We start from the raw sequence: 114,364 nt of genomic DNA on the forward strand, positions 1-114,364 counted from the left end.
GCGACGGCCATCATCGGGCCGTCCGGGTCCGGCAAGACGACGCTGCTGCGCACCCTCAACGCCCTCGACCGGGCCGACGCGGGTGTTATCCGGGTGGACGACATCGAAATCGATTTCTCCACGCCCACACCGAAACCCGAGGTGCGCCGGTTCCAGTCGCGCAGCGGGTTCGTGTTCCAGGGCCACAATCTGTTCCCGCACAAGACGGTCCTGCAGAACGTGACCGAGGGGCCGGTCATCGTGCAGAAGCGGCCGAAGGACGAGGCCGAGGCCGAAGCCCTCGCGCTGCTGGACCAGGTCGGGCTCGCCGCCAAGAAAGACCAGTACCCGTATCAACTGTCCGGTGGGCAACAGCAGCGCGTCGGCATCGCCCGCGCGCTGGCATTGAAGCCGAAACTGGTGCTGTTCGACGAGCCGACGTCAGCGCTCGATCCCGAACTCGTCGGCGAGGTGCTGTCTGTCATCAAGGATCTCGCGGTCGAGGGATGGACCATGGTGATCGTCACACACGAAATCCAGTTCGCCAGGCAGGTTTCCAATCAGGTGCTCTTCACCGATCAGGGCATCATCCTGGAGCGGGGGACACCCGACGAGGTGATCGGCAACCCGAAGGAAGAGCGCACGCGACAGTTCCTGGACCGCATCCTCAATCCGCTCTAGCGCGGCTCAGCTCGCGATCACGCGCCGTCCCGCCAGGCTACGACCTCTTTGAGAGAGGCGAGGTCGTAGCCGTTGTCGGATGTGAGCTCGGTCTGGAAGAGCGTGACGCCGGCCTCTCGGAAACCGTCGGCGGCTTCGGCATTGGTCCAGAGCGTGGAGCGTTCGATGTCAGCACCGTTGCGGCCGTACGTCGCTGCCAGCTCGTCCACGCGTTCGCTGGACCTGCGGAACGCCTCGAGATCCTGGAACGCGTGCCAGATGTCGGCGTGCCTGGCGACGGCGGGCAACGAGCGCTTTGGCCCGGTGCCGCCGATGAGGATCGGAATCTTGCGGACCGGCGGCGGGATCAGGGCGGCCAGCCGGTTCTCGATGCGGATGAGGCTCTCGTCGAACAGGTCGAAACGCGAGCCGAAGGTGCCGAAGTCGTAACCGTAAGTGGTGTAGTCCTTTTCGTACCACCCGGCGCCCAGGCCGAGGATGAGCCGGCCACCGCTGATGTGGTCGACGGTACGCGCCATGTCGGCCAGCAGATCCGCGTTGCGGTAGCCGACGCCGGTGACGAGGAGCCCGATCTCGGCATGTGAGGTGATCTCGCCCCACGATGCGAGCGCGGTCCAGCCCTCGAAGTTGGCGACGTCGGGCTGCTCGTCGAACAGGACGGGCTTGCCGTCGACGATGGCCTTCATCGCCGGGCGGTGGAAGTGGTCGTAGCCGAAGATCACGTCGACACCGAGGTCGTCGGCTGCCACGACGGCATCGCGCCACGTGGCGTAGTCAGGCGCTCCACCGGGCTGGATTTGTACGGCGACGCGGACGGGACGAGTCATTGATGCTCCATGGGTCGGGAAAAGTGCGACTCTTGAGAGCAAGGTCATCGATTACCGGTTTATTCCGGATCGGGTGGGTCACTTGATCTCGTCGCCTGTGAAGATGCCCTGAAGTGCTTGAGAGACCGCGTGTTTCAGGACAACTCGGCAGGTCGAGACGACGAGTACGGCAGGCGGTTTCGGCCCGGCCGCACCCGGGTACCCAGCCGAGCGGCGCCGTCAGACGCGGCGGCGCAGGCAAGGAGTTCACGATGCGTGCTGAGGAAGGCGACGAATCGATCGCCGAACTGGCCGACTATGCCGGGCAAGCCGAACAGAATCTGGACGAGAGCATTGCCCCGCTCGAGGGCAAGAAGGTGGCGATTCTCGCCACCGACGGCGTCGAACGCCGGGAACTGCAGGAGCCCCGAGACGCCGTACAAGCAGCGGGTGCCAGCACCGAAGTGGTATCGATGCAAGAAGGCTCCATCGACATGCGCGACAACGACCTGAGCCCTGGCGGCACGGAGCCTGTGGAACGTCTGGTCGCTGACATAACACCTGCCGACTTTGACGCACTGCTGATTCCTGGCGGCACAGTCAATGCCGACAAGCTGCGCACCGACGACAGGGCCGTGAAGTTCGTCCGCGACTTCGTCGAATCCGGCAAGCCCGTCGGCGTCATCTGTCACGGCCCGTGGACGCTGATCGACGCCGGCGTCGCCAAAGGCCGAACGCTCACGTCGTATCCGAGCCTTCGAATCGATTTGCAGAACGCGGGAGCGACCGTGGTCGATCGCGAGGTCGTCATCGATGGGAACCTGATCACCAGTCGCGGCCCGGAGGACCTGCCGGCGTTCTCGTCGGCTGTTGTGGAGGCCCTCGCCGGCGGCGCTTAGCCGCTATTTGCGCCGATTCAGGGTGTTGCGCAGTTGTTTGGCCAAATCCCGGTTCTCGATCGGCTTGCCGAGGTAGGGCGCGATAGCTCGCGCGATCCGCACCACCGCCAGGGGACGTGGCGGGATCTTGTAGAAGTGGTTGCCGATGATCAGCCACCCGCCACCGTCGCCGGCGACGCCGCCGAGAAGATCGCCGACAAGGTCGGGCACGTCGGGGAAGTGCCCGACGTGGTCGCTGATCACCGAGACCGAGTCATCGCCGAGATTCACGACATAGATGCGCTTTTCGTCGGAACTGACCGCCAGAGCCCACGCGTCTTCGCCGACGTCGAGAGTTTCGGTGACATCGTTGGTGGCGGCGTTGATCACCTGCAATGAGCCTGGTCCGGGATAACCACGGTTGGTGATGTAGACGCGCGCACCGTTGGAGCTGACCGCCACGCCGATCGGTGAGTTGCCGACAGGGATCGTCTCGGTGACGGTGTTGGTCGCAGCGTTGATCACCGAGACCGTTCCGATGGGCGCCGCGTTCGTGACGTAGACGCGGGAACTGTTGGGGCTCACCGTAACTCCGCTGGGCAAGTCACCGACTTCAACGGTCTTGATCACGGTATTCGTCGCGGTGTTGATCACCCACACCGAACCGTCCAGGTCCCAGTTCGTGACGTAGGCGCGTGTGCCGTTCGGGCTGACCGCGACGCTGTGGGGATGCCCGTCGACGGGGATGGTCGCGGTGACTGTGTTGGTGGTCGTGTCGATCACCACGACGTCTCCGGACGTGGCCGGACTATGGGCCGCAGCGACATACGCCCGCGTGCCGTTGGGGGTGAGCGCGATTCCGCCCGCGAAGTCGCCGACCGGAATATCCGCCGTGACGGTGTTGGTGGCGGTGCTGATCACCGTGACCGTGCCGGCGTTTTCGATCGTGACGTAGGCACGCGTGCCATCGGGAGAGATCGCCACCGAGTCCGGGAAGTCGCCGACGGGGATGGTGGTGGTGACCGTATTGGTCCAGGTGCTGATGACCGAGACGGAGTGACCGCCGCCGTTGAGCACGTAAGCGCGGCCACCATCGGGAGTGAGTGCCACTCGGCTCGGGGTCTCGCCGACAGGGATGGTCTTGATGACTTCGAGCGCCATGGTTTGCCTTCCGGTCGCATCAAATTGACCTGACCCAGCGCCAGCCAAGCTACAACACGCAGATGCGCCCGACACCCGAATCGCAATACTGCCGCCGCCGATGAGTTTTCGGCGGCACCGCAGTCTTATTGGGCAGAGGCAGCTCAAAACCGACGGAATGGAACTTGACGTGGCGCGAACCAACCTATCGATGTCCATCGCAGCCGACGGCTACATCGCCGGGCCAGATCAGTCCGAAGAGAATCCGCTAGGAGTGGGTGGGCTCGCCCTCCACGAGTGGCATATCGGGCCCAGCCGAGATCACCCAGTCAACCGACGGGTGATGTCCGAGATGCTGGACGGAATGGGGGCAACCATCATGGGGCGCAACATGTTCGGACCGGGTCGCGGCGAATGGGACGGGTCGGACTGGCGAGGGTGGTGGGGCGACACCCCGCCGTATCACTGCCCGGTTTTCGTCCTCACCCACTACGCCCACGAGCCAATCGAGATGCAGGGCGGTACGACATTCCATTTCGTCACCGACGGCATCGAATCGGCATACGCCCAGGCGCAAGCGGCAGCGGGCGGGAAGGACATCTCGATTGCCGGTGGCGCATCCTGCGCACGTCAGGCGGTCAAGGCCGGCGTGGTCGACGAGATCGACCTGCAAGTGTCGGCCGTGATCCTGGGTTCGGGCGAGCGCTTGTTCGACGGATTCCAGCCCGGACTACCGAATTTGGAACTCGTGCGCGTGCTGCACGCTCCCGGCGTCGCGCACCTGCGCTATCACGTCACGCGGGAAGTCGGGGGTAACTGAGATGTCGACATCAGAGTGGAAAGGCACCGTCGTCGAGAAACGTCGGGCGCTTCTCGACGGAGCAAATCTCTACCGGCGCATGCGCATTCGTCTCGACGACGGGCGAGTGATCACGGTACGCGTCGACCGCGCGACGTGGAAAGCGCTGGAAGTCGGGGACGCGGTGAGCAACACCGCAGAGGGTGGACTGCAAAAGGCTTAGGTTCCGAAGAGTGCTGCCATCCCTCGCCTCCACGCGCAGGTCGGTGTTTAGGCCGGCCAGACACGGGTAGCCGGTCGGTGTCGACTCGGGTCCCACGAGTTGCCACGCGCGCACGCGTGAAACCCCGCCATGGCCGGTTGTCCGCGCCGGACGCAACCAAAGGAGGAGCAGTGATACGAGTTGGTCTGTTGGTTCGGGTACACGCAAAGCCCGGCAAAGAGGCAGAAGTTGCACAATTCCTGGCAGACGCCCAGGCAATCGTGGAGCAGGAGCCCGATACCCGGGCCTGGTTCGCCGTCCAATTCGACGCCTCGACGTTCGGCATCTTCGACGTCTTTGACGACGACGCCGGCCGACAGACACACCTGGCAGGCGGCGTGGGCACCGAACTCGCGCAGCGCGCTGACGAACTGTTCACTGCGTCACCGGCAATCGAGAACGTCGACGTGCTGGCATCCAAAATTCCGTCATAGCGCCCGGACGCGCAGTCCCGACCCGAGAAGCTTTGCAACGCAGCACCTATGAGGCCTCCGCGCTTGGCCGGGTTGCGAAAGCCGCTGCGTCACTGTGATGTCGGATACCCGCCAGACATCGGCCGCCTGTCATCGAGACGATGGTCGTCATGGGCTCATGGAGGTCACTGGCAGTGGGTGCCCAATTCGCCGCTTTGGCTGCGGCATGGGGATCGAGCTTCCTGTTCATCAAAGTGGGCTTGCAGGGCTTGTCACCGGCACAGGTTGTCGTGGGGCGCCTGGGCATTGGTGCGTTGACGTTGTCGTGCGTCCTCGTGTTCGGCGGTCGTCGGACGGTGCCGCCCATGCGCGTGTGGGGACACATGACGGTGGTTGCCCTGATGTTGTGTGTAGCGCCGTTCCTGTTGTTCGGGTACGCCGAACAACACGTGTCCTCGGGGTTGGCGAGCATCTACAACGCCACGACCCCGTTGATGACGATGGCCGTCGCGATGCTGGCGCTGACCGATGAGCGCCCCAACGCGCGCCGCATCGCCGGTATGGCGATCGGGCTTTTGGGGGTTCTTGTGGTGCTCGGGCCGTGGCGCGGCCTCGGCGGGGGCAATGCGCTGGCGCAGCTGGCGTGTCTAGCCGCGACGGCTTGCTATGGCATCGGTTTCGTATGGCTGCGGCGGTTCATCAGCCCGTACGGCCTCCCGGCGCTCACCATCGCCGCGATGCAAGTCGGCATCGGGGCGGTGATCGCGCTGATACTCACTGCGCTATTGCCGGCCCACCCGATCGAAGCGACCCCGGCAACGGTGGGCAGCATTGCAGCCCTGGGTGCACTGGGGACCGGATTGGCCTACGTGTGGAACACCAACGTCATCAATGCCTGGGGAGCCACCACCGCGTCTACCGTCACGTATCTGACCCCGGTCGTCGGCGTGACGCTCGGCGTGGTGATCCTCTCGGAGCGGTTGACGTGGAACCAGCCGATCGGCGCCATCCTGGTGGTCGTCGGAATCATCGCCACCCGCACGGCCGCCGCGCCCAGGAAGATCGACGCGATCGTCCTCAAACCCCGGCGGCCGTCAAAGCCGGTGCAGTGACGAATAATTCAGCGGTGGCGATCCGCCGGGCAGCCCGATGCAGCGTCGCGGATTCGAGCCGGCCACCGGCCGCGCGGCTCAGGTCCATGTGCAGGACGCCGGCCGGTGTCCCCAGCCGCAGCCTCGCCGGCGTCGGTCCGTGCAGCGCCTGGGCGACAACTCCGTCCGCGATCGTCGATGCTGCAGCTACGGCGACAGCTGAGGTCAGCCCGATGGCGGGATGCGGTGCGAGCATGGACAGCATCCGCACGGAGACGTCGTATTCGTCGGCACAGACGGTGTTCCCGGTGGTCGTGACATAGTCGCGTGGCGCGCCGACAATCCCCACCTTGGGAATGGCGTGGCTGACGGGGTCACCTGGTTTCGACAAGCCCATTCGCAGTGAGGCCTGTTGTCGCAATTCCACGAGGAGCGGAAGGTGCTCGGCGATGACGGAATTGTCTTCGGCGCCGGTGAGGCCGAGGTCGGCGGCGTCGAACAGTGCGGCGGGGGCGCCGGCGATCACCATCGTGGCAGCGTGGGACCGACCGCCAGCGACCACTCGGTCGAGATCGTTTCCCGTCGGCAACAGTGTGCCGGAGGACAGCCCGGTGAAGGTCAGCCCCACCGCCACGCCAAGGGCGCTGGTGCCTGGGACGGCAGCATTGCCTTCGATGGGGATGGCGCCGCCGGGCGTCGCGATCTCGGCGGCGAGGACGGCGCCGGTGTTTTGGTTGCGCATCCGCACCGTGGTGACGGCGTCGTCGACGGCGACGAGACCGGCTTGGAGAGCGTAGAGGCCGATCGCGGTGGCGCAGTTGCCGCAGTTGCTGCCCCACTCCACGCGGCGATCGCCGACCGCAACCTGAGCGAACATGTAGTCGATGTCGACGTCGGATGCGGCGGCGCGCCGAACGATGGCAGCCTTGGAGGTCGTCGAGCTGCCGCCACCGACACCGTCGAGCTGACGGGGATCCTCGGAGCCGAATGCCGAGATGAGGAGCGCGTCGATGCCTCCGGCTTTCGCGACGATTGGGTCGACGTCGACGGCGTTGAACAGCCAGCACTTGCTGGTGCCGCCCCGCATCCAGGTGGCGCGAACTGTGAACATGTCAGGTCAACCTTTCTGTACGGCGCTCGGGGAGTGACTCCACTGTGGCCGCGATACGGGTGAAGGACAATCGCGAATCAGGCGACTGGGGTATAGCTCTGCTTAAGGCTCTGTGATGTCAGAGCAGCCCTGGGACGACCACCAGGATCAACCAGCACAGAGCGGGCGCGACCACGACGACGATGCCGGCGTTGAGCAGGAGTTGCCGGTAGAACCGCGGCCGAGCGATGCCCTGTGCGCTGGCCAGCACCAGCGCGCCGTTGGAGGAGAAGGGCGAGACGTCGACGACGGTGGCCGAGATCGCCAGTGCGGCAACAACTCCGACGACCGGAAGTGCCCCGGTGTGCAGCAGGGGCAGGGCCATGGGGATCACGGCGGTCATCAGTGCGGTTGAGGAGGCGAACGCAGAGGTGACGCCGATGACGTAGCAGAGGACCACGGCGACCAGGAGCGGCGCGCCGATCGTGATGGCCATCCCGGCGAGGTGGTCGATGGTGCCGACTTCCTGGAGGACCGAGATGTAGGTGATCATGCCGGCGACGAGCAGCACCGTCGACCAACTGATACCGGCGATGGCCTCGTTCTGCTTGGACAGGTCGGTGAACGCCAGGACCGCACCGGCCGCGATGGCGATGAAGCTGATCGGCAGGTGGAACACCAGAACCAGGACCAGGACCGTCCCGATGAGGGCCAGGGTGAGTTTCTGCACGCGGGTCACCGGTGTGGGCGAAGCGTCGATCAGGACGTCAGTCTGCACGGGTCGGGTGAGCAGCCCGGTGCCGCCACCAGTGGGCGTGTGAAGACCGGCCGAACTCGGACCGCCGGTCTCGACAGGTTCCTCGACGACGACAGACGCGGTGGCACTGAACTCCAGGTTGCGGGTTCGGGCCAGGGTGCCGTAGCCGACGATGGTGAGCACCGACAGCAGCAGGTTGACGCCGTAGCTGGCGAAGAACAGCGTCCAGGGGCTGATGCTCAGGCCATTGGATTCGACGATGTCGCAGACCAGCACACCGGACACCGAGATGGGGGAGAAGGCGCCGGCATGCGCGCCGTTGATCGTCAGGATGCCCATGACCAGCGGACTCATCTTGGTCCGCGCGGCGAAGGACATGGCCGCCGGAGAGATGAGAGCCACCGCGGCGGGGCTGAACGTCCCCAGCGCGGTCAGCGCCGAGGCGCAGAAGAAGAACACCCACGGCACCACGGTGACGCGACCGCGGACCGCCCGGATGCAGGCGTTGACCAGCAGGTCGATCGTGCCGTTCTTCTTGGCCATGCCGAAGAAGTACGTGACGCCGATGATCGTCAGGACGATCGAGCTGGGGAACGCGGCAAGGATCTTCTTGTCGTCGTATCCGAGCATGAAGACACCGACGCCAAACGCGCCGATGAAGCCGAGGATCCCCACGTTGATCGGGCAGAAGGTGGCGATGACGAACATCGCCACCAGCGCGATCAGGGGTAGTACTTCCACAGAGGTCATGACGTGCTCTCAGTTCCGGAGAATGTGGCGCATCCAGCGAGCTGCCGTGCCACGAAGGCAAAAACGGTGTTGTGCTCGGTGTCACACGCTGCATTGATGATTTCCCAGATCACGTTAAGAACGCCAGGAGTTAACGACAATGTCGAATCGATATAGTGTCCTTTAATTCTGCTTAACCCACCGAGATTGGCAGCCATGGACACCAACCGCATGTTCACCCTCCGGGAGGTGGCCGCCCACGGTTCCATCACCGCCGCCGCCGATGCCCTCGGCTACACCACGTCCGCGGTATCGCAGCAGATCGCGAAGCTGGAGAAGGAAGCCGCGCAACCGCTACTCGAGCGACATGCCCGGGGTGTGGTGCTGACCGAGGCGGGTCAGGCGGTGGTGCGCCACGCCGAACGGATCCTGGTCGAATTGCAGGCCGCCGACGCCGAGCTCGCTGAGATACGAGGGTTGCGCGCAGGCGGCCTGGCGATCGGCACTTTCCCGACTGCCGGTTCCTCGCTGTTGCCGTTGGTGGTCAAGGAGTTCAAGACTCGGCATCCGGGCGTGGACCTGACCGTCCTCAGCGGCCGGTTCTCCCGGTTGGTCGACGCGTTGCGCCGACGGGAGACCGAGTTGTCCTTGCTGTGGGACTACGAGTGGAACAGGATCGACGATCCGACCTTGACCTACCACCACCTGATGAACGACCCGACGATGTTGCTGGTGTCTGAGCATCACCGGCTCGCCGACCGGGACTCGATCAGTATCGGTGAACTGCGGGACGAAGCATGGGTGGTGCGCGCCGACGACCATCCGGTTGCTCAGACGCTCGAAAAGCTCTGCGAGAAGGGCGGATTCACACCACGCACCAGTGTTTTCGCCCACGATTACGGTGAAGTGCAGGCGATGGTGGCAGTGGAACTGGGTGTCGCAATCGCACCACGCTTGGCCGTGTTGAACCCACGACCCGACGTGCGCACGATCAAGCTGGCGACGCGGCCACCGCAGCGGCGCATCGTCATCGCCCACCTCGCCGAGCGACGGCTCAGCCCTGCGGCTCACGAGGCGATCGCGGTGAGCGCAGCGGCCGCCCGCAGACTGGAAGATGGCTTCGACCAACGGTGACGGGCGGGCGCTGCGGGCACTCATTGCTGGGACGGGAACGTCTCCGCATTGCGGTGGAGCCAGCCCTCGAATGTCTGCAATCGTGGATACAGCACACGCAGGCTCGCGATGTCAGCACGCCATACAGTATGTGGCTCAAGGAGTTTGGTGCTTCGGCCCTGAGCTGCAAGTTCCCCGCCCAGGGCCGCGGTCAGCGGGTATTGGTGGTACTGCACCGGTCGATGTAGTGCGGCCGAAAGAGCCGCCGCGATTTCCCGGAAGGTGAGCTGATCGCCGGCGAGTTCGATGCGGCGTCCGACGAATGCATCGGGATCTTCCAGTGCCAGTGCGGCGAACGCCCCGATGTCGTCAACCGCGATCAGTTGAACCGGAACGTCGGGTGGCACGAAGTTCCGAAGAGTGCCGTCCGGCTGGATGCCCACCGGACCGGCGCCGCGCACATTCTCCATGAACATCACCGGCAGCAAAACGGTGGTCGGCAGCCCGAGCTCGTGCAGGTACCGCTCGACCTGCCACTTGCTCTCCCAAGAGGGAACGCCGGTGTTCATTTCGGCTCCGGCCACCGACGCGTACACGAAGTGGCCGACGTCGGCGTCCTTGGCGGCATCGGCGATCGCGCGACCCTGTCGAACCTCGTCGTCGGCAGAGAAACCGGGTTGATGACCGCCGGCGGCTTGAACACTGAACACCGCGCGTGCCCCGGCTACCGCGCGGTCCAGGCTCGTTCGATCGTCGAGTTCACCGGCGACAAGCTCCGCGCCTGCGGCAGCCAAGGCCTGTGCCGCGGCGCCGGCAGGATCGCGCGTCAGCGCGCGGACTCGCCACCCATTGGCGAGCAGATGGCGCGCCGCGGCGCCGCCTTGCTGTCCGGTCGCACCCACCACCAACGCAACATCTTTGGCGACCATTCGCTGCCACCTCTCGGTATAGTCGAAGCATCCACGCGGAGCACCGCTCCGAATGAGGTTACGGAGCAGTGCTCCGCAGCGCAACAACAGGAGATGACTTGACGGGCGAACCGCGGCCGAGTCCACGTAGCGACGAGCGTCGCCGCACCCACGAGCGCCTGCTGCAAGCGGCGCGCAGTTCCTTCAAGGAGCAGGGGGTCGAGGTATCTCTACGCGAGGTGGCCCGTTTGGCAGGAGTGGGCATCGGCACGCTCTACCGGCACTTTCCGACTCGCGAGGCTCTGCTTGAAGTGTTGCTGGGCGACCACTTTCGCGAGTTGCGGGAGGAGGCCGCGCGACTGAAGGGCACGCTGCCCGCCGATGAGGCCCTGGGGAAGTGGTTGAGGTCATTCGCGCTCGGTGCCGCTCAAGTCCAGGGTCTGCCGGCGTCGGTGGTGGCGTCGTTGCACGATGAGACATCCCAGCTACACGCGGAGTGTGAAGCGATGCGTGCAGCCGGAGCTGATCTCTTGGCCGCCGCACAACAGGGCGGTGCCGTTCGTCGCGATGTCACGGCCACCGAGCTCTACGTCTTGGCCGCCGGTGTCGCCTGGTCGGCCAGCAATGTTCCAACCGATCCCGACCTAGGGGACCGGCTCATCGACGTCGTGCTGCGCGGCATCGGCGCCAACGCGCCGTGAGTGCCACCGAGCCAACCGACAGCAGAGCGGGGCAACTGGGGCGTGGCTGATTGATCTCCCATCCGCCATCGGTCAAGCTGCTCTATGGCACACATCGTCGAGGGCGTCTCCCGCACATTCAATGAGTTCTTGCTCCTGCCCAACAAAACATCGGCCGAATGCCGGGCTGATGATGTGCAACTCGCGTCACCCCTGGCACGTCACTTGGTCGGGGAGCAGTCACGACTTCAGCTACAGGTGCCGTTCACCTCGGCCATCATGCAGGCCGTCAGCTCACCGGAGTTGGCGATCGCACTGGCCCGTCACGGCGGGTTGAGTTTTCTGCATCACAATCGTCCAATTGCCGAGCAGGTCAAAGACATTCAGGCAGTAAAGGCGTACAACGCCGAGACGCGATTGCGGGTCGGTGCCGGAGTCAACACCCACGACTACCGCGAGCGGATTCCTGCGCTACTGGACGCCGGCGCCGATGCATTGTGCCTCGACTCCTCGGACGGCTATAGCGAGTGGCAGGCCCGCGCGCTGACCTGGGTGAAAACCGAGTATCCCGATGTGGTGATCGGAGCGGGGAATGTCGTTGACGGACAAGCATTTGAGTACCTGGCCGATGCGGGGGCCGACTTCGTCAAGATCGGTGTCGGGGGCGGGTCGATCTGTATCACGCGCGACCAGAAGGGTATTGGCCGCGGCCAAGCCAGTGCAGTACTCGACGTGGCGGCTGCCCGCGATACGTACGCTCGGCGCACCGGCCAGTACGTGCCGGTGTGCTCCGACGGCGGACTGCAGCGGGATTATCACGTGGCGCTCGCCTTGGCCATGGGCGCGGACTTCGTCATGATGGGTCGTTACTTCGCCCGGTTCGATCAGGCGCCCGGGGCGAAGGTGCCCACTGCCGACGGCTACGTCAAAGAATATTGGGGGGAAGGGTCCTACCGCGCCCGCAACTGGCAGCGCTACGAACAGCCCGGCGGCGGCCTCGCTTTCGAGGAAGGCGTCGACGGCTACGTACCCTACGCAGGCGACCTCAACGAGGGACTCGCAGTGACCATCGCCAAGATCAAGGCCACCATGACGTCCTGCGGCGCAGTCACGCTCCCACAATTCCACGACAACGCACGCCTGACCCTGGTCTCGAACCAGAGCTTCCAAGAGGCGCACGCCAGCGTCGACGTACGACCCTCGCTCAACTGACGACGGCATTGGCCCAGTTGTGCACCCAGTAGCCCACTGGCTGAAGTACACGGAATCCGCTGGGGCGCAAAGTAACACCAGCGTTGCATCGATGAGCGGTCGTCGGTCAGATACGAGAGTTGTTCGTAGAGGATTGGAATTCTCGATCTTGGGGAACAGACATACGACAGGTCGACAGGGAGGCGAACTACTCATGACATTGACAGCTGGCAAGACCATTCGCTCGACACCACGAGCACCTAGACGCAGGACTTCGGCGTGGATCGGCCTGGTCGCCGGCATCGTCATGCTTCCTGTCGCCACTGCATGTGGCTCTGACGACGGCGGCAACCCGACAAAGACGGATACGTCGACTACCACGACGACACCCACTACGAGCTTGACACCTGTCACGACGTCCCCGAGTCCTGCTCCGGGCGGGGCTACCGGCGGTGGTGGTCCAGCCGGAGGCGGTGGCTCTGTTCCTGGTGGACCGACCGGCAGCGGAGGTCCCGGTGGCGGCGGGGGGAGCATCCCCGGTGGACCCACCGGCAGCGGAGGCCCCGGAGGCGGCGGCGGGTCGATCCCGGGTGGACCGACCGGCGGCGGTGGGCCCGGAGGCGGCGGGGGCAGCATTCCCGGAGGCCCGTCCGGTGGCGGAGGTCCCGGTGGCGGCGGAGGTTGCGTGCCGGGTGTGGGCTGCGTGTCGGTTCCCTGACCCGAGCTCGGCGACGTCGTCTTTACTCGACGGCCGACCGAACCCCGTCCCCAGTGGATGGGGTTCGATCTCGTCGGGCGATCAACTGGTACAGGGGAGCGGCTGCGGCCTCTGCCCACACTCACCTGAGCCTGAACGTGGACTGCGGTTGATACGACCTAGCCGACTGGCGGTTGGGAGCCAGAGGGGCCATAGGGTCCGTTCTGACCATTTCCTCCACTGGAGGCGCCGCCACCAGGCTGCTCTGGTGGGGTAGCGATGACATTGGCGTTTCCCGGCTTCTCGCAGACGGTGGCATTACCTTCGCCCGCACACGGGGCATCCCCGCCGTCTGCGTACGCGCCCGGCGCCAGTACTACGGCGGCAGCCGCGCCCGCGATGGCGATCATCGACGTGATCGAAATGTTCAACAACATTGGGTCTCCTGTGGTGGCTGTAGATACTGCCGCAGGAGCCAACCCGATTGCCCCCGTGCTCTGGAGCGGTCGTGGCTCCGCGGCTTGCTCTTTGTGTTGGCTACCCGTGCCCAACTGACGACAAACGTTGTGACGACGGCCGTGCGGGGCCGCTCACTCCAATGGCTCGGGCGTGAAGGTGACGTCGACTCCGCCCACGGTCATCGTCACCTGGCCTTCGATCACCATCACCTGTGCGGCAACCCGTCGATCGACAGTCTGGGCCAATTGCTGCACCGGTCCGTGCGGTATCTGCACCACCGACAGGTTCGTCAGCCCCGCCACTTTGGGGCCGACGGAGCGCCACCAGGTGGCCACGCCGGCGGCGAAGGGGAAGAGCAGCACCTGATCCGCCTGGCTGGCCGCCTTGCTCAAGACCCGTTCGTCGGGCTGGCCGACGTTGATCCACTCCAGGATCCGGCCGGTGTAGTCGGCGAGCCGCAAGTCCGGTACGCCAGGCGTGGACAGGCCCGGCCCGAACGCCAACTCACCGTCGACGTCGCTGAGTCGGTGTGCGCGAAGCCCAAAAGCCAACAGCCGCACCACCATCCGCTCATCAGTTTCACTGGGATGACGGGCCACGGTCAGGGCGTGATCGGCGTAGTAACCGTGATCGACATCGGAGACGCCGAGTTCGACTTTGAACACTGTTGCAGAAAGGGCCACGTCATAGTGTCCACCCGGGTGGCGGCTCCCTTGTCGCCGGGCCGCGCTTGACTGGTCGGGAGTGATCTACCGCGGACCATTTAGGGTTGCTGCGATTGCATATTCAGATTCACGGCGCAGCAATCACCGACAACAACTGCAGTTTCTCGTAACTTTCGCTGCCTGGGACCGCGGTGTAGACCAACAGCATGTGCGCTTCCTCGGGGTCCAGCAGGATCTGACAGTTCAATTCGAGGGCGCCGACTTCCGGGTGTTGGTAGCGCTTGACATCTCGCGGTTTTATGCCGATCTCGTGTGCCCGCCACAGCGTGCAGAACTCGGCGCTCTGGGCAGACAGCAGCTCCGCGAGCCGGGCGGCCTTCGAATCCGGGCCGCGGCGACCGAGCACGCCGCGAAGCCCGGAAGCGTACATCCGCGAATAGAACTCGTGATCCTCGGACGGATAGAGGTCTCGGGATGTCGGGTCGGTAAACCACCGATAACCGATGCTTCTGGACGGTCCGCTGAATCGGCATAGATCACCTACGAGCGCGACGCCGAGCGGAGTCTGTCTCAGGGTCTCACCGAGCTCAGTGACAATCTCCGCCGGCGTATCGATGAGCCGGTCAAAGATGCGCAACATCCCGGGACTGATGTGCTCCATGTCCGATCCCCGCGCAGGCGGCTGGTGTCCGGCAAGGCGGAAGATGTGGTCGCGCTCGTCGCGTGAAAGATGGAGCCCCTGCGCGATCGAGGCGATCATCTGCTCCGAGGGATGCGGGCCGCGCTGCTGCTCCAAGCGTGCGTAGTAGTCGGTCGCCATGTGGCACAGCACGGCCACCTCCTCTCGCCGTAGCCCACTTGTCCGACGTCGACGCCCGCGGGGGAGTCCGACGTCCTCTGGTTGCAGTGCTGCGCGCCGTCGCAGGAGGAAGTCAGCCAATCCTGCTCGATCGATCATGTGGGCATCATCTCGTGGATATGGATCGCTATCCACGGATCGTCAGACCGTGGATATGCCCCGCTGGGCCGGGGAGCCTGGTTGATGCGTGCACCGGGGTGGTGGACAACGTTGGAATCAGTGGAGGAGTTCGCACATGCCACGCAGGCAGTACGACATCACGATGCCTGACCTTTCCGGAAAGCGAGCAGTCGTTACCGGCGCGAGCGGCGGCCTCGGGCTCGGCATCGCAACAAGGCTTGCCGGCGCGGGTGCCGAGGTGGTCATGCCAGTACGCAATCCTCGGAAAGGCGAAGCAGCAGTACACAAAATCCGCGAGCAGCACCCGCGAGCGAAGCTGTCGCTGGAAACGCTCGACCTATCCTCGCTGGAGTCGGTGGCCACGCCCAGCGAGAAACTCCGGGCAGACGGCGCACCCATTCACCTCCTCATCAACAACGCGGGCGTCATGACCCCGCCCAACCGGCAAATCACCGTTGACGGGTTCGAGCTGCAATTCGGTACCAACCACCTGGCGCATTTCGCACTTACAGGGCACCTGTTGCCGCTACTCAAGGCTGGCCGGGCCCGGGTGACCTCACAGACGAGCATCGCGGCGCGACGCGGCGCGATCAACTGGGAAGACTTGAACTGGGACGCCGAGTATGACGGCATGTCCGCCTACAGACAGTCGAAGATTGCCGTCGGACTATTCGGGCTCGAGCTCAGCCGGCGTAGCGACGCTGCGAATTGGGGCATTAGCAGCAACATTTCGCATCCTGGGGTCGCGCCGACGAGCCTACTCGCGGCACGGCCAGAGGTCGGACGCGCCGAGGACACCGTGGGCGTTCGAATGATCCGCTGGCTTTCCGCGCGCGGCATCATCGTGGGAACTGTCGCCAGCGCAGAGCTTCCCGCGCTCATGGCCGCGACCTCGGCCGAGGCAAATGACGTCGCGTTCTACGGCCCGCAGTGGCCCGGAAATCTCGGAGGACCTCCGGGTGTGGAGAAACTCTGGGCACCGCTCCGGAGTGCCCCCGACGCGTCACAGATCTGGTCTGTGTCGGAGAAGCTCACCGGCACCATCTTTCAATGAACAGTTCGTATCGCAATTTAGCGAGCCATGCTGGGTCATCAACGCTGCAGAGATTGTTCGAGCTGTTCGCGGAGGATGTCCCCGTGGCCAGCGTGACGCGCGAAGTCCTCGATCGCGAGCAAGTAGATGAATCGCAGATTGACCTCACCGATGTGTGGATGCGTCCTAGTCTCGTCCAGGTCGAATTCAGCGGTGATCGTGCGGGAACGACTGCTGACGGCTTCAAATTCGGTGATTACGTCGGCAAGGGTCTCCCTGTCGGCGACGGTGAAGCTGGCATCGCCTGCGGTGGTGCCACCGCCGCATTCGTCCAGGGATATTCCCCCCAGCAGGTGGTGAAACCAGATCCGTTCGGCGACGGCTGCATGTTTGAGCAATCCGATCGGCGTAGTCACTGACGAAACCAGCCGGGCGCGGGCGGCTTCTTCTGATAGGCCGCGCGCCGTGTTGATTAGCTCGGTGCGGTTGCGGTCGAGCATGCTGTCGAGCAGTCGGCGTTCAGTACCGGTAGTGGTTTGCGGTATCGACCATGTGGTCATTCTTGTCCTCGATTCCCTCATTGGCGTGGTGGAGACGTGGAATATTTTGTCTTGCTGGTGTTTTCGAGTGGTCTGACGTCTCGCAGTGGACGATCTCGCGGGGGAGAGAAGCACCCGCTTGAGCAACGGTGGGCCGTGCTCGGCGCCCAGACGAACTGGAGCGGCACTGGCAGAGCGCGCGTGGTCAGCCTTGCGCGGAGCGGACTTTCGCGGAATTTACCGTGGTTGCCTCACTGCCGTAATACTGCGTTGGCACGGTCGACATTCATGTCACGAGTGCTGTCGAGCCTGGCCATGGTGCGTTTCACTGCGACTTACGCTGTCGTGCTGCTAGTCGTCGCCGCTACTTTGGCGGTGGTGGGGCCGCAGGTACAGGGCCGTGTGATCGACCACTTGAGCACCAACCTACACAACCTGGCGCGTGGTCACCTGGACACCCTGATCGGCAGCGCCTTCGTCACCGCCGACAATGACATCTATGCCTGGCTGCCGGGGCTGGTATGCCTGCTGGCCCTGGGCGAATTGCTCTGGCGCGGAAAGGGCGTGGTCGTCGCGTTCACGCTTGGCCACATCGGGGCAACCTTGATCGTTGCCGCCGTGCTCGCCATCGCGATACTGGCGGGCTGGCTACCGCCCTCGATCGCTGACGCCAGTGACGTCGGCATCAGCTACGGCGCCGCTGCCATACTGGGCGCTCTAACCGCTGCAATGCCCGCCTGGTGGCGTCTACCTTGGGTCAGTTTCTGGCTTACCGACGCAGTCGTAGTCGCGACCGCTCCGGAGAGTTTCGACTTCAGCGCTGCGGGACATGTCATCGCCTTGACGTTGGGCATAGCGCTGTCCACCCGACTACGCGTGCCCACACGATGGACACCGCCGCGGCTGTTGCTACTGGCGGGCGGGGTGGCATTTGGCTACAGCGCCTTGATCGGGTTCGGGGCAAAGTGCACTCCGGCTATCGGATTCGCCGCAGCGCTGTTCGCGCTCGTAGCGCGCAGCGCCACCCGCTCTTCGACGGCGGACAAGCGCCAGCGTCTGTCGGTCTTAGTCAGACCTACACGCCAATCTCGTTGTACCGAGAAACGATTCGTCCTAGCGCGTCACGTTCCATGCCTTATGGACGAACTCCAACCGATTGCCGTCGACATCGGCGACGTTCGCCGCGTAGTAACCGGGTGCAAAGTAGGTGCGGTCGGCCGGCGGTCCCTCGTCGATGCCGCCGGCCCTGATGGCTGCAGCATAGGCGGCGTCAACGGCGTCGGTGCTGTCGCACACGATGCCGAGGTAGAGCCCCGTCTCGCCGCTGTGGCGCTGACGCAGCCAGATACTGGAGCCGACGCCCGTACCGGATACGTACGTGGCGTCGCCGATGCCAAAGAGATCGGGCACATTGACGGGACCTGACGACGCATCGTAATTCCCGAACATTCGCCATCCCAGCGGCTTGAGAGCTTCGGTGTAAAACGCCAATGCCGTGTCTATATCGGTGACCGAGATATAAACGTGGTCAATCATTTAGGACTCCCGACATCTGCTCAGCCAGACAGGTACTGCCGTCTGCGCTCACACACACGTGTCGTATATCGCCGGCATGCCGAACATCCTTGCACCAGCGACCGACAATGTCGGCAAGCCGCGTTCCCGGACGTCGATGGATACAGCGACCCGGTGATCGCCCGTACAGCCGGTTGCGGGTGAGGAGATCAGTTGAAGCGCCGCCGCTTACGCCTGGGGTTTACTGGTAACCCTGCATATTCGACTACTGCATATTCGACGTCGCAAGGAAAGCAAGTGAGGTGAGCCCCCTGTAGTGGTCCAGTTGATCAATACCCGTGTTGTTGGTCCACTGTTATGAGAGTTGGGGGGCAGAGTGATCATCAGGAGGTCACATGCCCCGTCGGTACTCCACATCGGTGCGTCGGCAAATCATTGCGCGGCTGAGGTCGGGTGAGCCGGTGGCGCCGTTTCGGTCGACACCGGGATTTGTCAGGCGACCCTGTTCCGGTGGAAACACCAAGCCCTAGTCGACGCCGGCGTCATCGACGGCATCCCGAGCGTGGAGGCCGACGAGCTCGCCGCGGCGCGTAAACGCATCGCGGCACTGGAGGCCGAGCTGGCCTTGACCAGAGATGCCTGTGAGTTGTTCAACGAGCAGGCGGTGGTGCCCCCAAAACGCCGCCGCGCGATCACTGAACAGTTGATCGCGCGAGGGCATTCAGCTCGATCTGCATGTCGGGTAACTGGATTGACGCGGTCCTTGCTGCAGTATCACCGGCGCCGCCCAGTTCCAGATCGTGAGGTTCGCCGGCTGATTGTTGCCGATACGATCACCTGTGGCTTCTTAAGTTCGATGTCCAGTTCTCAAGTGGAATGTCCACACGATGTCCAATTGGACATCAAAGTGAGACTTGCCGGCTCCTAGGACTAGTAAGGGTGGCGGTGTCCGTCTGACAAGCTTGGGTGGAACCCGCGTCGGATGGCCGAAACGATCCACGACACGGCCCGATCGCTGATTGATTGAGGTCTCGTTTCATCGTTAAGCAGCCGTCCGCCTGCTGAGAACAGATTCTTGTTTTCGCTTTTGGCGTCATGCGCAGTCAGGGAGCTGACTACGGTGCTCGCGATTAAATGCCCGCTGCGACCCGCTTGTCGAGCGGGTCGTCGGTGTCACTTTGCCGTGATTGGTCCGTTCCCGGCATGCTGCAAAGTGAGTGTCGCGGGTCCGGCCCGCGTCGGTTCACTCGACGGTGACGGACTTGGCCAGGTTGCGTGGCTTGTCGACGTCGTAGCCACGGGCTTGGGCCACCCCGGCGGCGAACACCTGAAGCGGAATCGTCGACAGCAGGGGCTGGAAGAGCGTCGACACCGCAGGCATCTCGACGAGGTGATCGGCGTAGGGCCGGACCGTCTCGTCACCTTCCTCGGCGATGACGATCGTGACCGCGCCACGCGCCTGGATCTCGCGAATGTTGCTCAGCAGCTTGCTGTGCAGCATCGCGGCGTTCTTCGGCGACGGCATCACGACGATGACGGGCAGGCCGTCCTCGATGAGCGCGATCGGCCCGTGCTTGAGCTCGCCGGCCGCGAAGCCCTCGGCGTGCATGTACGCCAGCTCCTTGAGCTTCAACGCACCTTCCAACGCGACGGGGTAGCCGACGTGGCGGCCGAGGAACAGCACCGTCTGCGACTGCGCGAACTGATGCGCCAGCGCCGTCACCGGCTCCATGCACGTCAGCACCCGGGCGATCAGATCGGGCATCGCCTCGAGTTCGCCGAATTCGCGCGCCACCTCGTCGGGATACTTGGTGCCGCGGGCCTGGGCCAGCGCCAGCCCGACCAGATAGTTGGCGGCGACCTGCGCCAGGAACGTCTTGGTGGACGCGACCCCGATCTCCGGCCCGGCGCGGGTGTAGAGCACCGCGTCGCATTCGCGGGGAATCTGCGAACCGTTGGTGTTGCAGATGGCCAACACCTTGGCCTTTTGCCCCTTGGCGTGGCGGACCGCCTCCAGCGTGTCGGCCGTCTCGCCGGACTGTGAGATGGCGATCACCAGCGTGCTGCGATCCAGCACCGGGTCGCGGTACCGGAATTCGCTCGCGAGCTCCACCTCGACGGGCAGCCGCGTCCAGTGTTCGATGGCGTACTTGGCCAGCAGCCCCGAGTGGTACGCCGTGCCGCAGGCGACGATGAAGACCTTGTCGATGTCGCGCAGTTCCTGATCGCTGAGGCGCTGCTCGTCGAGCACGATGCGACCGTCGGCGAAGTGTCCGAGCAGGGTGTCGGCGACCGCCGCGGGCTGCTCGGCGATCTCCTTGAGCATGAAGAACTCGTAGCCGCCCTTCTCGGCGGCCGACAGGTCCCAGTCGATGTGAAAACGGCGAGTGGGGACGTCCTCGCTGCCATGGAAGTCGGTCACCCGGTAGCCGTCCGCCGTGATCACCACGGCCTGATCCTGGCCGAGCTCGACCGCCTCGCGGGTGTGCTCGATGAAGGCGGCGACGTCGGACCCGAGAAACATCTCGCCCTCGCCGACACCGATCACCAGCGGCGTCGACCGCCTGGCGGCCACGATGGTGCCGGGGTCGTCGGCGTTGGCGAACACCAGGGTGAAGTGGCCTTCGAGCTGGCGCAGGACCGACAGTACCGAGCCCTCGAAGTCTCCCGCGGTCTCCCCGTCGCGGTAGGCCTGCGCCACCAGGTGGACCGCCACCTCGGTGTCGGTGTCGCTGGTGAGCTCGACGCCGGCGACCTCCAGGTCGGCGCGCAGCGCCGCATAGTTCTCGATGATGCCGTTGTGCACCACGGCGAACTTGCCGCTGCTGTCCCGATGTGGATGGGCGTTGCGGTCGGTGGGACGGCCGTGCGAAGCCCAGCGGGTATGGCCCACGCCGGTGCTGCCGGCGAGAACGTCGCCGTCCGTATCGTCTAGCGCCGCCTCAAGATTGGCCAACCTGCCGGCACGTCTCCGGACGGTCAGCCCGCCGTCTCCACCGAGCAGCGCGACGCCCGCTGAGTCGTAGCCGCGATATTCCATCCGGCGCAGAGCGCCCATCAGAATGTCGCAGGCGGGCCGGCGCCCCACATAGCCGACGATTGCACACATGTCCGCAGATCCTTTCGTGGGTCGTGGCGTCGGGCGGTGGAAGGGGCCGCAGATCAGCGGCGCGCCAGCCAGTCGACCAGCCGCGTGGTGCCCAGTTCGGCCTCGTCGTCGGTGACGAGCGTCGTGTAATCGATGTTCAGCCCGCTGTAGGTCGCCGACGGGTCGTCGAGGACGTTGAGCGTGCGGCTCTGGTGGCGCAGCACGGCGCGGGCCATGTCGGAGAACGACATCTTCTGCGGGCCTCCGACGTTGTGAATGGTGTAGAGCGGCTCGTTGACGGCAACGCGGGCCAGGATCGCGGTGACCTCGGAGGAGTCGATCGGCTGGATCAGTGCGGCCGGGGCGTGCACCTCGTCGCCGGCGATCAGGGATTCGGTGATGGGTTCAGCCAATTCGTGAAACTGTGTGGCCCGCAGGACAGTCCAAGGAACCCCCGAGGTCGCAGCCGCGCCCTCCTGGGCGACCTTGCCGCGGATGTATCCGGCTTTGGGGGCCATCTCGTCTGCGCCGACGATGGACAGCACGACGTAATGTCTGACGCCGGCCTTGGCGGCGGCAGCGGACAGGTTGGCCGCGGTCTTTTGGAAGAAGGCTTCAGCGGAGTCCTCGGGGGTGGCGGAATTGATCACGTCGACGACGACCTCAGCGTCGGCGAGGGCATCGTCAAGGCCCTGTCCGGTGAGCAGGTCGACACCGGAGTCACGGGAGGCTGCGGTGACGTTGTGACCAGCGTCGCGGAGTAGGGGGACGAGTTGACGGCCGATCAGCCCGGTAGCGCCGATGACGGTAATGCTCTTCGTGGGTTCGGCCATTGCCGTGCTGCCTTTCTGTCGAGATGACGCGGTTGAAAAGTGTTCCGCTACATAGTGTTCGGCTTTGGGTTGGTGCGTAGTCTGTCCGGACGGATTCTCCCGGGTTAGGAGTCGCCCGACCGGGCGTCAGTCCATCGTGAGCGATCCATACGCGCGACCCGCTGACGCGTACGCCCGATGGCGGCTCCACCGTCAACGCTCAGGGTGGTGCCGGTGATGCAGGTTGCGCGGGGTGAAGCGAGAAATGCGATGGCTGTGGCGATTTCACTGGGCTCCGCTGTGCGCCCGAGTGCGTTGTCGGTTCCCGGGGGGCCGGGAGCGACGCTGTTGACCCGGATGCCGTGCGGGCCGAATTCGGCCGCCCAGGTGCGGGTTAGAGATCGGAGGGCAGCGCTGAACTCGGGCGCGCTGGGGAGAACGTTGATTATCGCGCCGCCGCCACGGCGGATCATCGGTGGGGCCACCGCGGCCACCAGGAAGTACACCCCTTGGAGAAGGTGTAGGTCGGCGATGACGGCGGCGGCAATCAGGATGTCGATCGGGGTCTGCCGCGCAAGAAAATCGACGTCACCTAGGTCGGCAAGGCTAGCGGGAAGGAACCGCGTGCCGCTGCCGAGCCGAGATGCGGCTAGCTTGCCCCGGTCGGGGTCCTCGTCACTGACGATGACGTGGGCGCCGGCGTGTGTGAGCAGCTGCGCGGTGGCCAGTCCAATGCCCGAAGTCCCGCCTGTTACCAGGGCGGTGCAACCCCTTAGTTCCGCAACGCTCACGTAGCCTCCAATACCGCGTTGCGTCAACACTGTCAGGCGCACCGGCGGTAAGGCCCACGGAAACCTCGTAGTCCGCGAGCAGGCACGCTAGCCGCCGACCTTCGGTTCGCCCGGGGCGCCGTCCCACCGGGTGTCGGCCAATCTAGAAGTCCGTCGGGTGTCCGTCCAGCGCGCTTCTGTCGTCGCCCCGCCAGTGCGATCCACGGGTCAGTGCGTGTTCTTTCCAGCGATGATTTCCCGCACCAAAGCGGCACCGCGTTCCAGGAAGTCGATGCCGTCCGCGACGACCCTGCGCATCTGCGTCTTCGTCGGACGTTCAGGTCCCAACAGCGCGGTGACGGCCTGGGCCAAGACAGTCGCAGGATCCGACGTCGCTGGTTCGGTGTGCTTCTCGTCGCCGAGAAGCAGGAAGCCGCGATAGAGCGCCATGAGTGCATAGGTTTGCGCGTCAAGACTCCAGTCCGTGCGCGCAAGGCCGTTGTCCCGCCAGGTCGGCAGCAGCGTGTTCATCAGCGCGTCGGGCCCCAAGGCGTCCACGAGTGCCGCGGACGTCGGGTCGTCGGCAAGCGACCCCAGCAGTTCGTCGTCGTCGCGCAGCATCGCTTTGACGAACGGTCGATGTGCTGCCCGGTTCATCAGGCTCGGGAACAGCCGAGAGGGCCGGGCCAAATCTGGGTCGGTCCGCAGGTCGCCGATGAACTGTTCGGCAAGGTCGAGGAAGTCGCGACCGATCAGACCGAGAAGGAGTTCGGATTTGCTGGACCAGTAGAGGTATACGGTGCCCGTGCCGACGTGCGCCTTCTGCGCGACGGCGGCGATGGTGACCGCCTTGCTGCCGCGCCGCTGCAACAAGTCCTGAGCAGCGTCGACGATGCGTGCCGCCGTCGGAGAATGGTGCTCCGGGAGTTCGGATGTCACGTCTGTATTCATACCGTCGCCGGCGGCTTGATTCCGAGACGTTGCAGCGCCGTGGCCGTGATGTCGGCGGTCCGCGCCTCCACGGCGCCCTCCAGGATGGCGCTGAGAACCCGACGCCCAATCGAGAAGCGTGTCACCACGGACATCGCCCGCCGCAGCCGGACCTGGCCCGACGTGTCCGGAACGAAGAACGCCCGCTGTTTCAGGCCCACCGCCTGATATTCCTGGACATAGGGGCGCAGCCCCTGCTCCCATTCGCTCAACGCGGTCGCGGTGTCGTGGGGGTGGCGTTCAAGAAGCTCACCCAGCAGGTCGGCGCCGATCAGACCGGCCGAGACGCCCATCCCCGCATAGAGCGTGACGCACCATGCTGAATCGCCGAGCAGCACCACCCGCCCCTCGTGCCAACGGTTCATGTGGACCTGCTCGGCGGAATCGAAGAGCACATCGTCGGCGTGGTCGAGGACGCCGAGCACGTCGGCGAGCGTGGCTCCGAGGGGTTGATCGGAAAAGATTTCACGGATGCGTTCAGGGGCGGGGCGGGTGAACTCGGCGTCTACGTCGTCGGTCCGGTAGGAAATCATGATGGTCGGGTTGTGGTCTTCGAACGCGAACACCCACATCGCCCGGTCGGGCTCGACCAACTGCACGCTGACGCCCGGCTCGAGACCGGCCGGAGTGCCGGGAAATTCGAATGCGGCGACCATGTAGCCCAAGCGATGCAGGTAGTTCTCGTGTGGGCCGAATGCCAGGGACCGTACCGTTGACCTCAGTCCGTCGGCGCCGACCACGAGGTCGAAGCGTTCTGTCACGGTGTCGCCGGACTGCGAGTTCAGCAAGGTGACGTCAACCCCCTGGTCGTCCTGTGTGATGGCCGTCGGCACCGTCGAGTAACGGACCTCCACATCAGCGGGCAGCGTAGCGAAAGCGGCTTGCTCGACGTCACCGCGCAACATCAACCACGGACGCCCCGGCAGATCCTTCATGGAGAAGGTGCGAAGCTGGTGTCCGCTGCGGTCAATGAGGTAGCTGAGGGCGCCGGGATTGCGGTCGTGAAGGTGGCCGAGGATGCCGAGTCGATCCGCGGCGATCATTCCTGCCTCGAAGAGTCCGATGAAGTAGCCGCCCCGTCGGCGTTCTGCGGCGCGCTCGATGATCACGGGCGTCCATCCCGCGGCGCGCAGGCGCGTTGCTGCGGCGATCCCGCTGACACCCATTCCGACCACCAGGGCACGGTTGTTGTCGGGCCTCTGTCGCTTCAATGCTGCTTGTTCGGTAGTCATACTGAATATGATCGTCATTTATTCAGTTTCATTCCCCCGACGTTGGGGTTGCTGAGCGCGGACTATTCCAGCTCCCCGGCCGGTTGCACCGATCGGCCCCGCCGAGGCGCCCAAGAGCGAAAGGACCCCCCACGATGACTCCGATCCGGTGCTGTGGGACCACAGCTGTGACCCAGCGCGAGCTGGAGGTCCTCTACGACAAGCTGGACCCCGTGGGGATGGAGGCGTTGATCGGCACCTGGAAGGTGGACCCCAGTTACGCCGAGACGCCGGGCGGCAAGATGTTCATCGAGAGTGGTTGGTGGGGGGTGCGATTCGTCGACTCCGAGACCGTCGATCCGCTGTTGTACCCGGACACGGACGGCACAGGAGTGTTCGCCGCCGACCTGGTGTCGCTGCTTGCGCTGTTCGACACGGGTTCGCGGGACGTCTCGGCGCGGAGAAGGGACGTCGAGACCATGACGCCGAACGGGCGGGTGCGCTCGATCGAGTACCGCGGCGTGGTCAGCAGCGCACTGATTTATGACCGGGCGCCGGTCATCGACTATTTGCGCGCCGTAGACCGCGACACGATCGTGGCCGCCGTGGAACGGCGTGGCATGGTGGACCGTCCTGCATACGCGCTGCTTCGCCGTTGCGCTGAACCGCGGTGAATGGCATCGCTGCGAATGCGCTGCAACGCCCGCGAGACCAGTCGACACCGGTTCGGAAGAGTTCGCGTCGCCGAATCAACGGGGCGGCTGGCTTACTGCATTTCATTGCGCTGGGCTCGACCCGGCTCCGTGTTTGTCGGCATCCGGGGATCACGCGTAGCTCTGCCGTCCGTGCGCAAGCGTGGCAGAATTTGCCCGTGTTTGGCCCACGGGTCGTGAGTTGACGACAACCTCCTACCAGGTCGTGGCGTTGTCGGGCCGCGATCCCGAGTGGCAAAGGCTGCACCAGCTGCTCACCGCCCTGCGGTCTGGCCGCAGCGAGGTTCTGGTGCTCGTCGGCGAAGCTGGTATCGGCAAAACCGCTCTTGTGCAGAACCTCCGGGACTCGGCGGCTGACTGCACTGTGCTGTCTGTGGCTGGCGTGGAGTCCGACATGGATCTGGCGTTCGCCGGTCTGCAGCAGCTGTGCGCACCAGTGCTCGGCTTCCGCGTGGGACTTCCGCTACCGCAACGCGAGGCTCTAGAGCACGCCTTCGGCATCAGCGATGCCGGCGGTGCGCCCCATCGCTTCTTGGTCGGGCTAGCGGTGCTGGGGCTGCTGGCTGCCGCCGCCGAGGAACGGCCGGTGCTCTGCTTGGTCGACGACGCGCAGTGGCTGGACTCGGTGTCCGCGCAGACGCTGTTCTTCGTCGCGCGTCGCCTGGACGCCGAGGCGGTCGGTCTGGTGTTCGCGCAGCGCAGTGCGATCGACGGCACGGCAGGTCTGCCGACCCTGGAGGTGGGCGGGCTCACCGACGGGGACGCCCGCAAGCTGCTGGAGTCGGCCCTTCCGGGGCGTCTCGACTCCGCCGTCGCGGACCGCATCGTCGCCGAGTCGCGCGGTAACCCCTTGGCACTGCTCGAAAGCTCACGAGCCCTCAGTCTTCTCGATTCCACCGGAGCGCAACACGGGCCGGTGAGCGCTGGCGTCGAAGGGCGATACCTCCAGCTGGTGTCGGAACTACCCGCCGAAACGCAGATGTGTCTGGTGACGGCGGCCGCGGAACCAGTGGGTGATCCGGCGCTGCTGTTCGGCGCCTTGGCGCACCTGGACCTCAAACCCGTCGCGATGCTGCCGGCGCAGGACATTGGACTTCTCAGGATCGACACCCGCGTGCAGTTTCATCACCCGCTGGCGCGTTCGGTTGCCTACCGATCGGCTACCCCGGAACAACGGCGGCGCGCGCATGGAGCGCTGGCCGCAGTGACCGACCCCGCGGTGGATCCGGACCGTCGGGCCTGGCATCGTGCGCTGGCCTGCGAGGCACTTGACGAATCGGTGGCGCTCGACCTGGAGGCCTCGGCGGGCCGAGCGCGGCAACGGGGCGGAACAGCCGCCGCGGCAGCTTTTTTGACGCGGGCAGTCGAGTTGACACCCGACCCGTCCATGCGTAGCACCCGCGCGCTGGCCGCCGCGGAAGCTCACCACGAGATCGCGTCCTTCGACCAGTCACGCCACCTGCTGGCGACGGCCGAACTGGGTCCGCTGACCGATTTGCAGCGGGCACGATTGGCTCAGTTGCGGACGCGATTGGCGTTCACGTCGGCACGGGCCAGCGGGCATGCCGCTGCCTTGTCCGAGGCGGTCACCGAATTCACGGCGGTGGCCGCGCAGCTGAAGGTCCTGGACGCTGCTCTGGCTACCGAGACGTACCTGGAGGCGCTGAGTGCGGCGATGTACGTGGGTCGCAGCGCGCCTGGTCTGACTGTGCAGATCGCCGAGACCGCCCGGGCAGCGCTGGCGAACCTGCCACCGCAGACGCCACTCGACGTGATCACCCACGCGCTGGCCGATCGCCTGGCCCTGGGCGCCGCGGCGGCGATGCCGGCGATGCGCCGCGCACGGGATGCCCTCATGGGGTGCGTCCGCTCGGATACAGGATGGTTCTGGCGAGCCTTTCCGCTGGTGCACGAATGCTTGATCCACGAGACGTGGGAGGACGGCTGGAGCGTGGTGTCGGCGCACGCCGTGCGGTTGGCCTCTGATGCCGGGGCAATGGCACTGCTGCCGTCGGCGCTGCTGTCGCGCGCCGGTGCACACGTAGACAACGGTGAATTGACCACAGCCGCTGGGTTGGTCGCCGAGGCCGGCGATTTGTCGAACGCCATCAACTACGTCCCGTTGCGGTATCACGGCCTCAGCGTGGCGGCATGGAAGGGTGACGATGCCGAGGTTGCCGCGCTCGCAGCCGCCGCAATCGAGTCGAGTCGACTCCGCGGCGAGGGTCGCGCGATTGGGTTGGCGCATTACGCCACGGCGTTGGTGAACAATGGGCGTGGCCGCTACCCCGACGCCCTTGCCGCCGCACGCCGAGGACTCGAGTATGACGACCTCGGCTTCCACGGCTACGTGTTGGTCGAAGCGATCGAAGCGGCTGTGCGCACCGACGACCTGCAGTTCGCCGAGCAAGCACTTGAGCAACTGCGCGAGCGGACACTGGCGGCCGGCACGCCGCGGGCGCTGGGTTCGCTGGCCCGCTCGGAAGCGCTTCTCAGCAGCGGAAAGCGCGCCGAAGCGCTCTATCTGCAGAGCATCGGGTATTTCGAGGCCACCTCCCAGGTGGTGCAACTGGCTCGGGTTCGGCTGTTGTACGGAGAGTGGTTGCGCCGCAACGGTCCTGCGACTGCGGCGCGAGAGCCGCTGCGAGTTGCCCATAGGGATCTAGTCACGATGGGGTCGATGGCGTTCGCTGAGCGGGCCCGCCGCGAGCTGCAAGCTTCGGGGCAGAAGACCAGGAAGTCGCCCACCGCCGTCGGCGATGACCTGAGCCCTCAAGAGCGCCAGATCGCCGAACTGGCAGGCAAGGGTCTGACCAACCAGGAGATCGCCAGCCAGCTGTTTCTCAGTGCGCACACCGTAGATTGGCATCTGCGCAAGGTGTACACCAAGATGGGCGTTCGCACCCGACGTGAGCTCCGGCAGAAGTTCGCTTAACCGGGGGCAGGGGCCGGAGCCTCCAGGGGCAGGCACACGATGAACCGCGTGTCACCCGGTTCGGACTGCACGGTGATGTGGCCATGGTGCCGGTTCACCACGACCCGCCACGCCAAGTCCAGACCCAGGCCGGAGCCGGATCCGACAGGCTTCGTGGTGAAGAACGGATCGAAGATGCGACCGAGAATGTGCTGGGGGATCCCAGGGCCATCGTCGCAGATCTCCACCCGGACCATGGCGTCGCCGTCGCGTAGGGTGCGGACGGTGAGAGTGCCGTGTCCGTCCATTGCGTAGAGCGCGTTGCTTATCAAATTGGTCCACACTTGGTTGAGATCAGCGGGATAGCAGTGTATTTCGGGTAGAGAGAAATCGAGGTCCTTGACCAGGGTGACGGGCTTTCCCTTGTCGGCCATGGCGATCTTGTCGCCGAACATCAGCACGGTGCTGCGTAGCATTTCGTGGATGTCGATGCACTGATATGGGCCGCGGTCCATCTGCGAGTAGGGTTTGACGCCGTTGACCAGGGTTGCGATGCGGGCGCCGGCCTCGGAGATCTCACGGACCCTCATCTCGGTGTCGACGAACTGCTTGATCCAGCTCACGGCGCACTCCAAAGTTGCCGCTGTCACCGCCGTCTCGATGCGCTCAAGCCACTCTTCGTCGACGCCGGCGTCGACGAACGCCGAAGTGTAGCGCCAACTGTCGGCGATACCGCGCCTCGCGAGCCAGTCGTCGAGTGCTTCTTCGCGGTCCGCGGTCTCCAGCGGAGACAACGGTGATGGGGTCGCTACCAAGCTGGTGATGCCGGCACGGATGTCGAGCAGGTCGCCCAGCGCTTCGGGGGCGGTCATGGCGAGCGCCCTGAGATTTCGGTCGGACTCAGCCATACTGTCGCGCAGGTCGGCCACCGCCCGGACGGTGGCTGCAGCCGGGTTGTTCAGCTGGTGGGTGAGGCCGGCGGTCATGGTCGCCAAGGCGTGTTGGCGTTCCTGCAAACCGAGCAGTTGACGCTGACTCAGACTGCGGGCAACACTGGTGTCGAGCAGGTGCATCGCGATCGGCCACCAGCTCTGAGTAAAGCGGGCGAACGACTCGGCCTCAACAACGAATAGCCGCGATTGCAGCGTCATTCGGACAGTGACGTCGTGGACGTGGGTGGAACTGGAGATCGCGCCGAAGTACGTTCCGAGCTCGGAAGTGCGATGCAACTCGACGTCACGGCCGCCGGATCGCTTGGTCGCAACCACTTCACCGCCGTCGAGGAACACGTAGAAGAAACTGGCCGGCTCACCTTCACGAGCTACCGGCCCCGGCCCGACAGTGTGGACGCTTCCATTGCTGCACAACGCATCGAGTTGCTCGTCGGTGAGGAACTGAAAGATGAAGACTGTCCGAAGCTCGTCTCGAAGGTCTGCAGTCACGTTATTCGTCAAGAAGAACGACGTTTTCGGAGACTGGATTTCGCGGAGTGTCGATGCTGTTGGCCACAAAGGCAGGGTCGGCGTAGCCGATGCAGATGCCGCACAGAACGGTCAGGTCGTCGGGAATGTCGAGCTGCTGGCGCACCAGGTCCGGGTAGAGCGCGGTCGAGACCTGCACGCAACTGTCAAGACCGCGTTCGGTCAGGGCGAGCAGCAGGGTCTGCAAGAACATACCCACCCCGACGGCGTCGGGCAGTCCGAGGTCGCGGTGCATGCAGACGATTCCGGCGACCGGGGCGTTGAAGAAGTCCCAGTTGCGCAGCTGGGCGTTCCAGCGTCCCTGGCTGTCGTCGCGTGCTACGCCCATCGCACCGTAGAGCAGGGCGCCGAGCTGGCGGCGCAGGTGGCTGTGGGAGTCGGGCAGACCCAGTGTGGGCGGCGGGTCGGTGCGCACCTTCGCGGCCAACGACGCGGCGAGGCGGTCACGGCGGGCGCCCGATGCCAAAAACAGCCGCCAGGGCTGAACATTCGAATTCGACGGTGCCCGCATGGCCAGCGTCAGAGCTTCGCTCAGCAATTCTCTCGGGACGGGCTTGTCGGACAGGAACATACGCGAGGAGTGGCGGCGAATCACCACATCATCGAAGTCCATCATGATCCTTTCAGACGGCGGTGCCGCCGCCGTCGACGTGCAATGTGGTGCCGGTGATGAAACTGGCGCTCGGTGAGGCCAGGAAGTAGATCGCCTCGGCGATCTCCGCGGGATCTGCGGTGCGCCCCAGGGGGAGGGCGCGGCCGAGTTCGTCGTTGGTTTCGCCCCATTCGGTGACGACGCCGTCGGTGGCGGTCGGGCCCGGGGCGACGTTGTTGACCCGGATGTTGTGGGCGCCGAATTCGACGGCCCAGGTCCGGGTCAACTGCTCGACCGCGGCTTTGGACGCGCTGTACACCGAGGCGCCGGGAACACCTTTGGACGCCACCATGGAGGTGATGTTGACGATGGCCCCGCCACCACGGCGGATCATCGCGGGAACCGTTGCAGCAACCAGGAAGTAGAGACCACGCACGTTGGTGGCGAACGTGTGACCGAAGTCGCTCTCGTCCTGGTCGACGGTCAGGGCGGCGGGAAATCGTGCCGCATTGTTGACCAGGATGTCGAGTTCAAGGTCACGGGAGAGCCGGTCCACGCCGGCCGGATCGGCCATGTCGACGGCAACGAACCGGGCGTGCGGTCCGAGTTCGCCCTGCGCATGTTCGCCGCGTTCCCGGTTACGTCCGGTGACGACGACGAAGGCGCCGGCGTCCACCAGTCGACGAGCGGTGGCAAGCCCGATGCCGGCGGTGCCGCCGGTGACCAGCGCGGTGCGGCCTGCCAGCTCGCCTTCGATCACTGTTGACTCAGCCAATCGACCAGGCGGGTGCTGCCCCGCTCAGCACCGTCGTCGGTGACGAGGCTGTTCTGCTGGACGGGAACGCCGAAATAGGTCGCCTGTGGGTCGACGGTGATGGGCAAATTCTTGCCCTGATGGGTGAAGACGGTGCGGGCCATCTCGGTGAACGGCATCTTCTCCGGCCCGCCGAAATTCAGCACGCCGTGGCGAGGCGCCTCGGCGGCAACCCGGGCGACGAAGCCGGCGACCTCGGCCGCGGCGACGGGCTGGATAAGCGCATCCGGCGCGCGGACTTCACCGTCGACCATCAGTGACCCGGCGATGCCTTCGGTGAATTCGTGGAACTGGGTGGCCCGCACGATGGTGTAGGGCACACCGGAGGTGGCCACTAGCTCCTCCTGCAGGTGTTTGCCGCGTAAGTAGCCGTCGGCCTCGATGCCGTCCACGCCGACAATCGACAGCAGCACGTAGTTCTTCACCTGTGCCGTCTTGGCCTCCGACAGCAGCGTGGTCGCCGAGCCGGTGAAGAATTCCAATGCCGGGCCGGGTTCCAAGCTGGGCGAATTGAGGACGTCGACGATGACGTCGGCGCCGCCGAACGCGGCCGCCACACCATCGCCCGATACGGCATCCACCCCTGACGACCGCGACGCCGCGGCGACCTGATGGCCTGCGTCGGAGAGCAATTTCACAACCTGGGAGCCAATCTGTCCGGTGGCGCCCACAACGGTGATCTTCATCAGTGTCCTTTCGGGATGCGGCGGTCTTTGCGTTGTTCGAGTTCGGCGTCATCGACGAGGACGAACATGTCGACGCCCGGGCGGCACAGCATGGTCACCAGGAACCGCAGCGGGACGTCTTCGCGGTTGTTGCCATCGGAGTAGTGGATGACGTCGCCACCCGGTTCCCAGAAGGCTTCGCCGGCCTTGATGACCCGCGGCGCTTCACCTTCCAGCTCGAAGAGCATCTCGCCTTCCAGGACGTAGCCGAAGCACGGTCCGCCGGGGTGACGGTGCGGCGGCGCGCCCGCGTCGCCGGGGCCCCATTCGATGATCGCGGTCATCGCATCGGCGTCCTGGGGGATGATCGGCGGTGTGACGGACTGGATGACCGTCATGGCCTTCGTGAGCCTTTCCATGACCTCAGACATGTGCCGCACCCTTCTGTAGATTCTGTTGTCTCTTACCGCCTTTGGGCCAGAAGTAGCTACCCGGCTTACGAGCCTCCTTGATCAAGAACGACACAGTGCCCTTGCACACTTGCTCTTTGATGGTGGCCGCGAGGCGCCCGCCGAGATGCATCGGCATGGCAACATCATTGAAATGCGACATTTGAATGGTGCCGGCGTGGCGGCCCAGGCTGATGCACTGACCCACTGAGGCAGGGTTCAGGTTCGTGGGTTTCTTGCCCTCCAGGCGGGCCAGGAGGGTGTCGGCGGCGTGTGAGGCCAGCGGCATGGCGAGCTGGCAGCTCATCCGAAACGGCACACCCGACGGGGAGGCGGCGTCGCCAGCGGCGATGATCGAGGAATCATCGACGCTGGTGAGGGTCTCGTCGGTGAGCAGCCGGCCGAGCCGGTCAGTGGTCAGGCCGCTCGCGGCGGCAAGGTTCGGTACACCGAAACCAGCTGTCCACACCGTCGCTGCACTGGGCAAGTCTGTGCCGTCGCGCAACGTGATTCGATCCGCGTGCACCTGGGTGACGGTGGCGTTCTCTACCACGTTGACGCCCAGCATCTTCAGGCGTTTCGCCACCGAGCGGCGGCCCCCCTTTGCCAGCGACGGGCCCAAGGCACCGGTGACCAATGTGACGCGTCGGCCGGCCTCGGCGAACTCAGACGCCGCTTCAATCCCGGTCAGACCTCCGCCGACGACTACGATGGGCGCCTGCAACGGGACATCGGACAGGCGTTGTGTAAGCCGTTGCGCCGCTTCATATTCACCAAGCGGGACGGCGTGGTCGCGGGCACCGGGCACCGCATCGGGCAGCGGTGCGGTGCTGCCAACGGCATATACCAGGTAGTCGTAGCCCATCGTGGCTCCCGAAGCCAGGTGCAGTTGACGGCTGGCGGCGTCGATGCGCGTGACGGAGTCGACCACCAGCTTGGCGCGGTCGGTCAGCACCGTCGCGTAGTCCTGCACGGCGTCGTCATTGCCGGCCACCAACTGGTGCAGACGAATTCGCTCGACGAAATGCGGCCGAGGGTTGACCATGACGATGTCGGTATCGGAACGCTGGCTTAGCCGGTTGGCGGCCAGGACGCCGGCGTATCCGCCGCCGACGACTACAACGGTGGTGGTCACGAGATCTCCTGTGCATAGGCGCTGTTACTGAAATGGCCGGCCTTCGCGAGCAGCGCGTCAGCCGAGTCGGTGGGTGGGTAGATCCATTGAGTGTTGATAGCGTGCTTGATCGCTTTGGCTTCGGAGCCTTCCTTGTCGACTGTGCGTTCCCAGCCCACCGTCGTCAACGCCCCGGCGGCGCCGAGATCGATGCAGTTGCTGTATGGGTCCGCAGTGAACGGAAGCATCGGCAAACCGAGCAGATCCGCGGCGACGTTGTGGCCCGCGTACTTACCCATCGGCTGCGCGTGTTGACAGCTCTGGATGGTCGGGTGGCCGCCATCGGCAACGGCGGCAGCGGTGTCGCCGGCAGCGTAGACGGTGGGTGTCACGCGCAGGTACTCGTCTACCAGCAGGCGGCCGAACCGGTCACGTTCGGCTGGGATCTGTGCCGTCAGCGGGCTGGCGGACATGCCGACGGTCCAGATCAGCGTCGCGGCTGGGATCACCTCACCATCGTCCAGAGCCACCTGTGTCTCGGTGGCCGAGGCGACGGTGCGGCCCAGGCGTCGCTCGACACCCAGCGTGTCGAGAGCGTCTACGATGACGGGGCGCGGAACATCTCCCAACTCAGGACCCAAAACCTTGGCGCGCTCCACCAAGATCACCCGAACTTCCTGGCCTGCCGCCACATCGCGTAACCGTCCGACGAGTTCCGTGGCGATCTCCAGTCCTGTGAAACCGGCACCGACCACGACCGCCGTATACCGAGCTCGTGGTGGCAGCTGCGACACATGGTGCAAATGGATGTCAAGTGCGACCGCGGCGTTGAGAGTGTCGATGTTGAATGCGTGCGCGGCGCCGGGGAAAGCAGGCCGCTTCAGCTGGCTTCCTGTGGCCAGCACCAGCCGGTCATAAGACGCTGTCACCAACACGCCATCGGCGCCGTGGGCCATCACAGTCTGGGAGGCGGCGTCGATGGACTCCACCCGTGCGTTGAGGCGCTCGACACCGATAGGGTTAAGCAGCCGATCCAGGTCGATCCGCATCTTGTCCGGATTGCGTTCGTAAAGTCGCGGCCGGATCACCATGTCATCACCGGCGCTGATCAGCCGCACCCGCAACCTATCGCTGCCCGCCGATCGGGCCAGCCGCACCGCACTTGCCGCACTCCACACTCCCGCGAAGCCGCCGCCAAGTATCAGAGCGTCCTTCATGACCGCCGTGCCCTTCTGTCTCATGTGATGTCTTGACAGTTGCATGCAACGAGGTGCCAAGGACCACGCAAATCCCGTAGTCCACGAGAGGGCTACGTGGCCACCCCGGGTTTGGCGACGTGCGGGCCTGCTCGACCACCGCGGCAACTACCGTGTTCTTCGGCACCGCCACGCCTACTGGCACGGCAGCATTTTCGACGAGCAAATGGCCGCGACACTCCACATCGTCGTGTGACGGAAGCTTGAGTAGGCGGTTTGGTAGGGCGAACTGGGCCGGCGGGAGTAGTGCTGGCGACGATGCGGCCGCCAAGGCGGACGTGCTCGTCTCGAAATAGCCCACGCTGGAACACATCTGCACAGAATGGCGTTCGTAGAACCCATGACCACGACCACCGAACTCATCACCACACCGTTTGACGCCACCTCCACCGCCGCGGAGGTGATCGCCGACGTCGACCTGCGCGGCGCGCGCGCGATCGTCACCGGCGCCGCGTCCGGTATCGGCGTCGAGACCGCGCGCGCCCTGGCCTCCGCCGGTGCGACCGTCACCCTCGCGGTGCGCAACACCGCCGCCGGGGAGAAGGTCGCCGCCGACATCGGCGGATCCACCACCGTCGCCCCGCTGGACCTCTCCGATCCGGCCAGCGTGACCGCGTTCGTCCGCGCCTGGGACGGGCCGCTGCACATCCTGGTGAACAATGCCGGAGTCATGGCCATCCAGGACCGGCAGATTTCGGCAAGTGGACACGAAATGCAGTTCGCCACCAACCATCTCGGCCACTTCGCCCTCGCCACCGGCCTGCACGCCGCGCTGGCCGCTGCCGACGGAGCCCGCGTGGTCTCGGTCAGCTCCAGTGGACACCTGCGCTCCCCGGTCATCTTCGACGACATCGACTATCGATTCCGTGAATACGATCCCTTCAGCGCCTACGGCCAATCCAAGACCGCGAATGTCCTGTTCGCCGTCGGCGTCACCCAACGCTGGGCCCGGGACGGCATCACCGCCAACGCACTCATGCCCGGCGGCATCATGACCGCCCTGCAACGCCACCTCGGGAAGGACTTCCAAGACGGCGCCGACGAACGCTTCCGCCGTGCCGGCAGCCGCGTCAAGACCCCCGAACAGGGGGCGGCCACCTCGGTCCTGCTGGCCGCATCCCCGCACGTCGCCGGGGTCAGTGGCCGCTACTTCGAGGACTGCCGTGAAGCTGCCGTCGTCGACCACCGCGACGAGTTCGGCATCACCGGCGTCGCGCCCTATGCCCTGGACGCCGACAACGCCGAGCGGCTTTGGGACCTGTCGCTTCGCCTGACCGCGTAAGACCCCGCACCGCGGCCCCACTCGTCGCACCGCGCACAACGCACCGCGGCGACGAGGACTCAGCCACCTCACCTTGCTGTCGACCGGACAACCACGTTGAATACGGACCACTCAGTCCGGGACCGAGTGGTCCGTCAAGAAGTGCGGTTCCTGCTCGCCTCAATGGCGGACCAATCGTCGAGGACTGGCCTGACCCAGCAGGCCTGGGCCCCGACGTGAATGCCGGACACCTGGCGAAGAAGCCAAGACCAGACCCACCTTCGAAGCTGGCTTGCATCGGCAGAGGAGGCGATTCTTCTGGAGGCCGATGGGAAAGAACGTGCCGCTGATCGACAAGTGGCGCGGATTGTTCGTCGACCGAATGCCACTACCCTAAATCGCCGCCGGTCCTACCGGCCGGCGGAAGGACGGTGCACGCCGAACACGAGACTCATCCGAGCGGAGATGGCATGACGTTGACGACCCCCTCGATCTTCGAGGCAAAGAATACCCGCGACGCGCGCCGCCACGTTGCCGCACAGGCCCGCACCTACTGTGATGCCAAACGCGTGCTGTCGTGGCGAGTCGCCGCGGTATTTCTCCTCGCTCTCGCCTGGGCAGTCTGCGCAGTGAAATCCCCGAGTGTCCGATCCGTTGTCGGGGGAGTCGGTGCCGTAGCGGTTCTGTTGCTCTCATTCGCTGCAGGAAATCTGGAGAAGGTTTGGCGATACCGGGCCGCAGCGATCCAAGAAGAGTTCGACACCGATGTATTCAGATGCTTTGGAACAGCTTTCAGGCCGACCGTCCAAACCCGCATGACGTTAACCACGCCGCGGATCGCTACCGGGGGGGGGACCGCGACAGCAACTGGTACGACTCTACGAGAGGGACATATCGGCCCTACGGCGGACGCCAAGTTTGCGGCGGAAGCACCTCACCTACGCCGGAGGCGATCTGATCAAGCTGACCATCGAGGAATCCGGCGAGTACATCAGCACAGTTCTCTACTACGGAATGGTCATTGCCAACCGTCACCGCGCCAAGCACGATTTGCCACCAGTATCGCCGGGGGCAAGGCGGCTGAGAACGCCATTGGGCACGCCTATATCGAGATGAACAACTCCCCGCACTAGCGCAACCGCTACCGCCGGCGGAGCGATGAGTATTGGCTGCCGATGGGCGTTCCAGCCCTCGCCGCCGTTTCGTGGATAATGACTAGTATCCATGAGCCCCATTTAGAGATGCGTTGCCGCTGAGCAACTTTGGGTCCACAGCAGACGTCGACGACGTTGTTCGCCACGTGACGAAACGCCGGGTACTACTCCCGTTAGGGCGGTGTAGGCACGTCGCGAATCAATGCCCCGTCCTGTGGCAGTGGACATCAAAGCGAGAATTCGCGGTGCGGACACCAATTGAGAACGTCGTCAACGACGCAGGTCAGCGAGCCGGGTGTGGACACGAAACTTGAGAAGCCACATCACCGAGATCCACCTGCGTTCTCGCGGGACCTACGGGCGCAAGAGAGTCCGCGCTGCGCTGCTGGCCGACTACGAGATGAACGTCAATCACAAGCTGGTCAACTCCATCATGTCCGAACGCGGTCTGTATGGGCTGCCGCGCCCAGAGCGGCGAAAACCGAATCTCATTGGGGTTGACACCTCCGTTGACCTGGTGAATCGGCGCTTCACCGCCGAGATGCCCAACCAACTGTGGTGTACCGACATCACCGAACATCCCGCTCGCGACGGGAAGGTTTACTGTTGCGCGATCCTGGACTGCTTCTCGCGCTTGATCGTGGCCCGTACGTTCTCGACGTCCGCTGACACCGCACTGGTCAACAACGCGGTCAACATGGCCGTCTCTAACAGGAATCGTTGGGGGCCAACAATTCTGCATGCAGATCACGGCACGCAGTTCACCTCCTGGAGCTCTCGGGGAGAACATGCGGCGATGGGGCCTGCTCGGCTCTTTCGGGACCGTGGGCGACTGCTTCGATAACGCCGCTATGGAGTCATTCTGGGCACGGTTACAGGTCGAGTTGCTCAACACCCGCAAATGGGCCACCACCATCGAATTAGCAGCCGCCATGGCCGATTACATCGACAACTTCTACAACATCGAACGCCGCCATAGCTACCTCGGTAACATCAGCCCCACAGAGTTCGAAACGCTCTGGACATCAATCAGCTCGACCCCTCAACTCGCATGATCGTGGCTCGAAACAGCGGGGATAGATCAACTGGACCACCAAACGGGTCCCCCTCACGTGCACTGAAACCCGGCCGGCGTCGTGCACACCCCGTCATATCCGCGGACCCTCATAGCGCCCCGAATTCAATCACTGTTTCAATCAACGATTGATTCCGCGGTCGATCAGTGCTTTGATGAGCCCATGGCCAACGTTGACGCGGGCACCAGAGAACGGTTGTTGACAGTGGCGGAGCGGCTGCTGCTGGAGTCGGGATACGACGAGGTTTCGGTTCGGGCGGTCTGCACGGCAGCGAACGTGAACCCGGCTGCGGTGCATTACCACTTCGGCTCGAAGGTGGGACTGGTGTCGGCGCTGCTGGAGGACCGCCTCGGACCGCTGTGGAAGGTGACCTTGGCCGACCGCGACGACGCCGAACAGTTGACGGTCCCCGATGCGGTCCGGGTCGTCGTCGACCCGCTGGTGGTGCTGGCCGCCGACCCGGCCGGGCGCCTCTACCTGAACCTGCTGTCGCGACTGCTGCTGTCTCGGCGGGAGCTGAACTGGACACAACGATGGTTTTCCCTCACACCGTGGGCAGAGTTGTTGCAGCGCAACGTGCCCGGCCTGTCCCCTGCCGAGGCGAAACACCGCTGGATGCTCGCCTTCGAACTCATCTTCGTGCAGTTCGGTGATCCACTCGCCGGGGATAGGAGATTGACCGGCCGACAAGTGGACACGCTGTGCACGGTGGTCTCGGCAGGGCTGTCGGCACCGGCGGTGAACCGATGAGCGGCCCAGCCACCGACGTGTTCGCGCCCGCGACGCTCGGGCCGATCACGCTGCGCAACCGGGTGATCAAGGCGGCGACGTTCGAGGCGCGCAGTCCTGCAGGAGCAGTCACCGACGACTTGATCGCCTACCACCGCGCGCCGGCTGCCGGAGGGGTGGGCATGACCACCGTCGCGTACTGTGCGGTCGCCCCCGAGGGACGCACCGCACGCGATCAGATCGTGATGCGACCGGACATCGTCCCAGACCTGACCCGGCTCACCGACGCCATCCACGCCGAGGGCGCGAAAGTGTGCGCGCAGTTGGGTCACGCGGGACCCGTCGCCAACGCGGCCTCCAACGGCGTTGCCGCAATATCACCGAGCCGCATGTTCAGCCCGCTGGCCATGCGGGCCACCCGAAGGCCCGACTCCGCGGCACTGTCACGGGTGGTCGCCGATCATGCCCGAGCGGCGGAAGTGGCCGTCGAGGCCGGCTTCGACGGGGTCGAACTGCATTTCGCGCACAACTATCTGGTGAGTGCGTTCCTCAGTCCACTGCTCAACCGGCGCAGGGACGACTACGGCGGAAGTCTGGTCAACCGTGCCCGGCTGGCCCGGCGGATCGCGATCGCCGTGCGAGAAGCGGTGGGAGACCGAGTCGCGGTGATCGCCAAGCTCAGCATGGACGACGGTGTCGCCGGCGGGTTGCGGCTCGAGGAGAGTCTGCAGGTCGGGCGGTGGCTGCAGGACGACGGTGCCCTCGACGCGCTTGAGCTGACCGTGGGCAGTTCACTGCTCAACCCGATGTTCTACTTCCGCGGCGATGCGCCACGCAGCGAGTTCGCGCGGACCTTCCAGCCGCCGCTGAGCTGGGCGTTGAGTACCGCCGGGCGGCCCTTCCTACGGCGCTACCCGTACCAGGACGCCTATCTGCTCGACCACGCCCGCCAGTTCCGTCGCGAGCTGTCGATGCCGTTGATCCTGCTCGGCGGCATCACCACCAAAGCCACCATGGACATGGCGATGCGTGAAGGTTTCGAATTCGTGGCCATGGCACGTGCACTGCTGCGGGACCCATCGCTGCTCAACCGAATTCGGCAGGACCGGGATGCCGCTTCGCTGTGCACGCACTGCAACAAGTGCATGGTGACGATCTTCGAGCGGACCCACTGCGTGCTCACCACTGAACCGGTGACGCTTCCCGACCGGGAGTTCATCGGCGGGAGCAGCTGAGGGCCCCAACCTCAATCGCCAGCGTATGCGGAAACGTCCTGCCGAACCGTGGACGTTGACCTGACCCACCCGAGCGGCCCGAGGCTGGACTCCCTGGTTGACAGGCTCATAATTGTTGTCGCCTTGCGACTTCGGGTGAGAACTGGATGCGAAATCCTCTGCCGGTCGTACTCTGCGGCAACGTGGGTTGCGTCCAGCAGAGTGGGGTCAAGTCCAGGGACGTGGTGTACGACCTCGTCGTGTGATTCTTCGAGGTGATGGTTCAGTCGGTCAGTGCTGCGGGGGTGGCCTCCTGTTCGGTCGGGGTATTGTTGACGGTGCGTGATTTGCTCAGCACGTCGAGGCCGAGGTAACGCCGGGATTCGGCCCATTCGTCGAGTTGCTCGGCCAGCACGGCGCCGACGAGGCGGATGAGGGCGTCGCGGTCGGGGAAGATGCCGACGACGTCGGTGCGGCGGCGGATCTCCTTATTGAGGCGCTCCTGAGGATTGTTGGACCAGATCTGACGCCAGATCTGCTTGGGGAACGCGGTGAACGCGAGCAGGTCCGGGCGGGCCGCTTCGAGGTGCTCGGCCACCTTGGGAAGTTTGTCGGACAGCGCGTCGATGATCCGGTCATACTGGGCGGCAACAGATTCCGCGTCAGGTTGATCGAACACCGAATGCAACAGGGTGCGCACCCACGGCCATGACGCTTTCGGGGTCAGCGCCATCAGATTCGTTGTGTAGTGGGTTCTGCAGCGCTGCCAGGCCGCGCCGGGCAGGGTGGCGCCGATGGCGGCCACCAGCCCGGCGTGGGCGTCGCTGGTAACCAGTTTGACCCCCGATAGGCCCCGTGAGGTTCCCCCCGGGTGGTGGACATCGAGATAGCAGGTTGGATGATCCTGCTGGAAGGATGTCACCATGTCCCGAACCCGTCGGTCGTTTACGACCGAGTACAAGGTCGAGGCCGCTCATCGGGTGATCGATTCCGGGCGCACCATCGCCGAGGTCGCCCGCGAACTGGGTCTCAACGAGGCCCTGCTGGGGCGGTGGGTCGCCGACGAGCGGCGTCGCGTGGAGGCCGCGGCGGCCCGCAACGAGGAGCCGTTGACCCCGGCCGAGCGCACCGAGCTGGCGCGGTTACGAAAGCAGGTCGCCGAGCAGGAAAAGGACATCGCGTTCCTTAAAAAAGCCTCGGCGTACTTTGCGGCCAACGGACTGAAGTAGATCGGTTCGAGTTGATGGCGGCAGAGTGCGCGACCACGGAGATCACCCGAATGGCACGCTTGCTGGGGGTCTCGACCTCTGGCTACTACAAGCGTGTGAAGCGGTCGGATACAACGGAATTGACTAATCGAGAGCAACGGAAAGCCGATCTGACCGTGAAGGTCGTCGCACACCATCGCGACTCCGGTGGGACCTACGGGTCACCCCGGATCACCGCTGATCTGCGGGCTGCCGGTGAGCAGGTTTCGGAAAAGACTGTCGCCAAGATCATGGCCGAGATCGGTCTGGTCGGGATCAGTCCGCGCACGTTCAAGGTGCTGACCGCGTGGTCCAGTCGCTTTAGGTAGGTGCCGTGGTGCTTCTCCTCGTACTGAGGGCTCAGCGACTGGAGCGGCTTTTCAGCGAACTTCTCCGCAGTCACGTGTCCTTTGGTCGAGTCATCAAGTGCTTGGCCTAGATGCGGGTACGTACCTGCCCCATGGCTGCGCAGCGAGTTCCGCATGCCGATGTACCACTTGGTCGCTGTAGCCGAGCATTTCGGCCACGACCGGAGGAGGCACCTGGGTAACGAGTTCGCGCAACGCGATGTTTCGAGCGCCGAGCAGGTCGATGCCGAAGCGCCGCAGACGGTCCATGACGGTGTTGGGGTGCAGGTGTTCGCCGGGTCGGTTTCCCGGAAAGAGCCAAGGATTGTCTGCCCCAGCGGTTCGGAGGTTGGGCCGGCTATTGTGAGCAGGTCAGCGAAGGGCTCGGGGACGGGCGACGGAGTAACACCGAGGACCAGCGAGAGTCCCTCGGGAGCGACGAGCACCTTGCTCATCGGGATGGCTGCGACCTTCACGAGTGGCTGGGCGTAGAGGAGTAGCAGGGTTCCGGCGACGCGGTAGGGGAGCGATTCGCTGTCGCCGGACAGGAGCTCGCGAATCCACTCAAGTCGCTGGTCTTGCGTGAGCGCTCGGACCGTCTTGGCCTGCCGATGCCCGAGGGTGATTGATCGGTTGACCCGCATTTTTTCGCACCAGATGATGAATGTCCGGATGAGGTGCCGCGTTGTCGGACCGGTTGTGACCCACTGGTCCACATCTTGCTGTGTGCAGTTGGCGATGGTCCGTCCGTGTTCGTCGCGAAGCCACTCAAGGAACTTCAGTGCTTCGGTGATGTCCTGCTTCGAGGCGTGAACGGGCCCACGGGTTGGCTTTCCGGCGAGCGCAATATCGTTGATTCGTTTGAGGTGGTGCCAGGTGGCGAACTGTCTGATCGGTCTGGCGATCTCGGGGTCTGATACTGGGTGGAGCTTGTCGTCGATCCACCGCTCGAAGTAGGCAAGGTACTTGTCACGGGCCTGCAACACCTCATGGTGCTGAAGGATGGCCCGAAGGTGCTCGACGTGCCGGCCCCTGGGCTCGTACTGGTCCAGTCCGTCGTGGGTGAGGGGAGTGGTGCCGTCTCCGAGGGAACGAAGGAGTGCCTGAACCTTGTCCGATCGTTTCCAAGTGATTATGCTCTCGGCGCGATCGGCTGCGCACAGGGCGTCGATGAGATGTGTGAAGCTCGCGGGGGAGTCCGGGTGGAGGAACGCTCGCTCAAGGTTTTCGCGGAGGCTGCAACGTGCGCATACGTTGCCGCGGTAGGGTCGCCGCTCGTCGTTGCACGACGTGCAGTGGAAGTTCTGGCGGATACGTGCGCAGTCTCGACACACCGCTTGATCGCCGATGTCCAGTCGGCCGGGCAAAAGGCGGTGGAATCCGCAGCTGGGACAGTCGCCGTAGAGGCTGGTTGCTTCGTAGTAGCAGGAGTTGCAGATGCGGCCGTCTGGCCATGTTGCTGCCGTGCGCCGCATCTCGCGGTGACAGCGAGCGCACTCCATTGATCCGTCCGTGACCTTGGGTCGCCCGCGAACGGTGTTCCGGCGCTGCGGTTCAATCGTCATCGCTGAGGATCCGAGCACGCTTGGGGCGGATGGTCTTGTTCAGTTCTACGACGTTCTCTCGGCCGGCGCTGGCGGCCTTCCTTCGGGCGTCCGCGGCAGTAACGGTGACGAGATCGTCTGGGCCGCAGTCGAAGATGTCGCAGAGTGCGGCGATTAGCTTCAGAGAAACTCGTTCGGGTCTTTGGTGGACGAGTCGGTAGACCTGTGGCCGTGACAGCGTGATGCCGCGTTCATTCAGCCGTGGGATGAGGTCGGTGCTGTTGTGCATCTGGTTACCCGCCATAAGCTCGGCGAGCCGCCATTGGTAATCGACATCGCGTTTCATCCGGCGCCGCCGTTCTGCTTCGGCTGAAGCGCTGCGGCGATAGTGGCGTCGAGCGCATTTCGCAGCGTCCGGGTGCGGTAGTCGCTGCTGACACAGCTATAGATCGCTGTGGTCGACGCATGCTCATGGCCCATTTGGTGTTGGACGAACATCGCGTCCCAGCCGGCTTCGAGCAAGTGCGTTGCATAGGACCGTCGGAACGAGTGGAGGTCGAGGACGGGCGAGAGGTCGAGATCGTCACAGTAGCGGCGGAACCGCCTGATGAGGGTGGTTTCCGAGACGAGATTTCCACGTTCGCTGGGGAACAGGTCGATCCCGTCGTCCATATGGGGCTGACCATTCTCCAGCCAGTCGACCAGTACTTCGGGTGTCCAGTCGAAGACTGTCAGGACGCTGCGCCGCTTCGGCGGGGAGCCCTTCTTCGCTTTGCCGTATCGCACATGAACCAGGCCGAACTTTCCGAACTCCTTAGCGTGGGGGTTCCTTGCGAAGTCGACCGTCTGCAAGTGGGCCAGTTCGTTGAACCGCAACCCATACGAGTAGGCGATCTTGAACATCACGGCGTCGCGGTATGCGGGCAGCCAACCCTTTCTGCCCGAAGCTACGACGGCAGATACCTGCTCGTCGGCATGATCGAAGAAGTCTTGAAGTTCGCGCTTGGTGAATGCGCGTTTCTCGGGTTGGGCCTCGTTCTCCTGGACATGGCGAGCGGTGTTCCAGTCGAAGAAGACTTGGGATGGGTGGGTCCCGAACAGTGCTTCGCAGATGCGGTCCCAGCCGTAGTCCGGATTGCTGATATAGGAGCAGAACTGTCGTAGGCCGACCTGATACGAACGGATCGACGACTGGGCGAGTTTGTGGATACTTCGAAGATCGCCGAAGAACTCGTCGACCATGGCGACGGTCCAGGTCCATGGGAATTCGTTCGAGTGCTCGATGAAGCGCTGCACCTGCTTGATGCGGGCGTCGATAGTCTCGAACTGCAGATTGCGGCTGAGTTGCTGGTTGCGCCAGCCCTGGAGCATTTCGGCGACTGTCTGTTCTTCGGGGTGCAGGGGCCTGACCGCGTCAACGAGATATGCACGTCCGACGTCGTCGACTGCCACCTGAAACTCCTGCCAACTGGTATCAACAGATGAATCAATGATTCATCTGTTGCATCATCAAGTCAAGACCCCAGGTCAGCGTGTCGCCGGAACGGCTACGGGCGTAGCGAGGATGGCTGCCGATACGAGTCCGCAGATCGGGGACGGAGGGCGGAAAGTGTTGCAACGCTGCCGAAAACGACGGGAGGAGTGGTGACCGCCAAGCGGCAAGGCGCTGATTCATCTGATGCAATATGCAGTGGTTTAATTGACATAATGTCGATTATCGGCGTTTTGCTTTCAGCTGGTGGGCAGCGCCGGCCCAGACGTCGGCCGCGTCACCCCGTCGTGCGCCATTGCATTGGAACGTTTTCGGGCGTCCCGCCCGTCCGGCGCGCACACTTCGCGGGAGCACGCTTGAGCACGGTTGGCGGGACACCGCTCCGCGCCTTGCCGCAATTCGATGCGCTGCGCATCAATACACGCCCAGGCGCCGCCGTGCCGCCAACTCAGCAGCCCCAGCGACGCTTGAGCGCGCGGGGCCGGACTGAACCAATTTGTCACTGTGACGTTTTAGCCACGGCTGACCGGGTGCGCGAATATCGCTGCGGCGCCCAGCTTTTCGATCCGAATTGGCGGTCTGCCGTTCAACGCCGCGGTGTGCGCATGAGTGGCTCAAGCGCTGACTGGCCATCGACATGGCGACAGACGAAAGTCGACCGCCGTTCACCCCCCCTGCTACCTCGGGAAACGTACCGCGACGCTATTCGTCACAGTGACGAATAGCATTGGGCCGCAACCTGGTTCAACCTTTCGCCGACGATGCCATCGGGATTACGGTACATCCGTACAGAAACCTGATTTACACTGCTGTCAATTCCATGTGAGGGGTCGCCGATGAAAATCCGGGTAGTCGCGAGTGCGGCGGTTGTCGTCGCCCTGTACCTCACGACGATCGCGCTGTACGCGAGTACCGGACTCGGACGCCCAAGCCAGATCAGCGAGCCGATACCGACAGCCGATGGCACCACCGTCACCATCGACTTGAACGAGGTTCATTCGGTCAAAGGCGACATGGTGGCCAACGTGACCGTCGTACCCGGTCCGGCGCTGCTGGACCCGCAAACGCACAGCCTCACCGAAGACCTCAGTGTCGCAGTGCAATCCGCAGTGACACCGACCCGCCGCACATGGACGAAAGGCATGGTGCCCGATGTCTTTCCCGTCGCGCTGATCCTGTCCGGCGACCCTGGCAGCTATCCATTCGACCATTACCGCTCCGGCCCGATCACCGTCGAACTGTTCCGAGGTACGTCACACGTACCGATACGAGTGACGCCCGCGTTCTTCGATCGGGTGCCCGGATGGATGTTCCACATTCCGGCCGGCAGCAACGACGCCGCACCCGGTGTCTACCGCGTCAAGGCGCAGCGCTCCCCCAGCACCGCCGCGTTCGCCGCAGTCCTCGTCGGCGCGCTCGTCACGATTGCGGTACTAGGAGCGGTGGTTGCCTTACAGACTGCACGCAACCGCCGCAAGTTTCAGCCACCCATGACGACATGGTTTGCCGCAATGCTTTTCGCAGTGGTGCCGCTACGCAACGCGCTGCCCGACGCTCCACCCATCGGAACATGGATCGACGTGTCCGTCGTGCTCTGGGTGATCGTGACACTGGTGGCCTCGATGAGCTTGTACATCTCCTGCTGGTGGCGCCACCTCAAGCCCGAATAGAACGGCCGCCGGCAGAGACTCCTACCGGCTGTCCAGTTCCTTCAGGAAGTCGTCGATCGCCGGCCACGTCTCGGTGACACCAGCCGACAATGCGACCAAGCCGAGGTGGCTGGCTTCCACAGTGGCGAACCGAACATCGGCCGACTTCAGCATGGTCACCCCGTTGTGCACGCATTCCCACGGCGCGATGGCGTCCCGGTGGCTGCCGAACAGTTGGATCGGCAGTGTCAATGACGTCAGATCAAGGGTCCGGCCCGCGACATTGACGACGCCGGTGGCGATCTCGTCGTGGTAGATCAGCCGGCCCCACATCTGAGATACGGCGCGCCCGGGATATCCCGGGAACGCATCCTGGAACCGGTCGATCACTTCGGCCCTGGCCAACGCTTCGGTGTTGCCCAGGTTGTTCAGCACGAACCACGGTCGCTTGAGTTCACGATCCCAGGACGTCGCTCGGTAAGCGGCCTGCACCACGGGAGCGGGCACCCCGCCCATGGCGCGCAGGACGTTGGTGACCGCATAGCCGTTGGTGGGCTTGGTGATTCGTCGGACTTCCGGGTAGCCGGGGATCCGGCCGTAATCCAGCGGTGTGCCGATGCCGGTGATCGAACGGATGGGCAGGTCCTTGTTGGCGGCCGCGGTGAACAGGCTGAGCGTACCGCCGAGGCTCCAACCGATCAGGTCGAGTTCCTGAGCCCCGGAATCGATGAGCACCCGCTCGATGGCTTCCGGCAGAATGTCTGCGAAGAAGTCCTCCAAACCGAGATGCCGGTCAGCCCAGCCGATTTCGCCGTAGTCGACCACATACGGGGTACGACCCTGTTCCAGCAGGTGTGCCACCAGTGATTGACCCGGCGACAGGTCGTAGCAGGACGCCGACGCGGCCAGTGGTGGTACCAGCAGAACCGGCACCAGTGCGGACTCGCGCCCGTCCGAATGGCCGTAGCGCCGCAGTTGGCGGTGCGGCTCATCGAACAGCACCGCGTGCTCGGTCGGTTCCGGCGGGCACACACCGTCGCCGAGGGTGATGGCGAACAGGTTGCGTGCCGAGGTCGCAAGCGAGGGCATGGTCGGGCAGTCTATCTGCTGCTACTCCGGACAGAATGGTTGGGAACGGGAACCTATTCGTCACAGTGACGAATAATGCGTGGGCGCAACCGCGTTTCAATCTTCGTGAATACAAAGCGTTCTCGGCGCGGACGTCGCCAGTGGCGTCCTGATGCCATCTCGTCGTCTGGGATGATCGAGGCGTGACCGATGTGCTCGCCGACCCCGTCAACTCCGCGCTCGACGGCGCACACAGCCGGTTCCGTGAAGTCAGCGGCCGGGTCCAGCGATACCGCGCGGACGTTTCGGTGTTCTATGGTCACCCACGCGAACTGACCGCCGAGGACTACAGCGACGTCGCCCGCCTGGCCGGCGACACCGGGATCGCTGCCCTTCGCGACCGCGCCACACCGCTGCCCGCAGGGTGGTCGGTCGCCGAGACGTTCGGTTTAGTCCAATACGAGGGCAGCGCAATCGAAGCTGCCCCCGATCCGGCGGCGATACAACTCACGCTCGCCGACGTGCCCGAGATGACCGCCCTGGTCGAGCGGACCAAACCGGGACCGTTCCTCCCCCGGACCATCGAACTCGGAACCTATCTGGGCATCCGCGCCGCCGATGGTTCGCTCGTCGCGATGGCCGGCGAGAGGATCCGACCGACCGGTTACACGGAAATCAGCGCGGTGTGCACCGCCCCCGAAGCTCGCGGACAGGGCCTGGCATCCCGCCTGATCCGCGCAATCGCACACGGTATCCGCGAGCGCGGCGAAACTCCGTTCCTCCACACATCGAGCGACAACCCGGCTCAGAGGCTCTACAAGGCGATGGGTTTCACTCTGACGCGTACGGTCCCCCTCGAGATCGTCCGCATTTCCTGACTCGGGCCGCTTCGCCGCCGCTCCACGTCCTGGGCCGTCTGCGATGGTCCGGGGACCCGAGTCGGCTTCGCCCGTTCCATGAACTCCTGGCCAGTCAGAACCGCCGACCTCACAGGAGTCGGGCTTCAAGTGTGATAGCCGTAACACGCGTTCGTTAGGTGTCCTACTTGCCGGTTCCAAGCCTTCGGTATAAATTTGCTAAAAATCGCGTTCGTTAACACGTAGCACCTCGCGCGAGACCACCGCCGGTCACCGCGCTGATCCCAAATCGGCAGGTGAACCCTGCAAGCAGCCTGGGGTCGAACCAACCGAGTGAGTCCCGCCCAGCAGAGAGCGCCCCGGTAGCCATGTCGACACCTACAGTTGAAAATCCGCAGGTAAACAGTTCAAACGAGTCTGCCACCGGCCAATTCTCCGCTGCAAACGAGCTTGCGCTGCAGCTACCAGCTGCTACCACAATCAGCAACCGGGGCAGGTCAATGCGTGAGCAGCGTCACGCAAAATATGCACGCAAGCTCATTTTCAGCGATGCTCTTGTTATTTGCTCTTCCGTCATCCTGGGGCAAATTTTCCGGTTCGCCACCACCAGTGGCCACCCTGTCTACGTGTCCCTCGACGGCGGTCCGCACGTGCGGTATCTGGCGGTGTCGGCCGTCATCGCGGTGGCGTGGATGGGCTTCTTGTCACTGGGCAGCCGGTCGGCCAAGGTCGTCGGCCGGGGTTTCGATGAGTACGTCACCCTTGCCGCGGCCACGTTGCAGCTGTTCGGCCTCATCGCCATCGCCTCGACGCTGTTCCACTTCGACATCTCGCGCGGCTACCTCGCCATCGCTCTACCGACGGGCCTGGTCGGCCTGATCACCACCCGCTGGATCTGGCGCAAATTCCACGCGAGCAAGCGCCGCCTGGGCTACAACCAAAGCCGCCTCCTGGTCGTCGGTGCCACCAGTGCTGCCACAGACATCGCCACCGAGTTCGCCAAAGACCCCTGGGCCGGTTACCACGTCGCCGGGTTCTGCACCCCCATGGGACCCACGCACGCCAAGGAAGTCATCACCATCGCCGGCCGCGACATCCCGATCGTCGGCACCGACGAAGCCATCCTCGCCGCCGTTCAGCGCACCAACGCCGACACTGTCGCCCTGGCTGCCACTCACCATCTCAGCCCCACCGAGATCCGCCGACTCATGTGGGAACTGGAAACCCACGGTATCGACCTCATGGTTGCCCCCGGCCTCATCGACATCGCCGACCAACGCCTCACCAGCCGCCCCGTCGCAGGCATGGCAGTCTTCGAGATCACCAAACCCCAATACAGCCGCGCAAATTCACTCATCAAGCGCACCTTCGACATCGCCTTCGCCGGTGCGGCGCTACTGGCGGTTGCCCCGCTCATGCTCGTCACCGCCCTGGCCGTCAAGCTCACCAGCGCCGGCCCGATCTTCTACAAGGCGGAGCGCATCGGCCTGGACGGTATCCCGTTCAAGATGACCAAGTTCCGCAGCATGTACCAAGACGCCGATGCCCGCCAAGCCGACATGATCGCCGCCAACGGAGGTGGCGCGATGTTCTTCAAGATGAAGGACGACCCACGCGTCACGCCGATCGGCAAGATCATCCGCAAGTACTCCATCGACGAACTCCCCCAGTTCTTCAACGTCCTTACCGGACACATGAGCGTCGTCGGACCCCGCCCCCAAGTCCGCCGCGAAGTCGACACCTACGACGACCTCGTCAGCCGCCGCCTGGCCGTCAAACCCGGCCTCACCGGCCTCTGGCAGATCAGCGGACGCTCCGACCTCGCGGTGGAAGACGCTGTGCGCCTGGACCTTTCGTACGTCGAAAACTGGTCCCTGCTTCAAGACATCCTCATCATCACCAAAACCGTCCGTACCGTTCTCACCGGCAGCGGCGCCTACTGACAACCGTGGCGACCTGCCCACGAAACTCCTGGACCTCGAGCGAGACCGCCCCCGATCAACGTCGCTCGGGGTTCAGGCATGCCAGGGGATGCGCAGCAGAATGACGGGATCGAGTCGGCACGACGCAGCGCTGTGGCTGGCGATCATGACCATGGCTGGTGCGGTGGCCTGCTGCCCACCAGCCATGGCGGACCCGTCACCGACGTCGCCGGTTGACTCGCGGCCGGGGGCATCCGCAGAAGCAGACGGCCGTGTAGCGCGTTTCGGGCACACATCGGCCAAGTCCCCCAAGGGCTTACCCGCGCCACATGTCGCTGGCGCACTCGCTGCACCGACTCCGTCGCTGGCCAAGACCGATGCCGAGCGACCTGCGGCCAAAACGGCCGAGCCGAGCGACTCGGAAACGTCGGCCCGCCCGGGCCGTGCGCCGGCGCGCAAGGAATCATCGACCGGTAGCCGCGCAGTTCCCCGCCAACGGACAGCCTCCGGTCGGCGGCCGAGTACGTCCACCGAAGCCACCCGGCGCGCGTCGCGGCCTCCAATCGACTCACCCGAGAAACCCCACCGGGTGCCGTTGAGTGATCATGCCACCACCGGCTCCCCCGTCGCGCCGCACGAATTGGTCTGGGGTACAACGCCATCTGACGACCGACCGGATGCACCGCCACGTTCGGCGCCGACTAGCGGTATCAGCGTCAGCAGTCCGCTCGCTGACCTCGCCCGGTTGCCGCTGGTGATAGGGCCGGATTCAGACAGTCCGGTCGCACTGCGCGGCGACTTGGTCAATGCGGCCGCGGTCCCCGGGTCCGTGGCGATGCTGTTAGTCGTCGCAATCGGCGTTGCCCTGGGCTACCGCCAGGCGAAGCGGCATGACGTCGCCGGGGCGGACGTCATGCGCTTCATCTCCTGAGCTACCACCCGAGCACTTCGCGTACGGCGATCGGCCACGAATCGGGCCGTAGACCATGGGTTTTGAGCAGGGCAAGGGCGATTCGTTCCATGCCGAATCCGACGCAGGCGCTGTGTGCGACGGCCCCGTCGGCGGTCGACAGCCCAAACGTCTCACCAAAATGATTCCGATGGCAGTTCGCCGACACCACGGCGGTACCGTCATCGAGATCGCCGTAGAGCCGCACCAACAGCTCCGTCTTGAGATTCTCGTCCCGCTGGTTCGCCGCCAGCATTCGGCCTGCTCTGCCGAAGAACGGATCATTGGCGGGCGCGGGCCGGGCGTCCAGGCCGAGGGCGGTGAGTACCTCCATGCCGTGGTCCACCCACGAGTCGCGATGTCCCTCCGCTTGTTCGGGTGAGCCGACGCGCACATACTCGTGCATCCGGAAGGCTTGCATACGCGCTGGGTCGATCGCAGGCTCATGCCGGAAGCAATAGCCGTAGATGTCCATCAGTGCCCCGCCTTCGGGAAGGACCTTCGGAAGCGTGCCGTAGCTGGGATGGCACGCGGCCGAAACCAGCATGGTCCCAGCAGGGTTCAGGTGACCATCCCACGACAGTCCGGCGTCACGATCCGCCAGCAGCGCGCGATGCTCGGGGTTGCCTCCGGTGAATGTCGAGATGGCGCCTGTCAGATTCGGGAAAGACGCGATGTAGTCGGTCTTCTCGAACGCTTCGCGTGGGTACAAGGGCGGAAAGCGCAGGACCGCAGGCGCGTTGCCGTGCACCTCGGCGCCCTTTCGGCGCACCGCGACATCGATGCCGTCGATGATCTTCTCGAAATCACCGCCGCGGCCATAGAGTCCGTCGATGCCCAACGGCACCAAGTGGCCGACATCGACCAGCTCATCGCGAAATTCTTTGCGCGCCAATTCGAGCGGCTCGCCAGCTGTCGTCAATGCTCTCACCCCCGGTAGGCCAACACGAGATTGGCGTTGTTTACTCGAATACGTTCGTTCGAGACCATCAGCTGTGGACCGAATGCGTCCCGTAGGAGACGTCCCATGGTCAGCGCGTGGTCCTCGCGGTAACCATTGAGGCCGACGATCTTCAACGCCTCGGTCACCACATCGATCACCGCCGTCGATGCGGCGATCTTGAGATTGTTCATGGCGACGGTGAAGCTGATGGTCGCTTCATCGGCACCGGACTCGGCCAAGGACTGATAGCGCAGAACCTCGTGTAGCACCATCGATTCGAAGCGCTGGTGCGTCACGGTCAGATCAGCCAGCACCGACGCTTGCGGGACGGTCTTGTCCGGCGCCTTGCGCGCGGCTTGTCGAACGACCGTGCGGGCTTTGGCGTATGCCGCGTCGGCGATTCCCAACCACACCGACGCCCACAGGGTGTGTGACGCGGGCAGCATCGTGGTCGCCAGGATGCTCGCGTAGTCGGCCGGAATCAGGTTGGCGGCCGAAGTCCGCGTCGACAACAGATAGCCGGGACTGCACGTGCCACGAAAGCCCATGGTGTCCCAGGTGCTGGTGCGCTTGAGATCGGTGTCGCCGGCCGGACACAACAGCAGGACTTGATCGTTCTTGGCCGCATCCGGGTGACGCCTGGCCGTGGCGCCGATGTAGTCGGCCTGCTCGGCGTACGAGATCACCGGCGCGTTCTTTTCCAAGAGAACTTCGTCGCCTTCGCTGACGATCGCACACGTCGACGAGCCGAGATCACCACCAGTTGTGCTCTCAGTTGTTGCTGACGCAATGAGCGACTGATTTGCTGAGATGCTTCTTGCCACTTCCGCGGCGGGGCCGCTGCGCGCGTACTTCGCAAGGACCAGGGCCTGTGTCTGGTGCATGGCGAAGACCATGCCCGCGGCGCTGCATGCGGTACCCAGCGCCCGGGCGATCACCGACAGTTCGGCGATGCGGAACCCCTGACCACCGAGTTCGGCTGGAAGGCCGCACGAAAGTAATTGTGCCTGTTTGAGTGCATCGACGGCTTCGTGCGGGAACCGCGCCTGCTGGTCAACCTCGTCTGCGGCGCCAGCGGCGACGCGCACGGCGTCGACGAGCCCGGGAATGGTCGACGCGGTGCGCGTGACCGCACCGTCAAGATCGGGCATGAGACCCCCTCGGGCGATGAACCGACCTTCGGTTCCTCGCAGAATTGTAGTTAGCTGTGATGAATACAGCGAACTATCAGCGGCGAATACTCTGTATGATACGGGTATGCGGGAAACCATCGAACGCGTTTTGGCTGCGCACGGCCGGATGGCCGTCGACCCGATCGGGGTGGCCGACGACGCCGACCTCTATGAATTGGGCCTGACCTCCCACGCTTCGGTGAATGTGATGCTGGCGCTCGAAGACGAGTTCGACATCGAATTTCCCGATGAAGCCCTCAAGAAGTCCACCTTTGCCTCGATACGGAACATCCAGGCGGTCGTCTCGAATCTCGCCAAGTAGGGCTCATGAGTCGCGCCATGGTGCCGCAAGCTGCCGCTGCCCTGCAGATCGACGCCAGGCCCGACGGTTACGAACCGCATTTCACGCACCACGCCGACCGGCTCTGGGTCGAGACGAACTGCTACCTCGACCTGTGGATCGAGATTCTGAATTGTCTTGGGCTGGACCCTGTTCCGAGCTTCGCGTCACTGCTTTCGGTTGACCATGACGGGCTCAGCTGGACCTTCGGCAAGCAGCAACCCGACGACCTGCGTCGGCTGTACGGCATCGAGGTAACCGAAGAGAATTCGTGGCTCCCGGTGCTCGAATTGGTGGAGACGGGGCCGCGGCGCGGCGTGCTGCACACCGTGGAAGTCGACAGCTGGTGGCTGCCCGACACCGCGGGAACCGCCTATCGCAATGAGCATGTCAAGACCACGATCACGCCGCTGAACGTCGACCGGAATGCAAGGCAGATGCGCTACCTGCACAACGCGGGGTTGTTCGCGCTCGACGGCGCAGACTTCGACGGCGTGTTCGGGCTGACTGCCGCGGCGGCACCGCTGCTCCCGCCGTACATCGAAGTCGTCCGCCTCTTTCCGGCCCGTGCACAGCCCGGTGCCCTAGCAACCATTGTGCGCGAGCATCTTTCACGTCGCCCGAGCGGAAATCCGATCGATCGTCTGGCTACCTGCGTCGAGGAGGCCGGGAGCTGGCTGCCTGAGGCGGGAATGGCCCGCTTCCACTTGTGGGCCTTCGGTTCCCTGCGTCAGTGCGGGGCGTCGGCTGAACTGCTGGCCGATCTGGCCGAACACCTCGATGCCGAGTTCTCGGGTGCGGCCGCCGCGGCGGTGCCACTGCGTAACGTCGCGGCGGCGGCGAAGGCAGTGCAGTTCAAGATGGCGCGGGCGGTGAGCGGGCGGAAAGTCGATGTGTCCGCCGCGCTTTCCGCCATGGCCCCCGACTGGCAGGACGCGCTCGACGTCATCGCCGACGCGGTGGGCTGAGGCGATGCCGGCACGTTGGCAGGTGTTGCGCCGGGACCCCGGCTCCGTTGCGGGACCCGGGGAGCTGACTGACGATTGGGCTGCCGCAACGACCCTGGACATCCCGGCGACGGTGGCGACCGCATTCGTCAGCAACCCCGACGACCACGACTGGTGGTACCGGACCACGCTGACCGCGGCACACGCGACCAGTATCGAATTCGAAGGACTGACCTTCCCCGCCACGGTCTTTCTCGATGGGGCGCCGGTGGCCGACTGTGAATCGATGTTTCTGCCGTTGCGCATCGAATGCGATGCCGGTGATCACGAGCTGGTGATTCGCTTCGCGTCGCTGAATCATTGGCTCAAGACGCGAAGGCCAAGAGGACGTTGGCGCTCCACGCTGGTCGGTGCGCCGGGCCTGCGGTGGGCTCGAACGACGCTCATCGGGCGCGCCCCCGTATATGGGAATCTTGCGGCGCCCGTTGGCATCTGGCGTCCGGTGACTGCTGTCACCGCGCAGACCCGGACCGATGTCGTCACCAAGGTCGACGGAAACGTCATCACAGTTGCGGGAACCAGCGGCGCGCGCACGATCCGGCTCACCGTGGTGGATCCGGCCGGCCGGCAGATAGCCGACGACACCACCGCACCGACCCAAGGTGGCTTCCGGTTCGACGTCGCCGTTGCGTCTCCGCTGCTCTGGTGGCCCAACGGCTATGGCCCGCAACACGTGTACCGGGTACGCCTTGAGGCCGATGGCGTGGAAGTCGCCGACCGGCCCGTCGGATTTCGGACACTGTCGGTCGTAGCGGACGGATTTCGGATCAGCGTGAACGGCACTGCGATCTTCTGCCGGGGCGTGACGTGGTCTCCCCCGGACCCCATCCGGGCATTCGCCGATCCCGATCAGATTCGCGATCAGGTAAGGACTTTCGCGGCCGCCGGTGCCACGATGGTGCGAGTGGTGGGTGGCTTGCTCTTCGAGCAGGCCGAGTTCTGGGAGGCCTGCGCCGAGGCGGGCCTGCTGGTGTGGCAGGACGCCATGCTGGCGACGTTCGACCCCCCGGTCGAGCAGAGCGAGTTGATCGCAAGAGAACTCATCTCTGTCCTGCAAGGAGTGTCTGGAAACCCAGCGCTGGCGGTGGTCAGCGGTGGCAGCGAGACGCTGCAACAGCCCGAGATGCTCGGACTCAGCCACGACGAGTCGGTGATGGAGGTCCTGGAATCAGTACTTGGTGCCGCTGTCGCGGAACACTCTGATGCCCACTACGTCCGGGCCTCACCGTCGGCGCCACCCGGTACCGCCGATCTCGCGATCCGCCCGGACACCGGCATAGCGCACTGGTTCGGGGTCGGTGGCTACCTACGACCGATCGCCGACGTGCGGAGCGCCGGAATCCGGTTCGCTGCCGAGAGCCTGGCGTTCGCCAATCCCCCGGTGTCCGACTACATCGAACGCCATTTCGGTTCCGCCGCAGTGGCCGGCCATCACCCCGACTGGAAGGCCGGCGTGCCGCGGGACCGCGGCTCCTCGTGGGACTTCGAGGACGTCCGCGACTTCTACGCGCACGAGGTGTTCGGTGAGGGTCTGCTCGCCGTACGGCGCACGGATCCTGAACGCTATCTGCAGCTCGGTCGCCTTGCCGTGGCCACCGCGATGCGCGAATGCTTCGCCTACTGGCGGCGAGCCGACTCAGGCTGTGGCGGGGCCCTTGTGCTGTCCGGCCGGGACACAGTGCCCGGCGCCGGGTGGGGACTTCTGGACTCCGACGGCGGGGCGAAACCGGCACTGGCTGTGCTGGCCAGGACCTGGGCTCCGGTAGCGGTCTTGCTCTCGGACGAAGGCCTCGCCGGCGTCAGAATCGACGTGTACAACGACACCGACGCGGAACTGCGTGGCGAATTGACCTTGACGGCAACGAATTCCGTGGGCGTTGCGGTGGACGTCACTCGACCGATCACGGTGCCCCCGGCCTCGTCGACCGCATTCGTCGATACCGAGCTGTCAGGACAATTCCGAGATCTGTCACAGGCCTATCAATTCGGCCCGCCGACAGCGGATGCGGTCCAGGCCCGGGTCACCTTCGACGGCAGACCGACCGTGTACGACGTGCTGGTCGTGAATCCTGCAGGCAGGCAAGCAGCTTCACTGCTGACCGCGACGGCATCCCCGGTGTCGGAAGGCATATGGGTGCTCGAGTTGGTGTCCGAGGTCGCGTTGCGCTACATCGAAATCGAGATCTCTGGTTGGCTGGTCAGCGACAACTATTTCCACGTGGCCGCACGACTACCGCGTCAGATCACGTTGACCCGGCAGAGCGGCGGTGAGTCGCCGACCGGAACAGTCGGGTCGATCGATCTGCGCGCGCCGATTCCGATACGGAGATCGGCGTGATCGTTCCTGAGGTACAGGTTCCGGGTCACCACGTCCGGGTCGGTTGCGATGTGGTGAGTCTCGACGAGATCGAACACTCCGTGTCGACGTTCGGCGCGCGGTTCCTCGCCAAGATCTATACCGACGACGAGCTGGCCGCATGTGCCGGACCGAGCCGGCTTTCTCGACTCGCGGCCCGATTCGCCGCGAAAGAGGCCGCTATCAAGGCATTTTCACGCCCAGACGCCGCCTTCGTGCCCCGCGAGATCGAGGTGGTGACGGCGAAACCGCTCGTCACCCTCCGGCTGAGTGGCTCAGCCGCAGAGCTGGCGGACGAGCAGCAATGGCGGCAGATCTCGCTGTCGCTGACCCACGCCGAATGCCACGCCGCCGCCGTGGTGGTGGCGGTCTGCGCGACCACATCACTTGACCTTCCTTGATTCGGCGATGTTGCTGTAGTCGCAATATAGAGCTTCTAGCAACGCCATGCGATGGAGTCGTCGGCCATCAATTCAGTCAGGGCAATTGGCGCTAAATTCCATGTAGAAGACTATTTATGGCGATCATAGGGTCATCCCGCCGACCACTTAGACCAGGGCATCGCCCACACTACAGCGATGATTGCTAACATCTCTGTAAATTTGCCATCTGGCCCAGCCTTCATTACTGTCTAGGCCACACGAACAGGTTTGGAGGGAGCCGACGTGGGACAGCGACGTAGGTCTGCGATTTCGAAGTGGGTTACGCCGCTGTGGCCGATCACACTGGTGGGCATCGTGCTCGGCGCACTGATCGGTGCACTCGCCTTGGCCCCGAGCAAAGATGTGACCGCCAGCACCACGATTCGGGTCGACGAGCCGATCGAGGCGAACCAGATCATGCTCGGCACGCAGCCGCTGCTGAACACGATGCCCGACTACATGTCGGGTGAATTGGCGTACCTGTCATCTCCCAGCTATCTCGACTCCGTCGCCAAGAAACTCGGGGAAAGCAAGAAGCCCACGCTCTCTGCATCGCAGGCGGGCAAGTCGAACCTCGTCACGCTCTCGGCCACCGCCGCCAATTCGGACGAAGCTCGGCGGACGGTCGATGCCGCCGTCACCGTCTTCACCGGTCACGTGTTCGATCAGAACCAGCAGCGGTACCAGTCCAGCCTCGACGCCGTCAACGCTGTCATCCCCAAACTCGAGGAGGCGCAGCGGATCAGTGAACCGGCAGCGACTCGCCCCACCGACGAGCTCGTCCAGCTGTATTTCCGGCGCACGTCACTTCAGGTCGAGCTGCTTCGCACGCCGGGTGTGCAGACCGTCGAGCCGACCCGCATCGCCGAAGCGACCGGACTGCTCAGCTCGCCGGCGTTGGGACCCATCGGGGGCGGGCTCCTCGGTGGCATCGTGGCACTGGCCGGGGCCATGGTGTGGCGCACGCGTTCGAGCACCGTCACGTCGGTCACTCAGTTGGACGGCGAGGACCGGCTCGCGCTCAGGCCGGTACTTCGGCTCGCGGGCCGGCAGGTCGACGAGCCGGCAGCGCGAACGATCTATGCGCAACTCCCCCGCCCATGCACCGGCACCATCCTCGTGGTCGGGGCGTCCGCTGATTCGGGCTCCGCGACAGTGGCGAGGCACATCGCCTTCGCCGCAGCCGAGCACGGCGAGGCCGTCAGTGAGGATCTCGCCGCTGGCGACAGCATCCGCCGCGCCGAGACGACAATCCTCGACGGGGGCACCTGGAGTTCACCCGTCGCGGTCGAGGCAGCCGACACGGCCGACCAGATCGTCGTCGCCGTTCGGATCGGGTTCGACACCGCTCACGACGTCGATGTCGCCGCCCGTTCCGTAGCGCACCGCGACATTCCCGTCTCTGTCGTGGCGACGCGCGCGTGACAGCCCGGGTCAGCCGGCAAGCACGGCGGTGACCGCCGCATGCTGATGGCAACGAAACCCCGCGCCGCAACCGGGTCGACCACAGGTGGCGAACTCCGGCTGGGATGGCTGTCGCCGGCTGTGGTGTCTCTTGCCGTCGGCTCGAGCGCGATCCTGCTCACCGCATCGGTCGACGACCAGCAGTTCCGAACGTATTGGCAGGAACCGAAAGTCGTAACGGACAGCATGTTATGGCTGTTCGAGTGCGGCGTGCTCGCCTTCGCTTTCGGCGCGATGATCGCGATCGCAGCCATGCCCGCCCGAGACAATCTGGCCGCGGTATGGCCGGCGCTGTCCGAGCGGCGCCGCGCCGCCCTCGAACGCGCGAGCACGGTACTGACGACCCTGACCATCGTCGGATACGTCGGGTTCGCGGTTCTGATCGTCAAGAGTGGACTCGGGCCCGCCGAGCTGTTCGGCGGCTCCGACCACCCGTGGGATGCTCCGGCAAAAACGGCCATCGGCAACATTCCCGGGGTAACCGCCCTCACCCAGATCGGCATCGCCGCGGTCGTCGTTTCCGCAATCCTGCTGGCGCACAAGTACACCCGCGCGGAGCTCATCAAGCTGTTCGTCGTTCTCGCGCTGTCCGTGCCGCGCTCGTACATCTACTCGGAGCGCCTTGCGATCCTCGAGCTCGTCGTCCCCGTGGTGGTCGTCGGCGCGGGCTGGCTGTCCACCCGGGACCGGAAGCGGCGCACCATCGCTCGTGCCATCCCCGTCGCCGGTATCGCTCTGGTGATCGTCACGTTCGCGTTCTTCGAGTACTTCCGGTCGTGGATGTTCTACCGGATGCACGGAGAAGATTCGTTCCCCACGTTTGTGCTGAATCGGCTGGCGGGCTATTACGCGACAGCCATCAACAACGGCGCGGTCATCGTCGATCACATGAGTTGGCCGGGCCGGATCCCCTACGACACGCTCGAGTCGTTCTGGTCGGTGCAAGGCATCTATCAACTGCGGCTCTACGAGCGCCTCGGTGGTCATGATCGGCCCTACCCCAAGACATTTGATCCGGATTCGCCCTACTACCGGGTGCTCGAGCAGTACGCAAACCCGGAGTTCAACAACCCCAGCGGGTACGAAGCTCCATTCGTCGATTACGGCCAGATCGGCGGCCTCGTGTTCTTCTTCGGTCTCGGCGTGGTCGCCGGACTGCTGTATCGCCACTTCTGCTGGGGAAGCCTGGGCGGCCTCCTGGTGTATCCGATGTTCTTCACCGGGCTCGTCGAGTGGCCGCGGTACATGTACTGGGTCCAGGGTCGCGTCACCTACGCCTGGGTCGGTCTCGCCGCGGTGATCATCGGAGTGCTCATCACCGAACGCAGGGCTCGCCGACGCGCGACGATCTGGCCGAAGCAGCCCACGCCACTGAATCAGCAGTAGTCGCAGTCGTCTGAGAGGGGACGCTCCGTGCGAGGTCGGACAACGTTTGCGGTACTGGCAGCCGTGGTGATGATGGTCGCCGCCTGCAATCCGCTGTCGGCCGCGGACGGCGGTGACGTCCGGGACGACACCGCCGCACTGCAGGCGCAATTCGACGCGCTCCAACCCGGCGCGACGCTGACCCTGGAACCTCGGGCCTATCATCACCGGGGCATCCTCACCGTTCGGACACCCAACGTCACGATCAACGGCAACGGCGCCACGCTGACTGCGACCAATGATGAGACGTCCGCTGTCGACATCCTCGGCGACGGCATCACCATCACCGACGTGACGCTTGCCGCCCCGTCTGACGGTAAGCGCTGGATGGGCGAACAACAGCACAAACTCGTCGTCAAAGGGCAGCGCGCGACCGTCAGTAACGTCAGGGTGCAGGGTTCGGCCGGTGCCGGCATCTACTTCAGCGGTGCAACGCATTTCGTTGCCCGGGACATCACGATCACCGGGACGCGCGCCGACGGCTTGCACATGACGGGCGGCTCGGCCTTCGGTCAGGTCGAGAACATCAAGACCGATCAAACCGGCGATGACGGTGTCGCAGTCGTGTCGTATGACCACGACCCGGCGCCGTGCCACGACATCACCGAAAGGAACATCACCGTCGGGAGTACCCGCTGGGGACGCGGCATCACCGTGGTCGGCGGAAACAACGTTGACATCAGCCATTTTTCAGTTGCACACACCAGTTCCGCCGGCATATACGTCGCCAACGAGGGCAATCCGTTCTTCACGCGATCCGTCGAACGGGTTGCGATTTCCGACGGCACTGTGACCGCTGCCAATTGGGACAAGGACATCGAGCAGGGCGCCATTCTCGTGTATTCGGGCAATCAGGGACGATTCGTGCACGACGTCACCATGTCGAATGTGACGGTCACCGCCACGAGTACCACCGTGAACCGCAACGTGGCAATTGTCGATGAGACAAACGGCGGCGACCGCGCGATGCACGGCATCAACCTGTCGAACATCAATCTGACTGCGACGACCGTCGCGCCGTTCTATACCAATGTGCCGGTGGGCAGCTACACCGTGGCCAACTGGACCAACGACGGCAAGCGCATCGACGTCACTTCGATCTAGACCCCGCCGCCCGGTCGCCGGAGCCATGTGCAGCAAACGTCATTTGCAATGCGCAACAGGCGGGGCGGCGGTAACATCTGTTACTCTGCCGCGCGTCGAAATTGAACACAAAACTGACGTTGTGGCAAAATGATTCAAAAGGTATTGAACAGCAATATGCTGCAGATTTGATGCATTCTGCGTCAATAGACTCAAATTCTGGCGAAGTTTGAATGCTTTTTGCTTCCCGTCGACATCTGGGATGAATTTCCGAAATGCCACACATTGCGCCCAATGCTCGTCATCATCGTTGCCACAAATGACGGCCGCGTAGCTCCGCGGCCCGATAGAGCGTCGAGAGGTCGGGCAAATGGACATCACCATGTGCGTTGGGCGGGTCGGCGCATTGGCGGTCGCGTTGGGCATCGGTACCGCCATCGCCGGCACGGGCACCGCGGCAGCAGCACCCGAGGTTACGTCGACCGCTCCACACCAGAGCGACCAGAAAACCGGAAGCGACCAACCTCATCGGGCCAAAACGTCTCGCGCCCAAGGGAAGACGACCGAGCCTCGGAAAGCGCGCTCCGCGCAGGCGGTCGCCGCGGCGGCGGTCCCCCGGGTGCCACCGCAGAATCCCGCCGCGGTACAGCCGAACCCCGGTAGCCCGCGCGCGGTGGTGACACCACCCAAGAAGGTGCCATCGCAACTCTCCTCGGCTGCACCGAACGTCGGGGCCGCCAACGCGAAATCAGTACAGGTGGACGTGATTTCGACCGGCGTCAGCACTCCGGCAGCACAGTTGCCGACGACGGCAAGCGTCACCACGCCAACCGGCCCGTCGTCCAACGGCGCGGCACCTTCGGCACCCATCGGTGCGCCGATCGCCTGGACCATCGCCGCGTGGACGCGACGCGCGCCGAGTCCGGCGCAGGCCACCGCACCCGCCGCCCAAACCACCACGAGTGCCCCAACCCAGACGACCGACATCGCGGCTCAGCCCACGCCGGCCGCCGCAACCACCACGAGCACAACGTCGCTGACCACCCTTCTCAAACCGGTGACCGCGATCAGAACGAGTCGCAGTTCACTCGCTGCGGGCACGCCGACCGTCGGTACGCCGGATGCCACCACGGGCGCCGTGTCCGGATCGCTCAACGTGAAGAACCAAGGCACAGGCACGGTCACGTACACCGTGTCAGCACAACCGGCCTACGGCACCGTCACGGTGAATACGGACGGCACCTTCACCTACACGCCGACCAAATTGGCCCGGGACCTGTCCGCGGTCTCGGCCAACGCGAACACCTCGAGCTTCACCGTCCTCGCCAGTAGCGGTTCGTCCAAAGTATCCGAGACGGTCACGGTGCCGGTTCTGGCGACGCCGATCACGGGCGACAGCACGGCGGTACTGCAGAACGTATTCAGCAATCTCAAGCCGGGCTCGACGCTCACTCTGGCCCCAAAGACGTTCTACCACTCCGGAATTCTGCAGATCACCGTGTCCGGCCTGACCATCAACGGCAATGGCGCGACGCTCCAGGCCACGAACGACGCAACGTCGGCGGTCGAAATTCTCGCCGACCACGTCACCATGAGCAATCTGACTCTCGGCGCCAACTTGACCGGCCCTCGCTACTACGCCGATGAACAGCACAAGCTGCTGATCAAAGGCAACTACGCCACGGTCAGCAACGTCACCATCAACGGTGCTGCCGGAGCCGGGATATACGTCCTGGGTGCCGGCTGGTTCAACCTGACCGGCATCACGGTGAACAACTCACGCGCGGACGGGATTTCGATGACCGGTGGCGCTCACGACGGCGTCGTCAACAACCCGGTGACGAACAACACCGGTGACGACGGGGTGTCTGTAGTGTCCTACATCGCCGACGGAACCATCTGCTCCAACATCACGATCAACAACCCGATCGTCAACGGCACGACCTGGGGTCGCGGTGTGACCGTGGTGGGCGGACAGAACATCACGTACAACAACATCAAGGTCTCCAACACCAACGGCGCCGGCGTGTACATCGCCTCCGAGCCCAGCTACAACACGATGGGTGTGTCCAACGTAATCGTCAACGGCGGCACCGTGACTGGCGCCAACTACAATTCGGGCGTCGTGCACGGGGCCATCCTCGTCTATGCCGGCAACACGGGCCAGCCTGCCACCGGCGTGACCATCGAGAACCTCTCGGTGACCGGAACACCACTCACGGCGCAGCGTGAGATCGGCCTGATCCAGGAGGCCGGATCGAGCATGAACGGCATCGTCTTCAAGAACATCAGCTTCGACAAGACCACGCTGCCGATCTTCTACACCAACACGCCAAGCGGAAGCTACAGCGCAAGCGGCATCACGATGGGTGGTACGACGATCATCGCGTGAGTTCGCGGCGCGAGTCCGGCAACAGCGCATCCAGCATCGCCGGAAACGCCCGTTGCGCGTCGTGGACGGCCCACACCCGTTCGTACGCCCGCTCGACCATTTCGGCTACGCCGGAGGGGTTTTCGAGCACACGGGTGATCGCCGCACCCAGCGCTTCGGCATCCCCGACGGGAACCAGGACGCCGGCGCCGTCGCGCAACAGCCAACTGCTGCCGCCGTGATCGGTCGCGATCACGGGTACGCCGACGCTCATCGCCTCGAGCGCGACGATCGGACCGGCCTCGGGCGAGGTACTGGCATTGACCAAGATGTCCCAGTTCAGCACGGTCGCGACCGGATCGACATGGCCGAGGAACCGCACCCGACCGTCCAGTTCGGCGTCCGAAAACCGTTGCAGCTCGGCAAGATAGTCGGCGTCGGCATGGAACGCGCTGCCCGCCACTTCACACCGCACTTCGGGTACCTGGGTGAGCGCCTGGAGCAGCACCTGATGGCCCTTCCACGGCGTGATCACTCCCATGATGCCGATCACCGGCTGCGAACGCGTCCCCCGCTGTGCGCGCACACCCGGTATGTCGACACCCAACGGGGACACTGATACGTCAAGCCCGAGCTGTTGCACGGGCGCGGCCGTCGGCGGTGACACCGCCACTGCGCGGCGAATGGCCGGCCTGCCGATCTTCACCATGGCCCGCTGCTTGGCTTCGTCGATGGTGTCGTGGACGAGCCACGACACCCCTTGCCGCAGCCGCGCGAAGCGGGCGGCCGGCAGCGCCAGCAGGGAGTTCACAATGACCACATCGTGTGCGTCGACGTTGCGGCGGATCACCGCTGCGGCACGGATCCACCGGCGCGCCAAGGTCCCCAGTGCCAACACCCGTGCGACCCCCGAGGCGCCGCCCAGGTCGAGTTCGTCGATCTCGACGTGCGCGACGTCCTCGGGCAGCCGGTCTGCCAGGACGCCCACCGGGCTGACCACGCGAACCTGATCGCCGCGCTCGCGGGCAGCTTCAATCAGCCGCAGCAGAACGACTTCCGCACCCGACACCCGCCCGGCACGATTGACGAAGACGATCGACGCCATTGTCACGCCGCTCGCGCCGGCCGCAGTCGCGCGAGCAACTGGCGGTCGAGGAGCCGCAGCGCGAACGCTCCACCGACGAACAGAATGACCGAGCACGCGGCCACGACGACCCACGGCACATAGCCCTGCATGACTTCGGTGACCGCGCATACGCCGATCGTCAGCGCGACGATCAGAAGCAACTTGGAGACCGGCATCAGCCGGTCGATCGGAATGGTCCGGGCCGCGAGCGCCCACATGGCGACGAACATGACGATCTCGGTGATGACCGTGGCGCCGGCCGAACCGTTGTACGAAAACCGCGGAATCAGATAGACGTTCAGCACGACGTTGAGCACCAACGCACCGCACGCCACCCACGGATAGGCCCGTTGTCGCGACGCCGACACCAAAGCAACGAGGATGAGGTGCGACAGCGCCGCGAACACGGCCCCGATCAACAGCATGCGGACGGCGTCTGCGCAGACGCCGAACCGCTGGCCGTACAGCAGCGACACGATCTCGTCGCCCGATGCCCACATGCCGGCGACCGCAAGACAGGTCATCAGTCCGATCAGCACCGCGGAAGAACGCACCCGGCTGCGGAATTCGTCGGTCATCAGCGGCCACGCCGCAACCAGCAGGGTTGCCACCGGCGTCACGATGGCCAGGACCGCATACGACAGCACATCGGCGAACTTGTAGGCCACGCTGTACAGGCCGACCGAGTCGAACTGATCCAGCTTGCCGAGCATCAGGATGTCGACCTTGGACAGCAACGTCATCATGGCCAACCCGATGCTCAGCGGAATGGCTTCCACCAGCATCTCGCGCCACAGCTTGAGGCGCGGCTGTTTGGTGATCCGCGGTCCGACACCGCCGCGGCGGACGCCGATCAATTTCCATGTGCCCGAGAAGATTTCATTTGCGATGGCCGGCAGGATGAAGATCATCAAGCCGGGGTGGGTCGTCGCGATGAGGACGGTCAGGATCAATTGGAACAGCTGGGCGAACGCTTCCGCCGCGGCGACGGTCACCATCTTCAGCCGGCTCTGGTAGAGGACGGACAGCGCATGGCTGGGTGTGGCGATGACGACGACGAGGCCGGCCAGGGCGGTCGCCCGGATGACCTCGCCCGAATAACCCATGGCGACGACGTAACCGACCGCGATCCCATATCCGAGTAGCCCCAACGCCGCTCGCAGACCGACAAACGAACTTGCGAAGACGTCGGCGTCTTCGTCATCTGCTTCCAGCAGCCTGCCGAGCACCACCCGGCCCACGCCGAGATCGGTAACGATCGACATCATCCCGAGAAGTCCGAACACGAACGAGAACACGCCCCAGTCCGTCGGCGACAGCAACCGGGCGATCAGGACGGTCCCCGACCACCCCATCAAGGCGATCGCAAGGCGGCTCAAGAGCAGCGCGACGGTGTTTCGCCCGGCGGCCGCGTGCTGTTCGTCCCGCCGACGCTGGTCCGCGTCAGCGTCTACGGACGCGCCAGGTCCGCTGTTGCCCATGGCAGTCACCTGACCGCCAGATTCCACACGCTCGTCCGCGTCACGCCGCCTACTTCTCATTCCGATGGTCACCGTCGCTCACAGCACGGCGCGGGTGGATCTGCGTTGCGATGCAACGTGGTACGTCGGGCGTCGCCATCAACCGATTCTGGCAGTAGTTCAGCAAACTCGCGCTGCGCGACAGCCAGAATCCGTGCACTCGCGACATTCTGGATGTCGCGCTGCAGCAGTGGGTGATCGCCGCTCGGCGCGCGCGTGATGGTTGGCGCCCAGCCACGACGCTCGAGCCGCGCCACGCCTTGCGGCCCACGTTGTTTGTCGAACCACGCCTGGTCCTCGGGCGACATCACCATGTCGACGACAATGCCCTGACGTGCCAAAGCCGTCAGCAGGACTTCCGGCACTTCAGTCAAGCCGACCCGGCCCATCAGCAACCACAGCTGATAAGGCAGCCACCGCCTGACCAGTTTCTTGAGGCGGGCTTCGAACGTGCGAGGCTCTGGGGCGGGTTCCACGCCGGGATTCGGCGGAGTCATGCCGATCAACTTCTCGGGTCCGATGGCCTTGTGACGGACGCTGAACAGGATGGCGTTGACCAGCACCACGGCCCGGGCGCCGTACCTGATCGCCCCGATCGCCGAATTCCACGCACCGGAGCAGATCCCCGTCATCATGAGTCGTTCGGCCGGTATCCCGGTCGCTACCATCGCGTCACGGACGTCGGTGTTGGATTCCGCTGAATAGATTGTCGCGAATTCGGCTGTAGCCCAACCGGTATCACCGGTACCACGACGGTCGTAGCGCACTGCGGCGAGGCCGCGTGCGGCAAGTTCACGTGCGGTGTCGGTCCACACCCGCCCCGAGCCGACGCGATGTTCACAAGCGGTGTTGTGGATGAGCAGAGTCGGGGCATCCGGTGGCGCATCTGCCAGAGCTGTCCTGATGGCGAACAACCGATTGGGCCCCAACTCATCCAGCGTTTCGACGACAGCACGGCCGTCGGGCAGCTGGCCCACCTGTGCGCGGCGCGCGATGGCCGGCGCCACCGGTGCTTGGCCGGTGTCCATCGCCTGATGAAGCCACTCCGCGATGAGCGTCAACGTTGGCACCGGGATCTGCACCACGAATGTCACCGGCTCGACGTACTCGGGCTGGCCGGCGACAGTCGCCAACTCGCAGTTGCCTTGCGCCAGCAGCGTCTTGATCTTCGGTTCGTCCGCGCGTTCGGGCCTGGCAACGATGAGCGTGGGGACGGCTGTGCTGAGCGATTCCGGCATCTGGATGCCTTTGAGTTGTCGTGCGCATTCCGGCGAGAACGTCGTGCCCAGGATGGACTCACGTTCAACATCGACCAGGTCCGCACCGACCGTCATCTTGTACAGCGTCCGCTGTTCGCGGAGATACCGGCGTCCGTCGAGAACGGGGTCCCACAGGACGAGCGCCGCCAGCCCGTCGAGATCGGGTGCGACGGTGGCCGCGAGCATGGCGCCCATCCGCAGCCCGATCACGCCGATCCGCGTCGCCCCGGCAGTTCGCAGGTACTCCACCGCGGTGCCGATACTGTCCTGATAGTCGCTCAGCGCCGAGTCGGCCCCGAGCTCCCCGGCGGAGTCGCCCGTCGCGTGATAGTCGAACCGCAGCACCATGAAGCCGCGCTCACACAACTCTTGAGCCAGCAGTTTGAGTCCTCGGTAGGTGTCGACGTGCTCCTTGCCCAATGGCGGGCAGATCACGATGCCGCCGCGCGCTCGTCGCCCTGCCGGAACGTGGACGACTCCGTACAGGGGTGCCGTTTCGGGGCCGAACCATGTCGGCTGCGTATGGGCAGCTTCCTCGTCCACGAACCAGAGCCCCCTCTGTGATCCAAGTGCCATATGGTCGCGCTCCACGATACACAGTCACGGAGTCTTCCGATATTCGCTAGAAGTGCACTATCAAACATCTAAGCCGTCCAAAATGAACTCCGCTGGACATGCGGCCAGCCCTTCGAATCGGCGAGACCGGCCGGTATAGCCGCTGCAATATGGGATTTCTCACCGCAAACCATCGCGCCATGCCCCGATTCCGGCTAGACCGTCACACAGAGAACGGTTACGGTATGCGAGATAGAGCAACGGCATCTGCGTTTGCTAAATTCACGTCCGGAGGCACGAAGTGGCAGACCCCAACTCCTCGTTGGGCATCGTGGCCAGCCGACGTCCGTCGATCATTCACGTCGCGGAATCATTCGCCAGCGGTACCGCGTCAGCGATTGGGGACTTTGTCCGCAACTACCCCGAGGCCCAGCATCACCTCGTCTACTCGTTTCGCGACGAGGCGCGGCTGGACATCGACGAGTTGACGTACTTCGCAACGAAGACGCAGCTGCCCCCCGGCACCATCGCGCGGGTCAGGTTCCTTCGCCGGTTGCTTCGCGCTACACCAGGCCACGTGATCGTGCACGCGCACTCGAGCATGGCCGGCGCGTACGTGCGCTCCGCGGTGCGCCGGACGAGCAAGCGCCCGCTGGTATACACGCCGCACTGCTACTCGTTCGAACGGCTGGACGTGTCATGGGCGGTGCGGCAGGGATTTCGCATGCTCGAATGGTTGTTGTCGTTCAACACTTCCGCCTACGCGGCGTGCTCTCCGCGCGAGGCCGAGCTGTCGAGATGGCCGCTGAGCTCGCCGCGCGTGGTGACGGTACCGAACGTACAACCCCCCGGGTTGCCCCGAGCCGACCGTCCCGCAACCGAGCCGACGTTGCGGATCGTCGGCAACGGACGCCTAGGGCCACAAAAAGATCCGCGGTTCTTCGCCGAGGCGTTCCGTGCCGCAGCCGAAGTGCACGGCGGGCTGGAGGCCATCTGGATCGGTGGTGGCACCGACGGCGACATCGATCTTCTCCGCGCGCACGGAGTCGAAGTCACCGGCTGGCTACCGCGTAGTGCGGCCCTCGATGTGATGGCCGGGTGCGATCTGTACCTGCACACGGCGTCGTGGGAGGGATTTCCGATCTCCATCATGGAGGCTGCGGGCATGGGGTTGCCGGTGGTCGCACGTCGGCGTGCGTACTTGCACGGTGTCGACCTACCGGTAATGCTCGACCGTCCCGAAGATCTGATCACCGCCATCACGGCGCTGCGCCGGGTCGGAGGGCTGGCGGCGCTGCGGCAGCAGACCGCGATGGCATTGGCCGGTAATTGCGAGACCGAACAGCGGACGGCACTTCGCGCCCTGTATGAGCCGCTGATGGGAGATCATTGATGCGGAAAGTGCACGTGAACGGAAAGTGGTTGGCGCAGAAGCTGACCGGCACGCAGCGCTACGCCACTGAAATCGTCCGCGCAGTCATCGACAATGACGTCACCGACCTGGTCGTCCATGTGCCGGCCAACGCCGAGATCCCCGACTGGCTGCGCAGCCCGCGGGTCGAGATTCGGCAGTCGCGCAGCACCGGCGTGGTTTTCGAGCAGATCTACCTACCCGCCGCAACGTTCGGGAACCTGCTGCTCAATTTCGCCGGGCCGGCGCCGGTGGTGAAGCGCCGACAAGTTGTCACCATGCACGACGCCACGCCCTTCCGGTTCCCGCAGACGTTCCGCCGGGCTTTCGTGGCCTTCTACCGCATCTCGTACTCGTTCCTCGGGCGCTGGGCACGCCATCTGATCACCGTGTCCCACTTCAGCGCCAGGGAACTCGACGACGTGCTCGGCATCCGCGCGCAGAAGTTCGTGGTCGCCGGTTGTGCCGCAGATGCCTTGACGACGGTGGAACCCCAGCGACCCGACTTGGCCCCGGACGAACCGTTCTATCTCATGGTTGGCACGCTCGCGGTCCACAAGAACCTGCCGGCACCGGTGCGTGCCGTCTCTGATTCCGGACGCACCGTCGTCGTGGTCGGCGCGTCCGGTAACGACCAGGTGTTCAGTCAAGCGGCAGCACTTTCCCCGAAAGCCATTGTCGCCGGGCGTCTTTCCGATGCCGAGCTCGCATGGTTGTACCGCAACGCGCGTGGTCTGATCTTCCCGTCACGGTACGAGGGTTTCGGCCTGCCGCCGCTGGAAGCCCAGACTCTCGGTTGTCCGGTGATCACGTCGAACGCGGCGTCGCTGCCCGAGATCGCGGGTGACGCCGCCCTCTACTTCGACCCCGATGACATGCCCGGCCTGCTCGCCCAACTGGATCGGCTGGAGTCCGAGGTGGAACTGGCGAACACTTTGCGCGAGCGCGGCGTTCGCAACGCGGGCCGCTACTCGTGGGAAGTCTCCGCCCAGCAGATACTCGACACCGTGGGCATCGTGCCGCCGGCCGGCAGGGACCAGAACTGACGCGCTAGGTACTCGCGCCGACCGGTCGCGGAATACTCGGCGGGAAGTCCGGCCGATCACGCAGCCAGGCGGGCACACGGTCGGCGGCGATGGGCGTGCTGTAGAGATAGCCCTGCACGACGTCGCATTTGAATTGCTTGAGCCGGGCAGCAGTTTCACCGTCTTCGACGCCCTCGGCGACCACGCGAGCCCCCAGATGATGGGCCAGAGAAATGATGGAGCGGACGATTTCGGCGGCACGATCGTCCTTGAGGACAGACGCGACGAACTGCCGGTCGAGCTTGACCTCGTCAACCGGAAGGTCGCGCAGGTAACTCAGGGTTGAATAGCCGCTGCCGAAATCATCGATTGCGACCCGTACTCCGGTGTGGCGCAATCCGTTCAGGACGTATTGAACTCGTCCCAGCTTGCTCAGCATGAAGTCCTCGGTGATCTCCAGTGTCAAGTCGGCCGCGGAGATCCGGCGTTCTTCCAGCGCCCTGGCAATCCGCCGGGGCAGGGCGATGTCGGTGAGGCAATTGGCGAATACATTGACTGCCACGGGCACGGCCAATCCCTCACCGCGCCACCGGGCGACGTCATCGAGTGCACGCTCGATCACCAGATCGTTCACCAACGTGGTGAGGCCGTGCGAACGCACCAGAGGCAAGAAACGGTCGGGGGCCAGCAAGCCGAGTTCGGCGTGGGGCCAGCGCAATAGGGCTTCCACGCCCATCATGTCGCCAGAGATCAGGTCGAACTTCGGTTGGTAGTAGAGGCAGAGAGCCTCACTGTCGATCGCCTGGCGTAGCTGGCCCAGCAGCCGGACCGTCTCGGTCGGGCGCGCACCCAACGCCGCGATACGCGACGTCGTCACAGTGTCGTCGATGTCGCTGTCTATGCCGTGGATGTACGCACTGCGCAGGTGCGAGTTCTTCGCGATCTGGACGGCCGCCGCAGCGCGCGCGAGGAGTTCGTCGGCTGTGAGGTCGGCTTCTCCGTCGGTCGCCACCGCGAGTCCGACGCTCGGCCGGATCAGCAGATCGTGCCCGTCGATGATGAACGGGTCTGCGAATGCCTGGACCAGGCGGTCTGCCACGGCCCGGCCGTGCTCGACGCCACCGTCCATGAGCACCGCGAACTGCCCGCTGTCCATCCTCGCGACGGCATCATCGAGGCCGACGCTCGACCGGATGCGGCCGGCGGCCAGGTTCAGCAGCTCGTCTCCCGCGCCACGGCCGTAGGCCGCAGTCACCAGCCCCAATTCGTCCATATCGAGACGCACCACCGAAACGCCTTCGGTGTCGCGGTCAGCGCGGGACAACGTGCAAGACAGCCGGTCGCGCAACGAGATCGCATTGTCGAGGCCGGTCACCCGGTCTTGCTCCAAGAGCTCTCTCGCGGCGGCCCGTAGCCGCTGGTTCTCGTTGAACGTGACGACCTGTCGGACCACGGTCGTCACGACGAGCACGAGGGCGGTGATCGCCATCGGGATGCAACAGGCCGCCGCCACGTGCAGCAATTCGATGCAGCAAGTCGCGGTCGCGATGACCAGTGGCACCACCGGAATGGCGGCGGACCAACGCGGCGCGACCGCCGTGTCAACATCATTGGCGGACGGCACTTTTCGCTGTTGCCGACTTGTCAACGCGGCAAACGCCAGGCAGATCAGCGCCGCACTCCAGCCCAGATCGATCAGGCGGTGCGCCGTGCCACTGCCCCACATGCCGACGAACAGTATGGCGATGTTGGAAACCGCACCCAGAACGTTGCCTATCGTCAGCAGCAGAAGCACCGGGCGATGCCGGCGATCAACGGCGCTCAACACCGCAATTGCGACCGCGACCAAAACCAGGTCCGCGATCGGGAAGGCCATGGCAAACCACGAATGCCAGCGGTGCTCAGCGCCCATGGCGAAGCCGTCTTCGAGCGCCACGACCCAAGCCAAGGCAAATGCCGCAAGGCCGATGATCGCGCCGTCGAGAAGCAACCGGGCTCTGGTCCACGGCGAGGCGCCGGATGCCAGCAGGACGAGACTGACGCATGCCCCGACCGGATAGAGCAACCCGGCCATGTCGACCGCGGCCGGCACCACCTCCGGGGTGGCACCCAGCCGAAGTTCGGACAGCGTCCATATCGTCTGGGCGACTACCCAACCGCACAAGCCGACAGTCAGGCTGGTCCACGCCGCACGGTGTCGACCGTGCGATCCCACCGCAGCAGAGATCGCGCACACCACGGCAAACAGCGCAAGCGCGACCATCACGGCGTCGACGACGACCGCGCCGGCGACGCCGCTGTTCGCGCTCGCAATCAGAACCTGCCGCACCACAGGTGCCTCCAGTCCGGTGTGTTCGTGCAATCGTAGCGACAAAGACATGGTTAGCGTGAACAACCCGCCGAACCTTGTCGAGTCGGAACCGACTGACGTTTCCGCCGGGAGAAACCGGCCGCTATCACGCTATTTCTCTGCATACCGGCAAACCTGCGCTCGCTCGACAGCCCTGGTATGCCACGTATCGGGATATCCTACCCCAGATTCAGCAAAGTTTCGGAAACGACAATTTATCGTGGAACCGCACGAATAGATGGCCTCCGGTCAGCGCCGCCGCAACGGAGAGGGGTCATCGCACGGCGTCGAATTGCCGTCGCAACGGCAGACGATGTCGTTGCCGACAGCGAACGTCATGCGCACTGCCGCATTGCCTCCGCCGCGCTTGGCCGAGAACATCGCATGGTCAGCGCACTCGATGGTGGCGTCCAATACGGACTGGGCATCCTCGTCCCCCTTGGAGAAGTCCGGCAAGGCAACGGAGGCGACACCGATGCTGGCAGTGACCGGCGCCATGTCGGCGGGTGCGGCGATGGCCGCGCGTATGCGCTCACTGATGCCCAGTACCTGCTGCGGTGACGTGACATCGACGACCACAAACTCTTCTCCGCCCACCCTGGCGACGAGTGCAGTGCTGCGTACGACGCCGCGTATCCGTTCCGCACTGCGCATCAGGACGGCATCGCCCACGGCGTGCCCGTACGTGTCGTTGACGTTCTTGAACCTGTCCAGATCGATGACCAGCACCGTTACGCAGGCGCCGGCAATCGATCGGTGCGCCCGGTCGGCGAGGAAGCTCTCGATCCGCAGATTCAAACCCCGGCGGTTGAGTAGCCCGGTCAGCTGATCGGTCACCGAGTCGTGCGCGTCGTTCCGCAGCACCCAGATCCCGAATTGCACGACAGCGGGCAGCACCACGAAAGATGCGATGGCCGCCAACGTTTTCGCGAGCGCCAGATAAGGGTCTCCATCTGGCCCCCACGCGATATCGGCCGCGAACAGCGCCGTCACCATGAGCACCCACACCGTGTGGAGCGCCAGGACCTTGGGGCCTTCGAAGAACTTCGTATAGACGGAGATGAGAAGGAGCGCATTCAAGCCGAAGAACCCGGCCAGCCGGTTGGAGTCGAGCAGTGCGACGACGCTGATACCGATGTCCGCATAGACGATGAAGGCAATCGACATCGCGCGCGACGGCCAGGGCCCGAACCACCACAACAACGCCCAGACCAGTGCGGACACCGCAAACACCGACGAGACGCCACGAGACAAGGCGGTGGACGGCCCCGCGGGCGAGAACTGAATGACGATCGAGATTGCGGCGAGCAGGGCCGCGCATCCTCCGACAAGCAGTTGTATGCCACCGAGTAGGCCGCGCTGAGCGAAGTACCCGATTTGCGCGTCGTAGTCGACCGGTTCGGACCACCAGACACGGGCCAGCCGCGCAACAGCCAATAGCTCGCGCAGCCGTGTCAGCACGTCGAACCCCGTTTCAGGTGCACCTGATGAATGCGATCTCCCCAAATCGCGACAGCAAAGCGAACGCTAGCAGCCCGATTTGGCAATGTCCATGGCGATTCATTTCCGCTAGTCAAACCGGCTCGATCGCCAATATGGCAAATTTTCATAGCTCATCCACAGCCGCCTGGTCACGTCAAGCGGCCATCGCGGCCCGCCGGCAAGTGCCGCGACCTCACCGCCTCACGCATTGAAGTGTGATGGCCGTAACAGGTGTTGGTTAGGTGTCCTACTTGCCCGCTCCAATCCTTCGGTATAAATTTGCTGAAAATCGCATTCGTTAACAAGTAGTGCATCGCGCGAGACCACCGTCGGTCTGCGTGTCGATCCCGAACTGGCAGGTGAATCCTGCAAGCACCGCGGGGTCGAATCGACCGAGTGAGTCCCGCCCAGCAGAGAGCGCCCCGGTAGCCATGTCGACACCCGCCGTAGATATATCCCAGTTCACGAACGATATCGGCCCTGCTCGCGTGCGTTCCGGCGCCGCAGCAGGGGCCCTGCTTCAGCTACCGCCAGCTACCGCAACCAACCACCGAGGACGCTCGATCCGTGAGCAGCGTCATCAGAAACTTGCGCGAATACTCATTTTCAGCGACGCCATAGTTATTTGCTCTTCCGTCATGTTCGGGCAAATTTTCCGGTTCGCCACCACCAGTGGCCACCCCGTGTACGTGTCCCTCGACGGCGGTCCGCACGTGCGGTATCTGGCGGTCTCGGCTGTCATCGCGGTGGCGTGGATGGGCTTCTTGTCACTGGGCAGCCGGTCGGCCAAGGTCGTCGGCCGGGGTTTCGATGAGTACGTCACCCTCGCCGCGGCCACGTTGCAGCTGTTCGGCCTCATCGCCATCGCCTCGACGTTGTTCCACTTCGACATCTCGCGCGGCTACCTCGCCATCGCCCTGCCCACGGGCCTGGTCGGCCTGATCACCACCCGCTGGATCTGGCGCCGCGTCGTCGCCCGGAAGCGTCTTTCGGGCGACGACCAGAGCCGTCTCCTGGTTGTCGGTGCCACCAGTGCTGCGACGGACATCGCCACCGAGTTCGCCAAAGACCCGTGGGCGGGGTACCACGTCGCCGGGTTCTGCACCCCGATGGGACCGACGCACGCCAAGGAAGTCATCACCATCGCCGGCCGCGACATCCCGATCGTCGGCACCGACGAGGCCATCCTCGCCGCCGTTCAGCGCACGGGGGTGGATACCGTCGCACTGGCTGCGACCCATCACCTGAGTCCCACCGACATCCGACGGCTCATGTGGGAACTGGAAGAACACGGAGTCGATCTGATGGTCGCCCCCGGCCTCATCGACATCGCCGACCAACGCCTCACCAGCCGCCCCGTCGCAGGCATGGCGGTCTTCGAGATCGCCAAACCCCAATACAGCCGCTCGAATTCACTGATCAAACGAACTTTTGATGTCCTGTTTGCCGCGGCAGCGCTGGCGGCCATTGCGCCGGTGATGATCGTGACGGCACTGGCGGTCAAGCTCACCAGCGCCGGGCCGATCTTCTACCAGTCCGAACGCATCGGCCTGGACGGAAAACCGTTCCGCATGACCAAGTTTCGCAGCATGTACCAAGACGCCGACACCCGCCAAGCCGACATGATCGCCGCCAACGGTGGCAACGCCCTGTTCTTCAAGATGAAGGACGACCCGCGCGTCACCCCCATCGGCAAGATCATCCGCAAGTACTCCATCGACGAACTCCCCCAGTTCTTCAACGTCCTCACCGGACACATGAGCGTCGTCGGACCCCGCCCACAAGTGCGCCGCGAAGTCGACACCTACGACGACCTCGTCAGCCGACGCCTGGCCGTCAAACCCGGCCTCACCGGCCTCTGGCAAATCAGCGGACGCTCCGACCTCAAACCTGACGACGCCATCCGCCTCGACCTGACCTACGTCGAGAACTGGTCGCTGCTCCAGGACCTCCTCATCGTCGGCAAGACCGTCCGTACCGTCCTCGCCGGTGACGGCGCCTACTGAGACCGAGGTGCGGCCGGCCATGAACATGGGTCCGCCATGATCCGGTGCGCGGCACTCTTTGCGCAGGTGAACGACCGAAATCGCCTGTTGGGCACCACCAAAAGAAACATCCGTTACATTCTTGTTTGTGATTGCGAGCGTGACGCTTCGTGCGGTGGCTGATTTTGGTGGTGCGGATACCTGCAGTGCCCTCTCGGCATCGGGTGGCGACGTGGCGCGAGCTGCGGCGGGGCGGCGCATTACAGATCGGGCAGGGTGTGTGGGCGATGCCCGACGTTCCGGTCTTCGCCGACGGTGTCGCACGAGTGGTCCAGTTGGCGCATCGCGGCGGCGGCGAAGTGTTGACGCTCAGCGCGGCCGGTCGTGACAGATCGGAATCGGCGCGACTGCAAGACATGTTCACCGCTGAACGAGCCAACGAATGGACCGGCTTCCTTTCTGGTTGCGCAGAGTTCGACGCTCAGATCGACACGGCCATCGCCAACGGTGAACTCACGATCACAGCGCTGGTCGACCAGCAAGAGCGGCTCGAGCGGCTGCGTCGGTCGCACCGAGACATCAAGGCGCGCGACGTCTTTGGCGCGCCAGTCGCCGCAGAGGCCCACCTACGGCTTGAACGGTGCGCGGGCCATTTGGCCGACTACGCCGCACGGGTGTATCGAGCACTGCACCAGATGTAATTACTCCGCAGCGCAGGCGATCAAGTCACGACGGAAGCCGCGATGAGTACTTCGCCCGGAGAACCGGATGGTGTACCCCGCTCGGGCCTGCTGGCGGTCTATGGCGCCGGATTCGCAATTGCGTTGAGCGCCACCAGCATCGCGGCAAATTTGGCGAGCTATCTGCGGATCAGCCATGGGACATTGCTCACGTTGGGGCTGCTGCTCGCGCTCTGTCCCGCGGCCGAACTGCTGCTCAAACCGCTCATCCGTGCGCTGTCCGCCATTCTGGGGCCACGGGGAGTGCTGCTGGCCGGGTTGGTCGCCTCCGTAGTGGCATCGGGGGCGTTCGCCATCGCGGAGGACGCGTTCGGCGTGGGACTGGCGCGACTCGGCCAAGGGGCAGCCGCCGCGGCTGTCGGACTTGGTGCCGATGCGGTGCTGACCCGGTTGTCCCCCGCCGGCACGAGCCACTCCTTCGGTGGGTACCGCACCTGGAAAGCGGCGGGTTACGCGCTGGGCCCCCTGCTCGGCGGCATTTTGGTTGGCGCTGGCGGGCATTCGGCACTGTTCCTGCTGCTCGCCGTCCTTGCCGCCGTGCTGACGGCATGGGCAGCGATGGCCGTGCCGACGATTGATGCCGCGGCCCCGACGAGTGAGTCGACGACGGATCTCGTCCGGGCTCTGTTCAAGACAGCAGGTGTGTGGCCGGCTCTGGCCCTCGCTGCGGGCGCGGCGGCGGTGTCCGTCAGCCTCGGGTTCTTGCCTGTCCTGGCCACCCAACAGGGCCTCGGGCCGTTGGCCTCCGGTGCACTCGTCTCCAGTCTGGTTGCGGTCGCCGCATTGGTACAGCGACCCGTGCGCCGTATCCGCGATGCCGGACGATTGGCCGACCACACCGGGATCGGCATCGGACTGCTGTTGGTGGCACTAGGTTTCGCCTCGGCGTCACTGGCTCCGACTGTCGCCGGCCTGGTGGGTGCCGGCGTGCTGGTCGGTGCCGGCGCGGGCGTGATTGCACCACTCGGGTTCACCTACCTGGCCCGGAGAAATCCTCCCGAGCGGCTCGGCCAGGTGGTCGGCATCGCCGAGATCAGCCGCCTGCTGGGCGCTTTCGCGGCACCACTTCTCGTCGGCGCCATCTCTGCTGCATCGACTCTGACGGTGGCGCTCCTGGCCGTGACCGTCTGCCTCGCCGCCGCAGCCAACTTCCTCGTACTTGCCGGCCGCGGGTCCAGCTGATCAGGCTCAGCCGGATCTGATGTCAGGGCATCGGGATCGGGGGCGGTGACGGAATGGGCGGCGGCGACGGGATCGCCGGTGGCGCAGGAATGGCCGGTGGCGCCGGGACCATCGGCGGTGCGGGCATGGCCGGTGGCGCCGGGACCATCGGCCGACCGGTCTCCGTCGCAGGCATCTGCGGCGCGGGCGTTTCCGTGACCGGCCCCGACGAACTCACGGTCGGTGCAACCGACGTCGGAAGTATTGTGGTCGTGGATGTTTCGGTGGTCGACGTCGTCGTGGTGACCGATGTCGTCGACTTGTCGTTCGAGGCTTTGTCGCCACACGCGGCAAGGCCGGTCACCGCCAGCGCCACTGCGCCGACGTAGACGGTCAGGCGAGCTCGGGACAGCGGTTTCGGGTTGGTAGGCATGGCGCAATCCCTTTCGTCCGGCAGCATCGTGGCAGCAGATACCCCTGATTCTGCACACCAAACTCTGCTCCACGGTTGTTTACCTGATATGCCGTCACGGGTTGATCGTGCGCTCCCCCAGCTGACGCCCCCACACGTAGTCGACCACCAGTGGTGAGTTCAGGCCGATGTGGTTGTAGGGCGCGATGGAGGCGCCGACATCCATGACCAGATACGGCATCGGAAGGATGTCTTAGGCGGCGAGGTCCCCTGGATCAGGACAACGGCGCGCTTGCGTCAGTTCGGCGCCGGACCACGGCGGCCGACGCCGCGACGACGATCCCGACGATCGCGACTGGGATGGCCCAGGTCCGGCGACCGGACAGCGCAGATTCACACAGCGCCACGTAATCGGTATGCGGGACAATCTCATTGAGGATCGGTACGCCCGCGATGCTCGACGCGTTCGCCGAGCGGGCTTGGTCGAGATCCTGGAACAGTGCGCTGCCACAACCGATTTCCTTGCCGTCATTGGACGAGGCAGAAACGGGCACCAAGAGCCCTATCGCGCCGGCCAACAGCAAGATGGCACCCGCGAGCAAAAGCATTCGTCGAACAGACATCGTTGCTCCTAATCTCAGTTGGCTCAAGACTTCTTGGAGGGAATGACGATCACGACGATGAGGGTCAGGATCGAGAAGAACAACCCCAGAATCCCCCAACCGAGGGCGCTGCGGCCCTTCGTGCCGGCGATCACCGCGCAGATGATCGCGGCAATGACGCTGCCGATGGCGACGAAGATTCCCTTGATACCCCGCAGGATGAATCCGGCTGCTTCGGGCTGGCTCTGTACGGCCAATACCAGTTCGTGGACCATCTCGATTCCTCACACTGAGTGACGCGCCGACGGCATCAGCTGATTTCCCTATTCCCGCTGATCGGTTGTTCCAAACGTCACCATCGGCCTGACGTCCCGCGTTTGGATGTAGCCGGAATAGATACGGGGTCAACAGCGTTGGCCACCCCCGTGCACACATTTTGCGTCGGGAACGCGACCGTCACGCAGCTCACGGAGTTGGATGTCTGGCCAATCGCGCCCCGGCTCTGGTACCCCGCGATCAGCGACGCACAGCTGGATGCCGCGCAGCAACTGTTCGCACCGTCGGCCCTCACCGACGACGCCGGCACGATGCTTTTCGCGATCCACAACTACGTCATCGAGATCGACGGCAGCGTGATCGTCATCGACACCTGCTCCGGCAACCACAAGAACCGACCGTACTTCGCGGATCTTCATATGCTCGACACCGACTATCTGAACCGCCTTGCGCGGGCAGGGTTCGAACCGGCCGATGTCGACATCGTCATCAATACCCACCTGCACCTGGACCACTGCGGATGGAACACCCGTCTGATCGACGGCGTATGGGCGCCGACCTTCCCGAATGCCACCTACTGGTTTCACGATGCCGAGCTCGAATACCTTCGAGCACAGTGGAAGTCGGCCCCGGTGGGGCAATGGCGAAGCGACGCGGGCTGGGTCTACCAGGACAGCGTGCTGCCCATACTGGAGAGCGGCGCACACCGCGGCGTCAGCCCGGGTGACGTCATCCATTCGAGCGGGGCCACACAGATCCGCGCGGTCGACGCGGCAGGGCACACGCCCGGACATCTAGCGGTCGAGATCGCCAGTCCCGGAGGCGGTCTACTCATCGTGGGCGACGCACTGCACCACCCCGTGCAGGCGCTGTATCCCGAGCTCGTGTTCTTCGCCGACCACGACCCACAGCAGGCGATCGGCACGCGCCGCGCCATCCTCGAGCGCAGCGCGAACGAAGGGCTGGGCCTGGTTACGGCCCACTTCCCCGCGCACGGCCCTCTGTTTGTCGACCGGGACGGTGATGGCTTCCGTTGGCAAAACTATGTCGACGCTGTCCAAGTTTGCTGAGATGGACAGACACGGGTGAGTTCGCCGGCCGGCGGACTCACCCGGGGCGTTTGGTTTTGGCGATCTGTAGGACCGCGCGTGCCGCCACGGTATCGCCGGTGCCTCCGGTGACGCGGGCGATGTCGGCAAGCGTGGTGTCGATCGCGGACACGACATCGGCCAGGCCGGCCGGGTGCGCCGTGGTGACGGTCAATTCGACGGTCGCGGTGCCGCGGTCGGCAATCGTCTTGCCCTTGGCGGACTGCACATTCGATTCCTGCGCCAACGCGGCGGCGGCCGCCGTGGCGACGCCATCGAGGTTCACGGTGATGAATCCCGGGTCACTCGTGCCGGGAACGCGCAGGACCTGCGCCTTGCGGACCGGCACATGGGCGATGAGCCAGACCAGCCCCAGTATCACCAGCAGCGCGCCCGCTCCCGCCAGTTCCCACGGCCACCACGTCGAAGAGGTCGCCCGCGCGACCGGCCCCGTACTGATCTGTTCCGGAGCCGCATGCACCACGTGCGTCGGCCACAGTGCCGCCGCGGCACCCAGGGATGCCACGACGATCCCGGCGACCAGTGTCGCCGCGCGATCCACGAGGTCGGTCGGCAGCAGGCTCATGCAGCCCCGCTCGTGCCGATGCGCACGACGATTTTCGGTGTGGGGATGAGAATTTCGGTCGCGCTGCCCACGGCGGCGGCGACCGCACCCTTCGCCGCGGTGTCGGACTCGATGCCGGTGATTCCGACATACATGGTGACCTTGCGGCGAGTGGCCGCGGAGTTCAGCACCTCCACGCCGGGTACACACGACGCCGCGTGGGTTGCCAGCCGGGCCACGTCGCGCGGGCGCATCCACACCGACCCCGCCGCGTCGACGGCGACGACGGTCTTGCGTCGGGGCCGCAGCGCGACGAACACCAGCCAGAGGCCGAGTAGCAGTGCGCCGACACCGGCGGGCACCATCCACCACTGACTCCGCAGGCCGTTGAGTGCTGCGATGGCCGTGCCGATCCACGGCGTCCCGCCGACCCAGCCCAACACGACACCTGCCTCACGCAGGGACACGACGCCGGCGAACATGACGACCAGTGCCAGCGCCACCGCAACATATCGGGCGGTGGCCGCGGCGGCCGGGGACCGGCCGGGTGCGGGAAGTGCGACGTTGTCGGCAGTCATCAACGGGTCCTCTTCGTGTCCTTGGTGACGGTGCTCAGCTGCTCTACGGTGACGTCGACGCGGTCCACCTGCAGTCCGCCCATGCTCGACAAGGTCTGCGCGACATTGCGCTGTACCGCACGCCCGACGTCCACCGCCGGCGCCGGCCACGCCACGGTCACTTTGAGATGGGCCGTGACGCGGTCGCCGGTGACCGTCAGCTGCGCTTGCGGCAGAGACCGGCCCGGGATCTTGGCGCGTCCTTCCGGGAACGGCAGCACGTCGGGAGTGTCGAGTGCGGCGCGGACGGCAAGCCGCTGCGCGACCTTCTCGCGGACGGTCAGGCTGCCGCGGGTGGCCCCGTCGTCCTCGGAGTCAGCCTGCGCCGCAACGTTTTCGACGACCTCTGGCTCAGTCACGGTCGCGCCTCTGCAACAGGGAGGCGAGATCGAGTTCGCCGTCGCGGTGTGCGCCGATCAGATAGCCCGCCACGCCGAGAAGCAACGCGATGAGAAATCCACCGAGCCCGCCGGCGGCCGCAGCGATGCCGAGTAGCAGACCGGCGACCAGACCCAGCGTCGATGAGGTCATGATGTGAACCTTCCGCGTTACGAAGTAGTACTGGCACTTAGGAATTCGTGGCCCGTGGTGAGGCGGCGCGCCCCTCGTCGCGCCGCCGCACCACGGCGGTCTACAGCAACCCCCGACCAGGCGTTGGTGTCACCGGCACGAGATCTTCGATCGTGACGTCGACAGGTAGTTCGATCAACTCGGCGACGGCCCGCTGGATCGCGGTTGCGGTCGGCCGCACCGGCACGCCGAGGACCAGACTGACGTGGACGTCGACCCGGTCGGCCCCAATCCGGACGCCGGATACCCGACGTCCCGGCAGGTAGGTCGCCACCTCGCCGAACATGCCCGCGTGCAAACCGGCCACGCCCGCCACGGCGATCACCGCCGCAGCGATGCGTTCGGCCGGGTCCTCGACAACCGCATCCCCCGTCGGGGCATCACTGGACACGGGCGGGCGCGGCGTCGGCGTCGTCGCCGCTGTCACCGTCCAGGTGCACGTCGTGGACGGTGATGTTGACCTCGGTCACCTCGAGGCCCGTCATGCGTTCGACCGCGGCGATGACGTTGCGGCGGATACCTGCAGCGAGGTCGGCGATCGCCACGCCGTACTCGGCGACGATGTCGATGTCGACCGCCGCCTGCTTCTCGCCGATCTCGACCGATACGCCCTGGCTCTGGTTGACGCTCGCGCCGGGGATCCGTTCGCGGATCGCGCCGACCACCCGCGACGCCCCGCCGCCCAGGTCGTACACGCCGCTGACCTCGCGGGTCGCGATCCCGGCGATCTTGGAGACCACCACGTCCGCAATGGTCGTCTTGCCCTGCGTGCTCACCAACGGTGAACCCTGGTACGGGCTGACTTCTTTGCCGGACGGCTCCGTGTCGGCCTGTGCGCTGGTCATCACCGCTCCCCTTTCGACGTCGTTATTGGGTAGTCGTTACTCAGAACTCGAACCGAACGTCCCATTTGAGTGATTCAGGACACATCGCAAATCTACTCAGCCGAACTTGTCTCACACAGCCCGTTGGGCATTCAATTCTGGTACGAATGCCTATATTTCACGAGCGGTGAAGCGTAGTTGAGAGCGGAGTGTGGTGACAGCGCCAACCGGTGGCGACCTACGCGACGCTGACGACGAGGCCTTGCGCGCCTCGGCGGTGGTCGGCGATCGCGAAGCGTTCGACACCATCGTCAACCGCTACGGACCAGTGCTCTACCGCTACGCGCGGCGAATGCTCGCTTCCGAGGCCGACGTCCCGGATGTCGTGCAGGACACCTTCGTTGCCGCGTGGCAGCAGATCGGCTCGTTCCGCGGAAGCTCGTCACTGCGGACGTGGCTGTTCGCGATCTGCTACCGAAAGATCGCCGACACGCACCGGCTCAAACGTGCACGACCGGTTGAGGATTGGGTACTGGAACCGCTGGCAGGACCCGACACGTCCGCGGACCCTTTCACCGCGGCATCCAATGCCGCCTTCCTGGATGCCCTCGAGCTGGCACTCGGCGAACTGCCGGTCCGCCAGCGTGCGGTCTGGATGATGCGGGAGGTCGAGCAAATGACGTTCCCTGAGATCGGCGAGGTGCTACAGCTCAGTCCCGACGCCGTGCGCGGTCACCACCTGCGGGCTGTGAAGACTTTGCGAGTTCTGTTGAGGAGGTGGCAGTGACTGAGCCTGATCCCTTCCTGCACAGCGCGGCTTCATACCTGAGAACTGTGCCCGAACCCGGCTGGGACGCCATCAGCGACAGAGTGCGCGCGGCGGTGCATGCTGCGCCGCGCGTCGGTTGGCCCGTCCGCGCGTCACGCGATACCGGTGACGGCGTCGTGTACATCACCGATCACGCGCTGCGCAGCCTGCTGGCCCGCGAGTTGCGTCGCAGCTTCGTGTGCCAGCCGACCCGAATCGCCTTCACCCTGGACGGTGCCGTGCTGCGCGCCATCGACATCGACGTCACCGGCAGCTACGGGACCCAACTTCGCGACCTCGGCGACGACATCCGGCGCTTGGTGCTGGACACCATCCGAACGATCCTCGACGACCTCGACCAGGACGGCAGCGGTCCGTCCGGACCTATCGACGTGACCATCACCGACGTCGTCGAGGGTGACCCGCTGGGGTGACCGCGGCGCCGTTCAGGTCAGCCCGCGGCGAGGTCCGTACTGGTGTCGGCGATGCCGGCGCGCTGGGCTTCGCGGTCAGCCATTCCCAACACCCGCCGTAGCCGGCCGGCGGCTGCATGCTTCGTCAACGGAGGCTCAGCGAGGCGACCGAGATCCTCCAACGACAGGTCAGGATGCTGGATTCGCAACCGAGCGATCTCGACGAAATGGTCAGGTGCCTTGTCGCCGAGGATTTCCAGCGCTCGTTGCGCCCGCACGGCCGTCGTCATCGCCGACTGCTGCGCACGGCGCTGGTTGGAGTCCACCAGTGCCGCACCTGCGGTGGCGGTGCCGGTACGGTCGCGGTACGACTGCCAGACGACATGAGTCTGTTGGGCGCCAATGAGATTCAGCAATGCGGAGATGGTGTCCGCGTCGCGCACCGTGACCCGATCAGCGCCCCGCAGCTGTCGTGCCTTCACCTGCACGCCGAGCCGTCGGGCAGCCCCTGTCAGCGCCAGGGCAGCCTCCATCCCCGGGCATTCCACCTCCAGCCCACGGGCGCGGCCGGCCAGCGCCAACGATCCGCGGGCGAGAAAGGCGCCGCGCCACACGGCTTCGGCTTCGGCCCGGCTACCGCCGACGATCTGCGCGGGCATCCCCCGGACCGGCCGTCCCCAGCGGTCGATGAGCCCGGTCCATCGGGCCACGTCTTCCGCCTGGTGGGCGATATGCACCAGGTAGCGACGCCGCGAAGCGACGCTCGGCAGCACGCGTACTTCCGCCGAAGACCCACACAGGTCTTTGAGGTCCCGGCACACGCGGTTGGCAACGGATTCGCGGTCCACGTCAGCGTCGATCACGACGCGCCCGTTGGCCACGCGGAGTCCGCCCGCGAACTGGAGCAGTGCGGTCACCTCGGCTTTGCGCGCACTCGGCAGGTGCACGACGGTGCTGGCCAACTCGTCTTTCACTCTCGGTGTCAACACCGCAAATCCCCCACAACACATTCGTTCCGTATTCGCCACCGCACCGGAAATCACGAAGGTGCCGACGATCCATTCGGTCGCCGGGACACTTCTACGCCGGGCGCACAGGCGACAAGCCGGCGCAGGTAGTTCCGCTGATCAAAGGTCAGTCGCTGCAGGTAGTTTGCCAACGCCGACGCTTCGGTGCCGTCGTCGGGCATGTTCCGGGGGAACACCACCCACACCGAGTCCTCGCCGGTCAGACCGATCTCGGCGAGGAACCCGCCACCGGCGAGCGGTTCCCCCAGCGCGCGCAGGCGCCAGCCTTGCGCCTGGAGTGCATTGGCCCACCAATACGCCACCCGCACGGGACGCGGTGGCTGACAGATCATGCCCGGGATGTGCGCGGAGTTGCGCGCCACCGGGCGCGGCTGGTTCGCCAGCGGTGAACCGCGCAGCAGCGCCAGAACCTCTGCGGTCTCTCCGGTCCATTCTGTGCAGTCGTGCTGTGGGCACCCCTGCTTTCCAACAGAATTCATTCAAGTCTCCATATCGTGCACGGCGTCTCCGTGACGTCGTGAAGCAGCAGGGTGTGCGGCTCATGGCACGGCCCCGGCCAACGCGGTCAATCCCGCGGCGGCACCAGACCAGCAACCACCGAACGTGACACCCTCACAATCGCCACTACGGCGATGTGAGCAGCGCCAAGGTCGACACGACACTCCGCGACACCCGCGGCAGAACACGAAACACTGCATCCCCCTTGAGAAGACCGGCCCCAAGCCCCCCGGCTTTACTGGCACTCAACTGATGTCACGAGAATTCCACGAACCTACCGGCGCGTCAACTCTTCGCAAACATTAGCTGACATTGCATTCACAGAAATGTGAGCTAATGTTCGTGCGACGGGCTCGCGCCCGAACAACGCCCTGTGGCATCTGGCCCAGGAACCGCACCCCCGGGCGGTCAGCATCAGGTCACGCCGGCACCACGACCAGGCCGGCATCAACTGAGTCACCGTAAGTCACTGCACTGCAGCTTGATTCGAGGGGGAACTCGATGGCCAGCAAGAATCGTCGCCAATATTCAGTGGACACAGCAACTTTCGCGGCACGTCTCAATCGATTGTTCGACACCATCTGGGCTCCCGGCCGGGGGCCGTATCGCAACTTCGAGGTCACCGAAGCGCTCGACCGACGCGGGCACCGGCTGTCGGCCCCCTACCTGTCGCAACTGCGCTCGGGTATCCGGAGGTACCCGTCCCCGCGCACCGCGGTGATGTTGGCAGAGTTCTTCGGCGTCGAGGTCGAGTACTTCGACCCCGATACCAGTTATGCGCGTGCGCTCGACGCGGAACTGGACTGGCTCGATGTTGTCCACGACAAGAGTGTCCGCGAACTCACCACGGCACTCCTGACGCTGACGCCCAGCCAGCGTGACGACCTGCTCGAGCAGGCCGGCGCATATCAATTCGACTGTATGGCAACCATTGCCGAGCAGATGGAGGTGCTGCCGCCGACCGTCGTCGTCACGGGGCGACCCAACCGTCGGGCCGCACGGGCCGGGTGTGCTCGGGCTTGATCTCGTCGCCCCCGGGCGATTGATACCGCAATCTCGGCAATGCCGCACCGGTACGCGAGTCGACGTACGCCGTGCGCGGCTCGTCGTCGGTGAACGCGTTGTCCGCACCCCATTCCCGCAACGCGACCATGAGGTGAAAGAGCTTCTCCCCCTTGGGCGTGAGTACGTATTCTCGATAGGACGAGCCGCCCGCGTCGGGACGCAACTCCATCACCCCGGCTTCGACCAGGTGCTGCAGACGTCCCGACAGGATGTTCTTCGCGACGCCGAGGCTGCGCTGGAACTGCGAGAACCGCGATAACCCTTCGAAGGCATCGCGAAGGATCATCAACGTCCACTTGTCGCCGACGATGTCGACGGTGCGCGATACCGGACAGGTCGATCGAGCCAGTCGACTGCTCATGACACCCCTCAGATTCATGTGGTTGCACTTTGCAACCACATTGCTTATGGTCTGGTTGCAATCTAGTACCACTTTCTCGGATGCTCCAGAGGGACGGCCCATCGAATGTCGTGCACGACCGAAACCGATACCCGGCAGATACAGACCATCGGCACCGGGATGGCCCTGCTCCTGGCCTTCGTCAGTGGCGCCGCGGTGGCCAATGTCTATTACGCTCAACCACTTCTGGACAACCTCGGCTTGCAGCTGCACATGTCCGCGGCTCAGTTGGGCTGGGTCACAACGGCGACGCAGGGTGGCTACCTGCTCGGGCTGATCCTGGTGGTGCCGCTGGGCGATCGCTTCGACCGGCGCCGCATCATCCTCGTGCAACTCGCGGTGACCGCGCTGGGACTTCTCGGGGCTGCTGTCGCGCCGTCGGCGTGGACGTTCCTCGCGTGCTGCGCACTCTTCGGCGCGGCCTCGACGGTTGTCCAGGTGATCACCGCGTTCGCCGCGGCAACCAGCCCGCCCGACCGGCGCGGGCGCACCGTCGGCGTCGTCACGACCGGTGTGGTACTCGGAATCCTGTTGGCCCGCACTGTTTCCGGAGCCATCGCCGGCTTGTGGGGCTGGCGCGCGGTGTTCGTCGTGGCGACACTTGTCATGGTGGCGGTCAGCGGTTGGCTGGCCGCGACACTCCCTCGCGACACCGTTGAGAAAGTCGCCGTGCCCTACCGTCGGGCAATCACCTCCGTCGTCGCCCTCACCCGGAGTGACAGGGCATTTCGGGTGCGAAGCCTCATCGGCGGACTGATGTTCGCCAGCTTCGGCGCCGCATGGGGATCGATGGCACTTCCGCTCGCCGCGCAGCCGTGGCACCTGACCGCGACACAGATCGGACTGTTCGGCATCGTCGGCGCCGCCGGGGCACTCGGTGCGTCGGGTGCGGGCCGGTGGGCCGACGCGGGTCACGCCCAGCTCGCCACCGGCGGGATGCTCGTCGTGTTCCTCGCCTCGTGGCTTGCCATCGCCCAGGCCCCGAGCTCGCTGCTACTGCTCGGAATCGGTTTGATTGCACTCGATTTCGCGGGCGAGGCACTGCACGTCATCAACCAGCACATCATCGTGGAGTCCGATCCGACAGCGACCACCAGCCTCATCGGCGGCTACATGGTCTATTACTCGATCGGTACGGGTCTCGGCGCCATCGCCGCCACCGTCGCGTACGCGCACGCCGGATGGAGCGGCACGAGCGTGGTGGGTGCCGTGTTCGCACTGGCCGCCCTCGGTGTGTGGATCGGCGACCGGCTCAGGTGATGGCCAGCGCGCTGCGGCAGCGGTCGAGCAGGCCGGCGAGCTCCTGGATTTTCGGGTTCGCAAGCGCGATCCGGATGGCGTTGGGTGCGGTACCTCCGATCGCGAAGGCGTCGCCGGTCGAGACGAGGATGCCGGTCTGAGCCAGGCGGTGAGCGGCCTGATCGCTGCGGATCTCCGCAGGCAGCTGGAGCCAGCCCGAGTACGACGCCGGATGAGCCTGATAGTCGAAGCCTTCGAAGGCGCGTCGCGCGATGGCCTGCCGTTCCCGCGCGTCTTCACGCCGGGCCTTCTCGAGCCGCGACACGGTACCGTCGCGAATCCAGCGGGTGACAAGAGCCGTTGCGAGAGAACTGGTTCCCCAACTCGTGGCTCGCAGCGCCCGGACCAGCCGGCTGCGATCCGCGGCCGGTGCCACCAGATACCCGGCGCGCAGACCTGTAGCGAGATTCTTCGAGAAGCTCCCCACGTAGAAGGTCCGTTCCGGCGCAAGCGTCTGGATGGGTGCGGGCGCGGCAGGCGCCAGGAACGCATAGGTGGCATCCTCGATGATGGCGAAGTCGTACCGGCGGGCCAATGCGGCGATGTGTTGTCGCGCAGCGGAATCCAGGACGAATCCGAGTGGGTTGTGCACGGTCGGCAACACGTACAGAACGGCGATCTTGCGCCGCCGAGCGAGCCGGCCGAGCGACTCGAGGTCCGTGCCGTCCGGCCCGCACCGCACTGCCGCCAGATCCAGACGGCGGCTGTCGGCGAGCAGCTTGAGCCCCGGGTACGTGACGGCATCGGCGGCCAGCGTCGACCCCGGGTCGGTCACCGCGGTGAGGACGACGTCGAGTGCGTGTTGCGCACCGGCGGTCAAGAGCACATTGCCCGGCGGGACATCGAGTCCGCGATCGAGCAGATGGGTGGCCACGGCGGCAGCATCGACAGTACGGCCACCCGGCGGCTGCTGGAGCAGCAGCGCCCCCAGGTCACCTTCGGCCGCCAGGTCGCGGAGCGCATGACGGAGCTGCTCCGACTGCTCGGTCGCGAGAGGCTGGTTGAAGGACAGGTCTGCGACGCGCGCGCCGGCCGGCAACCGCAGCGGCTCCAGGCCCGCAAAGCCACTGAGATCCCTTACGTACGTACCTCTTCCGGGCTCCCCCACCACAAGGCCCGCCGCCGTGAGTTCGCGGTACACCTTGGTGGCCGTGGGCAGCGCGATCCCGCGCTCCAGTGCCAGCTCACGATGGGTCGGCAGTCGCGTTCCCGCCGGCAGGTCACCGGCACGGATGGCGGCAGCGATCTCATCGGCGACGATCTTGTAGCGCTCCGTCCGCACCGCGGTCCTTATCCCTATGACAATCTGTTGATTGCATCAGTTTAAGGATCGTAGGTTCGGGTGTCAGCCGCTCCCGGCTGCAACCCCGAGGAGAAACAGATGCCCGATACCGAAGCCGACCAGCTGCCCGTGCTGGAGTTCCTGCAGCGGCGCCTGGCGGGTACCTCGCAGCCGGACGACCGTACTCATATGAGATATCCAACGGCGATCTCGCAGCTGCTCGACTTCGAGATCACCGAAATCGGTTCCGGCACTGCGTCCGTGACCGTCAAGGTCGACGCGGACCGGCACGGCAATCAACAGGGGACGGTGCACGGCGGGTTCCTCGTCGAGCTCGCCGACGCGGCGATCGGGACGGCGCACTCCACGCTCATGCGACCGGCTGAGTCGTTCACGAGCATCGACCTACGCGCGGTGTTTTTGCGTCCGGTGTGGAGTGACACGCTGACCGCCCGCGCCGTCCCAACGCACTCGGGCAAGACGATCACGCACTACCACTGCGACATCGTGCGCCAGAGTGACGGCAAGACCGTCGCCACCGCCACGAGCACCGTCATGACGCTGGTCGGTGACCGGGCGTCCGGACGCTGACCACGACGGGCCTGCCGGCCTACTTCGGCCGGTGGCGGGTGAGGCTGGGCAGCAGCACATCGTCGACCATGATGCGCACCGTCTCTTCGGTGGGTGGCCGATCGGAGACGAGCGCCCGGAACACCAGGTATCCGGGCAGTACGTCGAAGATCTCCTCGTCGATGGCTGCGGCGTCGATCTCGCCGCGTTCGACAGCGTCGGCCAGGACACCGTCGATCACCAACTTGCGCTGTAGGACGAACTTCTCCTGCATGACCGACTGGAGGCCGGGGCTGTGTGACATCTCGTTGAGCACAGCCCGCATGGTCCGGGTATGTACCTGAGCCTGCTCGCAGACGGACCGGCCGATCTCGAGGAGATCTCCACGGAGCGAGCCGGTGTGCGGCGGCACCGCCGAGTTCCGGGTGCCTTCGATGAAGGCGGCCAACACCAGGTCGGCCTTCGATGGCCAGCGCCGGTACATCGTCGCCTTGCTGGCCTTGGCCCTGGTCGCCACCGCTTCGACGCTCAGCCGGTCATACCCGTGCTCCTGCAACAACTCCAGCGTGATCGCCAGCAGTTCGGCTTCGCGCTCACTCCACGGGCAGCTCGAGGCATCGCACATGTCGCCCGACATCGCCACACCTCTTCCTGATCGCACACAGATGGAATACCAGAGTTACACCACGGTGTTGCACCTCGTTAAGGCATTGAGCGCAGGGTTTTGCTCATATGTCAACCCGGTTGCGATCGCGCGTACGGTACCGTACCGTTCTCCGTTACGGGACGATTTGACGAGATCGCTGCGGCTCTTCGTCATCGGGGGCGTCGAAAGGCTGTGGCTTGAGCAAGTTTTCGGTGAGCAAGTTGGCACGCCGGCAGTGGATCGCCATCGTGGCGATTGTCGTGGTCGCCTTGGTCGCATTCAGTGTCGACCGATTGCGGGGCATCTTCGGCTCCGACAACGAGATATCGCGGCCCGGATCAGAAGCCCTGGAGAACACGGGCTACAACCCGAAAAAGGTGCTGTTCGAGGTATTCGGCACGCCCGGATCCGTGGCCACCATCAACTTTCTGGACATCAATGCGCAGCCGCAGCGCGTCGAGAACGTCACCCTGCCGTGGTCGCAGGAGCTGACGACCGACGACCCGACCATGTACGCCGACCTGCGCGCCCAGGGTGACGGCAGCACCATCGGGTGCCGCATCACCGTCAACGGCATCGTCAAGGACGAAAGGTCCACGAACCACGTGAACGGATACATCTCGTGCCTGGACAAGACCGCATGAGCGAGCACCGGACCGATCCCGCCGTCGAGGGCTCCCTGCCGGCCCGCCTCATCCGCAAGCTGTCCCTACCGATCCTGCTGATCTGGATCGTCATCGCCGCCGGCTCCAACACCATCGCACCGCAGCTCGAGGTGGTCGGCTGGGAACGCTCGGTCGGGCAGAACGCAGCCGATGCGCCGGGCATTCTCGCGATGCGGCACATCGGCGAGGTCTTCCACGAATTCGATTCCGACAGTGCGGCAATGCTCGTCATCGAGGGCGACCAGCCGCTCGGGCCCGAGGCACACAACTACTACGACGGCTTGGTGAAGCGGCTCCAGGCCGACAAAGAGCACGTCGAACACGTCCAGGACTTCTGGGGTGACCCGCTCACCGCCGGCGGCTCCCAGAGCAAGGACGGCAAGGCCGCCCTGACGCAGCTGTATCTGCGCGGCAATCAGGGCGAGGCGATGTCGAACATCTCCGTGGACGCCGTGCGCAAGATCGTCGCCGATGATCCGCCGCCGCCCGGTATCCGGGCCTACATCACCGGCGCTTCGCCATTGGTGACCGACAACTTCGAGGTCGGCAGCGCGGGCACCAACGAGGTCACCGGTGTCACGTTCCTGGTCATCGGCATCATGTTGCTCTTCGTCTACCGATCACTGGTGACGATGCTGATCGTCCTGCTGACGGTGGCCGTCGAGCTCATGGCGGCCCGCGGTGTCGTGGCCGTTCTCGCCCATGCCGGCGTCATCGGTCTGTCCACTTACGCGACGAACCTGTTGACCCTGCTGGCCATCGCGGCGGGCACCGACTACGCCATCTTCGTCGTCGGCCGCTACCAGGAGGCGCGCGGCAAGGGCATGGACCGAATATCGGCCTACCACGACATGTGGCACGGCACGGTCCACGTCATGGTGGGCTCCGGCCTGACGATCGCCGGCGCCGTCGCGTGCATGAGCTTCGCCCGGCTCCCCTACTTCCAGACCCTCGGAATCCCCGCGGCCATCGGGGTTCTCGTGACGTTGGCGGCCGCGCTGACGCTGGGCCCCGCGGTCTTGTTGATCGCCACCCGCTTCGGACTGATGGAGCCCAAGGTCGCCCAGCGGGCGCGCGGCTGGCGCAAGATCGGTACCGCCATCGTGCGCTGGCCCGGACCGATCCTCGTGGTCACCGGCGCGATCGCGCTCATCGGGGTGTTCGCCCTGCCCGGCTTCGAAGTCAGCTACGACAACCGCCCGTACATCCCCGCCAGCGCACCCGGCGTCGTCGGTATGGAAGCCGCCGAAAGGCATTTCACCGAGGCCCGCATCAACCCCGAGCTCGTGATGATCGAAGCCGACCACGACATGCGGAATCCGGCGGACATGCTGATCCTCGAGCGCGCGGCCAAGGCCGTGCTGCACACACCGGGAATCGCTCTGGTGCAATCGATCACGCGCCCGCTGGGCACGCCGATCACGCACAGCTCCATCCCGTTCCAGATCAGCGCATCCAGCGCGAGCCAGATCATGAACCTGGGCTACCAGAAGGACCGGGCCAACGATCTGCTGAAGCAGGCGGGCGAGATCGACAATACGATCGGCGTGCTCAAGCAGCAGCTCTCGCTGCAGAAGCAGAGCGCGGCAGCGACCCATGAGCAGGTCGAGGCGTTCCACGACACCGTCGTCACGGTCAACGATCTGCGCAACAAGCTCGCCGATTTCGATGACCAGTTCCGACCGTTGCGGAACTACTTCTACTGGGAACCGCACTGCTTCGACATCCCCATGTGCGCGGCGCTGCGGTCGGTGTTCGACTCGCTGGACGGTATCGCCGATCTTTCCGACAAGTTCGGCAACATCACGGCCAGCCTCGACAAGTTGGACGCTCTGCAGCCGCAACTGGTCGCGCTGATCCCGCCGCAGATCGCCATCCAGGAACGCAATCGTGAACTGACGCTGTCGAATTACGCGACCACGGGTGGCACCAACTCCCAGAGCGACGAGGCCCTGAAGAACGCGACGGCCATGGGCAAGGCGTTCGACGACGCCAAGAACGACGACACGTTCTACCTGCCGCCCGAGGCCTTCGACAACGCCGACTTCAAGCGCGGGCTCAAGCTGTTCCTGTCACCCGACGGCAAAGCGGCGCGCATGATCGTGACGCACCAGGGCAACCCCGCCAACCCCGAGGCCATCCCGCACATCAACGCGATCAAGGACGCGGTGTTCGATGCCCTCAAGGCGACACCCATGTCGGACGCCAAGATTTACATCGCAGGTATCGGCTCCACCAACAAGGACATTCAAGAGGGCACCAAGTACGACCTGTTGATCTCCGCACTGGCGGCAGTCGCGCTCATCCTGCTGATCATGGTGATCGTGACCCGCAGCATCGTCGCCGCGGCCGTCATCGTCGGTACCGTCGTGCTGTCGCTGGGCGCATCGATCGGTTTGTCGGTTCTGGTGTGGCAGTACATCTTCGGCATCCATCTGTACTGGGTCGTGGTGCCGCTCGCGATCATCCTGCTGTTGGCGGTCGGCGCCGACTACAACCTGCTGCTGGTGTCCCGGTTCAAAGAGGAGATGCATGCCGGCCTCAACACCGGCATCATCCGGTCGATGGGTGGCACCGGCAGCGTCGTCACGGCAGCCGGTCTGGTGTTCTCGGCGACGATGGCCGCGTTCATCTTCAGTCCACTGGTGATCCTCGGGCAGATCGGCACGACCATCGGCCTGGGTCTGCTGTTCGACACGTTGGTGGTGCGCTCGTTCATGACACCGTCGATCGCCGCACTACTGGGCAAGTGGTTCTGGTGGCCGCAGATCGTGCGCCAGCGCCCGGTTCCCGCCCAGTGGCCATCGCCGGCCCAGAAGTCCGACGACGACGACCTGTCGCTCAGCGAGCGCTGACGGAAGGGAGCTGGACGACGTGCGCGCCGGCACGTCGTCCGGAGAACACGCAGTCGGCGAGCGACAGTCCGCTCACGTAGGAGTTGGCGCAGATGCCGAGCGCGGTGCGTCCTGCCGCGAAGAGGCCGTCGATCGCTTGTCCCTCAGGGGTTTTCACGGCGCCGGTGTCTTCGTCGACGATGAGGCCGCCGAGGGTGAACATCGGGCACGGGTTGATCAGGCTGCGCTTGATCGAGATCGCGATCAGCGAGTAGGGCCCCTGTTCGATGGGGTGGACGTATTCGGCCGGCTTGCCCATCGGATCCGGGCGCCCCGCTGCCGCCGCCTCGTTGTGCTCGGCGACGGTCCGGCGCAGTCCCGCCGCGTCGACGCCCGCCTTGGCGGCGACGGCCTCGATGGTGTCGGCCTCCACGCGATCGGCCCGCAGCATCGCCTCCATCTGCACGCGCTGGAACCAGATCGCCTGCTGCGGTAGCTGTTTGCGCGCCTGTTCGAGCAACGTGCGGTCGGCCAGGACCCAGCCCCGGCCGTTGTGGCCCTGCACCATCGCGTTGCCGATGGCTGCGCCGTACCGGGTTTCGTCGACGAAGCGCTGTCCGTGTTCGTCGACGACAAGCCCGCCGAGCATCGCACTGGGCGGCGTGATGAACCGCCACGCGGATACGTTGTCCAGGCGGTCCACGGCCGCGCCGACGTCGACAGCCAACTGCATGCCGCTACCGTCGTCCGCACTGGTGCCGAGCTGCAGGCCATCGCGATAGCCCGGAGCGTGCTGCTCGATCAGTTCGCGATTCGCGATATAGCCACCGGCACAAAGGATCACGCCTTTGCGGGCAAGGATATCGACCGTCTGGGCGTACCGGCGCTCGATGGCGGCCAGACGCCGCTCCATCACCGCGCGCAGCGGCGGGTAGTAGATGCCCGGCTTCACGGCGAGCGCGCCGTACATCGCGTAGCGCCGCTGCACCCACGCCGGGGCGTGCGCCAAGGTGTTCGTCCGGACCCCTACGACCCGACCGGCAGCGTCGGTCAGCAGTGTGTCGGCGCGCGTGTGGAACATCGTGCGCACGCCCGCCCGGCGCGCTGACGCCGCCAGTGGGTGATAGATCTTCTTGCCCGAAGCACCCGGCCCCTTGGCCCGGTGACCGCGCTGCACCGGTGGGGTGAGCGCACGGAAGTGTCCGGAGTTCTCGCTCCCCGAGTAGTACAGGTAGTACTTGTTGTTGGGGTACGACGTCTTGTACGGGCACACCGATGCTTCGAACGGCACGCCGTGTGCGGTGAGCCAGTCGATCATCGCGGGGCTGCCGTCGACGAACCGCCGCAGTGTTTCCGGCCGCACCGAGTCGCCGACCTCGGCGTGCAGGTAGGTGTACATCGCGTCGGCACTGTCGTCGATGCCGGCCTGGCGCTGGACCCACGTGCCACCGCCGGCGTAGATGATCCCGCCGGACACCTGCGTGGCACCGCCCCCGTTGAAACGGTCGATGGCAAGAACGTCCGCGCCCTGAGCGCGCGCTTCGAGCGCCGCCGACACGCCCGCGGCTCCGTAGCCGACCACAACGACGTCTGCGGTGACGCTGCTCATGTTGATCACTCCCGACCTTGCACCTAGAACTAGTGGTTTAGACTCTGAGTACAACATATCAGTTTGGATGTCGGTTCCACGGTCCCAGAATTCCGCCGGCGTGCTGCTCGTACACTTCGATTCGTGGTTGAGCAGACGGGACGGGCCGTGCCCGCGGCGGTGGCGAGCAAGCTCTATGCCGCGGCCGACCTGATCGCCGCCAAAGGCCTGGAAAACACGAAGATCGAAGAGATCGCCGCCGCATCCGGCGTGCCGAAGGCCACGCTGTACTACTACTTCACCGGCAAGGACGACATCCTCGGTTTTCTGCTGCGGGATTCACTGGGCGACCTGGCTCGTGACGTTGCCGCTGCCGCCGACTCCGCCGGTAGCGGCAAGGAGCGGCTCGTCGCGGTCATCACCGCGCAGGTGGCGCACACGATGAACCGGCCGGGCACCAGCATGGCGCTGGTCGGCGACCTGGGCCGCGCCATCCGCCTCCCCGACCTGGCCTCCGCCGTCCAGGACGCGTTCTACGAACCCATCGCGCGTGTGCTCGAGGCCGGTGCCGCCGACGGCACCCTGAAACGTGTCGCGGAGCCACACACCGATGCGGTCAGCATCTTCGGCGCGGTCATGATGACAGCGCTGTTGCACAACGCCGTCGGCTCGGGAAAGACGCAGCGCGACGTCGCCGGTGCCGTCATCGACTTCGTCCTGAACGGCGTCGCGCCGGCGAGCTAGGCACGCCGCCAGCGCCGGCATCGTGCCGTGGGTGGCGATCGATACCTACCCCGGGAGTAGGAAGCACCAGGCCGATCTCCGACCGCAGCACGATCCGGGCCGCCCCCTGACCTTCATAGGCTGTTGAACACGCAGTGCGTCAATCTATTTCACGCACGGACAAGAAGGTTCACAGTGACCACCGCAGCAACTACCCGGGCCGCAATCGCGCGAGCCGTGGTCATCTCAGCGGCAATGAGTGCAACCTTGACGACGGTGGCCACGTCGGCATCCGCATCGCCTGCCCATCGGATGCTCCTGCTCGCCAACATGCACACGTGCGACTTTCAACTGGTGACTACGCAATTGGGTCGCGCGAGCGCAAGACCCTTCGCCAAGATCACCTCGGATGGGCACATCGCGGTCGCGCACATCGACGTGACGAACGGCGCCGACGACGCGCGCTACGTCGTGCGGGTGATCCCCGCACCACACGCGGCGCTGGGCTGCCTGGCCGGTGATCCCAGCATCACCACCGGGACACTCGTCACCGATGCCTACGGCAGCGGCAGCGTCACACTGCAGGCGCCCATCCCGGCCGGCACCACCGGCATGTGGCTGGCAGTGGACCTGCCGTCGGCTCACTCGCAAGTTCCGGCGGAGTTCTACAGCAGCAACTACATCGCGCCGGTCTGATCAGTACGAACCATCGCGCGTGACAACAACTTTCATCGTGGGCTCCGCCAGCGCGTCGATGGCGTCGTCCCACGCGGCATGGGTGGTGGTGACGAGCGTGGGGTCGAACTCGCCGGCTGCGACGAGTTTCAGCACCTCGGGAATCGCCGGGCGGACGTGTGCACGTCCGGCGTGCAGGGTGCAGCAGCGCGAGTACATCGCGAACATCGGGATCTGCGGATCCTGAAGGTACACAGAGGTACTCGTGCACACCCCATCGGCAGCGGTGCTGTTCAGCGCACAACGAAGTCCGGCTTCGGTGCTACTGGAGTCCACCGTGATCGCGAAACTGCCGACCTTTCGGGCCGGTACACCGTCCACCACCGCCGCACTGTATTTCTCCGCGATGGACAGCCGCTGCGGGTCGGTGTCGACATAGGTCACCGATCCGGCCCCCGCCGCCACTGCGAGCCCAACCGCATACAGCCCGATCGAGTGCGGCCCGCCCGCGCCGCCGACCACCAGGACTTCCGCGCCTGGCTCAGCGGCTAGTTGAGGCCCGACGGCCCGCCAGGCGTCCGGGATGTTGTCGCTGGCACTGGCGACGACGGCGGGGTCGACACCGGGCGGCACGGGGACCAGCATGGCGTCGGCGTGCGGAACCCGGACCCGATCAGCGAGCAGACCGCCCCACTGCAGCCCGCCCATCTGCCCCAGCCCGAAAGTCGACATCCTGGGATGGCTCGCACAGTTGCCGGTGCGCCCGCGTCGGCACGGTTCGCAAGTGCCGCATGAGATTTGGAACGGTACGACGACCAGATCCCCGATCGCCACGCTGTGTACGTCGGCGCCGATTTCGATGACCTCAGCGACACCTTCATGCCCCAACGGATACGGACCCGGCAAGGGATAGCCGCCCCGGAGGACGAGCGTGTCGAGGTCGCATGTCGCGACCGCCACCGGCCGAACGATGGCCTCCCCGGGGCCGGTGAGTACCGGGGCGGCGACATCATCCCACCGCAACGAGCCGGTACCGAGCAAGGTCAGAGACTGCATCAATGACATAGGACGAGTGTCTTAGTATGACGTTTGTCTTGTCAAGCTATTCTTTCTCGATGCCCCGCATCTCCGATTCGCGCGATCGCATCGTCCGCTCGGCCGCAACGCTGTTCCGGCGTCAGGGTTTTGCCGCCACGGGATGGCGTCAGGTCATTGCCGAAAGCAGCGCACCATGGGGATCGCAGGCCCACCACTTCCCCGGCGGCAAAGAGCAATTGGCCGGCGATGCGTTGACCGGCGCGGCGGCGGAGTACGAGCAGATGCTGCGGTACGCGATGTCACAGCACGGGCCGGCCGACGCCGTCCGCATGTGGACCAAAGTCGGTGCGCGCGAACTCGAACGCAGCGGCTGGGCGGACGGCTGCCCGATCGCCACGGTGGCCCTCGAAACCTCCGCCCAGTCCGAGACGATCGGCGCGGTGTGCGATCGAGCTTTCACCAGCTGGCGGAAGGTGATCGCCGAAGCCCTGACCGCGGCAGGGCTGTCAGGTGACGAGGCCGCCGACGTGGCCCTGACCGTGCTGGCCGGAATAGAAGGCGGGCTCCTACTCGCCCGCGCGGGCCGCGACGGCAGCGCGCTGACCACGGTCGGTCAGCAGTTGGCCGGACTCATCGAGTCGCGGATCGCCGCCGTAGCCGGGGCCTAGGGTATTCCGCCTAGGACGCACCGATTCCCTTGACGAGCAGGACGACGGCATCCGACCCGGCCCGGCGGTCGACCGAGATTTCCTGATACTCAGGTGAATTCGCCCATTCACGGAACGACGACTCGTCGGGGAACGACATCAGGACCACCTTCTCGCGATCCCAGTCGCCTTCGATGACCGCGGGCGCCTCGTCGGCGGCGAGGATGGTTCCCGCGTACTTCGCGAAGATGCCCATGAACCGGCTCTGATACCTGTCGTAGGCGGGCCGATCCGTAAACCGAAGCTGCGCAATGGCATACACCGTCATGCAGGCACGGTACCCCGTCGGCGCCGTCAGACTCCGGTCCAGGCGCTGGCAATCCGCTTGCCGATGTCGACGACTTTCGCCTGCTGCGCCTCGGGCGCTTCGATCCGGCGGCCGACCTGCTTGGCGATGACGCGCTTGATCTCCGAGTCGACATCGGCCACGATCCGCAGGAGCTCGCCCCGCAGCGTCTGGGACGTCACGTTGACGGTGATGTCTTTGCGATGCGGCTTCGGGATATCGATGATGAGCAGCAGCGGTTCCGCGGCGCGTGCGGTGGCGATCAGCGCGATCTCGCCCGTCACCTCGAAACGGGAGCGGTCCACGCGCAGGTCGATGAGCAGATCGATGTCCAGCGGAATGCGAACGTCGAACGCGATCATGTCGCCGTCTCTACGTGTCACCTGTGGTTGCTCGATGCTGACCCGCGCCGTCACCCGCGCGATCCCGGCCGGCCCCGCGGGAAACGGCCCGAGCTCGAAGGTGTCGCCGGCCATCGTGCCGAAGCCCTCGGCCACGCGGTCAGCGGTGACCGCGATCTCGAAGAACTTTCGGCCGAACTCCTCGTACGTGGCGTAGTCGTGCGTCGACATGGGCACCGGGTCAGTCGACGGTGTGCACGATCAAGATGTCGATCTTGGCCTTACGCGCAACGTCGGCAGGCACCGAGCCCAACAGGCGTCCCGCTGTCGTGTTCAGTCCGACATCGCCGACGACGATCAGGTCGGCGTCGACGTCTCGTGCCAGCGTGGTCAGTGCTTCCACGGGCGCACCGATCACCGACCGCTCCACGACATCCTGTGCGCCCGCGCCACGCGCGAGTTCGCCGGCGTCGCGGAGAATCTCGTACACGTGCGCGTCACCGTGCACCCGGTATCCGGCGTCACGCCCGAGGACATCCTCGGCCCGCCGATCACTGGCCTTTTCCGGTGCGGCCGCTCGCGCCCAGCTCCCCTTCTCGACTTCGTGGAAATGGGCCGTCGCAATCACCAGTTTGGCGCCCTGCTGAGCGGCGAACATGGCGGCGTGCTCGACTGCCTTCATCGACGAGTCTGAGCCGTCAGTCCCGACGAGAACGGTCCGATAGCTGCCCATGGCTGTCTCCTTACGGGAGTGAGGTCGAGACGACAGTAGCGCGGATACGCCGGTTGACGTGGGCTTTTGACGTTCATCACCGGTGGGCGACGCCAGCAGCTCCCCCGTTCGGTGGACAGCGATTTCCTCCCCCTCATCAACCATTCGCCGGACAGACCCGCGGCGGCCCGAGCGAGACGCTGTAGGCATCGCTGAACCGCGAGGCCACCGACTCGTCCGGGAAGGACATCACCATGACCGCCATGTCGATCGACACCATCGGACCGGAGCCGGTCGACCGCCCGGACGTCGCCCGATCCGCTGCCAAACGCCGCGTGATCATCCGGACCGTCCTCGAGATCGGCACCCCGTTGGTCGCCTTCTACGGCCTTCGTGCCACCGGGCATTCCGAGTACTTCGCATTGTTGGCCGCGACGATCGTCGCCGGTATCCCGGTGGCATACGGGCTTGTGAAAGCTCGTCAGCTCGATCCGTATTCCGGATACCTCATGTTGATGTTCGGCCTGACCCTGGCGGTCGCACTGGTCACCACCGATCCCCGGCTGGTGCTGGCCGGGCAGACGCTCGTCGGCGGCGTGGCGGCCGCGGTGTTCCTGGCGAGCTGCGTGCTCGGAAAGCCCATGACGCACTTCGTCGCAGCCCGATTCATGCCGGCGGCCACGACGCACACCCCGACCGCCGCACTGCACGCGTTGCACATCCGGCTGAGTGCCGTGGTCGGCGTCGGCCTGCTGATTCAGGTCGCCGTCCTGCTGGGCATCATCTTCACGTTCCCGTTCGACGTCGCCAACGGCTTGGTCAACGTCGTCGGGTCCGTCGTCGTTCTGGTCATCGGCGCGGTGGTGGCCCTCATGGTCCGTCGCTTCAAGCAGTCCTTGGCCGGCTGAGCCGGCGCTGCCGCAACAGACCCTGCGCCGCTTCGACGCAGGGTCTGAGCCGTTCTGCGGGGCCGACGCCGGCCAACGCCAGTGCGCGTTGTGGTACTTCCAGTCCGATGACGACGTCGTCGGGAAGTGCCGCAAGGATTTCCGCCAGCGGCAGCTCACCCTCCCCCGGCACCATCCGTTCGAACATGGCTTCTTCGGCATAGTTGTCGGTCTGTGGCGCCAGGGTGGTGTCGCAGAGTTGCCCGTAACCGATCCGGTCTGGAGTGAGCGCGGAGATGTCCCCGGCGCCCGAACCCGACCGCACCAGGTGCATGGTGTCGACGAGGAGCCGGACGTCGGGCCGCGAAACCTGTTGGAGCACAGCAATTGCAGTGGACAGATCACCGATCGTCAGGCCTGGCACGGGTTCGATGACGGTCTCGATCTGCCGCTGGGCGGCGAGTTCTGCAAGGGTGCCCACCTGATCGCAGGTGCGGTCGAGGTCCGGATCGAGGCTGACCACGTTGATGCGCGGCACCCCCAGCTCGGCCATCAGGTCGAGATCCCGCGCGAATGACCGCATGTCGGCGCCGGGCAGCACGAGGAATCCGTCCCCCAGCGAGATGCTGACGCCGCGGTGATCCATGGCGGCCAGCAGGTCTGCCCGCAGCCGACTGTCGTCCAGGAGCGAGAACGGTGGATAGCCCAGTGGCAGCACGGCGAGGGTCCGGAGGAAGACCGTGATGTACCGGCACCCGAGATCCGCGGCCAGATCCACGAATTCGAGGGGCGGCAGGCCGAATGCACTCAGTGCCTCGATGCCGAGCCGATCCCCAGGCGGTGTCATGCCGGCTCCCGCACCGGAAGTCCGGCGGCCCGGTAGACGGCATCGATGACGGTCATGTTCTCGACCGCATCCTGTGGCGTGGTCTTGACCGGTTCGCCGCGCAATACCGCACCGGCGAAGGCGTCCAGCTGATAGCTGTAGGACGCGCGCCGTGGAAATCGTTCCACGCGTTTGCCGTTCGCGGTGCGGACCGCGAGGCGGTGGTACAGCTGGGGCAGCACGGGATTGAGGACCCGCAGCTCGCCGTGCTCTCCGATGACCCGCGCGCTCATCGCGAGCAGGCTCGTCGACCACATACTGCAGCGCATGCGGCCGGTGTGCCCTGCGGGGTAACGCAATTCGGCCGTCATGGCGCGGTCGACCTGCCCGTCCCGGAGTTTCGCCTGCGCCGATACCACCTCGGGAGTACCGCCGCCGAAGATGCGCGCCATGTGGATGGCGTAGCAGCCGCCGTCCATCGTCGCGCCACCAGCGAGCGCGTAGTTGTACCGGATGTCGGAGAACTTGGGCAGCGGAAAGCACATCGCCGTCTCGACGTGCTGCAGCTTCCCCAATTCACCTGAGCCGATGATCTCCTCCACTCGCAGCGCCAGCGGGTGGTAGCGGTAGTGGAACGCCTCCATCACCACGGGGTCTGTCGCCGCCGCCCGCTGTGCGATGTCCTGGGCCTCAGTTGCGTTGGCGGTGAACGGTTTTTCGCAGAGCACATGTTTACCGGCGTCGAGGGCGGCCCGGATCCACCTGCCGTGCAGGCCATTCGGTAGCGGGATGTACACCGCGTCCACCTCGGGATCCGCGATCAGCGCGTCGTAACTCCCATATGCGGTACCGATGCCGTGACGCGCGGCGAACTGGTCGGCCCGCGCGGTGTCACGTGCGGCCACCGCCGCCACGACGACATCGCTGCGGCCCCTCGCCGGTTTGATGAGCGCCAGCGGCGCGATCCGGGCCGCACCGAGAACGCCGATCCGCACCGGCGGGGCCGTCGCCGTCACCTGCTGCCGCCCAACAGGTCTCGTGACTGCAGTGCCAGCCACAGCTGCGCGATATCGGCGGTATCGGTCAGATGGGCACCGGTGAGTTCTTCAACTTTGTGGATGCGGTAGAGCACCGTCTGGCGGTGCACGTTCATCGCTTCGGCAGTGCGCTGCCACGACCGTTGGTTGGCCAAGAACGCCTCCAGAGTTTCGACGAGCCCCGTCCGGTGCTGCGCATCGTGTTCGATGAGCGGACCCAACCACCGCTCCACCATGGCCTGGGCATCGTCCACCCCACCCACGCCCAACCACGAGGTGGCGCTGCCGTACCGAACCAGTCGCGCGTCGGTCCGTTGCGCGGTGCCCAGCGCCCAGGTCGCTTCGCGCGCCGATTCCGCGGAACGAGCCACCGATTGCAGCGCCCGGCTGGCACCGACCCTGGCGTTCGGACCGAGCGATGCGACGATGGCGTCGACGGCTTCGTCGGTACCGGGGACGACGGCGTGGGCGACGCCCGAACGAAATGCCGTCACGTGCGGAATCCGGCGGCGCCACAACGCCACATGGAGATCCCGTAGCCGTCGTTCATCGGCACCGGTTGCCGAGACGAACACCGAGTGCGTCGGATCGAGTCCCAGGGACAGCAATTGGCGACGCCCGCCCCGGCGGTCGATACTGCCGTCCATGAGCTGGGCCGTGAGCTCGGCGCCTGAGCGGCGGGTGTGTTCGAGCGCCAGGTGCGTCTGAGACAGCTCGAGGGCCACGACTGTCGCCGCATGCTGGATGAGCACGCCGTCGAGGGCCACGCCGCCCTCGCGGATGACCGCCAGGACCGCGTTGTCGTGCGTGGGCACCTCGCCGACCAGGACCTCGACGCCGCTGGGCGTCAGCACCGACCGGGCACCGGCGACCAGGGTGCCCTGTGACGCCGTCCGGACCGTGGCTTTCACATCGTCGGGCGGGTGCGGGCCATCGGGGTGATACGCCTCGGCGGTCACGCGATCGCAGACGAAGACCGGGCACCGCAGCTCCTTGGTGAGGGCATCGGCGGTACGCGACCGGGCCACATCGCCACCGGTGGTCCGGCGCAGTGCGTCGTAGATACGTGCCGTCCGCATGAGGCGCTGAGACTGTTCGAGGAGCGTGGCCTCGGCGATGGCGCGCGAAATCGCCACGAAGGGCATGGGATAGCGAATCCAGAGCACCGGCAGGCCGAGGCGTTCACTGGCCTGCGTGAATCGTTGGGTGAGCTTCGGGCAGTACATCTGCTCGCCGATGGCCAGTCCGCTGGCGCCGATCCGGTGCAGTTCGTCGAGCAGTTGTTCCTGGCCGTCGGCGTCGGCGGGAAACGACATCCCGTTGGTCATCAACAACTCACCGCTGCTGACCCATTGCCACGGTTCGGGCAGATCCGACGTGTGCGTCCAGGTGACCTGTCGGTCCAGACCTGCCTTGCCCGAATGCAGCCGAAGCTGAAGGTGCGGCATGTCCAGCAGTTCGCGAACGGTGATGCTCACCGGCTAACCGTATCTCGCGACACGATCACCGAACGCGATTGCGGACAACTGGCTTATGGCGTGACCTCCGCGGCGACCGCAACCGGAAGGGCGTCGGCGCGCTTCTGCCACAGTTTGATCAGGCCGAGATAGATGAAGAAACTCGCCACCGTGCCAACGACCCACGCGGTATCAATGCCACCGATCCTGTTGGCGACCGGGCCCGTGTAGATAGCCGTTGACATGAACGGGATTTGGATGACGAAGCCGAGGAAGTAGCTGAGGACAGCCGGTACGTTGAAGGCGCCGTAGCCGCTCCTCGGGTCACTGAACGACGCCGGGTCGTAGTCGCCATGCTTCACCATGTAGTAGTCGATCAGGTTGACGACGCTCCACGGAATCAGCAGGTACATCAGGATGCTGATGAAGTTGGAGTACTCGGCCAAGAAGTTGTCGGTCAAGCTGATGGCCGCGACGAAGACCGCGATCCCGATCACCGCCGCGACGACATTGCGGGCCGACGACTTGGGCGACCATGTCAATTTGAAGGCCTGGATACAGGTCAGCGTGCACAACGATGATCCGTACATGTTGATGACGCCGGCGTCGATGGCGCCGAAGAAGAACACCAGCATCACGAAGACGAAAACTGGACCGGGCATGATGCTCGACAGATTCGCCAGCTGGGCATCAGCGCCCAATCCGGCAACCAGGAGCGCACCGACGATCATCGCGCCGACGGCGCCGAAAAAAGTGCCGGCGTAGGTGTACCAGAACGCAGCACGCGACGAGGTCGACTTCGGTAGGTAGCGCGAGTAGTCGGAGACATACGGCGCATACGACAGCTGCCAGATCCCGGCAACCGACGCCATGCTCAGGAACCCGATCCAATTGAAGGACCCACCGGCACCGCTGCCGGGGTTGTGGTGCAGTGCGGCGCTGGACGTATAAACCAGAGTGAGCACCAGGGCCACGGCCGAGACCAATACCATCACCCGGTTCAGCCGGAGGATGAGCTGGTAGCCGATCACCACGGTGGCCACGGTGAGCAGGGTGCTGATGGCAACTGCGGCAGTGGTATTCAGCGACGTGAAGACCGCGCACAGGGTCTGCTGTGCCAACACCATCAGGGCGACGATCCAGCCGATATAGGCGAATATGACCACCACGATGACCAAGAGTGAACCGTACATGCCGAACTGCGCGCGCGCCTGAATCATCTGCGGTACGCCGAGGCCCGAACCCTGCACCGAATGCAGGGCCATGAACACCGCGCCGATGGCACTGCCGACGATGACGGCGATGATCGTGGATTTGACGTCCAGCTTGTAGATCGTCGGGCCGAGAAGGCCGGTCACCACCGCGAGCGGGATGATCTGGACGGTGAACCAGAACGAGAACAGGTGTCGCACCTGTCCGGTGCGCTGGGATTCCGGCACCGGTTGAATGGTCAGATACTCGACCCTCGAGCCACTGTCATGCGGCATGGGACACGTCCTTACACGTTGGGGTGGTGATGATTTCAGGATGTTCGGTGAAGAACGGCAGGATCAGCGGATGACGAAGCCGCGGTCGACGACGGTCTCGAGCATCTCGATGTACGTGTCCGTGTCGTCGCGGGCAACGCGTGGTGCCGCGTCGTACGGCATCGCGGATTTGACTGCGGGACTGAGGAAATAGGCCCCTGCGGCGAGAACGGTGAGTGCCTCGAACTGCTCGGGCTGCCCGATCGCAAGATCGTCGAGCGCGGTTTCGGGGTCTTTTCCGGCGCTGGAGTCCAGTGCGGCGGTGAGATCGTCGACGAGGTCGTGCCGGTAGCGCAGCACCTGATCAAGCAGGACGCCGGAGACCTCTGCCGTGGTGGCCGACGGCATGGTGTCGCTTGCGGGGATGAGCGCTTCAGCCAAGGTGGCGAACACCTGGCGCTGTTCGGAAGTGAGCATGGTTCTTCCTCAGAATGCCGTCGGGATACTGGAGCGGGTTTCGGCCAGATGCCGCATGGAGCGCAGGGCGACGGCCATGATCGTGGCGGTGGGGTTCATGCCGGTGGAGGTGACCATGGTGCTGCCGTCGATGATGAACAGGTTCGGGATGTCGTGGGTGCGGCCCCATTCGTCGACGACGGACGTGGCCGGGTCGGTGCCCATCTTGGTGGTGCCCAGCAGGTGCCAGGCGCTGTGCCGCACGACCGGAACCGGGTGCACCTCAACGGCTCCCGCGGCCTCATGCGCCTCGATGGCGCGTGCGACGTTGAAGTCGAGCATCCGCTGACAGTTTTCGCCGATCTCGTAGTGGATCTTGGCGGCGGGGATGCCGTCGGAGTCGGTGACGTCGGGATCCAGTGTGACCGTGTTGGATTCGTCGGGCAGGTCCTCGGTGGTGATGCCCCACTCGGTGTAGCGGCCGAACGTGCGCGCCAGGCGCGGATGGAAGTTGGCGCCGAAGCTGTCACGCCAGTTGCTGCCCGGCTCCCACAACGTCTGGGCCAGCGGGCCGCCGGTGGGCATCAGGTTCCACTTGGCGCCGCGCACGAAGCCGCGGCTGGTGTCGGTCTCGTAGAACTGCAGCGACTGCAGTGCCTGGCCGGCCGGACCGAGCCACGTCTCCAGGTCTTCGTCGTAGGCGCCGTAGACCGACGCGTAGGGATGGGTCATCAGTCGCTTGCCGACGAGGCCTGACGAGTTGGCCAGGCCGTCGGTTGCGGAGTTCAGCAGGAGGCGCGGCGTGCCGATTCCGTTGGCCGCCAGCACCGTTACCCGCGCGCCCTGGTGCCGCAGGGTGCCCTTGCGGTCGATGTATTCGGCGCCGGTGACCAGACCCTTCTTGTTCGTCGTCAGGCGGCTCACGCGGGCGCCGGTGACCAACTGCACGCCGAGTTTGATCGCGTCGCGCCAGTGGGTGATGTCGGTGCTGGCCTTGGCGCCGACCGGACACCCGGATTCGCAGGCGCCGTAGCGCTGGCAGCCTTCCTGGTTCTTGTACTTGCGGGAGGCGATGGCGTTGGGCGCGGGCCACCAGTGCCAACCCAGCTTGTCCATGCCTTTGGCGGCGACGAGGCCGTACTTGCCGATGGGCAACGGCGGCAGCGGGAACGTGTGCGAATCGGGATAGGCCGGATCGCCTTCCAGACCGGAGGCGCCGATGTGGTGGGTGACCTCGTCGAGGAACGGGCGCAGATCGTCGTACGTGAACGGCCAGTCCTCGGCGACGCCGTCGAGGGTCTTGACCCGGAAGTCCGACGGCATGGGCCGTACCCAGTGCCCCGAGAACATGATGGTGCTGCCACCAACGCCGTTGAACATCAACGGTTCTACGGGGCTCTCGCTGCTGTCGATCGGGTAGTCGGCCTGGTTCTGCCGGACATTGGGGCTGGCGTTCCACTGCTTGAGGCGGGTCAGTTCCCACTCGGGCTTGCCGGCGGTGAAATCGTCGGGCAGGTTCCAGCCGCCCTGTTCCAGGCAGACGACCTTCAGGCCCTGCTGGGCCAGTTCGAGGGCCGCCACGCCACCGGACGCGCCGGCCCCGATGATCAGGACGTCGGGCTCGTCGTCGATGTGTTGTGTGTTCACCAGTCGCACTCCAAGTCGGTCACTTCTGTTGGTCAATGATGCGTGGATCACACCCGCGCGGTGAGCGCGAATCCGCACAAGCCCATGAAGTCGCCTTGTGCAATCGCACAAGGTCAGACAACGAGCCTCGACAGTTCATCCGTTGCCGCCGGTAGAGCAGCAACGGCAATGTGATCAGCACGGCGAACGCCAAGGAAAAGGAAGACAACGATGACCACACTCGTCACCGGCGGCCGCGGCTTTGTGGGCCGCCATCTGGTGGACCAACTACTGGCCGACGGTGAGCGGGTCATCATGTACAACCGCGACTACTCCGTAGACCCCCGAGCCGGAGTAGTCGCGGTTCTTGGCGAGCTGTTCGACATCCCCCGTCTCACCGAGACGCTGCGCGCCTACGAGGTGGATCGCATCATCCATACCGCGGGCCAGAGCCACCCCGCGCTGTCGATCGAGCTGCCGGTGACCACGTTCGCCGCGAACGCCGATGGGACACTCGCGGTTTACGAAGCGGCGCGGATGACGGGCGTACGCCGGATCGTCTTCTTCTCCTCGGAATGCGCCCTGGGCAACATCACCGAGCCAGGCCCCGTCACCGAGGACATCAAGCCCGCGCCGACCACCGTGTACGGCGTGACCAAGGTGGCCGGCGAGATGCTGGGCAGCGCCTACAACTCGCTGTACGGCATGGAGATCGTCTCGCTGCGCATCACCGAGGTGTACGGCCCCGGGCTCTGGATGCCCAGCCTGCTCGGCGACATGATCCGGGCCGGGCTGCGCGGCGAGACGTTCACCCTCGAGTCCGGCGGTGACCATGGTTTCCAGTTCGTGCATGTCGAAGACGTCGCCACCGCAGCCCGGCTGGCCTCCACCACCGACACGCTGACCCAGCAGGCCTACTTCGTCTCGGGCGGCGACCGTATGACGGTGTTCGAGACCGCCGCGCTGCTCCAGAAATACCTGCCGGAGGCCCGCTTCGAGATCGGCCCGGGCTACCTGACCGACTGGGACCGCCAAGTGCAGTTCGACCTGTCGCGCTCCACCCGCGACCTCGGTTACGAGCCGGCGTGGGGGCTCGAGAAGGGCCTCCAATCACAGATCGACTGGATCCGGTCCACTGAGCAGCTCTGAGGAATCGAAGGGACAACGCTTCATGGGAGACATGACGAACCGTATTGCCCTGGTGACGGGAGCCTCCTCGGGGATCGGGTTGGCCACCGCCGCGACGCTGGCCCGGGAAGGCGCCGACGTGGCAGTGCTGGCCCGCCCGGAGGACGACCTGTCCGAAGCGGTGCGGCAGGTGACGGCGTATGGCCGGCGGGCGCTTCCGGTGAGTGTCGACGTGCGTGATTCCGCCGCGGTGCGGGCTGCCTTCGCCCGGGTCGAGGCCGAGCTCGGGCCCATCGATGCCGTCCTGAACAATGCTGGAATCTCCCGTGTCGCACCGCTTGTCGACACCACCGACCAGGATTTCGACGACCTCATGGCGATCAATGTCGCCGGATCGTTCTACGTGCTGCGGGAGGCGGCCCGGGTCATGCAGCCCCGCGGTGCCGGCACCATCGTCAACACCGGCTCGGAACTTGCTCTCATGGGACAGCCCGGCTTCGTCGCCTACACCGCCACCAAGGGCGCCATCGTCGCGATGACCCGCAGCGCCGCAGCGGAATTGGTGTCCTGGGGCATCCGCGTGAACTCGGTGTGCCCCGGCACCACGCGCACTCCCCTGTTGATGGTCGAATTCGAGGACAGCGCCGACCCCGAGGCCGAGATCGCCGAAATCGCCTCCAGCGTCGCCGCCGGACGGTTCGGCGAGCCGCAGGAGATCGCCGAAGCCGTGGTGTTCCTGCTGTCCGACCGGGCCAGCTACGCCGTGGGCACGCATCTCGTCGTCGACGGCGGACGATCCACCTGCATCCCCGCCGGCACCATCGGCGTCTCCCAGAACGTCTGACCCACAAGGAGTTCCACATGACCGAGCAGAAGCCGTCCCGGCTGTACCGGGAGATGACGTGGCCGGAAATCGCCGCGGCCGCCGCCGCCGACATTCCGGTGGCCATTCCGATCGGCTCGACCGAACAGCACGGCCACCATCTCCCGGTCTGCACCGACTGGCTGATCCCCGAGAAGCTGCTGGAAGCCGCCAGCGAACGGACCGATCTCATCGTCGGGCAGTTCGTGCCGTTCGGCTACCGGAGCCGGCCGGGAAGCGGTGGCGGACAGCATATTCCGGGCACCCTGTCGCTGCGGGCCACCACGTACATCGCACTGCTCGAGGACATCCTCAGTGAGCTGAAGCGCGCCGGCTTCCGCAACATCGTCCTCTACAACTGGCACTACGAGAACAGCGGCTTCATCTACGAACCGGCATTCCTGATCTCCGAGCGGCACCCCGAGCTGAAGATCCTCGTCATGGAGGACGCCAACCCGGACTTCACCGCCGACCGCCAGCACGCCATCTGGCCCGACGGCTTCCCGGGCCTCGCGCTCGAACATGCAGCCGTCATCGAAACGTCGCTGCTGCTGCATCACGCACCGCACCTGGTGCGCCCCGAGCACATCAAGGCCGACTCCCCTGAGCGCGTCGTGAACTACGACGTGCTGCCGATCGACACCCGCATGTCGACCGCCACCGGCACGCTGTCCTCGCCCGAGGCCGCCAGCGCCGAGAAAGGCAAGCTGCTGACCGAGTGGATGGCCGACCGGCTGGTCGCGATTCTCGATGAGGAGTTCGGGGACCGCCGGGACGGTTTGGCCTAAACCCGCAACGCCGAGGATTGCAGCCACATGGTGACCGCAATCCTCGGCGCTACGTCAGCCATGCAGGTGCAGCGGCGCTCCGGACACGGCCATCAGCGCCTCGCCCAACGCCTCGTTCTGCGTCGGGTGGGCATGGACGAACCGGGCAGCCTCGGCGGCCTTGACGCCCAGGTTGTAGAGCAGCTGCGCCTCGCCGATCAGCTCGGAGACCCCGGCGCCGATCATGTGCACGCCGACCACGGTGCCGGCGGGATCCACGACGAGCTTGACCGCGCCGGACGCTTTGAGGATCTGGCTGCGCCCGTTGCCGGCGAGGTCGTACGTCACGGTCTCCACGCCGTCGCCGTACTGCTCGCGAGCGGCGTCTTCGGTGAGGCCGACGGAAGCGATCTCCGGATCGCAGTAGGTGACCCGGGGAATGCCGAGTTCCGCGACGGCCTCGGGGTCGCGCCCGGCGATCTGCTCGGCGACGAACAGCCCCTGCTGAAATGCCCGGTGCGCCAACTGGAGTCCGGCGACGATGTCACCGATCGCATAGACGGTCGGCACGCTGGTGCGTAGCTTGTCGTCGGTCACCACGAAACCGCGGTCGAGCTGGACGCCGGCCTCTGTCAGGCCGAGGTCCGCGGTGCGCGGGCCCCGGCCGACCGCGACCAGCAGCACGTCGGCCGAGAGCACGTCACCGGACTCCAGCGTCACGTGGACCGCATCGTCGTCGGAGGTGACGCCGGTGACGACAGCCCCGGTCTTGGCGGTGATCTTGCGGCGGCGGAACAACCGCTCAAGGTAGGCCGAGATCGCGGTGTCCTCGTTGGGCACGAGCCGGGGCAGGGCTTCGACGATGGTCACCTTGGCGCCCAATGAGGTCCACAGGCTGGCGAATTCGACGCCGATCACGCCGCCGCCGAGAATGATGGCCGACGACGGGATGCGGTCCAGTTCGAGTGCCTGGTCGCTGGTGAGCACGCGGTCCGAGGTCTGGATCATCCCGGGGACCTTGGGTGCGGACCCGGTGGCCAGGATGATGACGCCACCGCTGATGGTGGTGCCGTCGACCTCGACGGTGGTCGGCCCGGTCAGCCGGCCGCGGCCACTGATGACGGTGATGCCCAGGGCCGCAATCAGACCCGTCAGGCCCTTGTGCAGGCGCGACACCACGGTGTTCTTGAAGCCGTGCAACTTGGTGACGTCCACCCCGTCGAACGACGCGGTGATGCCGAATTGCGCTGCGGTGCGCGCGGAGTCGGCTACTTCCGCGGCGTGCAGCAGCGCCTTGGTCGGGATGCAGCCGCGGTGCAGGCATGTCCCACCGACCGCGGCCTCGTCGATCAGCACGACCGACCGTCCCAGCTGCGCGCACCGGATCGCGGCGGCGTACCCGCCCGGCCCACCGCCCAGGATGACGACGTCTGCTTCGGTCACTGCGTGCTCCTCTGTTCTTGGATGACGGTGCGGGCCTGCGCGTAGAGCGCACCCGCCCGGTAGGAGGACCGCACCAGCGGTCCGGACATGACACCGAGAAAGCCGATCTCGCGAGCGGCGGTGTCGAGGTCGTCGAATTCGGCTGGGGTGACCCAGCGTTCGACCGGATGATGCCGTGGGGTGGGCCGCAGGTACTGGGTGATGGTGACCAATTCGCAGCCGGCCTCGCGCAGGTCCCACAACGCCTGTAGCGCCTCTTCGGTGGTCTCCCCCATGCCCAGGATCAGGTTCGACTTCGTGATCAGGCCCGCACCCCGGGCTCGCGCCAGCACCCCGAGCGAGCGCTCGTAGTCGAAGCCCGGACGGACACGGCGGAAGATCCGCGGCACTGTTTCCAGGTTGTGCGCCAACACTTCTGGCGCGGTGCCGAAGACCTCGTCGAGCTGGTCGGGTGTCCCGGTGAAGTCCGGGATGAGCAGTTCGACACCGGCGTCCGGGCAGGTGGCATGGATCTGCCGGACGGTCTCGGCGTACAGCCAGGCGCCGCCGTCGGGCAGGTCGTCACGCGCCACTCCGGTGACGGTCGCGTACCGCAACTGCATCTGCGCCACCGATTCTGCGACGCGGCGCGGTTCGTCACGGTCCAGTTCGGCGGGCTTGCCGGTGTCGATCTGGCAGAAGTCGCAGCGCCGCGTGCACTGGTCGCCACCGATCAGGAACGTCGCCTCACGCGATTCCCAGCACTCGAAGATGTTGGGGCAGCCCGCTTCCTGGCATACCGTGTGCAGGTCGTTGCGCTGCACCAGCGCGGACAACTCACGGTACTCGGGGCCGGTCCGAAGCCGGGCCTTCATCCAGGGCGGCTTGCGTTCCACCGGGGTCTGCGCATTGCGAACCT

The 114,364-nt window shown here is 65.1% G+C and carries 111 protein-coding genes and 4 pseudogenes (2 of these 115 cut by a window edge); 55 read left to right on the forward strand and 60 right to left on the reverse strand.

Annotated elements, in window-relative coordinates:
• Positions 1–660, forward strand: the 3' portion of a protein-coding gene (locus H289_RS0108485) for an amino acid ABC transporter ATP-binding protein (protein WP_020100347.1). 96 nt of this gene lie to the left of the window's left edge; only the last 660 of its 756 coding nucleotides appear in the window; the start codon falls outside the window, past its left edge; its stop codon occupies positions 658–660.
• A 17-nt stretch (positions 661–677) separates the two neighbouring features.
• Here H289_RS0108485 and H289_RS0108490 read toward each other — a convergent pair whose 3' ends face one another.
• A complete protein-coding gene (locus H289_RS0108490) occupies positions 678–1,487 on the reverse strand; it encodes an LLM class F420-dependent oxidoreductase (protein ID WP_020100348.1) in 810 nt (269 codons plus the stop codon).
• Positions 1,488–1,738: 251 nt separating this feature from the next.
• On the opposite strand from H289_RS0108490, the gene H289_RS0108495 reads away from it, so the two are divergent.
• Positions 1,739–2,365: a type 1 glutamine amidotransferase domain-containing protein gene (locus tag H289_RS0108495; RefSeq protein WP_020100349.1), complete on the forward strand. Its 627-nt coding sequence runs from the start codon at positions 1,739–1,741 to the stop codon at positions 2,363–2,365.
• 3 nt (positions 2,366–2,368) lie between these two features.
• On the opposite strand, the gene H289_RS30080 is transcribed toward H289_RS0108495, so the two are convergent.
• Positions 2,369–3,505 (reverse strand): beta-propeller fold lactonase family protein, encoded by a 1,137-nt coding sequence (locus H289_RS30080; RefSeq protein ID WP_020100350.1) that lies wholly within the window; start codon positions 3,503–3,505, stop codon positions 2,369–2,371.
• 169 nt (positions 3,506–3,674) lie between these two features.
• Between H289_RS30080 and H289_RS0108505 the strand changes: the two genes are divergently transcribed.
• The 4 genes from H289_RS0108505 to H289_RS0108515 all read left to right on the forward strand — a co-directional run bounded on the left by H289_RS0108505 (position 3,675) and on the right by H289_RS0108515 (position 6,070).
• A complete protein-coding gene (locus tag H289_RS0108505) occupies positions 3,675–4,304 on the forward strand; it encodes a dihydrofolate reductase family protein (protein ID WP_036420374.1) in 630 nt (209 codons plus the stop codon).
• A 1-nt stretch (position 4,305) separates the two neighbouring features.
• Positions 4,306–4,506: a DUF7489 domain-containing protein gene (locus tag H289_RS30085; RefSeq protein ID WP_036420318.1), complete on the forward strand. Its 201-nt coding sequence runs from the start codon at positions 4,306–4,308 to the stop codon at positions 4,504–4,506.
• Between the two features lie 170 nt (positions 4,507–4,676).
• Positions 4,677–4,979, forward strand: a complete 303-nt coding sequence (locus tag H289_RS0108510) for a putative quinol monooxygenase (RefSeq protein WP_029104960.1) — start codon at positions 4,677–4,679, stop codon at positions 4,977–4,979.
• A gap of 149 nt (positions 4,980–5,128) precedes the next feature.
• Complete coding sequence (locus tag H289_RS0108515) at positions 5,129–6,070, forward strand: DMT family transporter (RefSeq protein ID WP_029104961.1); 942 nt, start codon at positions 5,129–5,131, stop codon at positions 6,068–6,070.
• Here the strand turns inward: H289_RS0108515 and H289_RS0108520 are convergent.
• Positions 6,036–7,160 carry a PrpF domain-containing protein gene (locus H289_RS0108520; protein ID WP_036420319.1) on the reverse strand — a complete coding sequence of 375 codons (1,125 nt, stop codon included), beginning with the start codon at positions 7,158–7,160 and terminating at the stop codon, positions 6,036–6,038. The genes H289_RS0108515 and H289_RS0108520 overlap by 35 nt on opposite strands.
• Positions 7,161–7,278: 118 nt before the next feature.
• Positions 7,279–8,646: an SLC13 family permease gene (locus tag H289_RS0108525; protein ID WP_029104962.1), complete on the reverse strand. Its 1,368-nt coding sequence runs from the start codon at positions 8,644–8,646 to the stop codon at positions 7,279–7,281.
• A 195-nt stretch (positions 8,647–8,841) separates the two neighbouring features.
• Between H289_RS0108525 and H289_RS0108530 the strand changes: the two genes are divergently transcribed.
• Positions 8,842–9,759 carry a LysR family transcriptional regulator gene (locus H289_RS0108530; protein WP_020100356.1) on the forward strand — a complete coding sequence of 306 codons (918 nt, stop codon included), beginning with the start codon at positions 8,842–8,844 and terminating at the stop codon, positions 9,757–9,759.
• Positions 9,760–9,779: 20 nt separating this feature from the next.
• Here H289_RS0108530 and H289_RS0108535 read toward each other — a convergent pair whose 3' ends face one another.
• Positions 9,780–10,667 carry an NmrA/HSCARG family protein gene (locus H289_RS0108535; RefSeq protein ID WP_020100357.1) on the reverse strand — a complete coding sequence of 296 codons (888 nt, stop codon included), beginning with the start codon at positions 10,665–10,667 and terminating at the stop codon, positions 9,780–9,782.
• A 98-nt stretch (positions 10,668–10,765) separates the two neighbouring features.
• Here H289_RS0108535 and H289_RS0108540 point away from each other — a divergent pair, with 98 nt between their 5' ends.
• The 3 genes from H289_RS0108540 to H289_RS33605 all read left to right on the forward strand — a co-directional run bounded on the left by H289_RS0108540 (position 10,766) and on the right by H289_RS33605 (position 13,235).
• Positions 10,766–11,347 (forward strand): TetR/AcrR family transcriptional regulator, encoded by a 582-nt coding sequence (locus tag H289_RS0108540; protein ID WP_029104964.1) that lies wholly within the window; start codon positions 10,766–10,768, stop codon positions 11,345–11,347.
• 84 nt (positions 11,348–11,431) lie between these two features.
• The gene (locus H289_RS0108545) at positions 11,432–12,538 is read left to right on the forward strand and encodes an IMP dehydrogenase (RefSeq protein WP_020100359.1); all 1,107 of its coding nucleotides are present in this window, start codon (positions 11,432–11,434) and stop codon (positions 12,536–12,538) included.
• A gap of 286 nt (positions 12,539–12,824) precedes the next feature.
• Positions 12,825–13,235 (forward strand): hypothetical protein, encoded by a 411-nt coding sequence (locus H289_RS33605; protein ID WP_353583284.1) that lies wholly within the window; start codon positions 12,825–12,827, stop codon positions 13,233–13,235.
• A gap of 569 nt (positions 13,236–13,804) precedes the next feature.
• Here the strand turns inward: H289_RS33605 and H289_RS0108550 are convergent.
• Entirely contained in the window at positions 13,805–14,356 is a 552-nt protein-coding gene (locus H289_RS0108550; protein ID WP_029104965.1) for a YaeQ family protein, read from the reverse strand.
• A gap of 109 nt (positions 14,357–14,465) precedes the next feature.
• Complete coding sequence (locus tag H289_RS0108555; RefSeq protein ID WP_029104966.1) at positions 14,466–15,296, reverse strand: helix-turn-helix transcriptional regulator; 831 nt, start codon at positions 15,294–15,296, stop codon at positions 14,466–14,468.
• 136 nt (positions 15,297–15,432) lie between these two features.
• Between H289_RS0108555 and H289_RS0108560 the strand changes: the two genes are divergently transcribed.
• Positions 15,433–16,371, forward strand: a complete 939-nt coding sequence (locus tag H289_RS0108560) for an SDR family oxidoreductase (RefSeq protein WP_020100362.1) — start codon at positions 15,433–15,435, stop codon at positions 16,369–16,371.
• A 38-nt stretch (positions 16,372–16,409) separates the two neighbouring features.
• On the opposite strand, the gene H289_RS0108565 is transcribed toward H289_RS0108560, so the two are convergent.
• Positions 16,410–16,910 (reverse strand): DinB family protein, encoded by a 501-nt coding sequence (locus H289_RS0108565; protein WP_029104967.1) that lies wholly within the window; start codon positions 16,908–16,910, stop codon positions 16,410–16,412.
• A gap of 294 nt (positions 16,911–17,204) precedes the next feature.
• Between H289_RS0108565 and H289_RS33975 the strand changes: the two are divergent.
• Positions 17,205–17,738 (forward strand): annotated as a pseudogene (locus H289_RS33975) (rhomboid-like protein); the annotation flags it as partial.
• Positions 17,739–18,002: 264 nt separating this feature from the next.
• Here the strand turns inward: H289_RS33975 and H289_RS33980 are convergent.
• Entirely contained in the window at positions 18,003–18,425 is a 423-nt protein-coding gene (locus H289_RS33980; RefSeq protein ID WP_081633349.1) for a VOC family protein, read from the reverse strand.
• Between the two features lie 541 nt (positions 18,426–18,966).
• On the opposite strand from H289_RS33980, the gene H289_RS33615 reads away from it, so the two are divergent.
• A complete protein-coding gene (locus H289_RS33615) occupies positions 18,967–19,332 on the forward strand; it encodes a hypothetical protein (RefSeq protein WP_225433733.1) in 366 nt (121 codons plus the stop codon).
• A gap of 315 nt (positions 19,333–19,647) precedes the next feature.
• Here H289_RS33615 and glmS read toward each other — a convergent pair whose 3' ends face one another.
• From glmS to H289_RS0108600, 5 genes are all read right to left on the reverse strand, one after another.
• Positions 19,648–21,513 (reverse strand): glutamine--fructose-6-phosphate transaminase (isomerizing), encoded by a 1,866-nt coding sequence (glmS, locus tag H289_RS0108580; RefSeq protein ID WP_029104968.1) that lies wholly within the window; start codon positions 21,511–21,513, stop codon positions 19,648–19,650.
• A gap of 53 nt (positions 21,514–21,566) precedes the next feature.
• The gene (locus tag H289_RS0108585) at positions 21,567–22,325 is read right to left on the reverse strand and encodes an SDR family oxidoreductase (protein ID WP_020100367.1); all 759 of its coding nucleotides are present in this window, start codon (positions 22,323–22,325) and stop codon (positions 21,567–21,569) included.
• 104 nt (positions 22,326–22,429) lie between these two features.
• Complete coding sequence (locus H289_RS30095) at positions 22,430–23,095, reverse strand: SDR family NAD(P)-dependent oxidoreductase (RefSeq protein WP_020100368.1); 666 nt, start codon at positions 23,093–23,095, stop codon at positions 22,430–22,432.
• A gap of 207 nt (positions 23,096–23,302) precedes the next feature.
• The gene (locus tag H289_RS0108595) at positions 23,303–24,013 is read right to left on the reverse strand and encodes a TetR/AcrR family transcriptional regulator (RefSeq protein WP_196810003.1); all 711 of its coding nucleotides are present in this window, start codon (positions 24,011–24,013) and stop codon (positions 23,303–23,305) included.
• Positions 24,014–24,021: 8 nt separating this feature from the next.
• The gene (locus H289_RS0108600) at positions 24,022–25,314 is read right to left on the reverse strand and encodes an FAD-dependent monooxygenase (protein WP_196810004.1); all 1,293 of its coding nucleotides are present in this window, start codon (positions 25,312–25,314) and stop codon (positions 24,022–24,024) included.
• A gap of 149 nt (positions 25,315–25,463) precedes the next feature.
• On the opposite strand from H289_RS0108600, the gene H289_RS0108605 reads away from it, so the two are divergent.
• Together H289_RS0108605 and H289_RS0108610 are read left to right on the forward strand one after the other, a co-directional pair.
• Positions 25,464–25,949 (forward strand): DUF4334 domain-containing protein, encoded by a 486-nt coding sequence (locus tag H289_RS0108605; protein ID WP_020100371.1) that lies wholly within the window; start codon positions 25,464–25,466, stop codon positions 25,947–25,949.
• Positions 25,950–26,169: 220 nt separating this feature from the next.
• The gene (locus H289_RS0108610; RefSeq protein WP_155944075.1) at positions 26,170–28,923 is read left to right on the forward strand and encodes a helix-turn-helix transcriptional regulator; all 2,754 of its coding nucleotides are present in this window, start codon (positions 26,170–26,172) and stop codon (positions 28,921–28,923) included.
• Here H289_RS0108610 and H289_RS0108615 read toward each other — a convergent pair.
• From H289_RS0108615 to H289_RS0108645, 7 genes are read right to left on the reverse strand one after another with little or no spacing between them, the layout of a single operon-like run.
• Positions 28,920–30,344 (reverse strand): ATP-binding protein, encoded by a 1,425-nt coding sequence (locus H289_RS0108615; RefSeq protein ID WP_029104969.1) that lies wholly within the window; start codon positions 30,342–30,344, stop codon positions 28,920–28,922. The genes H289_RS0108610 and H289_RS0108615 overlap by 4 nt on opposite strands.
• Position 30,345: 1 nt before the next feature.
• On the reverse strand, positions 30,346–30,999 hold the full coding sequence (locus H289_RS0108620) for a nitroreductase (protein WP_029104970.1): 654 nt from the start codon (positions 30,997–30,999) through the stop codon (positions 30,346–30,348).
• A 7-nt stretch (positions 31,000–31,006) separates the two neighbouring features.
• Positions 31,007–31,750 carry an SDR family NAD(P)-dependent oxidoreductase gene (locus H289_RS0108625; RefSeq protein WP_231387977.1) on the reverse strand — a complete coding sequence of 248 codons (744 nt, stop codon included), beginning with the start codon at positions 31,748–31,750 and terminating at the stop codon, positions 31,007–31,009.
• Complete coding sequence (locus H289_RS0108630) at positions 31,732–32,475, reverse strand: SDR family oxidoreductase (RefSeq protein ID WP_020100376.1); 744 nt, start codon at positions 32,473–32,475, stop codon at positions 31,732–31,734. The genes H289_RS0108625 and H289_RS0108630 overlap by 19 nt, the downstream gene beginning before the upstream one ends.
• Positions 32,475–32,885 carry a cupin domain-containing protein gene (locus H289_RS0108635; RefSeq protein ID WP_029104971.1) on the reverse strand — a complete coding sequence of 137 codons (411 nt, stop codon included), beginning with the start codon at positions 32,883–32,885 and terminating at the stop codon, positions 32,475–32,477. Before H289_RS0108635 ends, H289_RS0108630 begins: the two co-directional genes overlap by 1 nt.
• A complete protein-coding gene (locus tag H289_RS0108640) occupies positions 32,878–34,038 on the reverse strand; it encodes an NAD(P)/FAD-dependent oxidoreductase (RefSeq protein WP_020100378.1) in 1,161 nt (386 codons plus the stop codon). The genes H289_RS0108635 and H289_RS0108640 overlap by 8 nt, the downstream gene beginning before the upstream one ends.
• The gene (locus H289_RS0108645) at positions 34,035–35,279 is read right to left on the reverse strand and encodes an NAD(P)/FAD-dependent oxidoreductase (RefSeq protein ID WP_318639569.1); all 1,245 of its coding nucleotides are present in this window, start codon (positions 35,277–35,279) and stop codon (positions 34,035–34,037) included. The genes H289_RS0108640 and H289_RS0108645 overlap by 4 nt, the downstream gene beginning before the upstream one ends.
• Positions 35,280–35,613: 334 nt before the next feature.
• Here H289_RS0108645 and H289_RS0108650 point away from each other — a divergent pair, with 334 nt between their 5' ends.
• The 6 genes from H289_RS0108650 to H289_RS0108670 all read left to right on the forward strand — a co-directional run bounded on the left by H289_RS0108650 (position 35,614) and on the right by H289_RS0108670 (position 40,728).
• Complete coding sequence (locus H289_RS0108650) at positions 35,614–36,555, forward strand: SDR family NAD(P)-dependent oxidoreductase (protein ID WP_020100380.1); 942 nt, start codon at positions 35,614–35,616, stop codon at positions 36,553–36,555.
• Positions 36,556–37,004: 449 nt separating this feature from the next.
• Entirely contained in the window at positions 37,005–37,667 is a 663-nt protein-coding gene (locus tag H289_RS33985) for an S-4TM family putative pore-forming effector (RefSeq protein WP_196810005.1), read from the forward strand.
• Between the two features lie 331 nt (positions 37,668–37,998).
• Entirely contained in the window at positions 37,999–38,532 is a 534-nt protein-coding gene (locus tag H289_RS32905) for a DDE-type integrase/transposase/recombinase (protein WP_167542214.1), read from the forward strand.
• Positions 38,513–38,743 (forward strand): integrase core domain-containing protein, encoded by a 231-nt coding sequence (locus tag H289_RS32910; RefSeq protein ID WP_196810006.1) that lies wholly within the window; start codon positions 38,513–38,515, stop codon positions 38,741–38,743. Before H289_RS32905 ends, H289_RS32910 begins: the two co-directional genes overlap by 20 nt.
• A gap of 183 nt (positions 38,744–38,926) precedes the next feature.
• Complete coding sequence (locus H289_RS0108665; RefSeq protein ID WP_020100383.1) at positions 38,927–39,514, forward strand: TetR/AcrR family transcriptional regulator; 588 nt, start codon at positions 38,927–38,929, stop codon at positions 39,512–39,514.
• A complete protein-coding gene (locus H289_RS0108670; RefSeq protein ID WP_029104973.1) occupies positions 39,511–40,728 on the forward strand; it encodes an NADH:flavin oxidoreductase in 1,218 nt (405 codons plus the stop codon). Before H289_RS0108665 ends, H289_RS0108670 begins: the two co-directional genes overlap by 4 nt.
• 262 nt (positions 40,729–40,990) lie before the next feature.
• Here H289_RS0108670 and H289_RS30105 read toward each other — a convergent pair.
• A pseudogene (locus H289_RS30105) lies at positions 40,991–41,566 on the reverse strand (transposase); the annotation flags it as partial.
• Positions 41,567–41,630: 64 nt separating this feature from the next.
• Between H289_RS30105 and H289_RS0108680 the strand changes: the two are divergent.
• Positions 41,631–41,936, forward strand: coding sequence for a transposase (locus H289_RS0108680; RefSeq protein ID WP_020100386.1), 306 nt, complete (start codon positions 41,631–41,633; stop codon positions 41,934–41,936).
• 50 nt (positions 41,937–41,986) lie between these two features.
• Positions 41,987–42,283: an IS3 family transposase gene (locus H289_RS32330; RefSeq protein WP_164673990.1), complete on the forward strand. Its 297-nt coding sequence runs from the start codon at positions 41,987–41,989 to the stop codon at positions 42,281–42,283.
• A gap of 93 nt (positions 42,284–42,376) precedes the next feature.
• On the opposite strand, the pseudogene H289_RS34060 reads toward H289_RS32330, so the two are convergent.
• From H289_RS34060 to H289_RS0108700, 3 genes and pseudogenes are all read right to left on the reverse strand, one after another.
• A pseudogene (locus H289_RS34060) lies at positions 42,377–43,803 on the reverse strand (site-specific integrase).
• A gap of 52 nt (positions 43,804–43,855) precedes the next feature.
• Positions 43,856–44,191, reverse strand: coding sequence for a helix-turn-helix domain-containing protein (locus H289_RS0108695; protein ID WP_020100387.1), 336 nt, complete (start codon positions 44,189–44,191; stop codon positions 43,856–43,858).
• The gene (locus H289_RS0108700; RefSeq protein ID WP_020100388.1) at positions 44,188–45,297 is read right to left on the reverse strand and encodes a tyrosine-type recombinase/integrase; all 1,110 of its coding nucleotides are present in this window, start codon (positions 45,295–45,297) and stop codon (positions 44,188–44,190) included. The genes H289_RS0108695 and H289_RS0108700 overlap by 4 nt, the downstream gene beginning before the upstream one ends.
• Before the next feature lie 876 nt (positions 45,298–46,173).
• On the opposite strand from H289_RS0108700, the gene H289_RS0108705 reads away from it, so the two are divergent.
• Positions 46,174–47,007, forward strand: a complete 834-nt coding sequence (locus H289_RS0108705; protein WP_020100389.1) for a DUF4436 domain-containing protein — start codon at positions 46,174–46,176, stop codon at positions 47,005–47,007.
• 21 nt (positions 47,008–47,028) lie between these two features.
• On the opposite strand, the gene H289_RS0108710 is transcribed toward H289_RS0108705, so the two are convergent.
• Positions 47,029–48,075 (reverse strand): alpha/beta fold hydrolase, encoded by a 1,047-nt coding sequence (locus H289_RS0108710; RefSeq protein ID WP_020100390.1) that lies wholly within the window; start codon positions 48,073–48,075, stop codon positions 47,029–47,031.
• 182 nt (positions 48,076–48,257) lie between these two features.
• Between H289_RS0108710 and H289_RS0108715 the strand changes: the two genes are divergently transcribed.
• Positions 48,258–48,932 (forward strand): GNAT family N-acetyltransferase, encoded by a 675-nt coding sequence (locus tag H289_RS0108715; protein WP_020100391.1) that lies wholly within the window; start codon positions 48,258–48,260, stop codon positions 48,930–48,932.
• Positions 48,933–49,537: 605 nt separating this feature from the next.
• Positions 49,538–50,854, forward strand: coding sequence for a sugar transferase (locus H289_RS0108720; RefSeq protein ID WP_020100392.1), 1,317 nt, complete (start codon positions 49,538–49,540; stop codon positions 50,852–50,854).
• 911 nt (positions 50,855–51,765) lie between these two features.
• Here H289_RS0108720 and H289_RS0108735 read toward each other — a convergent pair.
• Positions 51,766–52,704 carry an amino acid--[acyl-carrier-protein] ligase gene (locus H289_RS0108735; protein ID WP_029104976.1) on the reverse strand — a complete coding sequence of 313 codons (939 nt, stop codon included), beginning with the start codon at positions 52,702–52,704 and terminating at the stop codon, positions 51,766–51,768.
• 5 nt (positions 52,705–52,709) lie between these two features.
• Positions 52,710–53,876 carry an acyl-CoA dehydrogenase family protein gene (locus tag H289_RS0108740; RefSeq protein WP_020100396.1) on the reverse strand — a complete coding sequence of 389 codons (1,167 nt, stop codon included), beginning with the start codon at positions 53,874–53,876 and terminating at the stop codon, positions 52,710–52,712.
• A gap of 106 nt (positions 53,877–53,982) precedes the next feature.
• On the opposite strand from H289_RS0108740, the gene H289_RS0108745 reads away from it, so the two are divergent.
• The 8 genes from H289_RS0108745 to H289_RS31760 all read left to right on the forward strand — a co-directional run bounded on the left by H289_RS0108745 (position 53,983) and on the right by H289_RS31760 (position 64,386).
• A complete protein-coding gene (locus H289_RS0108745) occupies positions 53,983–54,219 on the forward strand; it encodes an acyl carrier protein (RefSeq protein WP_029104977.1) in 237 nt (78 codons plus the stop codon).
• A gap of 5 nt (positions 54,220–54,224) precedes the next feature.
• Entirely contained in the window at positions 54,225–55,205 is a 981-nt protein-coding gene (locus H289_RS0108750) for a DUF1839 family protein (protein ID WP_231387978.1), read from the forward strand.
• A 4-nt stretch (positions 55,206–55,209) separates the two neighbouring features.
• Positions 55,210–57,582: a glycosyl hydrolase 2 galactose-binding domain-containing protein gene (locus H289_RS0108755; protein ID WP_020100399.1), complete on the forward strand. Its 2,373-nt coding sequence runs from the start codon at positions 55,210–55,212 to the stop codon at positions 57,580–57,582.
• A complete protein-coding gene (locus H289_RS0108760; RefSeq protein WP_020100400.1) occupies positions 57,579–58,001 on the forward strand; it encodes a 4'-phosphopantetheinyl transferase superfamily protein in 423 nt (140 codons plus the stop codon). The genes H289_RS0108755 and H289_RS0108760 overlap by 4 nt, the downstream gene beginning before the upstream one ends.
• 264 nt (positions 58,002–58,265) lie before the next feature.
• On the forward strand, positions 58,266–59,447 hold the full coding sequence (locus tag H289_RS0108765) for a GumC domain-containing protein (RefSeq protein WP_155944076.1): 1,182 nt from the start codon (positions 58,266–58,268) through the stop codon (positions 59,445–59,447).
• A 39-nt stretch (positions 59,448–59,486) separates the two neighbouring features.
• On the forward strand, positions 59,487–60,872 hold the full coding sequence (locus tag H289_RS0108770; RefSeq protein WP_020100402.1) for an O-antigen polymerase: 1,386 nt from the start codon (positions 59,487–59,489) through the stop codon (positions 60,870–60,872).
• Positions 60,873–60,899: 27 nt separating this feature from the next.
• Entirely contained in the window at positions 60,900–62,015 is a 1,116-nt protein-coding gene (locus H289_RS30115; RefSeq protein WP_141772172.1) for a right-handed parallel beta-helix repeat-containing protein, read from the forward strand.
• A gap of 349 nt (positions 62,016–62,364) precedes the next feature.
• The gene (locus H289_RS31760) at positions 62,365–64,386 is read left to right on the forward strand and encodes a right-handed parallel beta-helix repeat-containing protein (RefSeq protein WP_020100404.1); all 2,022 of its coding nucleotides are present in this window, start codon (positions 62,365–62,367) and stop codon (positions 64,384–64,386) included.
• On the opposite strand, the gene H289_RS0108785 is transcribed toward H289_RS31760, so the two are convergent.
• From H289_RS0108785 to H289_RS0108795, 3 genes are all read right to left on the reverse strand, one after another.
• Entirely contained in the window at positions 64,376–65,470 is a 1,095-nt protein-coding gene (locus H289_RS0108785) for a glycosyltransferase family 4 protein (protein WP_020100405.1), read from the reverse strand. The two genes, H289_RS31760 and H289_RS0108785, sit on opposite strands and share 11 nt — an antisense overlap.
• Positions 65,471–65,472: 2 nt before the next feature.
• Positions 65,473–66,972 carry a flippase gene (locus H289_RS0108790; protein WP_196810007.1) on the reverse strand — a complete coding sequence of 500 codons (1,500 nt, stop codon included), beginning with the start codon at positions 66,970–66,972 and terminating at the stop codon, positions 65,473–65,475.
• A 68-nt stretch (positions 66,973–67,040) separates the two neighbouring features.
• Positions 67,041–68,813, reverse strand: a complete 1,773-nt coding sequence (locus tag H289_RS0108795; protein ID WP_231387980.1) for a serine aminopeptidase domain-containing protein — start codon at positions 68,811–68,813, stop codon at positions 67,041–67,043.
• A gap of 313 nt (positions 68,814–69,126) precedes the next feature.
• On the opposite strand from H289_RS0108795, the gene H289_RS0108800 reads away from it, so the two are divergent.
• Both H289_RS0108800 and H289_RS0108805 read left to right on the forward strand, forming a co-directional pair.
• Positions 69,127–70,218: a glycosyltransferase family 4 protein gene (locus H289_RS0108800; protein ID WP_020100408.1), complete on the forward strand. Its 1,092-nt coding sequence runs from the start codon at positions 69,127–69,129 to the stop codon at positions 70,216–70,218.
• Positions 70,218–71,282: a glycosyltransferase family 4 protein gene (locus H289_RS0108805; RefSeq protein ID WP_231387981.1), complete on the forward strand. Its 1,065-nt coding sequence runs from the start codon at positions 70,218–70,220 to the stop codon at positions 71,280–71,282. Before H289_RS0108800 ends, H289_RS0108805 begins: the two co-directional genes overlap by 1 nt.
• 4 nt (positions 71,283–71,286) lie before the next feature.
• Here H289_RS0108805 and H289_RS30125 read toward each other — a convergent pair whose 3' ends face one another.
• Both H289_RS30125 and H289_RS30130 read right to left on the reverse strand, forming a co-directional pair.
• Positions 71,287–73,353, reverse strand: a complete 2,067-nt coding sequence (locus tag H289_RS30125) for a putative bifunctional diguanylate cyclase/phosphodiesterase (RefSeq protein WP_196810008.1) — start codon at positions 73,351–73,353, stop codon at positions 71,287–71,289.
• A 507-nt stretch (positions 73,354–73,860) separates the two neighbouring features.
• Positions 73,861–75,072 (reverse strand): GGDEF domain-containing protein, encoded by a 1,212-nt coding sequence (locus tag H289_RS30130; RefSeq protein WP_020100411.1) that lies wholly within the window; start codon positions 75,070–75,072, stop codon positions 73,861–73,863.
• 659 nt (positions 75,073–75,731) lie between these two features.
• Here H289_RS30130 and H289_RS0108820 point away from each other — a divergent pair.
• The 4 genes from H289_RS0108820 to H289_RS32915 all read left to right on the forward strand — a co-directional run bounded on the left by H289_RS0108820 (position 75,732) and on the right by H289_RS32915 (position 79,368).
• Positions 75,732–77,099 carry a sugar transferase gene (locus H289_RS0108820; RefSeq protein ID WP_020100412.1) on the forward strand — a complete coding sequence of 456 codons (1,368 nt, stop codon included), beginning with the start codon at positions 75,732–75,734 and terminating at the stop codon, positions 77,097–77,099.
• A 203-nt stretch (positions 77,100–77,302) separates the two neighbouring features.
• Positions 77,303–77,779 (forward strand): Chromate resistance protein ChrB, encoded by a 477-nt coding sequence (locus H289_RS0108825; protein WP_020100413.1) that lies wholly within the window; start codon positions 77,303–77,305, stop codon positions 77,777–77,779.
• A 42-nt stretch (positions 77,780–77,821) separates the two neighbouring features.
• Entirely contained in the window at positions 77,822–79,000 is a 1,179-nt protein-coding gene (locus H289_RS0108830) for an MFS transporter (RefSeq protein ID WP_020100414.1), read from the forward strand.
• Positions 79,001–79,053: 53 nt separating this feature from the next.
• Positions 79,054–79,368, forward strand: coding sequence for a hypothetical protein (locus H289_RS32915; RefSeq protein WP_020100415.1), 315 nt, complete (start codon positions 79,054–79,056; stop codon positions 79,366–79,368).
• A gap of 138 nt (positions 79,369–79,506) precedes the next feature.
• Here H289_RS32915 and H289_RS32335 read toward each other — a convergent pair.
• From H289_RS32335 to H289_RS0108850, 3 genes and pseudogenes are all read right to left on the reverse strand, one after another.
• Positions 79,507–79,644, reverse strand: a pseudogene (locus tag H289_RS32335) (MCE-family protein MCE1A); the annotation flags it as partial.
• A 22-nt stretch (positions 79,645–79,666) separates the two neighbouring features.
• The gene (locus H289_RS0108845) at positions 79,667–80,014 is read right to left on the reverse strand and encodes a hypothetical protein (protein WP_029104982.1); all 348 of its coding nucleotides are present in this window, start codon (positions 80,012–80,014) and stop codon (positions 79,667–79,669) included.
• 23 nt (positions 80,015–80,037) lie between these two features.
• Positions 80,038–80,268 carry a hypothetical protein gene (locus H289_RS0108850; protein WP_020100418.1) on the reverse strand — a complete coding sequence of 77 codons (231 nt, stop codon included), beginning with the start codon at positions 80,266–80,268 and terminating at the stop codon, positions 80,038–80,040.
• A gap of 150 nt (positions 80,269–80,418) precedes the next feature.
• Between H289_RS0108850 and H289_RS0108855 the strand changes: the two genes are divergently transcribed.
• Complete coding sequence (locus H289_RS0108855; protein WP_029104983.1) at positions 80,419–81,339, forward strand: MBL fold metallo-hydrolase; 921 nt, start codon at positions 80,419–80,421, stop codon at positions 81,337–81,339.
• 37 nt (positions 81,340–81,376) lie between these two features.
• On the opposite strand, the gene H289_RS0108860 is transcribed toward H289_RS0108855, so the two are convergent.
• The 6 genes from H289_RS0108860 to H289_RS0108885 form a co-directional block, all read right to left on the reverse strand.
• Complete coding sequence (locus H289_RS0108860; RefSeq protein ID WP_020100420.1) at positions 81,377–81,943, reverse strand: hypothetical protein; 567 nt, start codon at positions 81,941–81,943, stop codon at positions 81,377–81,379.
• Positions 81,940–82,500, reverse strand: a complete 561-nt coding sequence (locus H289_RS30140; protein WP_020100421.1) for a DUF6286 domain-containing protein — start codon at positions 82,498–82,500, stop codon at positions 81,940–81,942. The genes H289_RS0108860 and H289_RS30140 overlap by 4 nt, the downstream gene beginning before the upstream one ends.
• Positions 82,500–82,898 (reverse strand): Asp23/Gls24 family envelope stress response protein, encoded by a 399-nt coding sequence (locus H289_RS0108870; protein WP_020100422.1) that lies wholly within the window; start codon positions 82,896–82,898, stop codon positions 82,500–82,502. Before H289_RS0108870 ends, H289_RS30140 begins: the two co-directional genes overlap by 1 nt.
• The gene (locus H289_RS0108875; RefSeq protein ID WP_020100423.1) at positions 82,891–83,070 is read right to left on the reverse strand and encodes a hypothetical protein; all 180 of its coding nucleotides are present in this window, start codon (positions 83,068–83,070) and stop codon (positions 82,891–82,893) included. The genes H289_RS0108870 and H289_RS0108875 overlap by 8 nt, the downstream gene beginning before the upstream one ends.
• A gap of 100 nt (positions 83,071–83,170) precedes the next feature.
• Positions 83,171–83,500 carry a hypothetical protein gene (locus H289_RS0108880; RefSeq protein ID WP_020100424.1) on the reverse strand — a complete coding sequence of 110 codons (330 nt, stop codon included), beginning with the start codon at positions 83,498–83,500 and terminating at the stop codon, positions 83,171–83,173.
• Positions 83,490–83,954: an Asp23/Gls24 family envelope stress response protein gene (locus tag H289_RS0108885; RefSeq protein ID WP_020100425.1), complete on the reverse strand. Its 465-nt coding sequence runs from the start codon at positions 83,952–83,954 to the stop codon at positions 83,490–83,492. Before H289_RS0108885 ends, H289_RS0108880 begins: the two co-directional genes overlap by 11 nt.
• Before the next feature lie 193 nt (positions 83,955–84,147).
• Here H289_RS0108885 and H289_RS0108890 point away from each other — a divergent pair, with 193 nt between their 5' ends.
• Both H289_RS0108890 and H289_RS0108895 read left to right on the forward strand, forming a co-directional pair.
• Entirely contained in the window at positions 84,148–84,720 is a 573-nt protein-coding gene (locus tag H289_RS0108890) for an RNA polymerase sigma factor (RefSeq protein ID WP_020100426.1), read from the forward strand.
• On the forward strand, positions 84,717–85,175 hold the full coding sequence (locus tag H289_RS0108895; protein WP_138158398.1) for a hypothetical protein: 459 nt from the start codon (positions 84,717–84,719) through the stop codon (positions 85,173–85,175). The genes H289_RS0108890 and H289_RS0108895 overlap by 4 nt, the downstream gene beginning before the upstream one ends.
• Before the next feature lie 17 nt (positions 85,176–85,192).
• Here H289_RS0108895 and whiA read toward each other — a convergent pair whose 3' ends face one another.
• On the reverse strand, positions 85,193–86,140 hold the full coding sequence (gene whiA / locus H289_RS0108900; RefSeq protein ID WP_029104986.1) for a DNA-binding protein WhiA: 948 nt from the start codon (positions 86,138–86,140) through the stop codon (positions 85,193–85,195).
• A 53-nt stretch (positions 86,141–86,193) separates the two neighbouring features.
• Complete coding sequence (locus H289_RS31765; RefSeq protein ID WP_020100429.1) at positions 86,194–86,661, reverse strand: hypothetical protein; 468 nt, start codon at positions 86,659–86,661, stop codon at positions 86,194–86,196.
• Between the two features lie 550 nt (positions 86,662–87,211).
• Here H289_RS31765 and H289_RS30150 point away from each other — a divergent pair.
• Complete coding sequence (locus tag H289_RS30150; protein WP_020100430.1) at positions 87,212–87,703, forward strand: helix-turn-helix domain-containing protein; 492 nt, start codon at positions 87,212–87,214, stop codon at positions 87,701–87,703.
• Here H289_RS30150 and H289_RS0108915 read toward each other — a convergent pair.
• Positions 87,651–88,106 carry a winged helix-turn-helix transcriptional regulator gene (locus H289_RS0108915; protein WP_020100431.1) on the reverse strand — a complete coding sequence of 152 codons (456 nt, stop codon included), beginning with the start codon at positions 88,104–88,106 and terminating at the stop codon, positions 87,651–87,653. The two genes, H289_RS30150 and H289_RS0108915, sit on opposite strands and share 53 nt — an antisense overlap.
• A gap of 105 nt (positions 88,107–88,211) precedes the next feature.
• Between H289_RS0108915 and H289_RS0108920 the strand changes: the two genes are divergently transcribed.
• Entirely contained in the window at positions 88,212–89,405 is a 1,194-nt protein-coding gene (locus tag H289_RS0108920) for an MFS transporter (protein ID WP_020100432.1), read from the forward strand.
• On the opposite strand, the gene H289_RS0108925 is transcribed toward H289_RS0108920, so the two are convergent.
• The gene (locus H289_RS0108925; RefSeq protein ID WP_020100433.1) at positions 89,398–90,726 is read right to left on the reverse strand and encodes an aminotransferase-like domain-containing protein; all 1,329 of its coding nucleotides are present in this window, start codon (positions 90,724–90,726) and stop codon (positions 89,398–89,400) included. The genes H289_RS0108920 and H289_RS0108925 overlap by 8 nt on opposite strands.
• A 189-nt stretch (positions 90,727–90,915) precedes the next feature.
• On the opposite strand from H289_RS0108925, the gene H289_RS0108930 reads away from it, so the two are divergent.
• Positions 90,916–91,317, forward strand: coding sequence for a PaaI family thioesterase (locus tag H289_RS0108930; protein WP_029104988.1), 402 nt, complete (start codon positions 90,916–90,918; stop codon positions 91,315–91,317).
• A 19-nt stretch (positions 91,318–91,336) separates the two neighbouring features.
• Here H289_RS0108930 and H289_RS0108935 read toward each other — a convergent pair whose 3' ends face one another.
• On the reverse strand, positions 91,337–91,933 hold the full coding sequence (locus H289_RS0108935; RefSeq protein ID WP_029104989.1) for a TetR/AcrR family transcriptional regulator: 597 nt from the start codon (positions 91,931–91,933) through the stop codon (positions 91,337–91,339).
• A gap of 221 nt (positions 91,934–92,154) precedes the next feature.
• Between H289_RS0108935 and H289_RS0108940 the strand changes: the two genes are divergently transcribed.
• Both H289_RS0108940 and H289_RS30155 read left to right on the forward strand, forming a co-directional pair.
• Positions 92,155–92,586 (forward strand): MmpS family transport accessory protein, encoded by a 432-nt coding sequence (locus H289_RS0108940; RefSeq protein ID WP_225433674.1) that lies wholly within the window; start codon positions 92,155–92,157, stop codon positions 92,584–92,586.
• Positions 92,583–95,462 (forward strand): MMPL/RND family transporter, encoded by a 2,880-nt coding sequence (locus H289_RS30155; protein WP_020100437.1) that lies wholly within the window; start codon positions 92,583–92,585, stop codon positions 95,460–95,462. The genes H289_RS0108940 and H289_RS30155 overlap by 4 nt, the downstream gene beginning before the upstream one ends.
• On the opposite strand, the gene H289_RS0108950 is transcribed toward H289_RS30155, so the two are convergent.
• Entirely contained in the window at positions 95,449–97,050 is a 1,602-nt protein-coding gene (locus H289_RS0108950; protein WP_029104990.1) for an FAD-binding protein, read from the reverse strand. The two genes, H289_RS30155 and H289_RS0108950, sit on opposite strands and share 14 nt — an antisense overlap.
• A 123-nt stretch (positions 97,051–97,173) precedes the next feature.
• Here H289_RS0108950 and H289_RS0108955 point away from each other — a divergent pair, with 123 nt between their 5' ends.
• Both H289_RS0108955 and H289_RS30160 read left to right on the forward strand, forming a co-directional pair.
• A complete protein-coding gene (locus H289_RS0108955) occupies positions 97,174–97,773 on the forward strand; it encodes a TetR/AcrR family transcriptional regulator (RefSeq protein ID WP_036420321.1) in 600 nt (199 codons plus the stop codon).
• A gap of 234 nt (positions 97,774–98,007) precedes the next feature.
• On the forward strand, positions 98,008–98,448 hold the full coding sequence (locus H289_RS30160; protein ID WP_081633351.1) for a hypothetical protein: 441 nt from the start codon (positions 98,008–98,010) through the stop codon (positions 98,446–98,448).
• Here the strand turns inward: H289_RS30160 and H289_RS0108965 are convergent, their stop codons facing one another.
• Positions 98,449–99,483, reverse strand: a complete 1,035-nt coding sequence (locus H289_RS0108965; protein WP_036420395.1) for a zinc-dependent alcohol dehydrogenase — start codon at positions 99,481–99,483, stop codon at positions 98,449–98,451.
• A gap of 59 nt (positions 99,484–99,542) precedes the next feature.
• Between H289_RS0108965 and H289_RS0108970 the strand changes: the two genes are divergently transcribed.
• Positions 99,543–100,133 (forward strand): TetR/AcrR family transcriptional regulator, encoded by a 591-nt coding sequence (locus H289_RS0108970; protein ID WP_020100442.1) that lies wholly within the window; start codon positions 99,543–99,545, stop codon positions 100,131–100,133.
• Between the two features lie 10 nt (positions 100,134–100,143).
• On the opposite strand, the gene H289_RS0108975 is transcribed toward H289_RS0108970, so the two are convergent.
• From H289_RS0108975 to H289_RS0108985, 3 genes are read right to left on the reverse strand one after another with little or no spacing between them, the layout of a single operon-like run.
• Positions 100,144–100,440, reverse strand: coding sequence for a DUF1330 domain-containing protein (locus H289_RS0108975; RefSeq protein ID WP_029104992.1), 297 nt, complete (start codon positions 100,438–100,440; stop codon positions 100,144–100,146).
• A gap of 26 nt (positions 100,441–100,466) precedes the next feature.
• Positions 100,467–101,030, reverse strand: coding sequence for a hypothetical protein (locus H289_RS0108980; protein ID WP_020100444.1), 564 nt, complete (start codon positions 101,028–101,030; stop codon positions 100,467–100,469).
• A 10-nt stretch (positions 101,031–101,040) separates the two neighbouring features.
• Positions 101,041–101,532: a universal stress protein gene (locus H289_RS0108985; RefSeq protein ID WP_020100445.1), complete on the reverse strand. Its 492-nt coding sequence runs from the start codon at positions 101,530–101,532 to the stop codon at positions 101,041–101,043.
• A 233-nt stretch (positions 101,533–101,765) separates the two neighbouring features.
• Between H289_RS0108985 and H289_RS30165 the strand changes: the two genes are divergently transcribed.
• Positions 101,766–102,419 (forward strand): VC0807 family protein, encoded by a 654-nt coding sequence (locus tag H289_RS30165; protein WP_020100447.1) that lies wholly within the window; start codon positions 101,766–101,768, stop codon positions 102,417–102,419.
• Here H289_RS30165 and H289_RS0109000 read toward each other — a convergent pair.
• The 6 genes from H289_RS0109000 to H289_RS0109025 form a co-directional block, all read right to left on the reverse strand.
• Positions 102,397–103,245, reverse strand: coding sequence for a sugar phosphate isomerase/epimerase family protein (locus tag H289_RS0109000; protein ID WP_020100448.1), 849 nt, complete (start codon positions 103,243–103,245; stop codon positions 102,397–102,399). The genes H289_RS30165 and H289_RS0109000 overlap by 23 nt on opposite strands.
• On the reverse strand, positions 103,242–104,240 hold the full coding sequence (locus H289_RS0109005; protein ID WP_020100449.1) for a Gfo/Idh/MocA family protein: 999 nt from the start codon (positions 104,238–104,240) through the stop codon (positions 103,242–103,244). Before H289_RS0109005 ends, H289_RS0109000 begins: the two co-directional genes overlap by 4 nt.
• Positions 104,237–105,739, reverse strand: coding sequence for a PucR family transcriptional regulator (locus H289_RS0109010; RefSeq protein ID WP_020100450.1), 1,503 nt, complete (start codon positions 105,737–105,739; stop codon positions 104,237–104,239). Before H289_RS0109010 ends, H289_RS0109005 begins: the two co-directional genes overlap by 4 nt.
• Before the next feature lie 53 nt (positions 105,740–105,792).
• Entirely contained in the window at positions 105,793–107,205 is a 1,413-nt protein-coding gene (locus H289_RS0109015; protein ID WP_020100451.1) for a purine-cytosine permease family protein, read from the reverse strand.
• Between the two features lie 63 nt (positions 107,206–107,268).
• Positions 107,269–107,661 (reverse strand): hypothetical protein, encoded by a 393-nt coding sequence (locus H289_RS0109020; RefSeq protein ID WP_020100452.1) that lies wholly within the window; start codon positions 107,659–107,661, stop codon positions 107,269–107,271.
• Positions 107,662–107,670: 9 nt separating this feature from the next.
• Complete coding sequence (locus tag H289_RS0109025; protein WP_020100453.1) at positions 107,671–109,296, reverse strand: GMC oxidoreductase; 1,626 nt, start codon at positions 109,294–109,296, stop codon at positions 107,671–107,673.
• Between the two features lie 201 nt (positions 109,297–109,497).
• Between H289_RS0109025 and H289_RS0109030 the strand changes: the two genes are divergently transcribed.
• From H289_RS0109030 to H289_RS0109040, 3 genes are read left to right on the forward strand one after another with little or no spacing between them, the layout of a single operon-like run.
• Positions 109,498–110,415, forward strand: a complete 918-nt coding sequence (locus H289_RS0109030; protein WP_020100454.1) for an NAD-dependent epimerase/dehydratase family protein — start codon at positions 109,498–109,500, stop codon at positions 110,413–110,415.
• Between the two features lie 31 nt (positions 110,416–110,446).
• Complete coding sequence (locus H289_RS0109035) at positions 110,447–111,238, forward strand: SDR family NAD(P)-dependent oxidoreductase (protein ID WP_020100455.1); 792 nt, start codon at positions 110,447–110,449, stop codon at positions 111,236–111,238.
• A 17-nt stretch (positions 111,239–111,255) separates the two neighbouring features.
• On the forward strand, positions 111,256–112,044 hold the full coding sequence (locus H289_RS0109040) for a creatininase (RefSeq protein ID WP_020100456.1): 789 nt from the start codon (positions 111,256–111,258) through the stop codon (positions 112,042–112,044).
• Between the two features lie 54 nt (positions 112,045–112,098).
• Here H289_RS0109040 and lpdA read toward each other — a convergent pair whose 3' ends face one another.
• Together lpdA and lipA are read right to left on the reverse strand one after the other, a co-directional pair.
• On the reverse strand, positions 112,099–113,466 hold the full coding sequence (lpdA, locus tag H289_RS0109045) for a dihydrolipoyl dehydrogenase (protein WP_020100457.1): 1,368 nt from the start codon (positions 113,464–113,466) through the stop codon (positions 112,099–112,101).
• Positions 113,463–114,364, reverse strand: partial view of a lipoyl synthase gene (gene lipA / locus H289_RS0109050; protein ID WP_020100458.1) — the 3' portion only. It continues 40 nt past the right edge of the window; the window shows 902 of its 942 coding nt (coding positions 41–942); the start codon falls outside the window, past its right edge; the stop codon is at positions 113,463–113,465. Before lipA ends, lpdA begins: the two co-directional genes overlap by 4 nt.

This window comes from Mycobacterium sp. 360MFTsu5.1 (assembly GCF_000383495.1).
GTDB classification, from domain to species: Bacteria; Actinomycetota; Actinomycetes; order Mycobacteriales; family Mycobacteriaceae; genus Mycobacterium; species Mycobacterium mucogenicum_B.

Bases quoted from the DNA above. Each gene is read 5' to 3' on its own strand.
- H289_RS0109015 (WP_020100451.1), bottom strand. From the start codon at position 107,205: ATGCCGCATGACAGTGGCTCGAGGGTCGAGTATCTGACCATTCAACCG.
- H289_RS0108970 (WP_020100442.1), top strand. From the start codon at position 99,543: ATGCCCCGCATCTCCGATTCGCGCGATCGCATCGTCCGCTCGGCCGCA.
- H289_RS0108985 (WP_020100445.1), bottom strand. From the start codon at position 101,532: ATGGGCAGCTATCGGACCGTTCTCGTCGGGACTGACGGCTCAGACTCG.
- H289_RS32915 (WP_020100415.1), top strand. From the start codon at position 79,054: ATGGGCGGCGGCGACGGGATCGCCGGTGGCGCAGGAATGGCCGGTGGC.
- H289_RS0108745 (WP_029104977.1), top strand. From the start codon at position 53,983: ATGCGGGAAACCATCGAACGCGTTTTGGCTGCGCACGGCCGGATGGCC.
- H289_RS31765 (WP_020100429.1), bottom strand. From the start codon at position 86,661: ATGAATTCTGTTGGAAAGCAGGGGTGCCCACAGCACGACTGCACAGAA.
- H289_RS0108755 (WP_020100399.1), top strand. From the start codon at position 55,210: ATGCCGGCACGTTGGCAGGTGTTGCGCCGGGACCCCGGCTCCGTTGCG.
- H289_RS0108490 (WP_020100348.1), bottom strand. From the start codon at position 1,487: ATGACTCGTCCCGTCCGCGTCGCCGTACAAATCCAGCCCGGTGGAGCG.
- H289_RS0108645 (WP_318639569.1), bottom strand. From the start codon at position 35,279: ATGCAACTGTCAAGACATCACATGAGACAGAAGGGCACGGCGGTCATG.
- H289_RS0108785 (WP_020100405.1), bottom strand. From the start codon at position 65,470: ATGGCGTCGATCGTCTTCGTCAATCGTGCCGGGCGGGTGTCGGGTGCG.
- H289_RS0108520 (WP_036420319.1), bottom strand. From the start codon at position 7,160: ATGTTCACAGTTCGCGCCACCTGGATGCGGGGCGGCACCAGCAAGTGC.
- H289_RS0108495 (WP_020100349.1), top strand. From the start codon at position 1,739: ATGCGTGCTGAGGAAGGCGACGAATCGATCGCCGAACTGGCCGACTAT.
- H289_RS0108710 (WP_020100390.1), bottom strand. From the start codon at position 48,075: ATGCCCTCGCTTGCGACCTCGGCACGCAACCTGTTCGCCATCACCCTC.
- H289_RS0108515 (WP_029104961.1), top strand. From the start codon at position 5,129: ATGGGCTCATGGAGGTCACTGGCAGTGGGTGCCCAATTCGCCGCTTTG.
- H289_RS30165 (WP_020100447.1), top strand. From the start codon at position 101,766: ATGACCGCCATGTCGATCGACACCATCGGACCGGAGCCGGTCGACCGC.
- glmS (WP_029104968.1), bottom strand. From the start codon at position 21,513: ATGTGTGCAATCGTCGGCTATGTGGGGCGCCGGCCCGCCTGCGACATT.
- H289_RS0108885 (WP_020100425.1), bottom strand. From the start codon at position 83,954: ATGACCAGCGCACAGGCCGACACGGAGCCGTCCGGCAAAGAAGTCAGC.
- H289_RS0108545 (WP_020100359.1), top strand. From the start codon at position 11,432: ATGGCACACATCGTCGAGGGCGTCTCCCGCACATTCAATGAGTTCTTG.
- H289_RS0108555 (WP_029104966.1), bottom strand. From the start codon at position 15,296: ATGATCGATCGAGCAGGATTGGCTGACTTCCTCCTGCGACGGCGCGCA.
- H289_RS0108915 (WP_020100431.1), bottom strand. From the start codon at position 88,106: ATGAGCAGTCGACTGGCTCGATCGACCTGTCCGGTATCGCGCACCGTC.
- H289_RS0108705 (WP_020100389.1), top strand. From the start codon at position 46,174: ATGAAAATCCGGGTAGTCGCGAGTGCGGCGGTTGTCGTCGCCCTGTAC.
- H289_RS0108560 (WP_020100362.1), top strand. From the start codon at position 15,433: ATGCCACGCAGGCAGTACGACATCACGATGCCTGACCTTTCCGGAAAG.
- H289_RS0108525 (WP_029104962.1), bottom strand. From the start codon at position 8,646: ATGACCTCTGTGGAAGTACTACCCCTGATCGCGCTGGTGGCGATGTTC.
- H289_RS33605 (WP_353583284.1), top strand. From the start codon at position 12,825: ATGCTTCCTGTCGCCACTGCATGTGGCTCTGACGACGGCGGCAACCCG.
- H289_RS33985 (WP_196810005.1), top strand. From the start codon at position 37,005: ATGACGTTGACGACCCCCTCGATCTTCGAGGCAAAGAATACCCGCGAC.
- H289_RS0108850 (WP_020100418.1), bottom strand. From the start codon at position 80,268: ATGGTCCACGAACTGGTATTGGCCGTACAGAGCCAGCCCGAAGCAGCC.
- H289_RS0108930 (WP_029104988.1), top strand. From the start codon at position 90,916: ATGAGATATCCAACGGCGATCTCGCAGCTGCTCGACTTCGAGATCACC.
- H289_RS0108820 (WP_020100412.1), top strand. From the start codon at position 75,732: ATGTTCGGGCAAATTTTCCGGTTCGCCACCACCAGTGGCCACCCCGTG.
- H289_RS0108935 (WP_029104989.1), bottom strand. From the start codon at position 91,933: ATGTCGGGCGACATGTGCGATGCCTCGAGCTGCCCGTGGAGTGAGCGC.
- H289_RS0108805 (WP_231387981.1), top strand. From the start codon at position 70,218: ATGCGGAAAGTGCACGTGAACGGAAAGTGGTTGGCGCAGAAGCTGACC.
- H289_RS0108965 (WP_036420395.1), bottom strand. From the start codon at position 99,483: ATGCAGTCTCTGACCTTGCTCGGTACCGGCTCGTTGCGGTGGGATGAT.
- H289_RS0108585 (WP_020100367.1), bottom strand. From the start codon at position 22,325: ATGGCCGAACCCACGAAGAGCATTACCGTCATCGGCGCTACCGGGCTG.
- H289_RS0109035 (WP_020100455.1), top strand. From the start codon at position 110,447: ATGACGAACCGTATTGCCCTGGTGACGGGAGCCTCCTCGGGGATCGGG.
- H289_RS33980 (WP_081633349.1), bottom strand. From the start codon at position 18,425: ATGATTGACCACGTTTATATCTCGGTCACCGATATAGACACGGCATTG.
- H289_RS0108535 (WP_020100357.1), bottom strand. From the start codon at position 10,667: ATGGTCGCCAAAGATGTTGCGTTGGTGGTGGGTGCGACCGGACAGCAA.
- H289_RS0108680 (WP_020100386.1), top strand. From the start codon at position 41,631: ATGTCCCGAACCCGTCGGTCGTTTACGACCGAGTACAAGGTCGAGGCC.
- H289_RS0108620 (WP_029104970.1), bottom strand. From the start codon at position 30,999: ATGATGGACTTCGATGATGTGGTGATTCGCCGCCACTCCTCGCGTATG.
- H289_RS0108790 (WP_196810007.1), bottom strand. From the start codon at position 66,972: ATGGGCAACAGCGGACCTGGCGCGTCCGTAGACGCTGACGCGGACCAG.
- H289_RS0108650 (WP_020100380.1), top strand. From the start codon at position 35,614: ATGACCACGACCACCGAACTCATCACCACACCGTTTGACGCCACCTCC.
- H289_RS0108630 (WP_020100376.1), bottom strand. From the start codon at position 32,475: ATGAAGATCACCGTTGTGGGCGCCACCGGACAGATTGGCTCCCAGGTT.
- H289_RS30140 (WP_020100421.1), bottom strand. From the start codon at position 82,500: ATGACTGCCGACAACGTCGCACTTCCCGCACCCGGCCGGTCCCCGGCC.
- H289_RS31760 (WP_020100404.1), top strand. From the start codon at position 62,365: ATGGACATCACCATGTGCGTTGGGCGGGTCGGCGCATTGGCGGTCGCG.
- H289_RS0108770 (WP_020100402.1), top strand. From the start codon at position 59,487: ATGCTGATGGCAACGAAACCCCGCGCCGCAACCGGGTCGACCACAGGT.
- H289_RS0108830 (WP_020100414.1), top strand. From the start codon at position 77,822: ATGAGTACTTCGCCCGGAGAACCGGATGGTGTACCCCGCTCGGGCCTG.
- H289_RS0108750 (WP_231387978.1), top strand. From the start codon at position 54,225: ATGAGTCGCGCCATGGTGCCGCAAGCTGCCGCTGCCCTGCAGATCGAC.
- H289_RS0108875 (WP_020100423.1), bottom strand. From the start codon at position 83,070: ATGACCTCATCGACGCTGGGTCTGGTCGCCGGTCTGCTACTCGGCATC.
- H289_RS0109000 (WP_020100448.1), bottom strand. From the start codon at position 103,245: ATGACACCGCCTGGGGATCGGCTCGGCATCGAGGCACTGAGTGCATTC.
- H289_RS30155 (WP_020100437.1), top strand. From the start codon at position 92,583: ATGAGCGAGCACCGGACCGATCCCGCCGTCGAGGGCTCCCTGCCGGCC.
- H289_RS0108975 (WP_029104992.1), bottom strand. From the start codon at position 100,440: ATGACGGTGTATGCCATTGCGCAGCTTCGGTTTACGGATCGGCCCGCC.
- H289_RS30080 (WP_020100350.1), bottom strand. From the start codon at position 3,505: ATGGCGCTCGAAGTCATCAAGACCATCCCTGTCGGCGAGACCCCGAGC.
- H289_RS0108635 (WP_029104971.1), bottom strand. From the start codon at position 32,885: ATGTCTGAGGTCATGGAAAGGCTCACGAAGGCCATGACGGTCATCCAG.
- H289_RS0108980 (WP_020100444.1), bottom strand. From the start codon at position 101,030: ATGTCGACGCACGACTACGCCACGTACGAGGAGTTCGGCCGAAAGTTC.
- H289_RS0108950 (WP_029104990.1), bottom strand. From the start codon at position 97,050: ATGAGCAGCGTCACCGCAGACGTCGTTGTGGTCGGCTACGGAGCCGCG.
- H289_RS0108920 (WP_020100432.1), top strand. From the start codon at position 88,212: ATGTCGTGCACGACCGAAACCGATACCCGGCAGATACAGACCATCGGC.
- H289_RS0109020 (WP_020100452.1), bottom strand. From the start codon at position 107,661: ATGCTCACTTCCGAACAGCGCCAGGTGTTCGCCACCTTGGCTGAAGCG.
- H289_RS0108860 (WP_020100420.1), bottom strand. From the start codon at position 81,943: ATGAGCCTGCTGCCGACCGACCTCGTGGATCGCGCGGCGACACTGGTC.
- H289_RS30160 (WP_081633351.1), top strand. From the start codon at position 98,008: ATGAGTGCAACCTTGACGACGGTGGCCACGTCGGCATCCGCATCGCCT.
- H289_RS0108845 (WP_029104982.1), bottom strand. From the start codon at position 80,014: ATGTCTGTTCGACGAATGCTTTTGCTCGCGGGTGCCATCTTGCTGTTG.
- H289_RS0108670 (WP_029104973.1), top strand. From the start codon at position 39,511: ATGAGCGGCCCAGCCACCGACGTGTTCGCGCCCGCGACGCTCGGGCCG.
- H289_RS0108740 (WP_020100396.1), bottom strand. From the start codon at position 53,876: ATGCCCGATCTTGACGGTGCGGTCACGCGCACCGCGTCGACCATTCCC.
- H289_RS0109030 (WP_020100454.1), top strand. From the start codon at position 109,498: ATGACCACACTCGTCACCGGCGGCCGCGGCTTTGTGGGCCGCCATCTG.
- H289_RS32330 (WP_164673990.1), top strand. From the start codon at position 41,987: ATGGCACGCTTGCTGGGGGTCTCGACCTCTGGCTACTACAAGCGTGTG.
- H289_RS0108695 (WP_020100387.1), bottom strand. From the start codon at position 44,191: ATGAAACGCGATGTCGATTACCAATGGCGGCTCGCCGAGCTTATGGCG.
- H289_RS30085 (WP_036420318.1), top strand. From the start codon at position 4,306: ATGTCGACATCAGAGTGGAAAGGCACCGTCGTCGAGAAACGTCGGGCG.
- H289_RS0108665 (WP_020100383.1), top strand. From the start codon at position 38,927: ATGGCCAACGTTGACGCGGGCACCAGAGAACGGTTGTTGACAGTGGCG.
- H289_RS0108565 (WP_029104967.1), bottom strand. From the start codon at position 16,910: ATGACCACATGGTCGATACCGCAAACCACTACCGGTACTGAACGCCGA.
- H289_RS0108600 (WP_196810004.1), bottom strand. From the start codon at position 25,314: ATGACGATCATATTCAGTATGACTACCGAACAAGCAGCATTGAAGCGA.
- H289_RS0108530 (WP_020100356.1), top strand. From the start codon at position 8,842: ATGGACACCAACCGCATGTTCACCCTCCGGGAGGTGGCCGCCCACGGT.
- H289_RS0109040 (WP_020100456.1), top strand. From the start codon at position 111,256: ATGACCGAGCAGAAGCCGTCCCGGCTGTACCGGGAGATGACGTGGCCG.